The 114,056-nt window shown below is 61.0% G+C and carries 92 protein-coding genes and 1 tRNA gene; 55 read left to right on the forward strand and 38 right to left on the reverse strand.

Annotated features, from left to right (window positions below; all coding sequences use genetic code 11):
• The 6 genes from ptsP to msbA all read left to right on the forward strand — a co-directional run.
• A partial coding sequence (gene ptsP / locus JHD64_RS06105; RefSeq protein ID WP_199052605.1) for a phosphoenolpyruvate--protein phosphotransferase occupies nt 1-1,380 on the forward strand: 1,380 nt, incomplete at its 5' end.
• A gap of 22 nt (nt 1,381-1,402) precedes the next feature.
• Nucleotides 1,403-2,485, forward strand: a complete 1,083-nt coding sequence (rfaQ, locus tag JHD64_RS06110; RefSeq protein ID WP_199052606.1) for a putative lipopolysaccharide heptosyltransferase III — start codon at nt 1,403-1,405, stop codon at nt 2,483-2,485.
• Complete coding sequence (locus JHD64_RS06115; RefSeq protein WP_199052607.1) at nt 2,482-3,633, forward strand: glycosyltransferase family 4 protein; 1,152 nt, start codon at nt 2,482-2,484, stop codon at nt 3,631-3,633. The genes rfaQ and JHD64_RS06115 overlap by 4 nt, the downstream gene beginning before the upstream one ends.
• A gap of 18 nt (nt 3,634-3,651) precedes the next feature.
• Nucleotides 3,652-4,812, forward strand: coding sequence for a glycosyltransferase family 9 protein (locus JHD64_RS06120; RefSeq protein WP_199052608.1), 1,161 nt, complete (start codon nt 3,652-3,654; stop codon nt 4,810-4,812).
• Nucleotides 4,805-5,914, forward strand: coding sequence for a glycosyltransferase (locus tag JHD64_RS06125; RefSeq protein ID WP_199052609.1), 1,110 nt, complete (start codon nt 4,805-4,807; stop codon nt 5,912-5,914). Before JHD64_RS06120 ends, JHD64_RS06125 begins: the two co-directional genes overlap by 8 nt.
• Nucleotides 5,915-5,932: 18 nt before the next feature.
• Nucleotides 5,933-7,684 (forward strand): lipid A export permease/ATP-binding protein MsbA, encoded by a 1,752-nt coding sequence (gene msbA, locus JHD64_RS06130; RefSeq protein WP_233170361.1) that lies wholly within the window; start codon nt 5,933-5,935, stop codon nt 7,682-7,684.
• Nucleotides 7,685-7,758: 74 nt separating this feature from the next.
• On the opposite strand, the gene JHD64_RS06135 is transcribed toward msbA, so the two are convergent.
• The 8 genes from JHD64_RS06135 to JHD64_RS06170 all read right to left on the reverse strand — a co-directional run bounded on the left by JHD64_RS06135 (nt 7,759) and on the right by JHD64_RS06170 (nt 14,887).
• Nucleotides 7,759-8,142 carry a FimV family protein gene (locus JHD64_RS06135; RefSeq protein ID WP_239688495.1) on the reverse strand — a complete coding sequence of 128 codons (384 nt, stop codon included), beginning with the start codon at nt 8,140-8,142 and terminating at the stop codon, nt 7,759-7,761.
• Between the two features lie 129 nt (nt 8,143-8,271).
• The gene (gene aroB / locus JHD64_RS06140; RefSeq protein WP_199052610.1) at nt 8,272-9,375 is read right to left on the reverse strand and encodes a 3-dehydroquinate synthase; all 1,104 of its coding nucleotides are present in this window, start codon (nt 9,373-9,375) and stop codon (nt 8,272-8,274) included.
• A 3-nt stretch (nt 9,376-9,378) separates the two neighbouring features.
• Entirely contained in the window at nt 9,379-9,921 is a 543-nt protein-coding gene (aroK, locus tag JHD64_RS06145; protein WP_110313454.1) for a shikimate kinase AroK, read from the reverse strand.
• Between the two features lie 66 nt (nt 9,922-9,987).
• A complete protein-coding gene (gene pilQ / locus JHD64_RS06150; RefSeq protein WP_199052611.1) occupies nt 9,988-12,108 on the reverse strand; it encodes a type IV pilus secretin PilQ in 2,121 nt (706 codons plus the stop codon).
• Nucleotides 12,108-12,632 carry a pilus assembly protein PilP gene (locus JHD64_RS06155; RefSeq protein ID WP_059284434.1) on the reverse strand — a complete coding sequence of 175 codons (525 nt, stop codon included), beginning with the start codon at nt 12,630-12,632 and terminating at the stop codon, nt 12,108-12,110. The genes pilQ and JHD64_RS06155 overlap by 1 nt, the downstream gene beginning before the upstream one ends.
• Before the next feature lie 7 nt (nt 12,633-12,639).
• Nucleotides 12,640-13,260 (reverse strand): type 4a pilus biogenesis protein PilO, encoded by a 621-nt coding sequence (locus tag JHD64_RS06160; RefSeq protein ID WP_059284435.1) that lies wholly within the window; start codon nt 13,258-13,260, stop codon nt 12,640-12,642.
• Nucleotides 13,257-13,850, reverse strand: coding sequence for a PilN domain-containing protein (locus JHD64_RS06165; protein ID WP_059284436.1), 594 nt, complete (start codon nt 13,848-13,850; stop codon nt 13,257-13,259). The genes JHD64_RS06160 and JHD64_RS06165 overlap by 4 nt, the downstream gene beginning before the upstream one ends.
• Nucleotides 13,850-14,887, reverse strand: a complete 1,038-nt coding sequence (locus JHD64_RS06170; RefSeq protein ID WP_233170362.1) for a pilus assembly protein PilM — start codon at nt 14,885-14,887, stop codon at nt 13,850-13,852. Before JHD64_RS06170 ends, JHD64_RS06165 begins: the two co-directional genes overlap by 1 nt.
• A gap of 311 nt (nt 14,888-15,198) precedes the next feature.
• Between JHD64_RS06170 and JHD64_RS06175 the strand changes: the two genes are divergently transcribed.
• The 5 genes from JHD64_RS06175 to JHD64_RS06195 all read left to right on the forward strand — a co-directional run bounded on the left by JHD64_RS06175 (nt 15,199) and on the right by JHD64_RS06195 (nt 26,646).
• Complete coding sequence (locus JHD64_RS06175) at nt 15,199-17,454, forward strand: penicillin-binding protein 1A (RefSeq protein ID WP_370540937.1); 2,256 nt, start codon at nt 15,199-15,201, stop codon at nt 17,452-17,454.
• A 326-nt stretch (nt 17,455-17,780) separates the two neighbouring features.
• Nucleotides 17,781-19,043 (forward strand): MdtA/MuxA family multidrug efflux RND transporter periplasmic adaptor subunit, encoded by a 1,263-nt coding sequence (locus JHD64_RS06180; RefSeq protein WP_199052613.1) that lies wholly within the window; start codon nt 17,781-17,783, stop codon nt 19,041-19,043.
• Nucleotides 19,044-19,058: 15 nt separating this feature from the next.
• A complete protein-coding gene (locus JHD64_RS06185; protein ID WP_199052614.1) occupies nt 19,059-22,157 on the forward strand; it encodes an MdtB/MuxB family multidrug efflux RND transporter permease subunit in 3,099 nt (1,032 codons plus the stop codon).
• Nucleotides 22,154-25,255: a multidrug efflux RND transporter permease subunit gene (locus JHD64_RS06190; RefSeq protein ID WP_199052615.1), complete on the forward strand. Its 3,102-nt coding sequence runs from the start codon at nt 22,154-22,156 to the stop codon at nt 25,253-25,255. The genes JHD64_RS06185 and JHD64_RS06190 overlap by 4 nt, the downstream gene beginning before the upstream one ends.
• 5 nt (nt 25,256-25,260) lie before the next feature.
• Complete coding sequence (locus JHD64_RS06195; RefSeq protein WP_199052616.1) at nt 25,261-26,646, forward strand: efflux transporter outer membrane subunit; 1,386 nt, start codon at nt 25,261-25,263, stop codon at nt 26,644-26,646.
• Nucleotides 26,647-26,720: 74 nt separating this feature from the next.
• Here JHD64_RS06195 and JHD64_RS06200 read toward each other — a convergent pair whose 3' ends face one another.
• Nucleotides 26,721-27,578, reverse strand: coding sequence for a formyltransferase family protein (locus JHD64_RS06200; RefSeq protein ID WP_199052617.1), 858 nt, complete (start codon nt 27,576-27,578; stop codon nt 26,721-26,723).
• Nucleotides 27,579-27,844: 266 nt separating this feature from the next.
• Here JHD64_RS06200 and JHD64_RS06205 point away from each other — a divergent pair, with 266 nt between their 5' ends.
• Both JHD64_RS06205 and JHD64_RS06210 read left to right on the forward strand, forming a co-directional pair.
• On the forward strand, nt 27,845-29,938 hold the full coding sequence (locus JHD64_RS06205) for an acyltransferase family protein (protein WP_199052618.1): 2,094 nt from the start codon (nt 27,845-27,847) through the stop codon (nt 29,936-29,938).
• Between the two features lie 255 nt (nt 29,939-30,193).
• Nucleotides 30,194-30,886, forward strand: a complete 693-nt coding sequence (locus JHD64_RS06210; RefSeq protein WP_199052619.1) for a hypothetical protein — start codon at nt 30,194-30,196, stop codon at nt 30,884-30,886.
• Between the two features lie 109 nt (nt 30,887-30,995).
• On the opposite strand, the gene JHD64_RS06215 is transcribed toward JHD64_RS06210, so the two are convergent.
• Nucleotides 30,996-31,070 (reverse strand) — tRNA-Arg (locus JHD64_RS06215).
• 11 nt (nt 31,071-31,081) lie between these two features.
• On the reverse strand, nt 31,082-32,050 hold the full coding sequence (ispB, locus tag JHD64_RS06220) for an octaprenyl diphosphate synthase (protein ID WP_199052620.1): 969 nt from the start codon (nt 32,048-32,050) through the stop codon (nt 31,082-31,084).
• Between the two features lie 192 nt (nt 32,051-32,242).
• On the opposite strand from ispB, the gene rplU reads away from it, so the two are divergent.
• The 7 genes from rplU to JHD64_RS06255 all read left to right on the forward strand — a co-directional run bounded on the left by rplU (nt 32,243) and on the right by JHD64_RS06255 (nt 37,921).
• Nucleotides 32,243-32,554: a 50S ribosomal protein L21 gene (rplU, locus tag JHD64_RS06225; protein ID WP_059284477.1), complete on the forward strand. Its 312-nt coding sequence runs from the start codon at nt 32,243-32,245 to the stop codon at nt 32,552-32,554.
• Nucleotides 32,555-32,566: 12 nt separating this feature from the next.
• Nucleotides 32,567-32,842 carry a 50S ribosomal protein L27 gene (rpmA, locus tag JHD64_RS06230; RefSeq protein WP_045847787.1) on the forward strand — a complete coding sequence of 92 codons (276 nt, stop codon included), beginning with the start codon at nt 32,567-32,569 and terminating at the stop codon, nt 32,840-32,842.
• A gap of 147 nt (nt 32,843-32,989) precedes the next feature.
• Nucleotides 32,990-34,192 (forward strand): GTPase ObgE, encoded by a 1,203-nt coding sequence (gene obgE / locus JHD64_RS06235; RefSeq protein WP_059284478.1) that lies wholly within the window; start codon nt 32,990-32,992, stop codon nt 34,190-34,192.
• A gap of 520 nt (nt 34,193-34,712) precedes the next feature.
• The gene (locus JHD64_RS06240) at nt 34,713-35,492 is read left to right on the forward strand and encodes an ABC transporter substrate-binding protein (protein ID WP_059284479.1); all 780 of its coding nucleotides are present in this window, start codon (nt 34,713-34,715) and stop codon (nt 35,490-35,492) included.
• 238 nt (nt 35,493-35,730) lie between these two features.
• Entirely contained in the window at nt 35,731-36,420 is a 690-nt protein-coding gene (locus tag JHD64_RS06245) for an ABC transporter permease (protein ID WP_059284480.1), read from the forward strand.
• Nucleotides 36,417-37,130 (forward strand): ABC transporter permease, encoded by a 714-nt coding sequence (locus tag JHD64_RS06250; protein WP_059284481.1) that lies wholly within the window; start codon nt 36,417-36,419, stop codon nt 37,128-37,130. Before JHD64_RS06245 ends, JHD64_RS06250 begins: the two co-directional genes overlap by 4 nt.
• 23 nt (nt 37,131-37,153) lie before the next feature.
• Nucleotides 37,154-37,921 carry an ABC transporter ATP-binding protein gene (locus JHD64_RS06255; RefSeq protein WP_059284482.1) on the forward strand — a complete coding sequence of 256 codons (768 nt, stop codon included), beginning with the start codon at nt 37,154-37,156 and terminating at the stop codon, nt 37,919-37,921.
• Between the two features lie 82 nt (nt 37,922-38,003).
• Here JHD64_RS06255 and JHD64_RS06260 read toward each other — a convergent pair whose 3' ends face one another.
• Complete coding sequence (locus tag JHD64_RS06260) at nt 38,004-38,909, reverse strand: LysR family transcriptional regulator (RefSeq protein ID WP_059284485.1); 906 nt, start codon at nt 38,907-38,909, stop codon at nt 38,004-38,006.
• Nucleotides 38,910-39,040: 131 nt separating this feature from the next.
• Between JHD64_RS06260 and JHD64_RS06265 the strand changes: the two genes are divergently transcribed.
• The 12 genes from JHD64_RS06265 (at nt 39,041) to tpx (ending at nt 52,716) form a co-directional block, all read left to right on the forward strand.
• Nucleotides 39,041-40,480, forward strand: coding sequence for a M20 family metallopeptidase (locus JHD64_RS06265; protein ID WP_199052621.1), 1,440 nt, complete (start codon nt 39,041-39,043; stop codon nt 40,478-40,480).
• A complete protein-coding gene (locus tag JHD64_RS06270; RefSeq protein ID WP_199052622.1) occupies nt 40,473-40,610 on the forward strand; it encodes a hypothetical protein in 138 nt (45 codons plus the stop codon). The genes JHD64_RS06265 and JHD64_RS06270 overlap by 8 nt, the downstream gene beginning before the upstream one ends.
• Nucleotides 40,561-41,751 (forward strand): MFS transporter, encoded by a 1,191-nt coding sequence (locus JHD64_RS06275; RefSeq protein ID WP_199052623.1) that lies wholly within the window; start codon nt 40,561-40,563, stop codon nt 41,749-41,751. Before JHD64_RS06270 ends, JHD64_RS06275 begins: the two co-directional genes overlap by 50 nt.
• Before the next feature lie 103 nt (nt 41,752-41,854).
• Entirely contained in the window at nt 41,855-43,138 is a 1,284-nt protein-coding gene (locus JHD64_RS06280) for a hypothetical protein (RefSeq protein ID WP_199052624.1), read from the forward strand.
• A gap of 3 nt (nt 43,139-43,141) precedes the next feature.
• Nucleotides 43,142-43,921 carry a hypothetical protein gene (locus tag JHD64_RS06285; RefSeq protein ID WP_199052625.1) on the forward strand — a complete coding sequence of 260 codons (780 nt, stop codon included), beginning with the start codon at nt 43,142-43,144 and terminating at the stop codon, nt 43,919-43,921.
• Complete coding sequence (locus tag JHD64_RS06290; protein ID WP_199052626.1) at nt 43,921-46,740, forward strand: ATP-binding protein; 2,820 nt, start codon at nt 43,921-43,923, stop codon at nt 46,738-46,740. Before JHD64_RS06285 ends, JHD64_RS06290 begins: the two co-directional genes overlap by 1 nt.
• 74 nt (nt 46,741-46,814) lie before the next feature.
• Nucleotides 46,815-48,044, forward strand: coding sequence for a DUF2399 domain-containing protein (locus tag JHD64_RS06295; protein WP_110313155.1), 1,230 nt, complete (start codon nt 46,815-46,817; stop codon nt 48,042-48,044).
• A 78-nt stretch (nt 48,045-48,122) separates the two neighbouring features.
• The gene (locus JHD64_RS06300; RefSeq protein WP_199052627.1) at nt 48,123-48,986 is read left to right on the forward strand and encodes an MBL fold metallo-hydrolase; all 864 of its coding nucleotides are present in this window, start codon (nt 48,123-48,125) and stop codon (nt 48,984-48,986) included.
• A 596-nt stretch (nt 48,987-49,582) separates the two neighbouring features.
• Nucleotides 49,583-50,485 (forward strand): DMT family transporter, encoded by a 903-nt coding sequence (locus JHD64_RS06305; RefSeq protein ID WP_059285719.1) that lies wholly within the window; start codon nt 49,583-49,585, stop codon nt 50,483-50,485.
• 138 nt (nt 50,486-50,623) lie between these two features.
• Nucleotides 50,624-51,682, forward strand: coding sequence for a histidinol-phosphate transaminase (hisC, locus tag JHD64_RS06310; protein ID WP_199052628.1), 1,059 nt, complete (start codon nt 50,624-50,626; stop codon nt 51,680-51,682).
• Nucleotides 51,683-51,719: 37 nt separating this feature from the next.
• Complete coding sequence (locus JHD64_RS06315) at nt 51,720-52,109, forward strand: carboxymuconolactone decarboxylase family protein (RefSeq protein ID WP_045847912.1); 390 nt, start codon at nt 51,720-51,722, stop codon at nt 52,107-52,109.
• A gap of 109 nt (nt 52,110-52,218) precedes the next feature.
• Nucleotides 52,219-52,716 (forward strand): thiol peroxidase, encoded by a 498-nt coding sequence (gene tpx / locus JHD64_RS06320; RefSeq protein WP_059285720.1) that lies wholly within the window; start codon nt 52,219-52,221, stop codon nt 52,714-52,716.
• Nucleotides 52,717-52,790: 74 nt separating this feature from the next.
• Here tpx and JHD64_RS06325 read toward each other — a convergent pair whose 3' ends face one another.
• From JHD64_RS06325 to JHD64_RS06375, 11 genes are all read right to left on the reverse strand, one after another.
• The gene (locus JHD64_RS06325; RefSeq protein ID WP_059285702.1) at nt 52,791-54,074 is read right to left on the reverse strand and encodes a methyl-accepting chemotaxis protein; all 1,284 of its coding nucleotides are present in this window, start codon (nt 54,072-54,074) and stop codon (nt 52,791-52,793) included.
• Nucleotides 54,075-54,192: 118 nt separating this feature from the next.
• Complete coding sequence (locus JHD64_RS06330; protein WP_199052629.1) at nt 54,193-55,779, reverse strand: methyl-accepting chemotaxis protein; 1,587 nt, start codon at nt 55,777-55,779, stop codon at nt 54,193-54,195.
• Between the two features lie 271 nt (nt 55,780-56,050).
• Nucleotides 56,051-59,293 (reverse strand): ImcF-related family protein, encoded by a 3,243-nt coding sequence (locus JHD64_RS06335; protein ID WP_199052630.1) that lies wholly within the window; start codon nt 59,291-59,293, stop codon nt 56,051-56,053.
• A 30-nt stretch (nt 59,294-59,323) separates the two neighbouring features.
• Nucleotides 59,324-60,085, reverse strand: coding sequence for a hypothetical protein (locus JHD64_RS06340; RefSeq protein WP_199052631.1), 762 nt, complete (start codon nt 60,083-60,085; stop codon nt 59,324-59,326).
• 218 nt (nt 60,086-60,303) lie between these two features.
• Nucleotides 60,304-61,047: a hypothetical protein gene (locus JHD64_RS06345; protein WP_199052632.1), complete on the reverse strand. Its 744-nt coding sequence runs from the start codon at nt 61,045-61,047 to the stop codon at nt 60,304-60,306.
• Between the two features lie 2 nt (nt 61,048-61,049).
• A complete protein-coding gene (locus JHD64_RS06350; protein ID WP_199052633.1) occupies nt 61,050-63,392 on the reverse strand; it encodes a M23 family metallopeptidase in 2,343 nt (780 codons plus the stop codon).
• Nucleotides 63,393-63,406: 14 nt separating this feature from the next.
• A complete protein-coding gene (locus JHD64_RS06355; RefSeq protein WP_199052634.1) occupies nt 63,407-65,698 on the reverse strand; it encodes a type VI secretion system Vgr family protein in 2,292 nt (763 codons plus the stop codon).
• A gap of 18 nt (nt 65,699-65,716) precedes the next feature.
• Nucleotides 65,717-66,010, reverse strand: a complete 294-nt coding sequence (locus JHD64_RS06360; RefSeq protein WP_059286960.1) for a PAAR domain-containing protein — start codon at nt 66,008-66,010, stop codon at nt 65,717-65,719.
• Nucleotides 66,007-67,131, reverse strand: a complete 1,125-nt coding sequence (locus tag JHD64_RS06365) for a hypothetical protein (protein ID WP_199052635.1) — start codon at nt 67,129-67,131, stop codon at nt 66,007-66,009. The genes JHD64_RS06360 and JHD64_RS06365 overlap by 4 nt, the downstream gene beginning before the upstream one ends.
• A gap of 534 nt (nt 67,132-67,665) precedes the next feature.
• Nucleotides 67,666-68,166, reverse strand: a complete 501-nt coding sequence (locus JHD64_RS06370; RefSeq protein ID WP_199052636.1) for a GNAT family N-acetyltransferase — start codon at nt 68,164-68,166, stop codon at nt 67,666-67,668.
• Between the two features lie 20 nt (nt 68,167-68,186).
• Nucleotides 68,187-68,729 carry a gamma carbonic anhydrase family protein gene (locus JHD64_RS06375; protein ID WP_059286957.1) on the reverse strand — a complete coding sequence of 181 codons (543 nt, stop codon included), beginning with the start codon at nt 68,727-68,729 and terminating at the stop codon, nt 68,187-68,189.
• A gap of 138 nt (nt 68,730-68,867) precedes the next feature.
• Between JHD64_RS06375 and JHD64_RS06380 the strand changes: the two genes are divergently transcribed.
• The 6 genes from JHD64_RS06380 to JHD64_RS06405 all read left to right on the forward strand — a co-directional run bounded on the left by JHD64_RS06380 (nt 68,868) and on the right by JHD64_RS06405 (nt 76,168).
• A complete protein-coding gene (locus JHD64_RS06380) occupies nt 68,868-70,904 on the forward strand; it encodes a M3 family metallopeptidase (protein WP_059286956.1) in 2,037 nt (678 codons plus the stop codon).
• Nucleotides 70,905-71,271: 367 nt separating this feature from the next.
• On the forward strand, nt 71,272-71,469 hold the full coding sequence (locus JHD64_RS06385) for a hypothetical protein (protein ID WP_199052637.1): 198 nt from the start codon (nt 71,272-71,274) through the stop codon (nt 71,467-71,469).
• 261 nt (nt 71,470-71,730) lie between these two features.
• The gene (locus JHD64_RS06390; protein ID WP_199052638.1) at nt 71,731-73,359 is read left to right on the forward strand and encodes a phosphoethanolamine transferase; all 1,629 of its coding nucleotides are present in this window, start codon (nt 71,731-71,733) and stop codon (nt 73,357-73,359) included.
• 69 nt (nt 73,360-73,428) lie between these two features.
• Nucleotides 73,429-74,202: an exodeoxyribonuclease III gene (gene xth / locus JHD64_RS06395; protein ID WP_059286953.1), complete on the forward strand. Its 774-nt coding sequence runs from the start codon at nt 73,429-73,431 to the stop codon at nt 74,200-74,202.
• A gap of 153 nt (nt 74,203-74,355) precedes the next feature.
• Complete coding sequence (gene rquA, locus JHD64_RS06400; protein ID WP_199052639.1) at nt 74,356-75,057, forward strand: rhodoquinone biosynthesis methyltransferase RquA; 702 nt, start codon at nt 74,356-74,358, stop codon at nt 75,055-75,057.
• Between the two features lie 136 nt (nt 75,058-75,193).
• Nucleotides 75,194-76,168, forward strand: coding sequence for a hypothetical protein (locus tag JHD64_RS06405; RefSeq protein WP_199052640.1), 975 nt, complete (start codon nt 75,194-75,196; stop codon nt 76,166-76,168).
• Between the two features lie 158 nt (nt 76,169-76,326).
• Here JHD64_RS06405 and JHD64_RS06410 read toward each other — a convergent pair whose 3' ends face one another.
• Complete coding sequence (locus JHD64_RS06410; RefSeq protein WP_059286481.1) at nt 76,327-77,109, reverse strand: ferredoxin--NADP reductase; 783 nt, start codon at nt 77,107-77,109, stop codon at nt 76,327-76,329.
• A 462-nt stretch (nt 77,110-77,571) separates the two neighbouring features.
• Here JHD64_RS06410 and JHD64_RS06415 point away from each other — a divergent pair, with 462 nt between their 5' ends.
• Complete coding sequence (locus JHD64_RS06415) at nt 77,572-78,582, forward strand: isocitrate/isopropylmalate dehydrogenase family protein (protein WP_199052641.1); 1,011 nt, start codon at nt 77,572-77,574, stop codon at nt 78,580-78,582.
• Between the two features lie 657 nt (nt 78,583-79,239).
• Here the strand turns inward: JHD64_RS06415 and JHD64_RS06420 are convergent.
• Nucleotides 79,240-80,277, reverse strand: a complete 1,038-nt coding sequence (locus JHD64_RS06420; protein ID WP_199052642.1) for a glycosyltransferase family 1 protein — start codon at nt 80,275-80,277, stop codon at nt 79,240-79,242.
• Nucleotides 80,265-81,212, reverse strand: a complete 948-nt coding sequence (locus JHD64_RS06425) for a UDP-2,3-diacylglucosamine diphosphatase (RefSeq protein WP_233170363.1) — start codon at nt 81,210-81,212, stop codon at nt 80,265-80,267. The genes JHD64_RS06420 and JHD64_RS06425 overlap by 13 nt, the downstream gene beginning before the upstream one ends.
• Before the next feature lie 186 nt (nt 81,213-81,398).
• Here JHD64_RS06425 and JHD64_RS06430 point away from each other — a divergent pair, with 186 nt between their 5' ends.
• From JHD64_RS06430 to JHD64_RS22330, 4 genes are read left to right on the forward strand one after another with little or no spacing between them, the layout of a single operon-like run.
• Nucleotides 81,399-81,668: a PepSY domain-containing protein gene (locus JHD64_RS06430; protein WP_059286484.1), complete on the forward strand. Its 270-nt coding sequence runs from the start codon at nt 81,399-81,401 to the stop codon at nt 81,666-81,668.
• A gap of 55 nt (nt 81,669-81,723) precedes the next feature.
• Entirely contained in the window at nt 81,724-82,299 is a 576-nt protein-coding gene (locus JHD64_RS06435) for a cytochrome b/b6 domain-containing protein (RefSeq protein WP_199052643.1), read from the forward strand.
• A 2-nt stretch (nt 82,300-82,301) separates the two neighbouring features.
• A complete protein-coding gene (locus JHD64_RS06440; protein WP_059286486.1) occupies nt 82,302-82,964 on the forward strand; it encodes a response regulator in 663 nt (220 codons plus the stop codon).
• Nucleotides 82,961-84,322 (forward strand): ATP-binding protein, encoded by a 1,362-nt coding sequence (locus JHD64_RS22330; protein ID WP_199052644.1) that lies wholly within the window; start codon nt 82,961-82,963, stop codon nt 84,320-84,322. Before JHD64_RS06440 ends, JHD64_RS22330 begins: the two co-directional genes overlap by 4 nt.
• A 168-nt stretch (nt 84,323-84,490) precedes the next feature.
• Here JHD64_RS22330 and JHD64_RS06450 read toward each other — a convergent pair whose 3' ends face one another.
• Entirely contained in the window at nt 84,491-84,874 is a 384-nt protein-coding gene (locus JHD64_RS06450; RefSeq protein WP_146215926.1) for a hypothetical protein, read from the reverse strand.
• 193 nt (nt 84,875-85,067) lie between these two features.
• On the opposite strand from JHD64_RS06450, the gene JHD64_RS06455 reads away from it, so the two are divergent.
• The 5 genes from JHD64_RS06455 to JHD64_RS06475 all read left to right on the forward strand — a co-directional run bounded on the left by JHD64_RS06455 (nt 85,068) and on the right by JHD64_RS06475 (nt 93,083).
• On the forward strand, nt 85,068-86,327 hold the full coding sequence (locus tag JHD64_RS06455) for a HAMP domain-containing sensor histidine kinase (protein ID WP_170124154.1): 1,260 nt from the start codon (nt 85,068-85,070) through the stop codon (nt 86,325-86,327).
• A gap of 1 nt (nt 86,328) precedes the next feature.
• Nucleotides 86,329-86,856: a response regulator transcription factor gene (locus JHD64_RS06460; protein ID WP_059286121.1), complete on the forward strand. Its 528-nt coding sequence runs from the start codon at nt 86,329-86,331 to the stop codon at nt 86,854-86,856.
• 319 nt (nt 86,857-87,175) lie between these two features.
• Nucleotides 87,176-88,798, forward strand: a complete 1,623-nt coding sequence (locus JHD64_RS06465; protein WP_059287415.1) for a 3-(methylthio)propionyl-CoA ligase — start codon at nt 87,176-87,178, stop codon at nt 88,796-88,798.
• 688 nt (nt 88,799-89,486) lie between these two features.
• Entirely contained in the window at nt 89,487-91,361 is a 1,875-nt protein-coding gene (locus JHD64_RS06470) for a methyl-accepting chemotaxis protein (protein ID WP_199052645.1), read from the forward strand.
• Between the two features lie 78 nt (nt 91,362-91,439).
• Nucleotides 91,440-93,083: a tetratricopeptide repeat protein gene (locus JHD64_RS06475; RefSeq protein WP_199052646.1), complete on the forward strand. Its 1,644-nt coding sequence runs from the start codon at nt 91,440-91,442 to the stop codon at nt 93,081-93,083.
• A gap of 52 nt (nt 93,084-93,135) precedes the next feature.
• Here JHD64_RS06475 and JHD64_RS06480 read toward each other — a convergent pair whose 3' ends face one another.
• The 7 genes from JHD64_RS06480 to JHD64_RS06505 form a co-directional block, all read right to left on the reverse strand.
• Nucleotides 93,136-94,536, reverse strand: a complete 1,401-nt coding sequence (locus JHD64_RS06480) for an FAD-binding oxidoreductase (RefSeq protein WP_199052647.1) — start codon at nt 94,534-94,536, stop codon at nt 93,136-93,138.
• A gap of 1 nt (nt 94,537) precedes the next feature.
• Nucleotides 94,538-95,050, reverse strand: coding sequence for a cupin domain-containing protein (locus tag JHD64_RS06485; protein WP_059286063.1), 513 nt, complete (start codon nt 95,048-95,050; stop codon nt 94,538-94,540).
• A gap of 20 nt (nt 95,051-95,070) precedes the next feature.
• Nucleotides 95,071-95,694, reverse strand: coding sequence for a glutathione S-transferase family protein (locus JHD64_RS06490; protein WP_199052648.1), 624 nt, complete (start codon nt 95,692-95,694; stop codon nt 95,071-95,073).
• Complete coding sequence (locus JHD64_RS06495) at nt 95,691-97,280, reverse strand: cation acetate symporter (protein WP_233170364.1); 1,590 nt, start codon at nt 97,278-97,280, stop codon at nt 95,691-95,693. The genes JHD64_RS06490 and JHD64_RS06495 overlap by 4 nt, the downstream gene beginning before the upstream one ends.
• Nucleotides 97,277-97,492 (reverse strand): DUF485 domain-containing protein, encoded by a 216-nt coding sequence (locus JHD64_RS21955; RefSeq protein ID WP_233170365.1) that lies wholly within the window; start codon nt 97,490-97,492, stop codon nt 97,277-97,279. Before JHD64_RS21955 ends, JHD64_RS06495 begins: the two co-directional genes overlap by 4 nt.
• Nucleotides 97,493-97,567: 75 nt before the next feature.
• The gene (locus JHD64_RS06500; protein ID WP_199052650.1) at nt 97,568-98,923 is read right to left on the reverse strand and encodes an aldehyde dehydrogenase family protein; all 1,356 of its coding nucleotides are present in this window, start codon (nt 98,921-98,923) and stop codon (nt 97,568-97,570) included.
• 338 nt (nt 98,924-99,261) lie between these two features.
• Entirely contained in the window at nt 99,262-100,053 is a 792-nt protein-coding gene (locus JHD64_RS06505; RefSeq protein WP_059286767.1) for a LuxR family transcriptional regulator, read from the reverse strand.
• A 986-nt stretch (nt 100,054-101,039) separates the two neighbouring features.
• Between JHD64_RS06505 and JHD64_RS06510 the strand changes: the two genes are divergently transcribed.
• Entirely contained in the window at nt 101,040-102,005 is a 966-nt protein-coding gene (locus tag JHD64_RS06510; protein WP_059286768.1) for a LysR family transcriptional regulator, read from the forward strand.
• 68 nt (nt 102,006-102,073) lie between these two features.
• Here JHD64_RS06510 and JHD64_RS06515 read toward each other — a convergent pair whose 3' ends face one another.
• Genes JHD64_RS06515 through JHD64_RS06525 form a run of 3 tightly spaced genes read right to left on the reverse strand, consistent with a single transcriptional unit; the run spans nt 102,074 to nt 104,496 of the window.
• Nucleotides 102,074-102,508, reverse strand: coding sequence for an SCP2 domain-containing protein (locus tag JHD64_RS06515; RefSeq protein ID WP_199052651.1), 435 nt, complete (start codon nt 102,506-102,508; stop codon nt 102,074-102,076).
• The gene (locus JHD64_RS06520; protein ID WP_059286770.1) at nt 102,495-103,424 is read right to left on the reverse strand and encodes a U32 family peptidase; all 930 of its coding nucleotides are present in this window, start codon (nt 103,422-103,424) and stop codon (nt 102,495-102,497) included. The genes JHD64_RS06515 and JHD64_RS06520 overlap by 14 nt, the downstream gene beginning before the upstream one ends.
• Before the next feature lie 55 nt (nt 103,425-103,479).
• The gene (locus JHD64_RS06525) at nt 103,480-104,496 is read right to left on the reverse strand and encodes a peptidase U32 family protein (RefSeq protein ID WP_059286771.1); all 1,017 of its coding nucleotides are present in this window, start codon (nt 104,494-104,496) and stop codon (nt 103,480-103,482) included.
• A gap of 277 nt (nt 104,497-104,773) precedes the next feature.
• Between JHD64_RS06525 and JHD64_RS06530 the strand changes: the two genes are divergently transcribed.
• The 4 genes from JHD64_RS06530 to JHD64_RS06545 are packed head-to-tail and all read left to right on the forward strand — an operon-like array spanning nt 104,774 to nt 108,056.
• Nucleotides 104,774-106,192 carry a COG3014 family protein gene (locus tag JHD64_RS06530; protein WP_199052652.1) on the forward strand — a complete coding sequence of 473 codons (1,419 nt, stop codon included), beginning with the start codon at nt 104,774-104,776 and terminating at the stop codon, nt 106,190-106,192.
• A gap of 12 nt (nt 106,193-106,204) precedes the next feature.
• On the forward strand, nt 106,205-106,588 hold the full coding sequence (locus JHD64_RS06535) for a DUF1425 domain-containing protein (protein WP_059286773.1): 384 nt from the start codon (nt 106,205-106,207) through the stop codon (nt 106,586-106,588).
• A gap of 21 nt (nt 106,589-106,609) precedes the next feature.
• Nucleotides 106,610-107,212 carry a penicillin-binding protein activator LpoB gene (gene lpoB, locus JHD64_RS06540; RefSeq protein WP_193394295.1) on the forward strand — a complete coding sequence of 201 codons (603 nt, stop codon included), beginning with the start codon at nt 106,610-106,612 and terminating at the stop codon, nt 107,210-107,212.
• Nucleotides 107,178-108,056 (forward strand): penicillin-binding protein activator LpoB, encoded by an 879-nt coding sequence (locus tag JHD64_RS06545; protein ID WP_146215925.1) that lies wholly within the window; start codon nt 107,178-107,180, stop codon nt 108,054-108,056. Before lpoB ends, JHD64_RS06545 begins: the two co-directional genes overlap by 35 nt.
• A gap of 56 nt (nt 108,057-108,112) precedes the next feature.
• Here JHD64_RS06545 and JHD64_RS06550 read toward each other — a convergent pair whose 3' ends face one another.
• Nucleotides 108,113-108,496: a SirB2 family protein gene (locus JHD64_RS06550; RefSeq protein ID WP_199052653.1), complete on the reverse strand. Its 384-nt coding sequence runs from the start codon at nt 108,494-108,496 to the stop codon at nt 108,113-108,115.
• A 93-nt stretch (nt 108,497-108,589) separates the two neighbouring features.
• Here JHD64_RS06550 and recC point away from each other — a divergent pair, with 93 nt between their 5' ends.
• Together recC and JHD64_RS06560 are read left to right on the forward strand one after the other, a co-directional pair.
• Nucleotides 108,590-111,784 (forward strand): exodeoxyribonuclease V subunit gamma, encoded by a 3,195-nt coding sequence (gene recC, locus JHD64_RS06555; RefSeq protein ID WP_199052654.1) that lies wholly within the window; start codon nt 108,590-108,592, stop codon nt 111,782-111,784.
• A partial coding sequence (locus JHD64_RS06560; protein ID WP_199052655.1) for a UvrD-helicase domain-containing protein occupies nt 111,781-114,056 on the forward strand: 2,276 nt, incomplete at its 3' end. The genes recC and JHD64_RS06560, both read left to right, overlap by 4 nt.

Here is a 114,056-nt window from a genome sequence, read left to right on the forward strand (position 1 = left end):
ATCGAAGAAGACTACCTGCGCGAGCGCAAAAACGATGTGCTGCAGGTGGTGGAACGCATTTTCAAGAACCTGGACGGCCACGCCCCGCAATTGCCGGCTCCCGGCGATCTGCTGGACGATACCATTCTGGTGGCGCACGACCTGTCGCCGGCCGACATGGTGTATTTCAAGGATTCCAACTTCGCCGCCTTCGTCACCGACGTCGGCGGTGCCACCTCGCATACCGCCATTCTGGGGCGCAGCCTCGACCTGCCCTCGGTCATTGCGCTGCACCACGCACGCGAGCTGATCCGCGAAGAAGAACAGATCATCGTCGATGGTCAGCAGGGTGTGCTGATCGTCAACCCGGATGAGCTGGTACTCAGCGAATACCGTCGCCGCCAGCGTGCCTGGCGCGATGCCAAGCGCAAGCTGTCGTCCATCCGCAAATCCGATGCCAAAACCAAAGATGGCACGGTGATCGAACTGCTGGCCAATATCGAATTGCCGCAGGATGTGGAGGTGGTGAAGGGGTCCGGTGCGGTGGGCGTCGGCCTGTTCCGCAGCGAATTCCTGTTTCTGGGCCGTGACACCCTGCCTACCGAGGACGAACAGTTCGAGGCTTACCGCAAGGTGGCCGAAGACATGAAAGGCCTGCCGGTCACCATCCGCACCATGGACCTGGGGGCCGACAAGAATCCCAAGTGGCTGAACCACGATGTGGCCGATAACCCGGCGCTGGGCCTGACTGGCATCCGCCTGTGTCTGGCCGAACCCTTGATGTTCCGTGCCCAGTTGCGCGCGCTGTTGCGTGCCTCGCATTACGGCAAGGTCAAGATCCTGTTCCCCATGCTCAATTCGCTGGGCGAGCTCAAGCAGTCGATTGCCCAGCTGGATTACGCCAAGCAGGAGCTGCACGAAGAAGGCCTGCCATTCGATGAAAAGGTGGAAGTGGGGGCGATGATCGAAATCCCCTCCGCCGCGCTGGTGGTGGGCAGTTTCATCAAGCATGTGGATTTCCTGTCCATCGGCACCAACGACCTGATCCAGTACACCCTGGCCATCGACCGTAACGACGATTCGGTCAGCCACCTGTACGACCCGGTGCATCCGGCCGTGCTCAAGCTGATCCTGCATACCATCCGCACCGGCATCAAGGGTGGGGTGCCGGTGTCGGTATGCGGCGAAATGGCGGGCGACCCGCGCCTGACCCGCCTGCTGCTGGGCATGGGCCTGCGCAGGTTCTCCATGCATCCGGCCAGCCTGCTGGCGGTGAAACGCATGGTGCTCAACACCCATCTGGACGATATCGCGCCCATTGCGGGGCGCATGCTTCGATCCGAAGACCCTGATAAAATCGCCGATCTTTTGCAACTGCTGAATGTCGAGCCGGATGCCTGATCCGGCTTTTTTTACCTTATCTATGCTTAACGACTCCATCGATCTGAACCAGGTACGGCGCGTCTTGGTCATCAAACTGCGCCATCATGGGGATGTCCTGCTGACTTCTCCGGTATTTACCGTGCTGAAGCAGCAGGCTCCGCATCTGGAAATCGATGCACTGGTCTATCGCGACACGCAGGAAATGCTCAGCCTGCATCCGGCCATCAGCCAGTTGCACACTATCGACCGCAACTGGAAAAAGCTGGGCTTGTTCGGCCAGTGCAAGGCCGAACTGGGCTTGCTGACCCAATTGCGCCAGCGTCGTTACGACCTGGTCATCACCCTGACCGAACACAAGCGCGGGGCCTGGCTGGTGCGCCTGCTGTCACCGCGCTGGTCGGTGGGGCCGGATGGCCGCTATGGCAAGCTGTTTCGCAACAGCTTTACCCACCGCTACTTGCAGGTGCCGGGCAACCGCCGCCATACCATTGAAATCCATCTGGATGCGCTACGCCGCATTGGTGTGTATCCCTCAGTTGAGCAGCGTGTACTGACGCTGGTTCCCGGCCACAATGCCGAGGCCACGCTGGCGGCCAAGCTGGAACAACAAGGCTTGCAAGCCGGGCAGTACATTCTGGTCCACCCCACCTCACGCTGGCTGTTCAAAAGCTGGACGGTGGAAAACATGGCAGCGCTGATCAACACCCTGCAGCAACGCGGACTCAAGGTACTGCTGACTGCCGCCCCCAGTCCGGATGAAATGGCCATGCTGGGTGATATCCAGTCGCGTCTGACCAGCCCTGTCGCCAGCCTGGCGGGGCAGCTTACCCTGAAGGAACTGGCGGCAGCCATCGACCATGCCCGCCTGTATATCGGGGTGGATTCGGTGCCCATGCACATCGCCTCAGCGATGAAAACGCCTTGTGTGGCACTGTTCGGCCCATCGGGCGACATCGAGTGGGGGCCGTGGCAAGTGCCGCATCGGGTGGTGGCCGCCAAGGTCGCTTGCCGGCCCTGTGGCAATGCCGGTTGCGGTGGCGGCTGGAACAGCGAATGCCTGAACCTGATCAGTCTGCAACAAGTGCTGGATGCGGTGGATGTGGTACTGGGAGAAAGCGCATGACCCGGCTGGCCATCATCCGGCAGAAATACAATCCGGCCGGTGGTGCCGAGCGTATCGTCAGTGCGATTCTAGGCCAACTCAAACATCAGTCTGCGTTGGAGCCGGTACTGATCAATCGCAATTGGGAACAACTGGATGGCGTGGCGGTCTGCCGCGTCAACCCTTTCTATCTGGGTAGCATCTGGCGCGACTGGGGCTTCGCCCGCGCCGCCCAGCGGGCATGGAAGCGGGTCGGCGCGGATCTGGTGCAGTCGCACGAGCGCATTCCCGGCTGCCATGTGTTCCGTGCCGGCGACGGTGTACATGCTGCCTGGCTGGATGCTCGTGCCGTGGGTAAAGGCTGGTGGCACAAGCTGTCGGTCTGGTGCAATCCCTATCACCATTTCATGCTGCGCATGGAGCGTGCCATGTTCAGTCATCCGGACCTGCGTGCGGTGATCTGCATTTCCGAAATGGTGAAGCAGGATGTCTTGCAGCGCTTCCCGGTCAGGCCGGAGCAGTGCGTGGTGATCCATAATGGCGTGGATTGCGTGCGCTTCAATCCAACGGCAGCGCGTGAGCGTCGTGCAGCTCTGCGTGAACAATATGGTATTGCCGCTGATGCACCGGTATTGGTCTACGTCGGCTCAGGGTTCGAACGCAAGGGCGTGGCCCAAGCTATCCGTGCCATTGTGCCGCATGCGGAGGTGCACCTGGTGGTGGTGGGGGGCGACAAGAAGCTGGCGGCATACCGGCAACTCGCCCATGCCTTGGGCGTGGCCGGTCGTGTACATTTCACCGGCCCGCAAAAAGATGTGCTCAGTCATTACGGCATGGCTGATGGTTTCATCCTGCCCACGCTGTACGAACCGTTTGGCTCGGTGGTGGCCGAGGCCATGGCTTGCGGCTTGCCGGTGCTCACCAGTACTCGCTGTGGTGGGGGCGAATGTGTGACGCCGGGAGTGACCGGCTGGCTGGCCCAGCCACAGGATGCTGTGGCCTGGCAGCACAATGTTGGCGCCTGGCTGGCGGCAAGGGCGCAGTGGCCCCGGATGGCCGAACAAGCCCGTGCCCGTGTGCTGGTGCAGACCGAGCAGCATATGGTGGAACAAATGATGTCTTTGTATAGCCGCTTGCTACAAGCCAGCGGCAAGAAAAATATTGATTGACTCAGTGGGGCGGGAAAGATGAGGGAGAGCCGTTTTCCGGGCAGGGCGCTGATATTCCTGTCCTTGCTGCTGCGCCTGCCATTTCAATGGCGGCGATGCAAACCGCAGCCGGCGAAGGTCAGTCGCATCCTGATCCTGCATCAGTTTCTGCTGGGTGATGCCTTGATGGCGACCAGCTTGCTGGCGAAGGCGCGCGAACAATATCCGCTGGCCGATATTGTCATGGCCTGCCCACCCGGTCAGGCCGCATTGTATGCAGGTCAACCTTATGGTGTGCGGGCCTTTGGCTGGCATATCCGCAACTTTGCCTCGATATGCCAATTGTTTGCCATGCCGCGCTTTGACCTGGTGTTGCTGATGGGCGAAAACCGGCTGAGTTATCTGGCACGGGCCATCGGGGCGCGCTGGATTGTCGGTTTCGCCGGTGAACAACCCGCCCACAAGAACTGGCTGCTGGATGAGGCAGTACCCTATGCGCAAGAGCCTGAAGCGTGGACTGATACTGCTGCGTGTTTGATAGAGGGGCCGGAGCCTCGTCCCTACCGCGTGGAAGACTGGCCCATGCCGCCGCAGAGCCTGCCCGACTTGCCGGATAACTACATCGTGCTGCATGTGGGGGCCAGCTCGGCTACCCGCTTCTGGCCTGCGGCACACTGGCAGGTTCTGGCAGATGCCATTCGTGCGGCCCAGCTGTCGGTGGTATGGTCTTGCGGGCCGGGCGAGGATGCCCTGCTGCGTGAAATCGACCCGCCGGCCTGTGATGTACGCATGGCTGGTTGTCTGAGCCTGTTGCAGTTACGCCAGCTGCTGGCTGGCGCGCGTGCCTGTGTTTGCCCTGATACCGGGGTGGCGCATCTGGCCAAGGTAGCCGGCACGCCATTGCTGATGCTGTTTGGCCCGGGCAGCGAGGTGTTGTTTGGTGCCAGCCGTTTCTTTGCGCATTATCACTGTCTGGGGGTGGGGCCTGCCATCTTCCCCTGCCGTAACCAGCGCAGTGTGCACCATCGCGACGTGGACTGGGCTTTGCGCTGTTTCCGCCGTTTTGGCAATGGTGCCAATGCATGTCGTCGTGCCCTGTGCATGGAAGCCATCAGTGCGACTGCCGCATGGCAAACCCTGCAACAGTTGCTGCAGATCAGCCAGACAGCTGGCGCTGCGGAAGGAACAGATCATGACTGACTGGGTGTTGTTTACCGAGTCATCCGACAATGTGGGTGGCCAGGAGCTGCAACTGATGCAGCAAATGCGCCAGATGCAGACACACGGCCTGCGCACCATGCTGGCCTGCCGTCCTGGTAGCCGGGTAGAGCAGGTGGCCTTGCAACAAGGGCTGTCGGTGTTGCCGGTGCGTTTCCGTAACAGCCTGCACCTGCCGTCCATTGGCATTTTGCGACGCTGGATCAGCCGGCATCAGCCGCGCCTGGCCATTTGCCACAGCGGGCATGACAGCAATAATCTGGCCATCGCCGCGCGCCTGGTATGGCGCCGCCCGTTCTTGCTGCGTTCGCGTACCTATCAGCCGGGCAAGCCGTCTGCATGGTCGTATAACCGGCTGGTGGATGCCACCATGGTGCCCAGTCAGTACCTGCGTGATGCCTTGCTGCAGAATCCGGCCATCCGGCCCGAGCGCATCCACGTAGTGTATCCGGGGATAGACTTTGTCGGGCTGGATGCCGCCGTTGATCAGGTGGTGCCGCCTCATATCGCCAGCTGGCTGGCGGCAGATGACCGCCCGGTGCTGCTGCATGCTGCCATGCTGCGCGGCGAAAAGGGGCATCTGACCATCCTGCAAGCAATGCATATCTTGCGTGACAGCCATCCGTACTGGCGCTATCTGGTGGCCGGTGATGGGGTGGCCAGACCAGACATCGAAGCCGAAATCCAGCGCTTGGGCTTGCAGCAGCGTGTGCTGCTGGCCGGTGTGGTCTCTCCGGTGGCACCGCTGTATCGGCGGGCCGACCTGCTGCTGATGCCATCCACTTACGAGCCGCTGGGCATGTCGCAGATCGAAGCGCTGGCCTTGCATTGCCCGGTACTGGCCAGCCATACCGGCGGCATTCCAGAAACAGTAACACATGGCCAGACCGGCACCCTGGTGGAGGCTGGCAACGCTCAGGCCTGGGCCGACGCGATTGCCAGTGCGCTGGATACCATGCCGCAGCAGCGTGCCATGGCGGCAGCCGGTGCGCTTGATGTCCGGCAACGCTTTGCTCCGGACAGCAATCTGCAGCAGATCATGGCCTTGAGCGGGCTTTCCGGCCTGCTGGCCGTATCACATTGAACCGATTGGACTATCAACTTGAAACATAGCTGGCCCATCTACCGCCGCCTGCTGGGTTATCTGGCCCAGTACTGGAAGGTTTTCGCCCTGTCCTTGGTCTCCATGACCATTGCCGCCCTGACCGAGCCGGCGTTTGCCCGCCTGATGAAGCCGTTGATTGACGGCGGCTTTGTCAACAAGGACCCGAAGGCCATTGTCTGGGTGCCGATGGCCATCGTCGGGGTATTCCTGGTGCGCGGCATCACCAGTTTCATCAACGAATACACCTCCAGCTGGCTGGCCGGGCATCTGGTGCAAACCCTGCGCCAGCAAATGTTTGCCAAGATGCTGCGTCTGCCGGTGCCGTATTACGCCGACAATCAGTCCGGCCGTCTGGTGTCGCGTATTTCCTTTGACGTCAACCAGGTGACCGAGGCGGGTTTCAATGTCATCACCGTCACGGTAAAAGACGGGGTGACTGCGGTCAGCCTGCTGGCCTGGCTGCTGTATATCGACTGGCAGCTGACCATCATCTGCTTGGTGGTGATGCCGGTGGTGACGGTGTGCATGCGCATGGTGGCCAAACGCCTGCGTGGCCTGGCGCTGGAGAATCAGCAGCACATGGCAGACCTGACCCAGATTCTGGGCGAGGGGGTGGATTGTCAGAAAGTGATCAAGGTTTATGGTGGCGAAGAATACGAAGAAAGCCGCTTTAACGAGGCGGCGCAGGCCATCCGTCGTAACGGGGTGAAGCAGAGCGCCGCCAGTTCGGCCAATACCGGGGTGACCCAGCTGATGATTGCCTGTGCGCTGGCCGCCATTCTGTATTTTGCTGCCTTGCGCGCCCAGCATGGTTCGTTCACCGCGGGTGACTTCATGTCCTTCCTTACCGCCATGATGCTGCTGTTTGCACCGGTGAAACGGATTACCGGCATTTCCCAGGCCATGCAGCGTGGCCTGGCGGCGGCGCAAAGTGTGTTCACTTTCCTGGACGAACCGGGCGAGCCGGATCATGGCACCCGCCGTCTACCGCAAACTCAGGGGCGCCTGCGTTTTGACAAGGTGTCCTTCCGCTATCCGAATGCCGAACGCGATGTGTTGCAGCAGGTCAGCCTGGAGGTGAACTCGGGTGAAACCGTGGCGCTGGTGGGCTCTTCCGGCAGCGGAAAAACCACGCTGGTCAGCCTGATTCCGCGTTTTTACGAGCCCTTGTCCGGGCGGATCACTCTGGATGGCATTGCGCTGGACGACATCGTCCTGGCTGATCTGCGCCATCACATCGCCATGGTGAGCCAGGATGTGGTGCTGTTTAACGATACCGTGGCAGCAAACATTGCCTATGGTGCACGCGACAATATCAGTCGTGAGCAGATCATCGAAGCGGCGCGTGCGGCGAATGCGCTGGAGTTCATTGAGGCCATGCCGCAGGGCCTGGACACGCAGATTGGTGAAAACGGGGTGCGATTGTCTGGCGGTCAGCGTCAACGTCTGGCCATTGCCCGTGCCCTGCTGAAGAATGCCCCCTTGCTGATTCTGGATGAAGCGACTTCGGCGCTGGATACCCAGTCGGAGCGGCTGGTGCAGGCGGCGTTGGAGAACCTGATGAAGAATCGCACCACCATCGTCATCGCCCATCGCCTGTCCACCATCGAAAACGCCGATCGCATCATCGTGATGCATCAGGGGCGGGTGGCGGAACAGGGGAGTCATCAGCAATTGATGTTGCAGGATGGGCTGTATGCCCGCTTGCACAGTCTGCAGTTCCGGGAGCCCGAGGCCGGGGCCGTCTGATGATGTGAGTGGCCGGGTAAACAAAACAGGCTGCCGTGAGGCAGCCTGTTTTCATGATGCTGGCAGCGCGCGTATCAGGCCTTGGCCGCAAACAGGGGGTCCTGCGGAGCCAGCTGGCGGCCCGCCTCCTGGATGGTGCGCCATACCGGCTGATCCTTCACCTGGGCCTGGATGTCCCGCGCAAGGCGGCAGTAGGCCTTGCCATTGCCTTCGGAGGAATAGGCTCGCAGCAGCGTGACCTTGATCGACAGATTGTGCGGCTCGTCCTTCATGGCGTCCTTGAGGACCCGCACCGCATCAGCGCTACGGCCATAAGCCAGGAAAACCTCGGCTTCGCCCACTGGGTCGATGCCACGGGCGCGCGGCTTTTTATATGTCGCCTTGCGCCACAGCTGACGGGCAAGGTAGTAAGTGCTCATCAGGCCGAAACTGGCCGTCAATGCGGTAATGGCATCCACCTGGGCTTCCCTCCGAGATTCTCTCTCTGCTTGAATTATGCAGTCGATTATTCGGGTAGCCGCACCTCACCGCAATCCGTAGAACTCCTTAATGGCGTAAAGGTTTTATCTGTTCCGGGCGGGCGTGGCTTACTGCAGTGCCAGTGTCGGGTCGATATGCGGGCTGTGGAACAGCGACTCCAGCAGGGGGGCCGGCAGTCCGGGCTGGATGACGGCCTGCCCCAGTTTCTTGAGCAGCACAAAGCGGATGACGCCGCTTTCGACCTTTTTGTCGTGACCCATGTGGCGCAGCCACTCTGCTGCGCCAAAGTCCGGGCTGCGTACTGGCAGGCCGGCTGCCGCAATCAAGGCCTGCACGCGGGCCACGTCCTCCTCTGTCAGCCAGCCCAGGGCTTGCGAGGCGGCGGCGGCCAGCACCATGCCGGCGCCTACTGCTTCGCCATGCAGCCATTGGCCATAGCCCAGGCCGGCTTCAATGGCATGGCCGAAGGTGTGGCCCAGGTTGAGCAGGGCACGTACGCCCTGTTCCTTTTCATCCTGGCCGACAATCTCGGCTTTCATTTCGCAGGAACGGCGTACGGCGTATTGCAGCGCAGCCGGGTCGCGTGCACGCAGTTGGTCCATATTGGCTTCCAGCCAGCCAAGGAAGTCGATATCACCCAGCAAGCCGTATTTGATGATTTCGGCAATGCCGGCGGACAGTTCGCGTTCCGGCAGGGTGGCGAGCAGGTCCATGTCGGCCAGCACCAGTCTGGGCTGGTAGAAGGCGCCAATCATGTTTTTGCCCAGCGGGTGGTTGATGGCGGTCTTGCCTCCCACCGAGGAGTCCACCTGCGCCAGCAAGGTGGTGGGAATCTGGATGAAGGGGGCACCGCGCTGATAGCAGGCAGCGGCAAAGCCGGTCATGTCGCCGATCACGCCGCCACCCAGGGCAATCAGCGTGGTCTTGCGCTCGGCATTGGCAGCCAGCAGTGCGTCGAAGATCAGGTTCAGCGTTTGCCAGTTCTTGTGCTCTTCTCCATCCGGCAGCACCACCGGAATGGTGCGGACGCCATGCTGTTCCAGCTGCTGGGTGAGACGCTGCAGATAGAGCGGGGCGACGACCTCATTGGTGATGATGGCCACCTGCGGGATGGGCAGGTGGGGCAGGATCAGTTCGACCTGATCGAGCAGTCCGTGGCCAATGTGAATGGGGTAGCGGGTGTCCGGCAAGGTCAGGTCGAGCGTGATCATGGGTCAGGTCTTGGCTGGGATGTGATGCAGCTGATCGAGCAGGCGGCTGACCAGCAGGTTGACGTTTTGCTGCGAGGTATCGACCACGATGTCGGCCACTTCGCGATACAGCGGGTCGCGCTGTTCCAGCAGGCTTTGCAGCTTGGCGCGCGGATCGGCAATTTGCAGCAGGGGACGGTTCTTGTCGTGCATGGTGCGGGCCAGCAGGTCGTCGATGGATGCCCGCAAATAGATCACCACACCGTGACGGGCCAGTTCGGCGCGGTTTTCCGGCCGCAGTACTGCACCACCACCGGTGGCCAGCACGATATTGTTCATTCTGACCAGATCGGCAATGACCGAGCTTTCCCGGTCGCGAAAGCGCAGCTCGCCTTCGATATCGAATATGGTGGCAACGCGAACACCGGTGCGCGCCTCGATTTCATGATCCGAGTCGTAGAAGGTTTTGCCGGTCTTGCGCGCCAGGGCTCTGCCAACGGTGGTCTTGCCGGCGCCCATCAGCCCGACAAGAAAAAAATTGCCTGCCATGTTCTCCATGGCAGGCATTGTAGCTGATGCAGGCTGGGTCTGTCTGCGCGGGCCGACGACAAAATCGCTTGCCCGGGTTCGTTCTCAGCGGTTTTGCAGGTTCAGGTCTTCCACCACACGCGGGGTGATGAAAACCAGCAGCTCCGTGCGGTTGTTCTTCTCCACCTTGCTGCGGAACAGCGCACCAAGGAAGGGGATGTCACCCAGCAGCGGAACCTTGTTGGTGGTGTTGTCCAGCGTCTGCTGATAAATGCCGCCAATCACCACGGTGCCACCGTTTTCCACCATCACCTGCGTCTTGACTACCTTGGTGTCGATGGCCGGGGTACTGTTGACGATAAGGGTGCTGTTGACCGTGTCCTTGTTGATCTGGATTTCCATCAGCACGCGGTTGTCGGGGGTGATCTGCGGGGTCACCTTCAGGCTAAGGTTGGCCTTTTTGAACGAAACCGAGGTGGCGCCGCTGGAGCTGGCCTCCTGGTAGGGGATTTCCGTGCCTTGTTCGATGCTGGCTTCCACCCGGTCGGCAGTCATGATCCGTGGATTAGCCAGCACCTTGCCCTTGTCGCCGCTCTCCATTGCATCCAGTTCCAGTCCGATGGCGGCACGTGAGCCGGCCCCAAACACTGCGCCGATGGAGTTGTAGGTGCCGGACAAGCCCAGGTTGACCCCGGAATTGAGCGGAATGGTGCCGGTGGTGGCACCGGTGCCGATATTGTGGCTGGTGATGGCGTCGGCAACGCTACCGCCCAGGCTGAAGCCGGATCCTGCCCTGGCCACATTGAGCTTCACCCCCAGGCTCTTGCTCCAGTCATCGGTGGCTTCGACGATGCGTGCTTCGATCAGTACCTGCTTGACCGGGATATCAGTCTTGATGATCAGATCGCGGATCTTGTCGATCACGCTTTGCGTGTCGTTGATGATCAGCGTATTGGTTTTCGGATCGATCAGCGCACTGCCACGCGAAGAGAGCAGTCCGTTATTGGCCGTATTGTTGGTACCGCTGGTGGTACTGCTGCCGTCCAGAATCTTCTTGAAGTCCTCGGCCGAACGATAACGCAATACAAAGGTTTCCGAGCGTACCGGCTCCAGTGCCGTCAGCTGCTGCTTGCCTTCCAGTATCTGTTTGTCGCGCGCCAATAGTTCTTCACGCGGGGCGATATTGATGATGTTGCCGTTGCGGCGCTGGTCCAGTCCCTTGGTCTGCAAGATCAGGTCCAGTGCCTGGTCCCATGGCACGTCTTTCAGGCGCAGGGTGATATTGCCGGTGACCGAGTCGCTGGTGACAATGTTCAGGCCGGTAAATTCGGCAATCACCTGCAAGACCGTGCGCACTTCGATGTTCTGGAAATTGAGCGACAGCTTGTCGCCCTTGTATTGTGGCTTGCTGTTCAGTTCGTTCTTGCTGGCGCTTTCCACCACGGCCTTGCGTACTTCCACCACCAGCTTGCGTTCGGTCTGGTAGGAGGAGAACTCCCAGTCGCCTTGTGGCTGGATCAGAATGCGGCTGTTGCGCCCCTGATTGCTGGCGATCACCTTGTCCACCGGGGTGGCGAAGTCGCTGACATCCATGCGCTTCTCCAGGGTGCGCGGCAGATTGGCACTCATCACGTCGAGTACCAGGTCTTTGCCGTCGCGCCGTACATCCACCGGCGTATTGGCGGCAGGAAGGGTGATTTCCACCCGGCCTTCACCGCCCTTGCCCCGGCGGAAGTCCAGCCCCAGCGGAGTGGTGGCCACGGTGGCCTGGGCCGTGGCTTCACTGGCAGCCGTGCTGTTGACGGGAGCCTGTTCCTGCGAAGTGGCATTCTGCTGTACCGGCGTCATGCTGTTGCCGATGCGGACCAGCAGCTTGTTGCCGGACAGGGTGGTGCTGTAGCTCACATTGTGGGCCAGGTTCAGCACCAGCCGCGAGCGGCCATTGGCTTCCACCGCCACGGCAGACTTGATGATGGGGTTGCCCAGATCGACGAAATTCTTTGGCAGCTTGACCTGGGTGTCGGCAAAGTCGAAGGCAACCCGTGCCGGATTGGCGATGGCGAAGCTGTTGGGCTTGATGGCCGGGCCATCGAAGGTGACTTGCAGCAACTGGCTGTCGCCATCGCTCTGGGCTACGTCGATCGCCGTAATGGATGCGGCATGGGCAACGGAAAACGCGATGGACAGACCCAGCCCGGATAACAGTTTGATTGAATGGTTTTTCATTATTTCTGCCCTTGTTCATCCAGGTACATGCTGGTTTCGCGTTGTACCCATTCTCCGTTCAGATCTTCCACGGTCTCGGAAAGCACGAGTTCGGTATCGCTGATGCGCTTGACCTGGCCAAAGTTGGGGCCGATGAAGTTGCCCGGCTGCACGCGATAGATGCTGCCTTCCGGGGTGCGGATCAGTGCATAGCTGATGCCGTTGCGCTTGAGCAGGCCGACCATCTTCAGCTTGTCCAGATCATAGTTTTCCAGTAGTTCGCGTGGCCGCTTGAAGTCCGGCGCATTGGCCGCGTTCTGTTTCTTGGCCATTTGCAGCTTGATGGGGTTGAATGGATCGGGCAGGTCAAAGGCGCTGTAGGCAAAGGGCTGGTAGGCCTGTGCCTGGGGCAAGGGGTCGATCTGCCCGCGCAGGCCTTGACTGGCCTGCTGCATCCAGGCGCGCAAGTCGTCGGTGTTGCCAGCGCCGCAGGCACTGAGCAGCAGTGGGCACAGCAGGGCGGCGAGAGTCGGTTTCAGTGTCATTTCACTCTCACTTCTTCGGCGGCTGGGCCGCGGCCATGCGTTCTTCCGGTTCGAGCGCGCGATAGGTTTTGGCTGTGGCTTCCATCGTCATGCGCGCGGCGTCCTTGCCCTGACCTGGTGTCAGGCTGATGTCGCCAATGGTGACAATGCGCGACAGTTGCGCCACATCGCTGACAAAAGCCGCCAGGTCGGAGTAGCTGCCGGTCAGTCTGATGGCAATGGGGACCTCCGCCATTTCCGCCGTTTTGACCTCACCGTTGGGGCGGAACAACTCGAACTGCAGGCCGCGGCCGATGCCGGCCTGGTTGATTTCAGTCAGCAGGGCGTCCATGTCCGCCTTGGTAGGCAGTTGCTTGAGCAGTGCGCCAAACGACAGCTGGATTTCTTTCAGCTGCTGTTGCAGGGCTTCCAGATTGATGGCCTGGCGCTTTTTGTCGATGAAAGTCTGCTTGAGTTGTTCTTCCTGCTGATGGGCGTTGTTCAGCTTGTCCATCTGGTCGCTCAGCACAAAGAAATAGCCCAGAAACAGAAAAACCCCGGCCATGAAGGTGAGCACGACCAGCTGTGCCGGCAGTGGCCAGTTGGGCATGTCCTTGGGGTCGAGATTGCGGAACTCGTCTAGGGTCATGGCTTGGCTCCCTGCGCTGCCACCTGGCTGGCTGGCGCACTGGCGGCAGCCGGCAGTTTCAGCGTGCTGGTAAGGCTGAACTCGCTGACGCGCTGGTTATTGACCACGGCCGACTTCACCTCGATCAGTTGTGGTTCGTTGAAGATCTGCGATTGCGCCAGGGTGCGCATGTAGTTGGATACCCGCGCACCGGACAGGCCGTAGCCGGAGAAGGAGAAGGTGTTGCCGCTCTGCTTGAAGCTCTTGAGATAGATGCCATCCGGCGTCTGCCGCAGCAGCTGGTCGAACACATGCACGGCGTCATTGCGCCCTTGCTGCAGTCTTTCCACCAGTTGTTTGCGCGCCAGCAGGTCGTCGCGCTGCTTTTTCAGCATGCCGATATCCTTGATCTGCTGGTTGAGCTTGGTGATTTCCGCTTGCAGGAACTGATTGCGTTCATCCTGGCGCGACTGGCGGGCGTCCAGCACGAAATAGCTGATACCGATGATCAGCAGGGCGGCAGCCACCGCACAGCCCAGTAATAACTGGAAACGCAGGCGATGGGCGGCTTTTTTCTGCTCGCGGTGCGGCAGGAGGTTGATGCGTATCATCAGTCAAACCTCCGCATGGCCAGACCGCAGGCAATCAGCAGTGCCGGTGCATCGAGCAACAGTTCTTTCAGGCGGATCGAGCTGGATTGCACCATGGAGGTGAACGGATTGGCGATCATGGTGCTGATCTGGGTGCGGGAAGCCACCGCGTCATCCAGGCCCGGCAGCATGCTGCAGCCTCCACCCAGCAGGATGTAGTCCACGCGCAGGTATTGCGACACGCTGACCGTGGTGTAGAAAAATTGCAGCGCTCGCTGGATTTCCTGCGCCAGCGAGTCGACAAAGGGATGCATCAGTTCCGATTCGTAGCCATCCGGCATGGCCATGCTGCGCTTGCCGTTTTCGGCTTCGTCAAAGCTGATGCCGTAGCGGCGCTGGATGTCACGCGTCAGTTGCTGTCCACCAAAAACCTGTTCGCGATAGTAGATCTGCTGGCCATTCCGGATGACGTTGCAATGAATTTTGGTGGCGCCGATATCAAACAGCGCGAATGTCTGATTCATGCCGTGATCGGGCAATTGCTGCTGGATCTGCTCGAAAGCGGTCATCATGGCAAATGACTCAACATCCACCAGCTGGGCGCGCAGGCCGGCCATTTCCACCACGGCCACCCGTTCTTCCACTTTTTCCTTGCGGGCAGCACACAGCAGTACTTCCAGATCATCCAGGCTGCTGCTGGAGGGCCCCAGCACCTGGTAATCCAGATTCACCTCTTCCAGCGGGAAGGGAATGATCTGGTTGGCTTCCGATTCGATCATGCCTTCCATGTCTTCGGACTGGCTGACCGGTACCAACAGTTTTTTGTAAATCGCCATCGAGGTGGGAATGGCGATGGCGACGTTCTTGATCGGACTGCCCAGACGCTTCCAGGCCTTGCGCACCGCCTCGGAAATACCTTCGATATCGACCAGGTTGCCTTCGGAAACCGCTTCCTTGGGCAGGGCTTCTATGACGTAACGCTCAATCTGATAATTCTTGCCGGATCTGGAAAGCTCGACTAGCTTGATGGACGTGGTGCTGATATCAAGACCGAGCAAGGGAACACTCTTGGACTTCCCCAATCCAAGCTGATCCAGCCAATCTGTCCCGAACCGTAATTTGTCGGATAGCATCAGTTAAGGCCCCGAAAAGGTCTAGTGCGACAGTTTTTGCACCATCGCGGTCAATGTTTGTCTTGCTCATTCTCACAAGACGTTATAATCCGCTTTCTTCCGAAAGCCTATTTGTAATTATGTTCAAACGACTTCTTGCGATTTTGGCCGGTCTGGTTATTGGTGGGGCCGTTCTGGCAGCCGGTGCGGCAGCCATTGCGATCATCATAACCTACCCGCGTTTGCCAAGTCTTGATGTGCTCACGGATTACCGTCCAAAAATTCCACTGCGCGTCTACTCGGCGGATGGCCAGTTGCTGGGTGAGTTTGGCGAGGAGCGTCGCTCCTTTGCCCGCATCCATGAAGTCCCGCAGCTGATGAAGCAAGCCTTGCTGGCTGCCGAAGACGAGCGATTCTACCAGCATAGCGGCGTGGATTACGTCGGTGTCATGCGTGCCGCCGTCGGCAATCTGGTGTCCGGTCACGCCCGTTCCGGTGCCAGTACCATCACCATGCAGGTGGCCAAGAACTTCTTTCTGTCCAGTGAAAAGACTTTCACGCGTAAGTTTAATGAAGCCTTGCTCGCTTTCAAAATCGAACATACGCTTTCCAAGGATCAGATTCTCGAGCTGTACTTCAATCAGATCTATCTTGGGCAGCGTGCTTACGGTTTTTCTGCCGCGGCACAGGCTTATTTCGGCAAGCCCATCACCGACTTGAGCGTGGCCGAGATGGCGATGCTGGCGGGTCTGCCCAAGGCCCCGTCGGCATATAACCCCATCGTCAATCCCGACCGTGCCCGGCTGCGCCAGCAGTATGTGCTGCGCCGCATGCGCGAGCTCAACTTCATTACCCAGGACCAGTATGACGCTGCCGTAAAAGAGCCACTGCGGCTGGCCAGCGCCACGGTCGACAGCAACCAGCCGGCCCTGTATGTGGCGGAAATGGTGCGTCAGGCCATGTACGAGCGCTATAAGGATGCGGCCTACACCGAGGGCTACAAGGTGTACACCACGCTGGACAGCCATCACCAGCAATGGGCCTATGATGCGCTGCGTGCCGGCCTGCTCGACTTTGATCGCAAGCAGGGTTACCGCGCACCGGAAAGCTATATCGATCTGGCCTCGGCGGAAGGGGAAGACCAGACCGAAGCGCTGGATGATGCACTGTCTGAAATTCGCGACAGCGGCGACATGCAGGCGGCCATTGTCTTGTCGGCCAGTCCGTCCGAAGTACGAGCCTATATGCGCGGCGGCAAGGTGGCGGTCATCAAGGGGGCGGGGCTGGAGTTTGCCCGGCGCGCGCTCAATCCCAAGCTGGCAGCCGACAAGCAGATTCGCCGTGGTGCGGTGATTCGTGTGCGTGCCAATGACAAGGGCTACTGGGAAATCGTGCAGATGCCGGATGTCGAAGGGGCATTTGTCTCGATGGATCCGCGTAGCGGTGCCATCAAGTCGCTGGTGGGCGGCTTCGACTTCAACCGTCGCAGCTTCAATCACGTCACCCAGGCCTGGCGTCAGCCCGGCTCCACCTTCAAACCATTCATCTACTCCTCTGGCATCGAGCGTGGGGTGACGCCGTCCACCCTGTTCAACGATGCCCCGCTCACCGTGCCGGGTGCACCCGGTTCGCCCAGCTGGGAGCCGAAGAACGATGATGGCAAGTTTGCCGGCCTGATCAGCCTGCGCCGCGCGCTGACCCAGTCGAAGAACCTGGTGTCGGTGCGGCTGCTGATGGCGGTGGGGACGGATTATGCCCAGCAATACATCCAGCGCTTTGGTTTCTCGCCCAAGCAGCATCCGGCCTACCTGACCATGGCACTGGGCGCCGGTGCGGCCACGCCGCTGCAGATGGCCGAGGGCTATTCGGTGTTCTCCAATGGTGGCTACCGTATCAAGGCCTTCTTCATTGACCGCATCGAAGACCAGTCCGGCCATGTGCTGGCCAAGACCCAGCCGGCTATCGCCGGTCAGAACGCCACCCAGGCCATCGATCCGCGTAACGCCTTCATCATGACTTCCATGCTGAAGGACGTGGTGCGCTACGGTACGGCGGCCAAGGCCATGAGCCTGGGGCGCATGGATCTGGCCGGCAAGACCGGTACCACCAGCGACTGGAAGGATGCCTGGTTTGTCGGCTTCAATCCCAACCTGGTAGCGGCTACCTGGGTGGGCTACGATCAGCCGCGCTCGCTCGGCCGTTACGGCTATGGCGGTACGGCGGCCTTGCCGGTATGGATGAACTATATGGCCAATGCGCTCAAGGGCGTGCCCGAGGTGGAACTGCCGGTGCCGGCTGGCATCGTGGTGAAGCCGGGTGCCGGCCAGCGTGGTGGCGACGAGTACTACTATGAAGAGTTCCAGAAAACCAATCCGGAGCTGAAGATCGACAATCACGGCACGGTACCGGGCAGCAATGCCTCGGATGCCGCGGCAGATGATGTGACCGCCAAGGACCCGAATGCCCCTGCGGCCAAGGATGCGGTGGAAAACGTCAAGGAGTTGCTGTTCTAGCCGCCCCCGGCTGGCGCAGCTTGCCAGCTGCCTGATTCGGATCGCTCGCCCGCCCTGCCATGCAGGGCGGTTTTTTTTGTGGGCGACCACGGCCTTGCCATGCATTATCTGCATGTCAGCCAGCCCGCAGCAGCCGGCAGGCCGCGCCAGCTGGGCTGGGCTGGTGTGATGGCTTCATGCCGATTAACATCTATAAACATGTTGGCTATAGGCAGTGTCATGTCGATTGCCTATCATCGCCACTTGTTTCAGGGTGGGCCTGCCGCCCTTTTGCCACTGCTGACCGCTCCTTGCTCCTGGCCGGGGGCGTATCCCGGAAATCCATCATGTCCGATACCGCTGCCAAGTCCACCCATACCCTGCGCAATGTTTCCCTGCTTTTGCTGCTGTTGGCGGCTGGCGGGTGGTGGTGGAACAGTCATCGCACGGCAGCGGCCGATGCCGCCAGCACACCACGCAAGGGCGGTGGGCCGATTGCGGTGGCCGTGGCCACGGTGAGCCGGCAGGATGCCCCCTTGCAGCTGGGGGCGCTGGGCACGGTCAACTCGCCCAATACCGTTACCGTGCACAGCCGGGTGGATGGCCAACTGATGGCCCTGCATTTTGAAGAAGGGCAGCCCGTCCAGAAGGGCCAGCTGCTGGCCGAACTGGACCCGCGCCCCTATCAGGCCGCCCTGACCCAGGCCGAAGGCCAGTTGCTGCGCGATCAGGCCTTGCTGCAAAACGCCCAGCTCGATCTGGCACGCTACCAGCAGCTGTTGGCGCAGAATTCCATTGCCAAGCAGCAGGTCGATACCCAGCAAGCCCTGGTGCGCCAGTATCAGGGCACGGTGAAGCTGGATCAGGGCGCGGTGGCCAATGCCCGCCTGCAACTGGATTACAGCCGGGTGACCGCGCCGGTAGCCGGCCGGGCCGGTCTGCGCCAGGTCGATCCGGGCAATATCGTGCATGCCAGCGACAGCAATGGCGTGGTGGTGATTACCCAGACCCAGCCCATCAATGTGGTGTTTGCCATTCCCGAGGTCAGCCTCAGCCAGGTACTGGCGGCGGCCCGTGCCGCCAAGGGCAAATTGCAGGTGGAAGCCTGGGACCGCGATAACCGCCACAAGCTGGCCGATGGCGAGTTGCTGGCCATCGACAACCAGCTGAGCACCAGTACCGGCACGGTCAATCTCAAGGCCCGCTTTGCCAATGCCGATGAGGCGCTGTTTCCCAACCAGTTTGTCAACGTGCATCTGCAGCTGGGCGTACAAGCCGGTGCCACGCTGCTGCCCAGTGTGGCCTTGCAACTGGGCAAGGTGGGCAGCTATGTCTATACCGTCAATCCGGATCAGACCGTCAGCATCAGCAAGGTGAAGCCGGGCGCGGTGTCGGGGGACAATACCATTATCGAAGAAGGGGTGAAACCCGGTCAGAAAGTGGTGGTGGACGGGCTGGACAAGCTGCGTGACGGAGCCCAGGTCAAGGTGATCGACCGTGCGGCGCAACAGGCCGGCAGCAACGAGGGAGCAGGCAAGGGCAAGCACCACCAGCACGCAGCCAGTGGTGGCTGGAGCGGCCAGCGCCAGCATGCCTCGGCCGCCAATTAAGCGCAGGATGACGGCATGAACCCCTCACGTCCCTTCATTCTGCGGCCGGTGGCCACCACCTTGCTGATGCTGGCCATCCTGCTGACCGGCATCGTCGCCTGGAAGCTGCTGCCGGTATCGGCGTTACCCGAGGTGGACTATCCCACCATCCAGGTGGTGACCCAGTATCCGGGCGCCAGCCCGGAGGTCATCACCTCTTCCATCACGGCACCCCTGGAGCGGCAGTTCGGCCAGATGCCCGGTCTCGCCCAGATGACCTCCACTAGCTCCGGTGGCGCTTCGGTGATCACCCTGCAGTTCAGCCTGGAGCTGACGCTGGACGTGGCCGAGCAGGAAGTACAGGCCGCCATCAACGCGGCGGGTAATCTGTTGCCCAGCGACCTGCCCAATCCACCGATCTACAACAAGGTGAACCCGGCCGATACGCCCATCCTCACCATTGCCGTCAGCTCGGATACCCTGCCGCTGACCAAGCTGGAAGACCTGGTCGATACCCGGCTGGCACAAAAACTATCGCAAGTGCCGGGCGTGGGCTTGGTCAGCCTCAGCGGTGGCCAGCGGCCTGCGGTACGCATCCAGAGCAATCCCAAGGCGCTGGCCGCGCGCGGCCTGACGCTGGAAGACATCCGCACCGCCATCGGCAATGCCAACGTCAATCAGGCCAAGGGCAGTTTTGATGGCCCGCAGCAGGCTTCCACCGTGGATGGCAACGACCAGCTGAAATCGGCCGAGGAGTATAAGGACGTCATCGTGGCCTACCAGAACGGTGCCGCGGTGCGGCTGCGTGATGTGGCCAAGGTGGTGGATGCGGCGGAAAACCTGCGTCTGGCCGCCTGGGCTGGCAATACGCCGTCCATCATCCTCAATGTGCAGCGCCAGCCGGGTGCCAATGTGATCCAGGTGACCGACCGCATCAAGGCGCTGCTGCCGCAATTGCAAGGCAGCCTGCCGGGCGCGGTGGATGTGAAAGTGCTGAGTGACCGCACCGTCACCATCCGTGCCTCGGTAAAAGATGTCGAATTCGAGCTGCTGCTGGCCATTGCGCTGGTGGTGATGGTGATCTTTGTCTTCCTGCGCAATGTGCCGGCCACCATCATTCCCGCCGTGGCCGTGCCGCTGTCGCTGGTCGGCACCTTTGGCGTGATGTACCTCACCGGCTTTTCCATCAACAACCTCACCCTGATGGCGCTGACCATTGCCACCGGTTTTGTGGTGGACGATGCCATCGTGATGATCGAAAACATCGCCCGCTACATCGAGGAGGGCGAAAAACCGCTGGCCGCAGCGCTGAAGGGCTCGCAGCAGATCGGCTTCACCATCATCTCGCTCACCTTTTCGCTGATTGCCGTGCTGATTCCGCTGCTGTTCATGGGGGATGTGGTGGGGCGCTTGTTCCGCGAGTTTGCCATCACCCTGGCGGTGTCCATCCTGATTTCCGCCTTCATTTCGCTGACCTTGACACCGATGATGTGCGCCCGCCTGCTCAAGCATGTGCCGGAGGACAAACAGGGCCGTTTCTACCATGCCAGCGGCGCCTTCTTCGACCGCATCATTGCCCGTTACGGCCAGATGCTCAGCTGGGTGCTGCAGCGGCAAAAGCTCACCTTGCTGGTGGCCGCAGGCACACTGGTGATGACGGTCTTGCTGTATATGGCCGTGCCCAAGGGCTTTTTCCCGCTGCAGGACACCGGGGCCATCATGGGTAGCAGCGAGGCGGCGCAAACCATTTCCTTTGCGGCCATGGCACAGAAGCAGCAGCAACTGGCCGAAGTCTTGCTGAAAGACCCGGCGGTGGACAGCCTGTCATCGTTTATCGGGGTGGATGGCAATAATGCCTCGCTCAATAGTGGCCGCTTGCAGATCAACCTCAAGCCCAAGGACGAGCGCGATGACATCCGCGCCGTGCTGGCGCGCTTGCAGCAGCACGCGGCCGATGTGCCGGGCATGTCGCTGTATCTGCAGCCGGTGCAGGATCTGTCCATCGACACCCGCGTCAGCCGCACCCAGTACCAGTTCACCCTGCAGGCCACCAGCCCGGACGACCTGTCGCTGTGGGTGCCCAGGCTGGTGCACAAGCTGAACCAGTTGCCGGAGCTGGCCGATGTCGCCAGCGACTTGCAGGACAAGGGCTTGCAAGCCTATGTCAATATCAACCGTGATGCGGCCGCCCGGCTGGGTGTCACCACCGCCGCCATCGACAATGCGCTGTACGATGCCTTTGGCCAGCGGCTGATTTCCACCATCTTCACCCAGACCAACCAGTACCGCGTGGTGCTGGAGGTGGATGCGCAAAGCCAGCGCGGCCCGCTGTCGCTCAAGGGCATTTATGTGCCCACCGCCAGTGGCGGCCCGGTGCCGCTGGATACCGTGGCCAGCATCGAGGAGCGTCCCACCGCGCTCACCATCAACCATCTGGGGCAGTTCCCCACCACCACGGTGTCGTTCAACCTGGCCAAGGGGGCGGCACTGGGGCCGGCGGTGGAGGCCATCCGTCAGGCCGAGGCCGAGCTGGGCATGCCGGCCAGCCTCGATACCAAGTTCCAGGGCGCGGCGCTGGCCTTCCAGGCTTCGCTCAGCAACACGTTGTGGCTGATCCTGGCGGCCATCGTCACCATGTATATCGTGCTGGGCGTGCTGTACGAGAGCTATATTCATCCCATTACCATCTTGTCCACGCTACCCTCGGCCGGCATCGGCGCCTTGCTGGCCTTGCTGGTGTCCGGCAACGACCTGTCGGTGATCGCCATCATCGGCATCATCCTGCTGATCGGCATCGTCAAGAAAAACGCCATCATGATGATCGACTTTGCGCTGGAGGCCGAGCGCGAGCAGGGCATGAGCCCGCGTGATGCCATCTACCAGGCCTGCCTGCTGCGCTTCCGCCCCATCCTGATGACCACCATGGCGGCGCTGCTGGGTGCGCTGCCGCTGATGCTGGGTGGCGGCATGGGTTCCGAGCTGCGTTCGCCGCTGGGGGTGACCATGGTGGGCGGCCTGATGGTCAGCCAGGTGCTGACGCTGTTTACCACGCCGGTGATCTACCTGGCCTTCGACCGGCTGGCACGCCGTTTCCGTCGCCCGCCGGAAATCGCGGTGGATGAGGCCGGGTCATGATTCCGTCCGCCCCTTTCATCCGCCGGCCGATTGCCACCACGCTGCTGACACTGGCCATCCTGCTGGCGGGTTTCCTCGCCTTCAAGCTGCTGCCGGTATCGCCCTTGCCGCAGGTGGATTTTCCCACCATCTCGGTCAGCGCCAAGCTGCCCGGCGCCAGCCCGGAAACCATGGCTGCCACTGTGGCCACGCCGCTGGAACGGGCGCTGGGGCGCATTGCCGGGGTGACTGAAATCACCTCGTCCAGCTCGCTGGCTTCCTCGCGCATCACCCTGCAATTCGACCTCAACCGCGACATCAACGGCGCGGCCCGCGATGTGCAGGCGGCCATCAATGCCGCCCGTTCGCTATTGCCCACCGGCATGCCGTCCAACCCGACCTATCGCAAGGTGAACCCGGCCGATGCGCCCATCATGATCATCGGCCTCACCTCCGACTCGCTGACCCGTGGCCAGATGTATGATGCCGCCGACTCCATCCTCGGCCAGAAGCTGGCGCAGGTGGAGGGCATTGGCGATGTCAATATCGGTGGCGGGGCCCAGCCGGCGGTACGGGTGGAAATGAATCCGCTGCAGCTGAACCATTACGGTATCGGCATGGAAACGGTGCGCGCCGCCATCACCAGCACCAATGCCAACCGGCCCAAGGGTTTTCTGGAAGACGAGCAGCGCCACTGGCAGGTACAGGCCAATGACCAGGCGGGCAAGGCCAGCGACTATCTGCCGCTGGTGGTCAGTTATAAAAACGGCGCGGCGGTGCGGGTGGCGGATGTGGCCGAGGTAAAGGATTCGGTACTGGATGTGCGCAATGCCGGCCTCTTGGGCAGGCAGCCGGCGGTGATGATCATCCTGTTCCGCCAGCCTGGCGCCAACATCATCGAGACGGTAGACCGGGTGAATGCCTTGCTGCCGCAGCTGCAGGCGTCGATTCCCGCCGCCATCAAGATGCAGGTGGTGATGGACCGTACCTCCACCATTCGTGCCTCGCTGTCCGAGGTGGAGCGTTCGCTGCTCATTTCCATCGCGCTGGTCATCCTGGTGGTTTTCCTGTTCTTGCGTAATGGCCGCGCCACCGCCATTCCTGCCATCACCGTGCCAGTGTCGCTGGTGGGCACCTTCGCGGTGATGTATCTGTGCGGCTTCTCGCTCAACAACCTCAGCCTGATGGCGCTGACCATTGCCACCGGTTTCGTGGTGGACGACACCATCGTGGTGCTGGAAAACATTGCCCGCCATATCGAAAACGGCATGAAACCCTTGCAGGCGGCGCTGCAGGGCGCGCGCGAGGTGGGCTTTACCGTGCTGTCGATGAGCATTTCGCTGATTGCGGTGTTCATTCCCATCCTGATGATGGGCGGCATCATTGGCCGGCTGTTCCGCGAGTTCGCCGTTACCTTGTCGGTGGCCATCATGGTGTCGCTGCTGGTGTCGCTCACCACCACGCCCATGCTGTGCGCGCGCTGGCTCAAACCGCATGCCGAACGGCCGCCGGGCCGCTGGTTCCGCTGGAGTGAAAACCTGTTCGAGCGCATGCTGGCCGGCTATCGGCGCAGTCTGGGCTGGGCCTTGCGCCATGGCCCGCTGATGATGCTGATACTGGGCGCCACCATTGCGCTGAATGTCTATCTGTACGTGATCGTGCCCAAGGGCTTTTTTCCGCAGCAGGATACCGGCCGCCTCACTGGCATGATCAAGGCCGACCAGAGCATTTCCTTCCAGGCCATGCAGCAGAAACTGCAGCGCTTTATCGACGTGGTGGGGCAGGACCCGGCGGTGGACAAGGTGATCGGCTTTACCGGTGGCGGCCAGCGCAATACCGCCAATATGTTTGTCAGCCTCAAGCCGCTGGGACAACGCAGCGAGTCGGCGGACCAGGTCATTGCCCGCCTGCGCAAGCGGCTGGCGCGCGAGCCCGGCGCGCAGCTGTTCTTGCAGTCGGTGCAGGATATCCGCATCGGCGGCCGGGCGGCCAATGCCCAGTACCAGTACACATTGCAGGGTGATGACCTGAACGCCTTGCGCAGCTGGACGCCCAAGGTACAGCAGGCGCTGCAAAAGCTGCCGATGCTGGCGGACATCAGCAGCGACCAGGAAATCAAGGGCCTGCAAACCACGCTGACCTTTGACCGCGATGCCATGGCGCGGCTGGGGCTGACCCAGTCGCAGGTCGACGCGGTGCTGAACGATGCCTTTGGCCAGCGCCAGGTGTCCACCATCTACAACCCGCTCAACCAGTACCATGTGGTGCTGGAAGTGGCGCCGCAGTTCTGGCAGAACCCGGAAGGCCTGCGCAGCATCTATCTGCAGACGCCCTCCGGCAGCCCGACCCCGCTGTCGGCCTTTGCCCGCTGGGAACCGACCAATACCTCGCTATCGGTCAACCACCAGAGCCAGTTTGCCGCCACCACGCTGTCCTTCAACCTGCCACCGGGCAGCTCGCTGTCCGATGCCACCGCGGCCATCGACAAGGCCACCGCCGAAATCGGCCTGCCCTCGTCGATACACGGCAGCTTCCAGGGCACGGCCAAGTCTTTCCAGGATTCGCTGGATAGCCAGCCCATGCTGATTCTGGCGGCACTGGTGGCGGTGTATATCGTGCTGGGCATGCTGTATGAAAGCGTGGTGCATCCACTGACCATCCTGTCCACGCTGCCCTCGGCCGGGGTAGGGGCCTTGCTGGCGCTGCTGGCCACTGGCGGCGAGTTCAACATCATTGCGCTGATTGGCGTGCTGCTGCTGATCGGCATCGTCAAGAAAAATGCCATCATGATGATCGACTTTGCCCTCACCGCCGAGCGCGAACAGGGCCTCAGCTCGCACGAGGCCATTCTGCAAGCCTGCCTGCTGCGCTTCCGCCCCATCATGATGACCACGCTGGCCGCGCTGTTTGGCGCACTGCCGCTGGCACTGGGCCATGGCGACGGTGCCGAGATGCGCACGCCGCTGGGCATTTCCATCGTCGGCGGCTTGCTGCTCAGCCAGCTGCTGACCCTCTATACCACGCCGGTGGTTTACCTTTATCTGGACCGTTTCCGTCTGTGGTGCCAGCAATGGCGCGACAGCGTACGGGCGCACGCTGCTGCAGGACACAAGGAATGACGCGCATGACTGCTTTATCCACGCGACCGGCGCTGGCCGCCTGCCTGATGGCCATGATGCTGGCGGGCTGCGCCATCGGCCCCGACTACACCAGGCCCAGGATGGATATCCCCGCGGCTTTCAAGGAAGACGGCCGCTGGAAGAGTGCCAGCCCGCAAGACGCCAGCCCGCGTGGTAACTGGTGGGAGGTTTATCAGGACCCGCAGCTGAATGAGCTGATGGCCACGCTCAACCGGCAAAGCCCCACCATTGCCCAGGCCGAGGCCAATTACCGTAATGCCCGTGCCTTGCTGGATCAGGCCGAAGCCAGCCTGTGGCCAACACTGGGCCTCAGCGCCAGCAAGAGTCACGGCGTCAGCAGCGCCGGTGGCAATGTCAGCAATCAATACAATCTGGCGGCAACGGCCAGCTGGGAAGTCGACCTGTGGGGCACGGTACGTCGTGCCGTGGAGGCGGGCAGTGCCAAGGAAGCGGCCAGTGCCGCCCAGCTGGAAGCCATTCGCCTGAGCAGCCAGGCCCAGCTGGCCACCGCCTATCTGCAACTGGTGGTGGCCGATGTGCAGCTGAAGCAATTGCAGGACAGCGAGGCCAATCTGCTGCAAAACCTGCAGCTCACCCGCAATCAGTTTGCCGTGGGCATGGTGTCGGATGACAGCGTGGCCCAAGCGGAAAGCAGCTGGAAAAGCGCCCAGGCCGCCCGCGTGGACAAGCAGCTGAGCCGCGCCCAGCTCGAGCACGCCATTGCCGCCGCACTGGGCGTGGCCCCGGCCAGCTTCTCGCTGCCGGTCAGCCAGACCCTGCCCCATCTGCCCCAATTGCCACCGGGTCTGCCCTCCACCTTGCTGGAGCGTCGCCCGGATATTGCCGCCGCCGAACGGGCAGTGGCCGAGGCCAATGCTGAAATCGGCATCGCCAAAGCGGCCTATTTCCCCACGCTCACCCTGTCCGCCAGCGGCGGCTACAAGGGCAGCAGTTTTGCCGACTGGGTCAGCCTGCCCAATCGCATCTGGAGTGTGGGGCCGCAGCTGGCCATGACGCTGTTTGACGGTGGCTTGCGCCGGGCACAGACCGCCGCGGCCATTGCCAGCTACGACGCCAGCGTGGCCAGCTATCGCCAGACCGTGCTGGGTGCTTTCCAGGCGGTGGAGGACAATCTGTCCGCGCAGTCGCTGTTGCAGGAGGAGGCGCAATACCAGCAGTCTGCACTGCAGGCCGCGCAAAGGGCGGAAAGCATCACCCTGAACCAGTATCGTGCCGGAGTGGTGAGCTATCTGAATGTGCTGACGGCGCAAAACAGCCGCATCAGTGCCGAAAATACGCTATGGAGCGTGAAAAACCGCCAGTACACCGCCAGTGTTGCGCTGGTGGCTGCCCTGGGCGGCAAGTGGTGATGCCGGCCCTGACCCAACACAAAACAGCCCGCCAAGGGCTGTTTTGCATGAGATAAGCAGCTGGCTGAGCGGCCTCAGAACGGCCGCCGACCGCTCACCACCCCCGGCGCCTGCACACTCCATTCACTGATCACCAGAAAGCCGTCCGCCACGGCAAACAGCATGGACAGGTCCACGCTGCGCACCAGCGTGCCGGGCTTGAAGGAATGTGTCTCCAGCCAGCCCTGCGCACGATGCACCACAAAGCCCACACCATTGGCTTCGGCCAGACAGTTGATGTCGCCAAAGGCGCGCAACTGACGCTGGATGGTGGCCAGCGGGCCGCTCAGGTCCAGCATGCGCTCGGCCTCGCTCCAGCGTGGCCAGTAGCTGCCCGGCCCCTGTGGCTGCGCCTGCTGCCACAGGGTGGGGAAGTCCGCGATGACGCGACGGGCCAACTGCTCCAGCGCCAGCTGGCATTTCCACTCCAGCGTGTTCAGCGTTTCGTCCGCAGCCATGGCAAACAGCTGCCGGTCCAGCAGCGCACCGCTGTCAAAATCCTGCTCCACCACATGGCAGCTCACGCCCCAATCCGCCTTTTGCTCCAGAATCGCCCGCACCAGCGGAAACGGCCCGCGCGCCTCCGGCAGTGGCGAAGGATGGAAATTCACCGCATGGGCCAGATAAGGCCGCCAATTGGGTACCCGCCAGTCGTAGCTGCCCAGCAGCAAGGTTTCACAGCCTTGCGCCGCCAGCGCCGCCAGATCCGCCTCGGTCATGGGCGACAGCTGCACGGGAATGCCCAGCCGGGCCGCCTGCTCGATCACCTGGCGGTTGTCATGAATCTTGCCGTCCAGTGGTGAGGTGAAGATTTTCAACGGCTGCCAGCCTGCCTGCAAGGCTGTGTCCAGCAATACCTTGAAACGGTCGGTGAGGGTAATGGCAAAGCGCATGGCGGCATCCTGCTACGGGTAGACTTGCAGATATACCAGCTAAGCAGGCTGCGCTGGCATTCTGTCAAATAACTTAACAAATCTGCCAGGCGACGCTGGCCGGTGCGCTTCCATCTTGTGCGGCAAGACGCATGGCTGCTTTTACCGGTGGTGATGGCGCTATACAATGGGCGGCTCTTTTACTGTCTGCGCACGCTGTTCAACATCATGGCGGATCGATGGCGATCGATCCAGCTTGCTGCTTGTCCGGTGCGGCCACTTTGATCATGTCCCTTCACCTCAGTTCCAGCGTCAATGCTGGCAGTTACCGCCCTGATATTGATGGCCTGCGTGCCCTGGCCGTGCTGGCCGTGGTGCTGTTCCACATCGGCGTGCCAGGTTTTGGCGGTGGTTTTGTCGGGGTGGATATCTTTTTTGTCATTTCCGGCTTCCTGATCAGCGGCTTGCTGCGGCAGGAGCTCATCAGCCAGGGCCGCATCGACTTCAAGGCCTTCTATGCCCGGCGTTTTCGCCGTCTGGGGCCGGCGCTGTTGCTGATGGTGTGCGTGGTCTTGCTGCTGTCCTACTTTGTGCTGTTACCGGATGACCAGAACAAGCTGGGCCGGGAAATCCGCGGCGTGGCCCTGCTGTCGGCCAACCTGCACTTCCTCCAGCATGCCTTTGATTACTTCAATTCCGCCTCAGACCTCACCGTCATGCTGCACACCTGGTCGCTGGCGGTGGAAGAGCAATATTACCTGGCCTGGCCGCTTATCCTGTGGGGACTGTACCGCCTGAGTGGCCGTCAGCCAGACAAGGTGGCGCGCAGCCTGCCACCGCTGCTATGGCTGATTTTTGCCGCCTCGCTGGCCTACTGTCTGTGGTTGTCCTATCACGAAACCCCGCGCGCCTTTTACCTGATGCCCACCCGCGCCTGGGAATTCGCCGCCGGTGCGTTGCTGGCCATCACCCCGCTGCCTGCCTGCTGGAAACCGCATGCCGCGCTGGCTGGCGGCGTCGGCCTGCTGTTGCTGCTGGGGTCGGTGCTGGGCCTGAACGAAGCCATGGTGTTTCCCGGCGTCATCGTGCTGTTGCCGGTGCTAGGCAGTGTGTTGTTTCTGCTGGGCGGCCAGCTGAATGCGGACAATCCTGTCAGTCGTCTGGCTGCACGTCGGCCCTGGACCGACATCGGCATCCTCTCCTATGGCTTTTATCTGTGGCACTGGCCGCTGCTGGCGCTGGGCCGCTACTGGGGACTGGGCGAACGCAGCCTGCCGCGCGACCTGCTGCTGGGCGGGGTGCTGGCCTTGCTGCTGGCCTGGCTGAGCTATCGCTATGTCGAGCAGCCCATCCGCCAGAAAAAGCTGCGTGCCTTCAGTACCACCAAGGCCACGCTGTGGAGCGGCTTTGCCATGATCATGGGCATGTGGCTGCTGGGTAATGTGGCCATGTTCCTGCTGCCACGCGCGCCGTGGTCCGGCCATCAGGCACTGTTGCAAGCCAAGGGCGATGCCATGGCCATGCACGGCAACTGCGCCATGCCCAAGGACGGCCTGCCCTTGTCGCCGGTGGCGCAGTGCGTGGAAGGCCAGCGCAACGGCCCGGTACGACTACTGGCCTGGGGCGATTCGCATACCGACCACCTGATGCCACTGTATGCAACCCTGGCACAGCAACAGCACATTGCCATCCTGCGTCGGGTGTATCACGGCTGCCCGCCGCTGCCGGATGTCACCCCGGTGGGGGAGGGCAAGCTGCGCACCTGGTGTACCAATTTCTCCCGTGCGGTGCGCGACGAACTGCCGCAGCTCAAGCAACAGGGCGTCAGTGGCGTGCTGATGAATGTGCGCTGGAACGGCTATGCCGCACTCAACAAACCGGGTGAAAACAGCATTGCTGTGCTGGCTGCCGGCCAGAACGGCCTGCCGGACAGCGTGTGGGACAAACAGGTGGGCGTGGCACCGCTGGATCGCGCCACCTCGCTGGCGGTGTTGCAGCAGGCTTTGCAGCGCAATGCCGCCTATCTGCAGCAACTGGGGCTGAAGCTGGTGCTGGTCTTGCCGGAGCCGGAAATGCAGCGCTCGCCGCCGGAATGCGTGATCCGGCTGGGTGCTGCCGCCTGCAATGTCAGCCGTCAGCAAGCCGAGGCAGAGCGCGCCGACGTGGTGGCCATGCTGCGCAGTGTGGCCAGCCACTACTCCAATGTGCGCATCTGGGATGGTTTCGACCATTTCTGCGATGCCACCACCTGCTACGCCAGCCAGAACGGCCACATCCGCTATCAGGACAAAAACCACATCACCGCCAGCATGGCCCGCTCCATGGCCGCCGATTTCAAACCGGTATTCGACTGGGCCTTGCAGCCCCTGGCCAAACCCTGAGGCTATCTGCTCCGCTCTCGTAAAGCCGCCAGTGATGGCGGCTTTATGCTGTGGGGCATCCTGGGCGGCCAGCCGCTCGCCCGGTCTTGGCTCCTCAACATGCAGGCTGCTTTGCTCGCTGCCAAGGCCGGTAATCCACCGCACCAGTGCAAGGATGGACCACCTGCCAACAAGCCCGCCATACTGGCATCATCAAGCGCAGCGTTGCCAGCTTTGGCAAGCTAGGCCATGCCGGAAACAAGAGAGGGCCATACCATGCTCCGGGAACTGGAAATCGTCGAACAACTGATACTGGGCCAGGACCCGCTACGCCGCGGCCAGGCCCTGCACACCCCCAAAGACCCGGCGCTGGACCAGGCCCGCGCCCACTACTACCAGCAGCTAAAACGGGTAAGCAAGCAACACGCCGCCCAGCCTGCCCCGGCAAGCACTCCGGATCGCCCCGGTCACAACCGGGCCGGCGAGCGCTGGAGCATTGCCGAAGACAACCGCCTGAGTGCGCTATGGGAAACCTCCAGCACCGTTACCAGTGCCGAGTTGGCAGAAAAACTGGGCCGCAGCCGTGCCGCCATCCTCGCTCGGCTGGTGAAGCAAGGTTATTTCCCGGAGCAGGCCAGCGCCATGCAGGCCGATGACCAACGGTTGGAGCAAGCCGGCCAGCCCGCCTGGTGGGCCAGTAAACCACCACCACTGCCATTGCCGGACCTCGACCAGCAGCGTGATCACAAGCCCAACGCCGGCAAAGCCTGGAGCGCCAGTGACGACGCCCGGCTACGCGCCAGCTGGCACGACCCCGCCGCGCCAGACTGCGCCAGCATTGCCCACAGCATGGGCCGCAGCCGCGCCGCCATCATTGCCCGGCTGGTACGCATCGGCGAATATCCCGACCGCGATGCGGTACGGGCAGCGGACAGGGAGCGGGGCAGCAGCGTGGGGCGGGATGATTGAATGTTGTAATGACAGCGGGCTGCTTTGGAAGGGCGCATGAAAAAAGCCGCAACCTTGGTACAAGGTGCGGCTTTGTCAGACTTCTACGCATGCGTAGGTTAAGTGCAGGTGGTGCCCCCGACAGGAATCGAACCTGTAACTGCCCCTTAGGAGGGGGCCGTTATATCCATTTAACTACGGAGACCTAAATCCGGATCAGGCGTTGCGTTCCACCGACAGGCGGGCCAGTTCCACCAGTGCCTGTTTCACCGGGGTGTCCGGCAGGTCGGCAATGGCTGCCACGGCTTGTTCGGCGGCTTTGATGGCTTCGTTTTTGGCGTAGTCCAGCGCGCCGCAGGATTGTACCGCAGCCAGTACGGCGTGGAAACGGTCGCGGCTGGCGTTTTCCAGTGCCTGGCGTACCACGTCGGCAGCCGCCGCATCGCCCTGGCGCATGGTGTAGATCAAGGGCAGGGTGGCCTTGCCCTCGGCCAGGTCGTCGCCCAGGCTCTTGCCGATGGTGTCGGCGTCGCCGCTGTAGTCCAGCACGTCGTCGATGATCTGGAAGGCCGTGCCCAGGTACATGCCGTAGTCGGCCAGCGCCTTGACCTGGGCCTCGCTGCCGCCTGCAATCAGCGCGCCCACGCGGGCGGCGGCTTCAAACAGCTTGGCTGTCTTGTACTGGATGACTTGCAGGTAGTCCTGTTCGGACAGCGCGGTATTGCCGATATTCAACAGTTGCAGTACTTCGCCTTCGGCGATGATGTTGGTGGCTTCGGCCATCACCTGCAGGATCTGCATATTATTGGTGGTGACCATCATCTGGAAGGCGCGGGTGTACAGGAAGTCGCCCACCAGCACGCTGGCGGCATTGCCGAACAGGGCGTTGGCGGTTTCGCGGCCACGGCGCATGTCGGATTCGTCCACCACGTCATCGTGCAGCAGGGTGGCGGTGTGGATGAACTCGATCATGGCGGCCAGTTCGTACAGATGCGCGCCTTCGTAGCCCAGCGCCTTGCCGGACAATAGCGTGAGTACCGGGCGCAGGCGCTTGCCACCCGCGGAGATGATGTATTCCGCCACCTGGCGGATAAGCACTACATCGGAATGCAGGCGGGCGCGGATGACGCCATCTACGGTCTGCATGTCTTCAGCGATCAGGGTACGGAATAGCGGGGTGGACACGGTTTTAGCCAGTTGTTGGTTTTAGCGGAGCCAGAAGCGCGGAATGTTACCAGAAAAGCCTTGCAGACAGCCATGCCCAGTCTGGCTCTGCGGCTAAACTGATGAAATTATTGACAACTTTGAATCGACTGCGTATAGTTTCGCGTTCTTCTCGCGTGATGCGGTGAAGATCCCTCTTTAGGAGCTAAGCGAATGTATGCGGTCATAAAAACCGGCGGCAAGCAGTACAAGGTTGCCATCGGTGAAAAACTCAAAGTAGAACAGATACCTGCAGACGTCGACAGCCAAATCGTACTCGAAGAAGTGCTGATGGTCGCTGACGGTGAACAGGTTGTTGTAGGCGCCCCGCTGGTAGCTGGTGCCACCGTTACGGCTACTGTCGTTTCCCACGGTCGTGGCGACAAGATCCGCATCTTCAAGATGCGTCGTCGTAAGCACTACCAGAAACACCAGGGTCATCGTCAGAACTTCACCGAAATCCGCATCGACGCGATTTCGAAGTAAGGATAAACAGTCATGGCACACAAAAAAGCAGGCGGTAGCTCCCGCAACGGTCGTGACTCCGAAGCCAAACGCTTGGGCGTGAAGGCTTACGGTGGCGAACTGATTCCGGCAGGCTCCATTATCGTTCGTCAGCGTGGTACCCGTTTCCACGCTGGTGAAAATGTTGGTCAGGGCAAGGATCACACCCTGTTCGCCAAGGTTGACGGCTATGTTCAGTTCACCGTTAAGGGTGCACTGCAGCGCAAGATCGTTACCGTGGTACCGTACACCGGTGTAGACGGCGAATAATCGCTTTCTGCAGACAAGAAAGCCCTATCCTGTGAGATAGGGCTTTTTTTTATCCGGCTTGCCGCTCAGGGCGGGCCTGTGGAGGGGCAAGGCGTGAGGGCTGGATGAGGCTCGCAACCTTGACGCCTGACTCCTCAAGGAGGATTTATGAAATTTATCGACGAAGCCCGTATTGAAGTGATGGCGGGCAAGGGCGGCAACGGTGCTGCCAGCTTCCGTCGTGAAAAGTACGTGCCCTTTGGTGGCCCGGACGGTGGCGATGGCGGCAAGGGTGGCAGCGTGTATGCGGTGGCGGATGAAAACGTCAACACCCTGGTGGAATACCGTTTCGTCAAAAAATACCTGGCACAGGATGGCGAGCGTGGCCGTGGTGCCGATTGCTATGGCAAGGGCGGTGACGATATCGAACTGCACATGCCGGTGGGCACGGTGATTACCGATCACGACACCGGCGAGCTGGTGGCCGACCTGACCCACCACGGCCAGCGGGTGATGATTGCCCGTGGCGGCAAGGGTGGCCTGGGCAATATCCATTTCAAGTCGTCCACCAACCGCGCGCCGCGTCAGAGCACGCCGGGTGAAGAAGGCGAACAGCGTACGCTGAAGCTGGAACTGAAGGTGCTGGCCGATGTGGGCCTGTTGGGCATGCCGAATGCCGGCAAGTCCACCTTTATCCGTTCGGTATCGGCGGCGCGTCCCAAGGTGGCGGACTATCCGTTTACCACGCTGCACCCCAATCTGGGCGTGGTGCGCATGGACGATACCAGCAGCTTCGTGATTGCCGATATTCCCGGCCTGATCGAAGGTGCGGCCGAAGGTGCCGGGCTGGGCCATCGCTTCCTCAAGCATCTGCAGCGTACCGGCTTGCTGCTGCATATCGTCGACGTGGCACCGTTCGATCCGGATGTCGATCCGGTACGTGAAGCGCGCGCCATCGTGGCCGAGCTGGAAAAATACGATGCCGAGCTGCACGGCAAGCCGCGCTGGCTGGTGTTGAACAAGCTGGACATGCTGCCGGCAGAAGAGCGCGACCTGACGGTAAGCGCCTTCCTGGAAGCCTATGGCTGGCCCAAGACCCAGCCAGATGACAGCCTGGGTTTCGATGTCGATACCCCGCGCGTATTCGCCATTTCCGCGCTGACCCACGAAGGTACACGCGAACTGGTGCGTGCCATCGACAACTATCTGCGCATCATGCGCGCCCGCGCCCGTGCGGCCGCCGAAGAAGCCGAGCGTCTGGCCGAGGAGGCCCGTCTGGCGCGCAAGGCCGCTGCCCGTGCCCGTCAGGAAGAGATCGAGGCGGCCAAGGCTGCTGCTGCCGCGGCCAAGGCCGCCGGCGAAGACAACTAAGCCGCACGCACGGTTTGCACAGCCGGTTTCCCTGTCGGGAACCGGTTTTTTTGCGCCTGTCGGATGGCCTGTGTCGCGGGCCGGGATGGCGTGGGGCCTGGTTGCCGCAGTGCGGCAACAGCGGCCAGCCACGCTCCGGTGCGGGTGTTGCACCTGCTGGCAGCACCCTGCCCGGCAGGGCTGGTCACAGGGGCGCGGCGTGATTTTCTTGGTTGCGCTACGTGTTTTTACTTGCGCTTGTTGTATTTTGTACTCAAAAATACAATCGAATGCGACTTGATTTTCCATTTCTGGGCGTTTACTTTGCCTGCTGTCCTCCCCGGTCAGGATGGATGCGTTATTTATCCTGTATCCGGAATCGAGGTTCTGGACAATTTGCGCTATTCATATAACCATGCAGGCAATCAGCTGACCTGCCCAAAAGGCAGGGCGTGTTGATGCGGCGTATCGGTATGTCGCGGTGGCAGGGGCTGCCCGGCATGTTGTGAACAAATAAAACAAAGCAGTAAGGAGAAGTCTGATGAGAAAAGTGATTACCGCCGTTTCTCTGGCACTGATGGCCACTTCTTTTGGCGCGTTCGCCAAGGACTGGAAGGAAGTTCGTTTTGGCGTTGACGCCAGCTACGCTCCGTTCGAGTCCAAGGCTCCGGATGGCAAGCTGGTCGGTTTCGACATCGATCTGGGCAACGAAATCTGCGCACGCCTGAAGGCCAAATGTGTCTGGGTGGAAAATGACTTCGACGGCATGATCCCCGCCTTGAAGGCCAAAAAGTTTGATGGCGTGCTGTCCTCCATGTCCATCAACGAAGCCCGCCTGAAAGAAATCAACTTCTCGGCCAAGCTGTTCAATACGCCGACCCGCATGGTGGCCAAGGCCGGCTCCGGCCTGATGCCGACTGCGGCTTCGCTGAAGGGCAAGCGCGTGGGTGTTGAGCAAGGCACCATCCAGGAAGCTTACGCCAAGGCCCACTGGGCACCGGGCGGTGTAGAAGTGGTTCCTTACCAGAACCAGAGCCTGGTGCTGGCTGACCTGGCCTCCGGTCGTCTGGACGCCTCGCTGCAAGACGCCATCCAGGCTGACGAAGGCTTCCTGAAAAAGCCGGAAGGCAAGGGCTTTGCCTTCGCCGGTGGTGACCTGAACGACCCGAAAACCCTGGGTACCGGTGCCGGTATCGGCCTGCGCAAGGAAGATACCGATCTGAAGGCTGCCATCGACAAGGCGATTGCCGGCATGCTGAAAGATGGCACCTACAAGAAAATCGAAAAGAAATACTTCAAGTTTGACGTATACGGCAAATAAGTCGTAAGCCAGACTGAAGCACAGCGCCCCGGCGGAGTCTGACCGGGGCGCGTTTTCATAACGGGTACGGAGGAGATGCGTAACACCCACTGTTACGTCCGTATCCATATCGCCTTGCACACCAGACTGACCTGCAGCCACCGCTGCTGCCAGGGCTTGCCCGTGGCTGCCTGTGGCATGGCTTCGGGCCGCGCGCGATCTGCGTGGGCAAGCGCATAAACATACAGGGGGAACGGCCATGTTTCTGGATGGATTCGGGCCTATCATCCTGGACGGTGCATGGGTCACACTGGAGCTGGCGGTCATGTCGCTCCTGGTGTCTTTCGTCATCGGTCTGGGAGGCGCTGGCGCCAAGTTGTCGAGCAATCCGCTGCTCAAGGGCATTGCCACGCTTTACACCACATTGATTCGCGGCGTACCGGATCTGGTACTGATGCTGCTGATTTTCTACAGCCTGCAGATCGGCATGAACCATCTGACCGAATGGCAGGGCATGGAGCAGATCAACCTCAATCCCTTCGTGTCCGGCGTGTTCACCCTGGGCTTCATCTACGGGGCCTATTTCACCGAGACCTTCCGCGGTGCCTTCCTGTCCGTGCCCAAAGGCCAGATCGAAGCTGGCATTGCCTATGGCATGAGCAGCTGGCAAACCTTTTCCCGCATCCAGTTTCCGCAGGTGATGCGCTTTGCCCTGCCGGGCATCTCCAACAACTGGCAGGTGATGCTGAAGGCCACCGCGCTGGTGTCCATCATCGGCCTGTCCGATGTGGTGAAGGCCTCCATCGATGCCGGCAAGAGCTCCTACAAGGTATTCTTCTTCACCGTGGTGGCCGGTGCCATTTACCTGATTCTGACGTCGGTTTCCAGCCTGGTCCTGATGTGGCTGGAACGTCGCTATTCCACCGGCGTGCGGGAGGCTGAACTGTGATCGACATCATCCAACAATACTGGAAAGCCTTCCTGTGGACCGATGGCTACCATCTGTCCGGCCTGGCGGTCACCATGTGGCTGCTGGTGGTTTCCATTGCCTTCGGTTTTTGCGCTTCCATTCCGCTGGCCATCGCCCGCGTGTCCCGGTCCAAGTGGCTGTCGCGCCCGGTATGGCTGTTCTCCTACGTGTTTCGCGGCACCCCGCTGTACATCCAGCTGCTGTTCTTCTACACCGGCATGTACAGCCTGGATATCGTGCGCGATGTGGACATCCTCAATCACTTTTTCCGCGAAGGGTATAACTGCACCATTCTGGCCTTTGGCCTGAATACCTGTGCCTATACCACCGAAATCTTCGCCGGTGCCATCAAGGCCACCCCTTATGGCGAGATCGAGGCTGGCCGCGCCTATGGCATGAACAAGTTCACCCTGTACCGCCGCGTGATCATTCCTTCCGCGCTGCGCCGTGCCCTGCCGGCCTACAGCAACGAAGTGATCCTGATGCTGCATGCCACCACCGTGGCCTTCACCGCCACCGTGCCGGACATCCTGAAAGTGGCGCGCGACGTGAACGCCGCCACCTATGATTCGTTCGACGCCTTTGGCCTGGCGGCGCTGATTTACCTGTGCATCACCTTCATTCTGGTGGCCCTGTTCCGCAAGGCGGAAAGCAAGTGGCTGGCGCACCTGCGCCCGATGAAGACCTGAGCAACACGCAAGGATAAGCAAAGATGGAAAAGCTAGTCGTCAAAGACCTGCACAAAAGCTATGGCAGCCATGAAGTGCTCAAGGGCATCTCGCTCAAGGCCAAGGCCGGCGATGTAATCAGCATCATCGGCTCCTCCGGATCCGGCAAAAGTACCTTTTTGCGCTGCATCAACTTTCTGGAAAAGCCCAATGCCGGCAGCATCAGCCTGGGTGGCGAGGAAATCAGCCTGCAGAAAAACAAGCAGGGCGAACTGATTCCGTCCGACCAGAAACAGCTGCAAACCATGCGCTCCAAGCTGGCCATGGTGTTCCAGCACTTCAATCTGTGGGGCCACATGACAGTGCTGGAAAACGTCATCGAAGCCCCCATCCACGTGCTGGGCCTGTCCCGCGACGAAGCCATTGCCCGCGCCGAAAAATACCTGCGCAAGGTAGGGCTGGATGCCCAGGCCCAGGCCAAGTACCCGGCGCACATGTCCGGTGGCCAGCAGCAGCGTGTGGCCATTGCCCGTGCGCTGGCGATGGAGCCGGAGGTGATGCTGTTTGACGAACCCACCTCGGCACTGGACCCGGAACTGGTGGGCGAAGTGCTCAAGGTGATGCAGACCCTGGCCGAAGAAGGCCGCACCATGATTGTGGTGACGCACGAAATGGGCTTTGCCCGCAATGTGTCCAACCATGTCATGTTCCTGCACAAGGGACTGGTGGAAGAAGAAGGCCACCCGGACGAAGTGTTCGGCAATACCAAGAGCGAGCGCCTGAAAGCCTTTCTGTCCGGCAGTCTGAAGTAAGGCACTTTCCGGCCAGATCACAAGCGGCTTCCCGTTCCGGGGGCCGCTTTTTTCATGCCCGGTCAGCTCCGGCAGTCGTGCTTCACGCTTGCAGCGCTTGCTGCAGCTGGCATTCCAGCAGCCGCAAGAAGGTGCTGACCGCGGCGGGCAGGCGGCGGGCTTTCATGGTCATCAGTTGCAGCTGCCGTTGTTGCAGCAGCGGTTCATCAATGTTCTTGGCCAGCAAGCTGGCACCATCCGGCAGGCCGTGAATCGCCAGACGGCTGCCCAGCGCAATGGTGTCGGTGTGGGTGGCAAAGCGATGCAGGGTGCTGGTGTGATCGCTGCTGAGCAGGGGTTCAAATACTTTGCCCTGGGCCGCAAAGCTCCATTCCAGCAGCTGGCGCACGGTATTGCCCCTTTCCAGAATGGCCAGCGGAAAGCGTGTCAGATCCGCCAGGGTCAGCAGCGCTTGTCCGGCCAGGGGATGGCCGGGGCGCAGCAGGGCACACACCGGCGCGCAGCTTTGCAGTATCAGCTCAATTCCATGCGTGTTTTCCATGGCAAAACCCAGCCCGATATCGGCCGCTCCGGTTTCCACCCAGTGGCGCACCTGTTCCGGAATACCGCTCTGCAAAACAAAGCGAATCTGGGGGTAGAGCCGGTGATAAGTCATCATGACATCGGGTAGAAAAACGTGAGCGAAACCATCGGTACACGCCAGCCGTACCAGGCCGTTGCTGGTGGCATGGCGTGAGGAGATTTCTCCCAGCACGCTCTGGGCATCCAGCAAGGTGCGGCGTGCATGCTCGGCCAGCAGCTGCCCGGCCTCGGTCAGCACCATGCCGCGTGGCAGGCGCTCAAACAGCGGGGTGCCGGTTTCCTGCTCCAGTTTGCTGATTTGCCGGCTGATGGCGGACACCGCCACTTGCAGGTTTTCCGAAGCGGCGGCCAATGAACCGCAGCGTGCGACTTCAACAAAATACTTCAGTGCAATGCCATGCAACATACCGCCCTCTCCTTTGCGTTTTAGGCAATGCCACTTGCTGAAATGGCAATAATGTCAATAGTCATCAAGGTATTACCTTCCATAGACTGTGCCAGTTATTCAACCTTAAACAAGGTGCGAGGTAACTGCTAATGACTCAGATGTATGCGCAACGTAGCCATGCCATTGCCAGAGCACAGGCGTATTTCGATCAGGGAGGCTTGCTGGGGGATTTGCAACGCCGTGTCGCCTTTCATACCGAAAGCCAGAATCCGGTACAGGCTGATACCCAAATCGCCTATTTCCAGCAGGAAATCATCCCGGCACTGCAGGAGATGGGATTTTCCTGCCGGCTGCTGGACAATCCGGTGGCACCGCTGGCGCCTTTTTTGCTGGCCAGGCGGCATGAGGCGGACCATCTGCCCACCGTGCTCAGCTACGGTCATGCCGATGTGGTGCGTGGCGACGAGTCGCACTGGCGCGCCGGGCTTAGCCCATGGCGGGTGGCTAGCGAGGGCGAACGCTGGTATGGCCGTGGCACGGCGGATAACAAGGGCCAGCACAGTATCAATCTGGCCGCGCTGGCGGCGGTATACGCGCAGCGCGGTGGCCGTTTGGGCTTTAACTGCAGCTTCCTGTTCGAGAGCGGCGAGGAAATCAGCTCGCCTGGTTTGCGCGAGATTTGCCAGATCGAACAGGCGGCCTTGCGGGCGGATGTCTTTATCGCCTCGGACGGACCGCGTGTCAGTGCCGAGCGGCCGACGCTGTTTCTGGGTTCACGCGGCAGCGTGGTGTTTGAATTACAGCTGATATTGCGCGAAAGCGGCCACCATTCCGGCAATTGGGGCGGAGCGCTGCGTAACCCGGCGCTGGTGCTGGCCCATGCGCTGGCCAGCCTGGTGGATGCACATGGGGTGATTCAAGTGCCGGGCTTGCGCCCGCCGCCACTGGAAGAGGAGGTGAGGCGGGCATTGGCTGGCCTGATCCTGGCCGGGGAGCCGGACAGCCCGACGGTAGACAGCGACTGGGGCGAGCCCGGTCTGAGCCCGCTGGAGCGGGTGATAGGCTGGAACGCGCTGGAAGTGCTGGCCTTGGAATCCGGCAATACCCGCAAGCCGGTGAATGCCATCCCGCCCAGCGCCAAGGCTGTTTGCCAACTGCGCTTTGTAGTGGGGACGGATTGGCGCAATACCCGCCAGCATATCGAGTCGCATTTGCAGCGGCACGGGCTGGGGCAGGTGCAGGTTCGCGTGTTGTCCGCCACGCCGGCCACCCGGCTGAGGCTGGACGACCCCTGGGTGACATGGGCGCTGGCGTCCATCCGTCACAGTACCGACAAGCAGGCGGCCTTGCTGCCCAACCTGGGGGGCACGGTGCCCAACGATGCCTTTGCCGACATCCTGGGGCTGCCCACCTTGTGGTTGCCACACTCCTATCCTGGCTGCGGCCAGCATGCACCCAACGAACACTTGCTGGCACCGGTGGCACGCGAGGCGCTGGCACTGATGGCGGGCATCTGGTGGGACCTGGGCGAGCAGGGCAGTCAGATCATTGCGCAACGCGCATCTTTCACTGGAGCAGCGCATGTCTGAACGCAAACCGCTCAGCCTGACCCGCATTGTGCTGGCCACTTCCCTCGGCAATGCGCTGGAATGGTTTGATATCGCCATTTATGCCTTTTTTCGCCGTCCATATTGCCCATCACTTTTTCCCGGCGGGTAATGAAACCGCCTCCATGCTGCTGACCTTCGGTTCGTTTGGGGCGTCCTACCTGATCCGGCCGCTGGGCGGGGTGGTGCTGGGCAGCTATGCCGACCGCCATGGCCGCAAGGCCGCGCTGCTGCTGACAGTCAGCCTGATGATGGTGGGCACCGCCATCATCGCCCTGCTGCCCACCTATGCGCAGATTGGCGTGGCCGCGCCCATCGGCATTTTTCTGGCGCGGCTGATTCAGGGCTTTTCCGCCGGCGGCGAGTTTGGCGCGTCCACCGCCATGCTGATCGAACATGCGCCGCACCGCCGCGGGTTTCTCGCCAGCTGGCAGTTTGCCACCCAGGGCCTGGCCACCTTGTTTGCTTCGCTGTTTGGCTATGCCCTGGTCAAGCTGCTGACGCAGGAAGAACTGCTGGCCTGGGGCTGGCGCATTCCCTTCTTCTTCGGTTTGCTGATTGGCCCGGCCGGTTTGCTGATGCGGCGTTATCTGGACGATGCGCCCAGCTTCAAGCAGGCCGCGCATACCGCCACACCGGTGCGGGATGTCCTGCTAAGCCAGAAAAGCATGGTGCTGGCGGCCATCGGGGTGATTACCGTGTCCACCGCGGTCAACTACATGCTGCAATACGTGCCGACCTTTGCCATTCGTCAGCTGAAAATGGATGCCGCCACCGGTTTTGCCGCCAGCATGCTGGCCGGGGTGATTCTCACCGTGGTGACGCCGTTTTCCGGCTGGCTGTCCGACCGCATCGGGCGGCTCAGGCAAATGACCGTGGCCGGGCTGCTGTTTGCCCTCACCATTTACCCGGTGTTTTTGTATGTGTCAGTGAGCGGCAGTGCCTGGGCGCTGTATGTGCTGGTGGGCTGGCTGGCCTTGCTCAAGTCCATTTACTTTGGCGCCTTGCCCGCGCTGATGTCGGAAATCTTCCCGCCTGCCACCCGTGCCACCGGCATGGCCATTGGCTATAACGTGGGCGTGACGGTGTTTGGCGGCTTTGCCCCGGCCATCATCGTGTGGCTGATCAGCGCCACCGGCAGCAATCAGGCGCCCAGCTTTTACCTGATGTTCACCACCCTGATCAGCCTGGCCGCACTGGCGTATATCGCGCAAAGCCGGCGCGCGCCGCGAGTGCAGCCGTCCGCTGCCTGAGTGAGGGGGCGTGCTGCACCCAGGTTCGCCCCCTGCCATGCAAGATGCGTTGACTTACCCCCGTCCGGCCTTGGACAATCCGCTTTTGCTTTCTCATGCCGGAATGTCATTGGAATCGCTCGCCGACTTTTTCCAGCCGGGCATCGCGCCGGATTCGCTGTCCGGCGTCAATCGCCTGCAACAGGCCTGGCCGTATCTGTCTGTCTTCGTCACCCTGTTTCGTGGTGGTGACGAGGAGGTGCTGATGCGCCTCTTGGTGCTGCGCGAGCTGGGTAGCCGCGCCGATGCGCCGCGCTGGACGCCACAGGAAATCGCCCAGCGTTTTGCCTACCTCAACGACACCAAGCTGGCCACCATTCTGGGCCGCCTGCGCGAGGGCGAATTGCTGGTATACGACAGCGATGCCGGCCAGTACCAGCTGTCCGAAGGCGCCCGCGTGGCGCTGGCGGCGCTGGCCACGCTGATTGACTTTGCCGGTGATGATGTCGAACTGGGCTACCTCACCAGCCAGGTGGCGGCCGGGCAGGCGGTGGGGCAGTTGTCGGATGACGCGCTCAAGCACTTGCTGGCGCGCCTGAACGAGCTGTATGGCGAGTTTGCCGAAGCGCTGGAATCGCAATCGGAATTCCGCATCCGCGCTGCGCAGCACCGGCTGGAAGCCGTCTGGCGCTGGGTGGCCAAATCGACAGAAGTGATCCGCAGCCTCACCGCTGACGACACCCTCAGCCTGTCCGCGCTGAACCAGGCGCAGGCGGTCGCGCTGGCGCAAAGCCGCATGCTGGCGCTGGCCGGTACTTTCGAACGCCGTCTGGCGCAACTGGCGGCGCAGCGGGTGCATCTGGGCAGCTCCGGCCTGACTTCCACCGATATTGCCGACTGGCTGCGCCGTCAGGCAGTGGGCCAACTGGCCGATCAGTTGAGCGGCTGCCTGTCCATCAACCCGGAACCGGCCTTCATCGCTACGCCGGAACTGGCCGATATGGCGGAATTCGAGCTGCTGGCGCGCGAACGGGCCAAGGCCGGCAATACCACCTTGCCCGGCAGCGTGGCCGCGCCCCTGTCCGGCGAGCTGGAAGTAGAGCGCCTGTTTGCCGCCGAGGCCATGTACGACGAGCTGCTGACCCTGGGCCTGCAACTGGGCGAGAGCGGGGCCGACCACATCCCCATCCGGCAGGCGGTGCTGGCCGACAGCTACAACGAAACCGCCTACCGGCTGTCGCTGCTGTCGCTGATTGGCGACCCGGAAAGCCATGGCGATGCCAGCATCGTGGCTGCGCTGGCCAAATTGCCGTTCACCCTGCACGGCGGCGAAGCCGTGATTGAACCCGAACACCCGGAAGTCGCCACGCTGTCTGACGCGCGGCTGCTTCCTCATCCCCCGAATTGAGCCATGGAACAGCAACTGAAAACCCTCACCGCCCGCCTGCTGGCGCAGCGCGTGGTGCCGCGCGGCGATGCGCTGGCGCGCAAGGCGCTGCTGGATGACCTTTTCCGCCAGGAACTGGACAAGCGGCTGGCCGATGTCGGCCTGCGCCTGGTGGAGAACCCCTACGCCGAATACATTGCGGTGGCGCTGCTGCCGGAGATGACCGAGCCGGTATTCGGCAGCGGCGAAGCCTGGCTCAACAATAATCTGGGCCTGCCGCGCGATGGCGTGGCGCTGCTGGTGATTCTGTGGGCGCTGATCATCCTGCCCAAGCGCGAACGGCAGATTGCCCGCGTGGAAGCCGGGCGCGAAAACCAGAGCGATATGTTCGGCGCGCAAAAGCCGCTGGAAACCGGCGAGGGCGTGTCCACCGGCGTGTCGGAAGACGCGCTGTATGCCGACTTTGGCAAGGCGCTGGGTGGCCGTACCCGCTTCAATGCCAATCTGGGGCGGCTGGTGAACCTGGGCTTTGTGGTGCGCCGTAACAAGTGGCTGGATGAAGGCCCGATGCTGGATCTGATGATCGATTACAGCCAGCTGGCTCCACGTATCATCGAAGGTGCGCTGTCCGAGGTACTGGGCCAGCGCCGCAGCCAGGCCGCCGACGCCCTGGCCGACAAGACCGCCAGCGCCATTGCCCAGGCAGTACAGCCCACGGTGGTGGATGATGGCGCCAGCCTGTTTGCTGCTGTTGAAGGCCCCGAAGACGACACACAAGCCCCCGCGCAAGAGGAAGACCGCTGATGTTCCAGATGAAATCGGTAGAAATGGTGCACTGGGACTTCTGGCAACGGCTGGCGGTGCCGCTGGACGCGCAGATTGTCACCATCATCGGCCCCAATGGTTCGGGCAAAACCACCTTGCTGGATGCCATGCGCACCCTGCTGGCCATCAAATGCTCCGGCAAGCGTGACTACAAGCGCTATGTGCGTAACAACCGCGAGCCCTTTGCCTATCTGCGTGGCGTGGTGGACAACCCGCGTCGTCCGTCCGGCGGGCTGTATCCCACGCCCTTCTTTCCCATCGTCAGCGATGCGGTGACGCTGCTGTGCCGCATCAAGAAGCAGGGCGGCGACTGGGTGCGCCATTACGCCATTCTGGACGGTGATGTGCCGCTGGAACTGGCCGAGGCGCAAGCGCAATGGCTGGGCGTACAGGAATACCGTCGCCGCCTGGAAGTGGCTGGCCTCACCCCGGCAGTGGGCGAGGTGCTGGCGCTGGAGCAGGGCGATACCGACAAGCTGACCGAATACAGCCCCAAACAATTGCTGGACCTGGTCTTCCAGGTATTCGGCGACAAGGACGTACTGGACAACTACCAACGCGCCCGTGACGAGCAACGCGCCACCGAGCTGGAACTGGAAGCGCTCACCCGGCAGGAAGAAGCGCTGGAAGCGCGGGTGGAAACCATGAAAACCCGCGCCGGGCGTTTCCTGGAATGGCGTCAGCTCAGCCAGACCATCCGCCGCCTGCAGGACGAAGCCCTGCCGGTGCTGGCCTATCTGGATGGCAAGAATACGCTGGGCCAGACCTGGCAAAATTACCGCGCCGCTTATGGTCAGCTCAGCCGCACCCGACGCGAGCATCACGACACCTTGCAACTGGTAGCCAAGCTCAAGGCGGCCGAAGTGGCCGCTGGCGCAGCACGCCAGGCCGCCGAGCAGGCCCGTTTGCAGGCGCAAGAGCAGTTCATGGCCGCCAAGGCCGAACATGCTAGCGTCAGCGGTCAGCTGAAAGAGCGCGACCGCCTGCAAGCGCTGGCCAGCCGTGAATACGGTGCCGATGCCGCCGCGCTGTCCGACAAGCTGTCCGGCTTGCGCGGCGAGGCCGAGCAGCTGAAAGACGGCCTGCGTGAGCTGAACCGCCAGCGGGTTGATCTGAAAAACCATGTCGAGGCGCTGGAAATCGGCCGTGGCCGTTCGCCGGAAGAAGTACGTCAGTTCAAGGCTGCGCTGGATGAGGCCAATATCGGCCACGCCATGCTGTCCGACATCATCGAGGTGATGGACGCTGGCTGGCAGGGCGCGGTGGAAGCCATGCTGCGCCCCTACCGCCACGTGGTGCTGCTGGAAAATCCGCAGCAAAAGGGTGAAGCCTGGCGCTTGGGCGAAAAACTGCGCTTCCGCCATTTTGTAGTGCCAGAGCGCAGCAGCCCGCCACCAGCGCGCAAGGGCAGCCTGCTGGAAGTGATCCGCTTTTCCGCCAATGCGCCGGACTGGCTGTATCAGCAGCTGAACAAGGTCAACCGGGTGGAAAACGCCCAGGCCGGCGCAGGCGTTGATGGCGACTGGATTACCCGCGATGGTTACTTCCGCGAGCGCCGTGGTGCGCGCCATATTGGCGTGGCCGCGCATGAGTTCGCCTTTGGCGAAGGCGCGCGTCAGTCACGCCTGCTGGCGCTGCGCGATGAGCTGAAGCAGCTGAATGTGCGCATTCTGGCCGACGAAGAAAAACTGGTGGCCATCACCCGCGAGGCGGCTGGGCTGGCCGAGTATCTGGGCGGCATGGATGCCATCCGCCAGCTGGACAGCCGTGCTGAAGAATTTGCCGCACTGGCCGCCCGGCTGGACAGCCTGCAGGCACAGCAGCAAGAGCTGGGCGCACAACTGGCCGAAGCCAGTGCCACCAAGGATGCGGCAGACCAGCGATATAGCGATGCGCGGCTGGAGCACGACCGCATTTGCCAGCGCGAACAGGAAAGCCTGTCGCGTTACGACGGCAAGCGTCAGGAAGTGGAAAACAGCCGCCGTCAGCTGCGCCGCTTGCTGGCCGAACTGCGCGAGTGGGCTGGCCGTCTGCCGGCCGATGCCTTGGCCGCCGAGCATGTGGCCGCGCTGGAAGAGGAATACGAAAGCGCCGCCGATGCGCGCCATCAGCTGAGTTATCTGCAAGAACGGCTGCAAGGCGGCGAATGGGAAACCGACGAAGCCGTGCTGGCGCTGCGTGACAAACTGGCCGACGACCTGGCGCAGATCGACCGCGAACGTCAGCGCCGCCAGAGCGAAGTGGACCGCTCGCGCGAACTCACCGACGACGCCCGCGCCGCCTATATGGGCAAGCTGCGCGCCACGGTGCGCGCTTATGGTGCCAATATCAAGCGCCTGGGCGAGCTGGCCGGCATTGGCGTGGATGTGGAACTGCCCTCGCTGGAAAACGACGACGCCGCGCTGGCGCAAGCCGGGCTGACGCTGCGTTTCAACTTCGACCAGAAGGGCCTGATGGGCATGAACGACGGCGAGGCGTCCGGCGGCCAGCAGGTGATGAAGTCATTGATCCTGCTGATTGGCCTGATGATGGACGAGGCCAATCCGTCCGGCTTTGTGTTTATCGACGAGCCGTTTGCTCACCTGGATATTTTCAACATCGACCGGGTGGCCGGCTTCCTCAAGGCCACCGAGGCGCAATATCTGATCACCACGCCCAACACCCATAACATCAATATCTTTGCCCCGTCGGAACTGACGCTGGCTACCCGCAAGAAGCGGCCGGGCGAGCAGTGGGCCCCGCCCATCCTGCAAACACGCCGCCGGGTGGATGCACCACCCGCAGATACGCAGGCCTGATGCCATCACGCCGGCAGGAAACTTGTTTGCTGCCGGCGGTCTACTCTTCTCACCCCCAACTCTGGCAGAACCCCATGTCCAGCTGGTTAGCCCGTATTTCCCCGGAACTGGTCGAACGCCTGCCCATTGGCGCACGCGGCCATCATCTGCTGCTGCAACCCACCCTGGCGGCCACGCCGCTACTGTTGCCGCAGGCCGACCAGGCCCTGCTGCAGCGCTGGCTGGCCTTGCGCGTGATGCGCCAGCGCTGGACCACCCTGCTGGCGCAAAGTGGTGATGCGGCCCAGGCTGAAGACTTGCTGCGCCGCCTGCTGGAGTGCGGCTGGTGCGAGGTGGAGCTGCATGCCGAACCTGGCCGGCCAGGCCAGTGGGAGCCGTTCTGGGTCAGCTGGCGCGAGGTCTACCAGCTGCGCAGCCTGATCGGCCTGCCGGATGCCGACGCACGCGACGAGGTGGTGCAACTGTGGCGCGGCTGGCAGCCGCAGAATCCACAACTGCAAGCGCTGGCCGCCAGCCTGGCCCAGCGCCTGCAATCGTCCACACTGGAGCGGCGGCTGAAAATCGCCCAGGCGCTGGATGGCTGGCTGACAGCCGGGCTGTGGGGTACGGAACGGCAGTTTTCCCAATATGCGCTGGGGCGCAGCAAGGCTTTTGGCGAGGCCGACCGGCGCTGGCTGGCCGAATTCGGCATTGCGCTGGAAGCCTGTGGCATCTCGCGCCATACCCCGCACGTTTTCCTGTCCGGCGCGTTGACACTCTATGCTGCGGGTCAGCCCTTGTTGTCGGCTGCCTTGTTGCAAAGCGGGCTGGCGCTGGCGCCGGAAGCACTGCAACAAGTGGACGCCGTCCGCGGCACGGTACAGATGGTGCGTATTGTGGAAAACCTCAGCGTGTTCGAGGTGCTGACCCGCCAGGCCGAACCGGTGCTCACCATCTGGGTGCCGGGTTACCCGCACCGGCGCTGGCTGGCCGCGGTGGGCCATCTGCTGGCGGTATTACGCTTGCCGGTGCAAGTGGCCTGCGACCTGGATCCGGCCGGGGTGGCCATCGCCCTGCAGGTGGGCGAGCTGGCCGGGCAGGCCGGCTGCGCCTGGCAGCCCTGGCGCATGCAGGCGGACGAGCTGACGCTGGCGCATGGTGGCCAGCCGCTGAAAGAGGAAGACCAGCAGGCACTGGCCAGGCTGGCCCGCCTGCCGCTGCCGCCCATGCTGGCCGATCTGTGCGCCGCCATGCTGGAGCGCCAGCTGAAGGTGGAACAGGAGGCCTTGTTTATCGGCCATGGCGACGAGGGGCTGAGCGGCTGACCGTGGCCATGCAAAGCGGGTGACAGAACCGAGCGCTTGCTTGATAATCATCGGCACTGCATCTTGAGCGGAGCACCCATGCGTACCCTGACTTCCCTGCTTGGCAATTCCCAGAAACTGGACGGCGGCGCCATGTTCGGCAATGCGCCGCGCGCCATGTGGAGCCAGTGGCTGGCCCCGGACGAGCAACATCGCGTACCGCTGGCCTGTCGCTGCCTGCTGGTGCGCGAGGACGATGGCCGTCGCATTCTGCTGGAAGCCGGCATTGGCGCCTTTTTTGCCCCGGAGCTGAAAACCCGCTACGGCGTGGTGGAAGACGGCCATGTGCTGCTGGACAATCTGGCCGCTGCCGGCTGCAGCCACGAAGATATCGACGTGGTGGTGCTGTCCCATCTGCATTTCGATCATGTCGGCGGCCTGCTGGCGGCCTGGGATGGCGGCCCGGCGCGGCTGCTGTTTCCCAAGGCGCAGTTCGTGGTCAGCCGCAGTGCCTGGCAGCGGGCCTGTGCCCCGCATGCGCGCGACCGTGCGTCCTTCATTCCCGAACTGATTACCCTGCTGGAAAACAGTGGCCGGCTGGTGCTGACCGACGGCGAAACACCAGACTGCCTGCCAGCGGATTACCGTTTTCATCTGAGCGATGGCCATACCCCCGGCATGCTGCTGACCGAGATTCCGCTGGAAGGCGGGCCGGTGGTGTATGCCGCCGACCTCATCCCCGGCGCGTCCTGGGTGCATGTGCCCATCACCATGGGTTACGACCGTTTCCCGGAACAGCTGATCGATGAAAAGCGTGGCTTGCTGGATGATTTGCTCACCCGGCAAGGCCGGCTGTTTTTCACCCACGACCCGCAGCATGCACTGGCGCGGGTGGCGCGTGATGGCAAGGGGCGCTTCCATGCGGCAGAGCAGCTGCCGCGGCTGACGGCGCTGGCCAGCTGACTGTGGCATTTGTTTAACATTTTGCACGCGGGCCAGGGCCTTGCCGCGTGCTCATCGGCGGCGGCCTTTGCCGGTGACGGCTGGGCTGCTGTTGCGCAAGTGATTGTATTATTTGATCAAACAATAGCGATAAATCTTGATATTGCACAGTAAGTGCTTGTTTGTATGATTGTATACAATAATGTTTGATCAATTGTGTTGGAAATATTTCACAAATCCATCGACAGACCCTCAGCGCCCGCTTATGCTGACTGCTTCTGACTGGATGCTGTCCGGCTCGCCATGGCGGTGGCCGCGGCAGCGCCTTGCAGTTTGTTGATGGGGAATACATCTCGTGGGGGATGTCGTTGACCGGGGCTACGGCTCCGGTTTTTTTTGCCTGCCTGCGATGCAGACAACAGACGTCGGGTCGATGCCAACCGTGATGTGATGCGCCTGCACGGCGGACAGCCCCGCCATGAAAACAGTTCCGCCTAGCCGGCAGAGAAGGTGGGAAGACGCAATCTTCATCCCGGTCTGCTCGCCAGCGTGAGTGCATGCATGTTGCGCCGCAAAACAGTTGCCAGCCTTCCGCCCGGCATGGCATGGTTGAAACCATGAATTCACCACGTTCTTCCCACACTGCCGCTTACTGTCTGCTTAGCCTGGCCGCCCTGTTCTGGGCTGGCAACTTCGTCTTGGGCCGTGCCGTCCATGCCAGCATTCCACCGTTGACTCTGGCTTTTGGCCGCTGGTTGATTGCCCTGCTGGTGTTGCTGCCTGTCGGCCTCAAGCCCATGCTGGCGCAGCGCCCCTTGTGGCAGCCACACTGGCGCCGCATCATCCTGCTGGCCTTGCTGGGCATTGCCAGTTTCAATTCGCTGGTTTACCTGGGTTTGCAGTCCACCAGTGCCACCAATGGCGTATTGCTCAATTCCTTCATCCCCATCCTGATCGTGCTGTTGGGCGCAGTGTTTTTCCAGCTGCCGCTTAACCGGGGCCAGCTGGCTGCCGTGCTGTTGTCCTTTGCCGGGGTGTTGCTGCTGGTGGCGCATGGCGAACCGGCACGCTTGCTGACGCTGGATATCAATCACGGCGATGCGCTGGTGTTCTGCGCCATGCTGGCCTGGGCCGTCTACACCCTTTTGCTGCGTGGCCTGCCCGCCGGGCTGGATCGGCTGGGCTTGCTGACCCTGCTGGTGGCCATCGGCCTGCTGGCCATCCTGCCGCTGTTCTTGCTGGAATATGCCCAGGGGCGGCGGCCGCTGCTGAGTGTCACCACGCTGGCGAGTTTTGCTTACGTTGGCACCCTGCCTTCGGTGCTGGCTTATCATTTTTACAATCAGGGCGTGGCGCGGGTGGGGGCGGCGCGGGCTGGCAGTTTCATCCACCTGATGCCGGCCTTTGGTGCCGTGTTGTCCATGCTGCTATTGGGTGAGGCCATTCATGCTTATCACCTGCTGGGGATTGCTGCCATTCTGGGTGGTGTGTTGTTGTCGGCGCGTAGCGCAGGACGTTAACAGCCGCTGAAAAAACTGCGTCGTCGCACCCTGCACTGTCTGCGTCGGCGCGCCTTGCATCAGGGACGCGATGCTATTTTGTTAGCCGCTCTCAATGAACTACAGGCTGCGCGGGGCGTGGCCGGGAAAGGTTGAATCATGAGTCGTTTCTGGAGTCCGGTGGTCCATCAGCTCACGCCCTATGTGCCGGGCGAGCAACCCAAGCTGGATACGCTGATCAAGCTCAATACCAATGAAAACCCCTACGGGCCATCGCCCAGGGTGCTGGAGGCCATCCGTGCCGCCACCGACGACAGCTTGCGCCTGTACCCGGACCCCAGCGGCGACAAGCTGAAGGACGCCATTGCCGGTTACCACGGTGTCAGTCGCCCGCAGGTGTTCGTGGGTAACAGCTCGGATGAGGTGCTGGGCATCGTGTTCCAGGCCCTGCTCAAGCATGAACAGCCCTTGCTGATGCCGGACATCAGCTATGGTTTTTACCCGGTGTATTGCGGCCTGTTCGGTATTCAGGCGCAACAGGTGCCGCTGGACGACAGCCTGTCCATCCGCGTGGAGGACTACCGCCAGCCCTGCGGCGGGGTGATTCTGGCCAATCCGAATGCGCCCACCGGCCGCCTGTTGCCGCTCTCGGCCATCCGCCAGCTGCTGGATGATCATCCCGACCAGGTGGTGGTGATCGACGAAGCCTATGTTGATTTTGGCGGCGAGAGTGCCATCGCGCTGGTGCATGACTATCCCAACCTGCTGGTGGTGCACACCTTGTCCAAATCGCGCTCGCTGGCCGGGCTGCGCGTGGGCTATGCGGTGGGCGATGCCACGCTGATCGAGGCGCTGGAGCGGGTGAAAAACAGCTTTAACGCCTACCCGCTGGACCGCTTGGCGCTGGCCGGGGCGGTGGCCTCCTTCGAAGATGACGACTACTTCCGCCACACCTGCCAGGCGGTGATGCGCACGCGTGCACAGTTGACCACGCAATTGCAGGCGCTGGGCTTCGAGGTATTACCGTCGGCGGCCAATTTCGTGTTTGCCCGCCACCCGCAGCACGATGCCGCCATGCTGGCCAACGGCTTGCGGCAGCAGGCGGTGATCGTGCGTCACTTTACTGCGCCGCGCATCAACCAGTACCTGCGCATCAGCATTGGCACCGATGCCGAATGCGCACGGCTGGTGCAAGTGCTGGGCAGCCTGCTGTCCTGAGACGGCTGGCCGATTTCAACTTAGGAAAGGAAGCGACATGAGCGAACAAGACCGCGCCGCCGGCAAGGCCCGCCGCACCCAGGTCATGGGTGAGGCCTTTGTCGAGCGCGCCATGAGCAATCTGGATGGCTTTTCCGCCCCCTTGCAGGACTGGCTGAACGAGCATGCCTGGGGCAGCACCTGGCAGCGCGAGGGGCTGGACCTGAAAACCCGCAGCCTGATCACCTGCGCCATGCTGGCGGCACTGGGGCGCAGCACCGAGCTGAAAGGCCATGTGCGTGGTGCCATCAATAATGGTGCCAGCCTGGTGGAAATCCGCGAGGTACTGTTGCACAGCGCCGTCTATGGCGGTGCCCCGGCGGCGGTGGAGGCTTTCCGCAGTGCGCGTGAAGTGCTGAACGAGCTGGGACTCAAACTGGAAGAATAGGCTGACTGACGGCAGGGTTGATTTTCTGCCGCCAGGCCCCACACTGAGTGCATCTCCACCCCCGGCGACCGGTCGCAGCATTGGTCGCTCTTGCTTGAAGGACATGAAGATGGCATCTGTAACCCTGCGCGGTAACCCGGTTGAAGTGGCAGGCACCCTGCCGGTCAAGGGCGACAAGGCTCCGGCCCTGACGCTGACCAATGGCGATCTGGCCGACGTGAGCCTGGCTGATTTTGCCGGCAAGAAGAAAATCGTCAACATCTTCCCCAGTGTCGACACCCCGACGTGCGCCACTTCGGTACGCAAGTTCAACGAAAAGGCTGCCGGCAAGGCCGACACCGTGGTGCTGTGCGTTTCTGCTGACCTGCCGTTTGCGCAAAAGCGTTTCTGCGGTGCTGAAGGCATCGAGAACGTGGTGAACCTGTCCACCTTCCGCAATGCCGACTTCCTGCAAGCCTGGGGCGTGAAGCTGGCTTCCGGCCCGCTGGCCGGCCTGACTGCCCGTGCCGTGGTGGTGCTGGATGCCGACAACACCGTGCTGCACAGCGAGCTGGTAGCCGAAATCGGCAGCGAACCCGACTACGATGCCGCGCTGGCTGTGCTGTAAGCAGCCGGTCGCTACGCAGTAAACACCAACGGCAGCCCGTGATGGCTGCCGTTTTTCATGGTGCAGGGGCCGGATCAGCCGGCGTCGTGGGCCTGGGCGGTATGCGGTCCGCTGTGGCTGGCGCGGATGGTGGTCTCACCCTGGGGGCTGCCGAGCACTTCCGGGCGACTGCCCAGTTGCGACAGCTTGTCGCGGTGGCGCTCTGCCAGGCGCTGGTAGTGTTCGTCGGAGCGGCGGAAGAAAATCAGCTCCTTGTCGGTCATGCGCCTGACCTTGGTGGCCTCCACCGCCGCCTCGTGCGCCAGCAGGCTGCTCTGTTCGGCCATGTCGCGAATGCGCAGTCCCAGCTGGCTGATATCCTCGACGGCGCGGCCCAGCTTTTGCAGCTCGGCCACCGTGCTTTCCAGCTTGGCCTGCAGGCGCGCGCTGGACAGGCCGCCTGCTTCGCGGCTTTGCTGCAGGATGTCGGCACTCAGCCCGGCCAGCAGCTGGGCCACTTGCTGGCTTTGCTCGCCATACTGGATTTGCTGGCGCGTCTGCTCCACCACGCGGGTGGTCAGTTCCAGGACTTGCTGGCTCTGGCCTTCGCTATGAATGGCCGAGACATGCACGTCCTGCATCACCTCCAGCAGCTTGTCCAGTGCCAGATTGACATGGCGGGCCGCCTGGCCAAGCTCGTCCTGGCTGGTGTCGGGCAGGCGGGCGGCGGTATTGCCGGCGGCAATCTTGTCGGCAGCCTGACACATCATCAGGATGCGGTTTTTCAGGGCGCGGGCGGTCGCCAGCTGCAACAGCACCACCACGATGCCCATCAGCACCAGCGGGCCGAGAATGGCGAACAACAGCCGGCCCACCGTGGCCTGCATGTCGGCTTCGACCATGGCCAGGCCATCGTGCTCGGCCTGCAGTTGCTGATCGATGGCGGCGATCAGCGGCAACATGTGCATCTTGTAGGCGGCATCCGGAATGTTCAGCGCATCTTCCGGCGAGGTTTCGGCAATCTTCAGCGCGCTGGCAATCTGGCGGGTAAAGGCTTCCCAGCGTTGGGTCAGCGTCTGGTCGAAGCTGTCGCGCCGTTCGGCCGGCAAGGCAGGCAGGATGTCACCGCGCAGTTGCTGCACTTGCCGGCTGGTATCGGCCAGCTGGCGGGTGGTGCTGTCCAGCATGGGGTCGGCGCGCGCCAGGCTGAGCATGGCGGCTTTCAGTTGATTCAGGTGGGCCGACAGCGCCTGGCGCTGGCGGTATTGTTCGAATTGATGGGTCAGCGAATACAGTTGCACACCGGTCAGCGACAGTGCCAGCACCAGGCTGAGCAGGGTGAAGGCAATGGTAAGCCAGAGGCGTTTGACGAGCGACATGGCAGGCTGTCCACAATGGAAAGCCAACACGCTACGGCAAGATCATGACGCGGTTGTGACGGTTTTATGTCAGGTCATGCCCGCTGTCGCTGCTGCAAAACGCCTGCTGGCGCAGGCCCTAGCTTGCTTGCAGGCGGAACCAGCTGAGCGCCTGGTTCAGCACGCTGGCCGATTCTGCCAGCTGGCGCATCACCGGGCTGGCATCGCGCATCTGTTCGTCGATGGTACTGGCCAGGTGCGCCAGCTCGAAACCGTGCTGGCGGATGCTGTTGCCGGCCTCGCTCTGTTGCTGGCGCGAATGGCTGATATTGCCCATCAGCTCGTCCAGCTGCGCCAGGGTTTCATCCACACTGCTCAGCGCTGCATCCAGCGATTGCTGGGCATGCTGGTTGTCGTGGCTGGCCTTGCCGGCGGTATCGATGGCATCGCCCAGCGACTGCTTGACGGTTTCCACCTTGGCCAGGCTGTCGAAAATGCGCGAGGTGGCGCTGGCCGTACGCTCGGACAGCTTGCGTACTTCGTCGGCCACCACGGCAAAGCCGCGGCCCTGCTCGCCGGCACGGGCGGCCTCGATGGCGGCATTCAGCGCCAGCAGATTGGTCTGGTCGGCCACATCGCGAATCAGCGTGCTGATCTGGGCGATGTCGCCAATGGACTGGTTCAGCTGCTGCATTTCCTGCATGGCAATGCCGATGCGGGCGGCCAGATGCTGCATGGCGGCGGCATTGGCATTGCCCAGCTGGCGTGCCTGTTCGGTGCGTTGCAGCGCCTGGCGCGAGCCGGCCTCGGCCTGTTCGATGAATTGCGCCACGCTGTCGGCCTGGCTGGCAATCTGCTCGGCGGCCTGATTGCTCAGATTGGCCTTGCCGGTTTGCAGGCGGCTGGCATCCGCCGCCTGGCTGGTCAGCAATTGCAGCTGCTGGCTGTCGCGCTGGTTGCGGCTGGCGTGCTGGTGCACATTGGTCAGCAGCTCGCTCAGGCGCTCGAGAAAACGGTTGATGCGCGCCGACATCTGCGCCAGCTCGTCCTTGCCGTTTTCCGGCAGGCGCGAGGCCAGATTTCCTTCGCTCAGGGCATCGACAGCCCGTCCCATGGCCGCCATCTGCAATTTCAGGCGGCGCGCCAGTGCCAGCTGGATCAGCACCACGGCCAGGCTGGCCAGCGCCAGCGGCCCCAGGATGAATACGGCCAGCCGGCTCAGCATGCCGTGCATGGCGGCTTCCTCGCTGCTCTGGTTGCGGCTGGCCTGTTCCAGTTGTTTGTCGAGCAGGGCCACCAGCGGCACCAGGCTTTGCTGATAGGCCTGCTCCGGAATCGACAGCGCATCCTGTGGCGCACTCTGGGCAATGGTGAGTGCGCTTTCCAGGTTACGGGTGTATTCCTGCCATAGCTGGCCGGTCTGCTCCTTGAAGCTCTTGGCTTGTGCTTCGGGCAGGCTGGCGGCGATATTCACGCTCAGCCGTGCAACTTGCTGCTTGATCTGCTGCAGATGCTTGGCCGTGTCCGGCTGCAGGGGGTCGGCCCGCGCCAGGCTCAGCACCCCGGCCTTGAACTGGTAGAGGTTGGCCGACAGCTGCTGATGCTGGCTGTAGTCGTCCACATGCTGGGTAAGCGAGAACAACTGCTGGCTGGTGACGGCCAGCACGATAAGCAGGCTGGCCACGGTAAACAGAATGGTCAGCCATAAACGCTTGATCAGGGACATGTCATGCTGCTTCAGGACGGATGATGCTGCGCAGTGTAGACCCTGAAAATGTCAGTTCCATGACATGACTTAATGCCAAATGCTTATAATTATCTGGGGAATGGCTACATCATTTACAAGCAGGTCTTGCTAATCCGGCTGAATGCCGCGCAATACGGCCGCCGTGGCAGCCATGCCAAGGCGCTTGCCATCCCTGGCTGGCAGGGCGGCCAGCACACCGCGGAGGGGGCTGCCACGCCGCTTGTTCAACGCTCAGGTCGCGGAAGCGGAATCAGCCCGTGGCGCTCATGTTCGGCTTGGTTGCAGTCGGGCCCGTGATGGCAAATACCCGCGTCGGCAGCTTGAATTGCAACAGCTTGAGCAAGGCCAGCGGTCCTTCACCGGCGCTGGTACGCAGGATGTAGCGTGCGGTCAAACCGTCCGGCAGGGCAAAGTCCAGTTGAAAGCGTGCTTTGTCCAGTTGGACTACCCTGGCTTTTTCCAAGAGGCGGATAAAGGCCCAGCGGCCACTGAACTGCAGCGTTTGCCGCATGCCGGTCGCCAGCGACAGCCACTGCAAGTGGGTGCCGGTGTGCTGCCCGGTTTGCGGCCACTGCATGGGGACCCAGGCTTCTTGCTGGTTGAAGTACTGCAACGCCTGGCCATCAATCATCAGCGTGGTTTCGGCCAGCCCCGGCATGGCAACCGGGCGCAGCTCAAACTGATAGCCGGCATCGCCTTCGGCATACAGCAGGCTGGAGAGGCGGCTCAGTGCATTCACCGCATTGAGGAAGTCGGCATCGAAAGGTGCGGCATTCTGCAAGGTGGGGCTGGGCAGCCACTGGTCGCCCTCCTGCACCAGCGCCCCGGCCAGCGTACTACCCAGAAAGCGGGCAATCGCCCCTTGTTCCGGGGCCAGAAAGCCGGTCAGCACCGGGATGGAGCTGTCGTTATTCGTCGCATTGAAAGGATAGCGCCCGGCCAGTTGACTCCCCCAGGGCAGGTAGATGCTACGGCGCCACACATCATTGATGTCGAAGGCCGCAGGCAGCATCACCACCTGGTTGGCACTATCCAGCGGGCTGACAAACAGCTGCTGCGCAAAGCCGGCCCATTCTGCCCCCATGCTGGCAGCCTGCATGGCCGCGTACTCCTGGCCATGGGCCAGCGCATTCTGCTCGCCTTTGAACAGCGCCTGTGCCAACTGCCGTGCCGCCGCATCGGGATTGGGCGAGGCCGCCAGTTGTTGCAGTTTCAGCCGCACCGAGGTGACGGATTCCAGATAACGCGCCAGGCTGACGGTGTTGCCGGTTTGTACATCATCCGGAGCGGCCAGTCGCAACAAGGGGCCAAAGGCGCGGGCCAGCGGGTCGGTAGGCTTGCTCTGTGCCATGGCCGCCTTGTCGCGGGACTTGCCCACTAGTGCGCGGGTTTTGTCCAGCAAGTCACTGGCCAGGGATTTTTCCGCCGCGCCAGCCTGCCCCTGGTACTGGATCATGCTGATCAAGGCCAGCAGCGGCGAGCGTTGCGGGTCGGCATAGGTGTTCAACTGCTCTACCGTGCTGGACAGGCTGTTGGCAGATTGCCAGCGCATGCCGTTCAGCCAGCGTTGCCAGGCAGCGGCGTAGTCATTGAAATACCGTTGCAGCAAACGGGTCTTGAGCAGGCTGCCTTCACTGCGCGCCGCTTCAGCCCCCATCACCCACAGCGCCTCGCCGCCTTGTTTGGGGTCGGCACTGTCGATGGCTGCACGGACATAGCCTTCCCATGCTTCGCGGGTATAGGCACCGGGCAGGGTGCCAGGCAGCAGGAACAAGCCACGGCTGTCCACGCCCGGCAACAGGCTGCTGGCGGTACGGGGCGGATATTTGTCGGCAGCCTGCTGCAGGATGGACTGGTAAATCGTCTCGTCACCATGTTCCACTCCATTCAGGCCAAGCAAGGTCTGCCGGGCTGCCGAGACCACGGCAGGGAGGGCCGCCAGCTTCCATTCCGGGTGTGCTGCCAGATGCTGTGCATAAAAGCGCATGATGTCCACGCGCGGCTGATCGCTGAGTCCACTGCGCTGGCCTAGCTGATCGGACAGGAATGCCGCCTGGGTACGGGAGGGCGTATCCAGCATCAAATAGGCTTTCAGGCTGTCAAATCCCACCTTGCTGGCCAGCGAAATCGCCTCACCACCACCGGACAGCGGCAGCTTGTTCAGCTCAAGCAAAACGCGCTGCATATTCTGCTGGGCAGGCGCAATCACCCACTGCCTGGCCGCCTTGCCATAAGCGGCAAACAGCGGTTCTTGCACCTTGGCATTCAGGTTCAAGCCAAAGCGCGACAGCAGCGGAATCCCCGCCCTTGCCTGCTGCGACAGCTGCTGCAATAACCGTTGGGTGTTGAGCAGCGCCGGCAAGGCTTGCTGGATATTGCGGGCGGCATTCAGCTGTGCAATACGGGCCTGGGCATCCATCAGCAGCGTGTGATTGCGCACGGCCGACACCCCCACCCCCAGGATCAGCAGCAGGGATAGCGCCAAGACCAGCCAGCCGATGCGGTCGGTCAGGGTAAGGCGATGGCGGCGCGGTGGACACTGCACACAGTCCTCCACCATATGGCCCGCGATATCCGGTAAATCACTACCCGCAATCCAGGCCAGGCGAATGATGTGCTGCCCGTCTGGCAGGTGGCGGCTGATCTGCGCCAGCGACTCCGCCAAGTCGTCAATCACACCGGGCTGTTCCAGCGCCGCGGAAAAGGCCAGCGTGGCCGGACCTTTATCCGCCAGCAAGGCTGCCTGGCCGGCAACGGCGCTGTGCCAGACCAGCTGATGCAAATCAGCCCGCGTTTGTGCGGCATCGCCGGGCTGGGTCAGTACACAGGAAATCCCTTGCGGCGGCACTGTCCAGCCAGTCAGAGCAAAACAAACCGGCAGCCGCCACTGGCAACGCGCATTCAAATCCAGCAGCTGCCGTAGCTGCACGCTCCCGGCGGTGGGCAATGCTTGCCCCACCAGTATGACGGCATCCAGCGGCACCCGCCAACGGCCACGCAAACGGGACAGCAGCTTTGTCGGCTGTTCCGGGGTGATGCGCAGCAGCAAGGCATCAGGACTATCCAGCCAGAGCGGTGCCGGGGCCTGGTCAACATCCGCCAGGCTGGATACCGCTTTCTCCGGCAACAGCATTGCCACCCATGGCTTGATGCTGCGCCATTTGCCCGGATATTGGTGGCGCATGTATTGCAGAACGGCATCCAGACCGGCCGTCGTGCCATCCATACCGGTGTTGGCACGGCTCAGGCGCGGTGCCATCAACGCAGCAGGCCCGCGGATCAGCAGCAGCAACCAGACAAACACCGCCAGGGTTGGCAGTAACACCGCCCAGAAGAAAAGACTGGTTTGCAACAGGAAGCCATCCGTCGGTCTCTGAACCAGCGTTTTCCCATACAACCAGACCAGCAACAGTGCCAGCACTCCAATTGCAAACAGGATCAGGGGTATCCAGTAAACGCGGCGGGTGGGGGAGGCGGTTGGCAGGCTGGTCATGGGGCTATGTCCTTTGTTTATAAAAATATTTCATTTCAATTGCGGAAATAACGCTCGGCATTTTTTATTGCTATCTGGGCCATTAAAAATAACTTGTTTCCAATGCGTGGTTTCAAATACGCCAGGGTAGGCACCTTTCTTGCAGGAAATGGCGCTGGATTTTAATGCAAGATATTTGCCATTTGGTGAGAAAAATGCCTTGTCATTATGCCCTGCAAAAAGAGAGCGATCCAAATCTACATTGGAATTTCTATCGGGTGAGAAAAATTGTTTGTGATTTATTTTTAATGGATCTGGAAGGGTGTCATATCCATTTATTGCTTTATTAATAATTACTCCTGCGATGTAGCTATATTTACTTTTCTTTTCATACGTCATTCCAAAAATTGGGTTGATATATAGCAAAATTAAATTGCGCGCACTGTTGGCGTCCATTAGTCGTGCTGATTGAAATGAGTTGGTGATTTCTTGAAAATCAACGTCATTTTTGTCGCAGTTTTCAAGGTCGGAAATTTTTATAAATCCATTTCTATCTAAAATTATAAACTTCGAGTCGGATGAGATGGATGCTGATGTATGTCCAATCCAATATGGAAATTTTATTCGACATGTGTTTTCTTTGTAAATAATTTCCATTTCTTGGATGTTCTCATTTTGTACGGTAATGTTTTGTACTTTAATGTTAGGTTCTGTATTTAAAATTATTGTGGTCTTGGCAGGTGATGGGGATGACAAGTTGAAAAGTATTGTAAATGGCATTGCCAAGCTGCTAATTTTTTGAGTACGTATCACTTAACACTCTCCTTGGTGGTAAAGTGAAATCGGCTGGCGTGTTATCTTGATTTGTATTGTTCTAAATCGCTATTGTGGTGCCATAAATAAGTTCAATTTTGAAGATGCGATTTTACAAACGGATAGGCCATGTTGCAGTCAATCAGCATGATATTGCTATTGAATTTCTTGTAAAAAGTGATTTTTCACGCTGCATTGCTTGGTTTTTGAATTTGCTTTTACTTCAATTGTGGAAATAATGCCCGGCATTTTTTATTGCTATTTGGGCCATTAAAAATAACTTGTTTCCAGTGGGTTGTTTCAAATACGCCAGGGTAGGCACCTTTTTTGCAGGAAATGGCGCTGGATTTTAATGCGAGATATTTGCCATTCGGTGAGAAAAATGCTTTATCATAAGGGCCTGCAAAAAGAGAGCGATCCAAATCTACATTGGAATTTCTATCGGGTGAGAAAAATTGTTTGTGATTTATTTTTAATGGGTCTGGAAGCATGCCGTATCCATATATTTCTTCATTAACAATTATTCCTGCAATATAGATAAATTTACTTTTCTTATCATGAATTCCTATGGTTGGGTCTATATAAAACACTAATAGGTTTGTGCTTTTATTGATATCTTGAGTGATGGAGTTGTTTTCATGAATGTCTTTTAGATAAATTCCGCTTTTGTCGCAGACCTTCAGGTCGGCTATGCTTGTAAATGCTCCGTTGTTAAGAATAATAAATTCATTATCTGAAGACAGTTTTGCAGATATTGCATCTGTTCTGTAAGGATAGTTAATTTTGCACGTTATTTTGTCTAAATTAATATATAACTCATGATTTATTGATGGTATTGTGCTTGTTATTTTTAAAATTGGCTTGCTTTCAATATTGATGGTGGTTGCATGTGATTTGAATGTTAATATTATTGTTGTAAATAGTAAAATGGAGTAATAATTAAATTTACTTAATTTTTTCATGTTCATATCTTTATTTTGAAAGCAAAGCCGAAGCGATTTGCATATTTTACGGGGAGGAAGGACTCTGGCATTTCAATTTCATCTCCAATTACATAGTTGATGCGATATGTATGGCTCTCTCTGTCAAGTAGGCCTATATCACCACCATTAATTTTTTTTGTTATTATTTTGATCGTGGACTTGTCAATGTGAGTCATTGTCAGTTTCGCTTCCTGTCTTATACAGGATAAATAGAATCCTCCGCTATCGATGCAATTGTATGTGTTTATTGATAATAATTCTGGGTTTTCAATATTTGGTGGTTTCATTTTCATTTTGGACTTATTTCTTGTGAGGTATGCTGGGTCGTTGGTCCAGTTTTCGTCGAACAGAGTTTTATCAAGCCACGCTCTGAAAATCCAATACTTGGAATAATTTTCAAGACCTGTCAGCTGTTTGAAGCCACGACCTCTAAATTTTTGCGCATCATCACCATCAAGATTGCCATTGCGCCAATTGTAGCCGCTTGCTATTAATTTCCCTTTGCTGTTGTATCTTTCTCTAGCGTAGTATTCTGTTTTTTCATTGGCCTCGCGCCCCCACCAGTGTTCGATTTTTATTTCATGGCTTTGCAAGGATTCTTCCACCGGGGCTAGTCCCTTCTTGTTGATGTAATCTTGATACTGTGCAATTTCGGTCATATTGCTCAGTTGTGCACATTCGACACAGCCTTGGCCGAAGAAATGGATGGTTTGCCAGCCAATGTCAAAACCGTATTTGCTCACCGTTTGATTGATGGCATTTTTATATCTGGCAATAAGGTATTGTGGTGTAATTTCCGGCCTGCTTTTATCTATTGCAGGGATGAAGATATTTTCCATCTCGAAGCTGCCAAACCATTTGCACTTGCGAAATGTCTGGATGAATTCACGTGGGTGGAAGTGCCAGATGTTGTCATCCAGTGATCGGTCGTAATGCGATTCTTCATTCGGGTAGTACATTTTTTGGGTCATTACTCCGGTTCTGTTCTTTATTTTCTCCCAAAAACACAGTATCTTTATTTTTTCTTTTAACAGATCAAAGGCTTTGTCCGACATGACTTCTGATTTTGGGTTGAGGTAGCTCTCCTTTTTCATCCAGCCATAGCGTTCGTCAATTTTTGTGCCATCCCACTCGCTTTTGAATTGGCAAATTAATCTGGATAGTGTGTTTGTCTTGGCAGAAAACGCGGCGATCAGTTTTTGCCTGGTTTTTTCTTGTTCCTTGGGGAGTAGCAGCTGCTGGATATAGGCGGAATGGCATAGTCCGTCACGGGTTTTGTCATCATCAACGAAATGCCAGCCCAGCCAGTGTGGAAAGTCTGCATCACTGTATTTCTTGATTTTTTCGTCACGAATATTGATCCAGAATAGGCCCTGTGGCGTGGTGATTTGCTGGTAAATGTTGGCGTGCGCCGGAAGTTCGCGGTTGTGGCTCTTTGAAATCAAGCGGCCGTAGCGTAGATATTCATAAATCGTACTTTGACTAGCTTCGGGAACTTGTTTGCCGATATCTTTAGTCATTCGGTATAAATTGATGTCGTAATTCTTCCAGTAAGGAGGAGTTATTTTATTGGGCACAGTAATAAATGTCCCATTTTGTAAAATACGGGTAGTCAGTGTTGCGGTGCGGTGGCCAATTTCCATGGTGACGTACAGATCTTGCGTGGTAGTGCCCGCTGGTTTGCTCTGGCCTTTGGGGGCTTTGTCTCCGCTGTAGTAGGGTGTTCCTTGCGGGATGTAAAAATGGCTATCGCCAAAGATGATGTTTTCTCTGCCGTTTTTACTTAAGTCCAGTTTGCCGGATGTGCGCCCTGTCAGCCTTCTCAGGTTTTCGGTATTGCAGAATATTTCAAAATGAAAACCGCTCATCCCACCGGTATAGCCCGCTTTGCCGATGATTTGCTTGCGGGCCAGTATTTTTCCCTGCTGGAATGCAATCATCACTTCCGGGCTTAATTTGCCGAGGTTTTGATAAACCGAATAAAAAACAACGTATCCATCCCGGCCACTACCTATTTCTGTTTCATGGCGCATCACCACGCAGCCGGGGGTGTCGAGTCCATTTCGTCGTAAGGGCGAGTCTTCATCCGGATTCAGTTCGCCAGGGCCACAGTCTCGGTAATGAATGACATAGCCATTGGCGATGGCGCGGACATTGTTTTGTTCACCGCTGCCGGAAAGTTGCACATGCATGCCGCCGTGCCACTCGAATTGACTGGTTACCGGATAGCCACCCAGGGTGGTGGAGGGTAATAAGGCGTTTAGCCATTCGCTGTCCGGCATCTCATGCTGGGCCTGCTTCAGGGTGGGTGGGCTGATATTCATCGGTCACTCCGTCATTAAAGTGAAAGGCCTTTGTTTGGCAGCAAATCGGTTTGCGGAAAGCTGTCGTCTTCGTGCTCCAGTCCCGCCTTCCCTTCATTACTCAAGGTGCCGTGCAGCTTGATATCGCCAAACACCTCGATGCCCTTGGCGCTGATGCGGATGCCATGGCCGCCTGCCGCCAGTTCGATGCTGTCGTGCCCGGCGATGGTGATGTGCTGGTTGCTGTTCAGCCGCAGTGCCTTGGCGGCGGACACCGCCAGCGGGCCGCCTTGTGCCTGGATGTCCACGCTGCCCTGGTTGGCATAGAGACGCGCGCCGCCGCTGCGGGCAAACAGGCTGATGGCGCCGTTGGCGTTGTGGCGGATGTCGCCCAGGGCGGCGTGGCTGATGTGCTGGCCGGCGGTGACGGCATAAGTGGCACCGGCAGCGTGCTGGATGGTGTGCGGAGTGGTGAGGCCGATGCCGGCCGGGGCGCTGATCAGGATGCCGGCCTGTGCCAGTTGTTTGAGCGACTGCTGTAACAGGTCGACCTGGGCCTGCACATCCGGCGGCAGCGCCCTGGCGGTGGTGGCCGCATCGGCCAGGGCTTTGGCCAGCCGGTTGGCTTGTTCCAGCTGGTGCAGCGCTGCGGCCATGTCCAGTTGTGGCGTGGCGGCCACGGCTTTGGCTTCGGCGCTGATCAGCAGGCCCTTGCCGGCGCGGAGGGCACCCCAGTGATCGGTGCGCAGCTCAAAGCCTTCGCCGCGTGGCGCGCGGGCGGCATCCACCAGGTGGCCGATATTCAGCTGGCTTTTGCCGTATTCGCTGGCCAGCTTGATGTGTTCCTTGCCCTGCAAATCCTCCATGCGCAGCTTGTTGTTGGCCTTGGTGCGGATGACGTTGCGGCTGTGCCACTGGCTGGTGATGGGGTCGGGCCGCTCGCTGTCATGGGTGATGGCGGCGATATAGGGCTGGTCCGGATCGCCATCGCTGAAGGCGAGGTGGACGATGGTGCCGGCGTGGATGGGCATATGAAAGCCGAATTGCCGTCCGGCAAACGGTTTGGCCAGTCGTACCGCGCGCGAGTCACCGCCGGGGCTCCAGCTGTCCAGGTCGAACAGATAGCGCACGCGGTAGCGGCCATGCTCGTCGAGGAAGGGGTAGTGATAGCTGTTATTGCCGGGGCTCACCACCCTGGCGGGCAGGGTGCCGTGTATGCGCGGTTTGGGGGGAAGGGCGGGTCGCCAGACGCGATCCGCCGGTATGGCGTGGAAGCTGTTGTGGTAGGCGCTATCGCGGCTGCCGGCGTGGGTCACGGCGGTAATCAGCCAGCCGTGCGGGGCGTCGGCAAAGGGGTGGGTCAGCTTCAGCACTTCGCCGGGGCGTAGCAGGCTGACATTGCTGTCGCCTCTGGCGCAGCATTGCCGGCTGACGGAAAGTTCGTGGCGGATCTGTGCCAGCCGGACGGATTCCTCGTCATCACGATTGCCATCGCCCCAGTCATAGTCCTCGCCATGGGCGGCAGGCACTTCGCCAGTAAAACCGGCGCTGCCATCGGGTAGCTGGCTGGCGGCCATGTCGTTGAAGTTGCGCCGCCGTGTCGTGTGCAGCATCGGGCTGTGCCGGATGCGAAAGGCGGTCACTGCCTCGGTGCCGACACTTTCCAGTCCGGCCTGCTCGCGCAGCGGGATATTGAGCAGCTGGCCGCGGCGGTAATGCTCCAGATTGTTGCCAAACTGGATGACATCCTTGCCGTCACTGGACTGGGTGAACTGGTAGAAGATGCCGGCCTGCGCGGCCAGGCGGCTGAGAAAGGCCAGATCGCTTTCGCGGAACTGGGTGAGGTGTTCGTAGCTGGCTTGTGCGCCGGTCAGGGTGAAGTGGAAATCGCTGCCAGCCAGCCCATGTTTGCGCAACAGCGCTTCGATGACCTGCGCCACCGTCATGTTCTGGAACAGTCGGGTAGTGCAACTGTCCTGCAGCAGGGCCAGGCGCGGGCCGATGGTGAAGGTGTACAGCGTTTCCTCCGCCGTGCTGCGGCCACGTTCTCCATGGCGCACCACGCCGTGCCAGCTGCGTTGGCCTGCCACCTCGCTGAGCAGTGGCGGGAGGCCGGGAATGGCCAGCGGCGGTGCGGTGGATTGCGGGGTGATGCTGAAGGTGACCGGCAGGCCGATCAGCGGGGCGAGGGCCAGGTCGCGGTCGGGTAATGTCACCGCCACGCTGAGTTGGTAAGGCGTATCCAGCGCTTCTTCAATCTGAAAGGAATGCACGGACGGGGCGAGGCGGAAGCGGGCGGGGAAGTTCAGCTGGTAAACGTTGCGCATGGGGTGGCCTCTGGTGGGTCAGGTGGCGACCTGCCATTCCTGGCAGTCGTGGATGAGGCGGGGATGAACAGGGCAGCGGCACAGTACCAGGTCACCGCTCAGTGCCAGGGTTTTGCCCTTGATATTGTTTTGCCCCAGCGTGCCACGTGGCCCGGCCATGGCGATGACGCCGATACGGTTGCAGACGTCACAGCGCACTTTGGCTCCGATGAAGGACACCGGAATGCCAAGCAATGTCGGTCCATCGACCATGCCTTCCACTACTTCGCCGCGTCCGGTGATGCGGCAGCCTTGGCGGATGACAAATCTCATGCGGTGGCTCCTGTTGTGGTTGATGCGGGTGGCAGAGCAATACCGGCCCAGTGCTGAATGCCCTGCCGGCTGTGCCAGCCCATGGGTTGTTGTCGCAGCGTCGCGGCTTCCAGTGCCATCGCCGTCATGATCCAGCAGCCCAAGGCACCGGGATTGCCCCAGTAAGGTTCATGTTCCACGGCGTCGATTTGCCAGCCTGCCGCAGACAGCTCTGCCAGGCCGTCATGGTTCAGGCTGAAAAAGGATGCGGGCGGATCGGCCAGTGCGGCATTGCCTTGCGCTAATGCCAGATGTTCTGGCGCGCTGAACAGCACCGGCCGGGACAGGCTGGCACCTTCGCCGGTATTGCTTGCCAGCATGGCAAAGGCAGCTTCGGCGGCGGGTGGGCCATGGCTTGCACCGAAGCTGGCTGCCGGCGTGACGATGCCTGCCAGCAGGTGGTAACTGGCATCCGGCTGGGTGTGCAGCGCATCCATCACGGCATCGATATCCTCGGGGCTGTGCAAGCGATGCGGGCGGGGAGTCAGAAAGATGCCCAGCTCGCTGGCATGCTGGCGAAAGCGTAACCACGTGTCTTCGCTACCACTCCAGGAGACGGCGAGTGAGGCGTTCAAGGCGGGTTGAGGCCACTCGGCCAGCAGCGTGGCCAGCTTGGCAGGGAGGTAATGGGTGGCAGGAAGGCTTTGTTGGCTGTCGTCCGGCATGGGGGGCATTTCAGCAAGTGGTGTGACAGCGTGCGCTGTCGCAGCGTCGTTTGCGTCGCTGGTTTCCTCATCCCCCATCTCCTCATCTGTATCCGGATAAGGAAGCCACGTGGCCTCGTCGTCATCCTGCGTGTCGTCTGTGGCGGCGGTGGATTCAGGTTCAGCCAGATAGGGCGGTGCCGCGGATTCAAACTGCGGCACTGGTAACACCTTGCTGAACGGGACAGGTGTTGCGCGTAGTCCCTGGAGCAGAATCTGGCGATCTGCCGCGTGCATGCAGGCCGGGCCAAGCAAGGCGATCTGCCGGATATACAGCCGCGCTTTGCGGCGCTGTTCTTCCTGGTGATAGGCGGCGAGATGCAAGGCATTGCGGTGATCAATCACCCAGCCTGCCAGCAGCCAGCCGCTGTAGCGCAACAGTGTCCAGAAGCTGGAAAGAATGAAACCGGGCGCGGCAGCCTTGAGCCAGAAGCCGGTCAGGGGAGCCGCGGTGGCGGTGCTGACTGCCGTGGTGTAGGTGCTGATCAGCGTAGAAAGCAGGGTGCAGGCAAGTATCAACATCACATAGCGTGGCCAGTTGGGCTTGGCTGGTAACGCTTCTTGCTGCAGTCGATTTTCGGATGCTTGCATGCCATGCAGACCAATCGCAGGGAAGATTGATCAGGCATTACACTGCGCTAGATTTTGATCAGCAATGCCCACTCAGCCAGTTTTGCCGACTGCTCGTGTCTAAAGAATGGCGGGTGTCGAGTGGCCTGCCATTGCTAATGGCGCGCAATGATTGTGAGCCCATGCCAGGCAGGACGGGCGTGATGACTGACATGCCAAGCCATCACTGCCAGCTGGCAAAAATCCATTCCCCCGCAGTCCGGATCAGGTTGCCAGGTCAGATAGGCGGATGGGCAGTAGATGAGGAAGGGAAAGGCCCGCCCAGCTGGCAGGCCATGGTACTTAGCGGCTGCTCAGTAACACGCAGGGCTGGCCATTGAGTTCGAACTGCGCCTCCACCACCATGCCCAGCTTGGCATGCGCCTTGAGCGAGGCCTGGTTGTCGGCATGGATGAACAATACGGCCTGCTGGCCGGGCAGTTGCCGTTGCAGCTGCTGCCACATGGCGGCCAGCAAGCCCTGGCCGCGTGCGCGTGCTGCCAGGCAAACCGGGCCATAGAAATAGAATGGCCCGGTGCCGTGATGCAGCTGTGCCATCTGTATTGCCACCGGACTATCCTGATGCCGGCTGCTGCTGGTAAACAGCACGCCCAGCAGGCCGGCCTCGTCTTCCGCCAGCAGTATCGGCATCTGGTCTGCCGTGGCTTGTGCCAGCCAGTGACTGATCTTTTCCACCGGAAAATCGCCGTGCAGCGTACCGCCCTGGCTGCTGCTTTCCGGCAACATCAGCGCGGCAATGGCCGCGACATCGCTCTCGTTGGCATTGCGTAGTTGCAGCGGCATGGCAAGTCTCCGGTGAGGGTTTATTGCAGATTGGGTTTGTGCTTGTTGGCGACGCGGATGTAGTGCTCGGCCGAGTACTTGAAGTAGGCCAGTTCCTGCTCGGTCAGCTTGCGCGCCTGTTTCACCGGGTTGCCCAGGTAGAGATAACCGGACTCCAGCCGCTTGCCCGGCGGCACCAGGCTGCCAGCGCCAATCAGCACGCGGTCTTCGATTACGGCGCGGTCCAGAATGATACTGCCGATGCCCACCAGCACTTCATCGCCAATGGTACAGCCGTGCAGGGTGACGTGATGGCCGATGGTGACGTGCTTGCCAATATGCAGTGGCGCGCCCACCGGGTCGCTGTCGCGCTTGTGGGTGACGTGCAGCATGGCAAAGTCCTGGATATTGCTGCCCTCGCCAATATGAATGGCGTTGACGTCGCCACGGATGACGGCAAACGGCCACACCGAGGCATCATCTGCCAGCGTCACGTCGCCAATCACCACGGCGGCAGGGTCGATATAGCAGGAGTCGGCAATCTGCGGGGTCGTGCCATCATAGGGGCGGATATTGCGATTCATCAGAACGTCCTCATCTAACAGGTTCAGGATTCCCTATCATATAGCAATGGTCGCCGCCGGTTCGCCGGCTGGCCGCCTGATTTCGATACCGGCGCAGTGCTGTGCCAGCCACTGCCAATTGCCCACAGGAAGTGAACAATGAGCCAGAACCCGCTCCTCGACTTTACCGGTCTGCCACGCTTTGCCGAGATCCGTCCCGAACACATCAGCCCGGCCATCGCGCAATTGCTGAGCGAGGCCCGTCACACCGTGGCGCAACTGACCGCGCATGTGGATAGCCCAAGCTGGGAGAACTTTGTTGATCCGCTGACTGATGCCACCGAGCGGCTGTCGCGCGCCTGGGGCGTGGTGGGGCATCTGAATGCGGTGGTGAATACCCCGGAACTGCGCGATGCCTACAACGCCAACATCGCGCCCATTTCCGAATTCTGGACCGAGTTGGGCCAGAACCTGGCCTTGCTCGGCCAGTTCAAGGCCATCGAGGCCAGCCCGGCCTATGCCGGCTACAATGCCGCCCGCCAGAAAATCATCCAGAACGATCTGCGCGATTTCCGCCTGTCCGGTGCCGAGTTGCCCGAGGCGCAGCGCCAGCGCTATGCCGCCATCCAGAGCCGTCTGGCCGAGTTGTCCGCCCGCTTCGAACAGAACGTGATGGATGCCACCGACGCCTTCAGCCTGTATCTGGAAGACGCCAGCGAGCTGGACGGCGTACCGGAAGACGCACTGGCCCTGTTTGCCGCAGCTGCCCAGGCCGATGAAAAAACCGGTTACAAGATCACCCTGCAGTTCCCGTTTTACTTCCCGGTGATGCAGTACGCCCATAACCGCGCACTGCGGCAGAAGCTGTACGACGCCTATGTGAAACGTGCGTCGGAGTTCGGCCTGCCCGAGCACGACAACACCGAAATCATCCGCGAAAAGCTGCAACTGACGCGCGAAGAGGCCCAGCTGCTGGGCTTTGCCAATTATGCCGAGCTGTCCTTGTTTACCAAGATGGCGGAAAGCCCGGCGCAAGTCATTGCCTTCCTGCGCGACCTGGCCGCCCGTGCCAAACCGTTTGCGGCAAAAGACCGTGCCGAGCTGGAAGCCTTTGCCAGCAAGGAGCTGGGCCTTTCCGACCTGCAAGCCTGGGACATTGCCTATGCCGCAGAAAAACTGCGCGTGGCGCGCTATGCCTTCTCCGAACAGGAAGTGAAGCAGTACTTCCCGGAGAGCAAGGTGCTGCCCGGTCTGTTCGGCGTGGTCAACACCCTGTATGGGGTGCAGGTGCGCGAGAGCAGCGCGCCGGTATGGCATGACGATGTCCGTTTCTACGACATCCTCAAGGATGACCAGCTGGTGGGTAGCTTCTACTTTGATCTGTACTCGCGCGAGGGCAAGCGCCCCGGTGCCTGGATGGACGACGCCCGTGGCCGTCGCAAGAAGGGCGACACCATGCAAACCCCGGTGGCCTACCTCACCTGCAATTTCACCCGCCCGGTGGGCGACAAGCCGGCGCTGTTCACCCACGACGAAGTCATCACCCTGTTCCACGAATTCGGCCACGGCCTGCACCACATGCTGACCCAGGTGGATGAGCTGGGCGTGTCCGGCATCAATGGCGTGGAATGGGATGCGGTAGAGCTGCCCAGCCAGTTCATGGAAAACTTCTGCTGGGAGTGGGATGTGCTGCAAGGCATGACCGCCCATGCCGAAACCGGCGCAACCCTGCCGCGTGACTTGTTTGACAAGATGCTGGCCGCCAAGAACTTCCAGAGCGGCATGATGACGGTGCGCCAGCTGGAGTTTTCGCTATTCGACATGCTGCTGTATACCGATTTTGATGCCAGCACCGGCGATTGGCTGGCCTTGCTGGACGAGGTGCGCCAGGAAGTGGCGGTTAACTTCCCGCCGTCCTACAACCGCTTCCCCAACAGCTTCAGCCACATTTTTGCTGGTGGTTATGCGGCGGGCTATTACAGCTACAAATGGGCGGAAGTGCTGTCGGCCGATGCCTATGCCGCTTTCGAAGAGGCTGGCGGTGCCAATGCCGCCACCGGCAAACGCTTCTGGGATGAAGTGCTGGCCGTTGGTGGCAGCCGTTCGGCGCTGGAATCCTTCCGTGCCTTCCGCGGCCGCGACCCGCAGATCGACGCACTGTTGCGTCACTCCGGCATGGTGGAACAGGCGGCCTGAGTCACAACAAATATTTACAGGAGGGGAGGGAACTCCCCTGATTTGCTCTGGCTCTAATCTTTGCTCAACGGGTTATCTCCAAGAGCAGCAAGCGAGCCAGACGCTTATCTCTGCCCCTCAACGGACATCGATATTGTGTCTTTTCCCCTACCCCCAATCCCCCTTGGGGGTATTTTTTTGCCTGCTGTTCCACGGCAGACATGAAAACACCGCCATGCGGCGGTGTCGGATCGTGCTTTCAGTGAGATGACGCCTCGGTGAAACAACCTGGCGCTAAGCGGTACATGACCGGGCGCAGGGCGGAATCGCCATTTCACTAAAATCAGCTGGAAGGTTCGTTGTCTGCCTTGTCGGGACGATGCGGACGATGATGCTGGGCAAAGCCGGGCGTGCGCAGGGTAAAGGCATCGCTAAAGGGGCGCAGCGTGGAACGATTGGGGTTTTTGGTCGGGCAGAGGGGATGTTGCTGGGACTGCAGGGGTTTGCTTTGTCTGGACAATTTGCTTCTACCGGTGATGAACATGGGTCCATTCTAGCCAGCAATCGCCTGCTTCGGCAAATTTGATCAAATTTACTGTTGTTTATTTGTTCAAGCCAGCGGCTGTTCGGCGCTGCATATCCGTTAAAACAATTGCTACAGAAATGCCATATTGCCCCGCGACTAATCGGGTAAGATGGCGTCGATTTTCCGCCATGCCAGCCCGCTTAGCCGGTTGGTCTTGGCCACCTGATAATCAAGGCAGACCGCCGCTATGGCCGGTCTGTTCCATTGCCGGGCCGCTTGTACCGCACAGCAGTGCGGCGGCCCCTTGTTGACGAGGGCAAGATGGTTTCCAACAGCTCCATTCGACCCGAGCGACTCACCCTGCTGGTGTCGCTCGCGCTGGTATTGTTTTACAACCTGCCATTCTGGCGCGAAATGTTGCGCATCGTCGGCCCGCTGGATGGCCACGGCATCAAGCTGTTGCTGGAATCCTTCCTGCTGGTGACAGCGTTTTACAATCTGGTGCTGTCGCTGTTCAACTGGCCGTATATCGGCAAGCCCTTGATGGCGCTGTTGCTGCTGATTACCTCTTTCATCACCTATTTCATGAACCAGTACGGGGTGATGATTGATGTACACATGGTGCAAAACGCAGTCCAGACCGATAACAAGGAAGTGCGCGATCTGCTGACCGGCAAGATGGCACTGTTTGTCGTGGTGCTGGGCATCCTGCCCGCCTGGTGGCTGTGCCGGCGCCAGATCCAATGGCGCTCGCCGCTGCGCGAGAGTGGTGCACGTCTGCTGACCCTCCTGATTTCCGCCGCGGTGTTGCTGGGCATCGCCTTTGCCGCTTACCAGGACTTTGCCTCGCTGTTCCGCAACAACCGCCAGCTACGGCATTACCTGACGCCTTTCAACTATATCCAGGCCACCAATGGCTATATCCAGGACCACTACAATAGCGGTCCCATCGTGGTCAGCCCGCTGGGAGAGGATGCCAAACGCGATGCCAGCTGGCAGCAGCACAAGCGCAAGACCGTGTTTGTACTGGTGGTGGGCGAAACCGCGCGTGCCGATCATTTTTCCCTCAATGGCTACCCGCGCAATACCAATCCCAAGCTGGCGGCACAGAGCGGCTTGATCAACCTGCCCAATGTGCATTCCTGCGGCACGGAAACCGCCGTCTCGGTGCCCTGCATGTTCTCCGATATCGGCCGCGCCAATTACGATGGAGACAAGGCCGCACGCCAGCAAAACGTGCTGGATGTACTGCAGCGCGCCGGCTACAAGGTGATCTGGCGTGACAACCAGTCCGGCTGCAAGGATGTGTGCAACCGTGTGACGCTGGAAGACGTCAGCAACAGCAAGGATGACAAGCTGTGTACCACGGGCGAATGCTGGGACGAAATCCTGCTGAAAAATGCCCAGCAGCTGATCGACCAGTCCGACCGCGACGTGGTGCTGGTGCTGCACCAGATGGGCAGCCACGGCCCGGCCTATTACAAGCGTTATCCGCCAGCGCAGGAGCAGTTCAAGCCGGTATGCCAGACCAGCGAGCTGTCACGCTGCCCGCGCGAGCAGATCGTCAACGGTTTCGACAACACCATCCTGTATACCGATACCGTACTGTCCGGCATCATCGACTTCCTGCGAGCCAACCAGCAGCGCTATAACACCGGCATGCTGTATATGTCCGACCATGGCGAATCGCTGGGCGAAAACGGCATGTACCTGCATGGCACGCCCTATCTGTTTGCGCCGGAAGCGCAAAAGCATATCGGGGCGATGATGTGGTTCTCCGACAGCTTCCAGCAGGAAGTCGGGCTGAACCAGCGCTGCCTGGAAGGGCGCAAGGCTGAGCCTTATTCGCATGACAATCTGTTCCACTCGCTGCTGGGCTTGCTGGGGGTGCATACCAGCGTCTACAACAAGCAGCTGGACATGTTTGCCCCGTGCCGCCAGCCGGGCTGATACCTTGTCTGTAATGTGTAGTGGCTGCCTGCAGGCAGCTGCTTTCATCCGTAAACGAGAACTGAAGATATGCAATTAGCCACCTGGAACGTCAACTCACTCAAGGTCCGTCTGCCACAGGTATTGCAGTGGCTGGCAGATAGCCCGGTGGACGTGCTCTGTCTGCAGGAACTGAAGATGGATCAGGACGTGTTCCCGCTGGCCGAGATCGAGGCCGCCGGATATCGCGCTGCCTGGTTTGGCCAGAAAACCTATAACGGCGTGGCCATCCTGGTACGGCAGCCCCTGCAGCTGGACGATGTGGTGCAAGGTATTCCCGGCTATGACGACCCGCAACGCCGGGTGATTGCCGCCACGGTAAACGGCGTGCGCGTGATCTGTGGCTACTTCGTCAACGGCGAAGCCGTTGATTCGCCGAAGTATCCATACAAGCTGGAATGGCTGGGCAAGCTGCATGCCTATGTGGCCGACGAGCTCACCCGCCACCCGCAGCTGGCCTTGCTGGGCGACTACAATATCGCGCCGGAAGACCGCGATGTGTACGACCCGGAAAGCTGGCACGAACAGGTGCTGTGCAGCACGCCGGAGCGTGCGGCATTTCAAGCCTTGATTGGCCTGGGGCTGGCCGACAGCTTCCGCCTGTTCAATCAGGAGGACAAGCAATACAGCTGGTGGGATTACCGCGCCATGATGTTCCGCCGCAACAAGGGCGTGCGCATCGACCACATCCTGATTACGCCGGCGCTGCAGGCGCGCGCCAGCGCATGTGTCATCGACAAGACCCCGCGCAAGTGGGAACGCCCGTCCGATCACACCCCGGTGGTGCTGACCCTGGCAGACTAGGCCGCATTCCATGCGTACAACGGCCCGGCAGGGCCGTTTTGCATTGGTAAACAGCAGCTTGCCGGATCGGGATAAAGCTTGGCCTAGCTCAATAATTTGCATATTAGCATTTGCTAAACTTTATTGATGAATAGCTAATGCCAAGGTGCCACCATGAGCCGCAACCACCCACCGCTGCCGTGCAATCCCTATTACGAAGGAGTGCCGGACTATATGACCGAAGTCTACGACTGGGCCTACGTCAACCCGCGCCGCGCCGCGCTGCTGGACCGCAATCTGGTGGTCAGCACGCTGTTGTTTCTGAATGACCAGCGGCTGATGCGCCGCTATCTGCAGCAGATCCAGCCCGGCATGCGGGTGTGGCAGGTAGCCCATGTCTATGGCGATCTGGTGCAAAAGGCCGCCGCCAGGGTGGGCAGTCAGGGCGAGTTCGTGCTGACCGACATCACCCCGGTCCAGGTCGAACATGCTGTGCGCAAGCTGCGTGACTATCCGCAGGCCCGCGTGGTGCGCGCCGATGCGGCCACATTCCGCCTGGAACAACAGCCAGACCTGGTGTGCAGCTTCTTCCTGTTGCATGAAGTACCGGATGATTTGAAGCAGCGCATTGTCGACAATATGCTGGCACAAGTCCCGCAAGGGGGCAGGGCGGTGTTTGTCGACTATCATCGGCCGGCAGCATGGCAACCGATAGGATGGTTGCTCAAGTGGGTCAACCGCAAGCTGGAACCCTTTGCCGAAGCACTGTGGCGTAATGAAATTTCAGCGTATGCCAGCCATGCCGAACGGTTCAGCTGGCACAAGGAAACCTTGTTTGGCGCGGTTTATCAGGTTGTGACCGTCACCCACCGCTAGTTTTGTACTTAGCGTTACACGGGCTTACATAGCACTCACAGACGGGCTTGACGGGCAGGGCTAGGATACGACTCATGGAAACACCGCTGCGGTGTCTCGGAAAGAACACTCCCCACTTGATATTGGAGAACGCAACATGAAAAAACTGACCCTGCTCGTTTTGTCTGCCGCCTTCGGTCTGAGCTCCGCTGCTGGTTTCGCCGCCACCAACGCTTCTGCTCCGGCTGCTTCCGCACCGAAAGCCAAAGCTGCCAAGATTCACCACGCCAAGAAGGGCGAAAAGAAAGTAGAAGCTTCTGCTCAGAAAGCCCAAGCTGCTGACGCTTCCGCCCCGGCTAAAAAGGCTGTGAAAAAGCACCACGCCAAAAAGCATGCTGCCAAGAAGGTAGACGCTTCGGCTCAGAAAGCCCAGGCTGCTGACGCTTCCGCTCCGGCTAAAAAGGCTGTGAAAAAGCACCATGCCAAAAAGCATGCTGCCAAGAAGGTAGATGCTTCCGCTCAGAAAGCCCAGGCTGCTGACGCTTCCGCACCGGCTAAAAAGGCTGCCAAAAAGCACCACGCCAAAAAGCATGCTGCCAAGAAAGTAGACGCTTCCGCTCAGAAAGCCCAGGCTGCTGACGCTTCCGCTCCGGCTAAAAAGGCTGCCAAAAAGCATCACGCCAAAAAGCACGCTGCCAAGAAAGTAGACGCTTCCGCTCAGAAAGCCCAGGCTGCTGATGCTTCCGCTCCGGCTAAAAAGGCTGCCAAAAAGCACCACGCTAAAAAGCACGCTGCCAAGAAAGTAGAAGCTTCCGCTCAGAAAGCCCAGGCTGCTGACGCTTCCGCTCCGGCTAAAAAGGCTGCCAAAAAGCACCACGCTAAAAAGCACGCTGCCAAGAAAGTAGAAGCTTCCGCTCAGAAAGCCCAGGCTGCTGACGCTTCCGCTCCGGCCAAAAAGCACGCTGCCAAAAAGCACCACGCTAAAAAGCACGCTGCCAAGAAAGTAGAAGCTTCCGCTCAGAAAGCCCAGGCTGCTGATGCTTCCGCTCCGGCCAAGAAGCACGCTGCCAAAAAACACCACGCTAAAAAGCACGCTGCCAAGAAAGCCGCTCCGGCTTCCGCAGCAAACTAATCAGACGTCAGCGTCTGGCTCGCAATAAGTAAAGGGAGGCTTCGGCCTCCCTTTTTGCATCTGTTGTTTCCGTCTGTAGCCGACATCGTTGGAGTACCGGCAAAGAAAAACGCCATCCTGCTGGATGGCGTTTTGTCTGTGGCCAGTGAAAAGTCAGATCACTTTTCCACGAAGGCGCGTTCGATGGCGTAGTCGCCCGGCTCGCCCATGCGCGGGGATTCCTTGAAGCCGAGGCCATTCAGGATTTCGCACAGGTCGTGCAGCATGGACGGGCTACCGCAGATCAGCACGCGGTCGTTTTCCGGATTCAGCTGCGGCAGGCCGATATCGGCGCACATCTTGCCACTGGTGATCAGATCGGTCAGGCGGCCCTGGTTGCGGAAGGGTTCGCGGGTCACGGTCGGATAGTAGATCAGCTTTTCTTTGACGATATCGCCAAAGAACTCGTTTTCCGGCAGTTCATTGGTGATGTAGTCGTGATAGCCCAGTTCGCTGACCCAGCGTACGCCGTGGGTCAGAATGACCTTGTCGTAGCGCTCGTAAACTTCCGGGTCCTTGATGATGGACATGAACGGTGCCAGGCCAGTACCGGTAGACAGCAGATACAGGTTTTTGCCCGGCAGCAGGTTGTCTTGCACCAGAGTGCCGGTGGGCTTCTTGCTGATCATCACGGTATCACCAACCTGCAGGTGTTGCAGGCGCGAGGTCAGCGGGCCGTCTTGTACCTTGATGCTGTAAAACTCCAGATGCTCTTCGTAATTGGAGCTGACAATGGAGTAGGCGCGCATCAGCGGCTTGCCGTTCACTTCCAGGCCGATCATGACAAATTGGCCGTTGATGAAGCGCAGACCGGCATCGCGGGTGCAGGTGAAGGTGAACAGGGTGTCGTTCCAGTGGTGAACCGACAAGACCTTTTCAGCGGTCAGATTGGGGGAGGACATATAAATTGCTGCTCGCTATCCAAAAGAAATCAAGGAATGAGTGGTTGCCGCGATTTTACCCTTTTCGGGTCCGCTTGACTAAACATTGCTAGCCGTTCTCACTATGTCATTGTACATAATGATCAAATCGCCGCGCTGCCAGGCCTGGTCACTGTCTGTGGCGTACAAGGCATGCGGCCTGGCGGGAAAGTCAACTGGAACAGGATGTTACCTTAAAGCATGGGCTAGCCCTAACGATTTCTTTCCGCTGTGTTTATTCCTGATTGTTCTTAATCACTGATTGATTTAGATCAGCAAATTGTATTGCACGCTGCGCTAGTGCATAAAGGTATTGGCCTGGTTGCTGTTGTCCGACAGTGTACCAAGCCAAATCCCATCGCCATTCTTTTGTCATTATTTTTGGGCGCTTGCAGTTCTGGCGAGTACAATCTGCTGTTCTGCAGACAGAAAGCGGAGCGTGCAATGAAGCTGTGTGTGATTCCCGGAGACGGGATCGGTCATGAAGTGGTGCCGGTGGCGGTCGGGGTGCTGCAAGCCGTGCTGCCTGGCTTGCAGCTGGTATTTGCCGATGCGGGCTGGGAAGAGTTCTGCCGCAATGGCAAGGCGCTGCCTGAGCGCACCCTGGCGGCTGCCCGTGAATGCGGGGCAGTGTTTTTTGGTGCCGTCAGCTCGCCCATGCAACTGGTGGAGGGCTATCGCTCGCCCATTGTGCAATTGCGCCGCGAACTGGGCTGCCATGCCAATATCCGCCCCACGCTCAGTTTGCCGCTGGCTAGCAGCCGTAGCGGCATTGATCTGATCATCGTGCGTGAAAATACCGAAGACCTGTATGTGGGGGATGAGCAGTCTGATGGTGAAGTGGCGGTGGCCATCAAGCGCATTACCCGCAAGGCATCCCTGCGGGTGGCGCGCAGCGCATTCGAATTGGCGCGCAATGCTGGCCGCCAGCGCATCACCATCATTCACAAGGCCAATATCCTGCCACGCACCGATGGCCTGTTCCGCGACTGTGCACGCGAAGTGGCACGGGACTTTCCGGAAATCGCGGTGGACGAAATGCTGGTGGATACCGCTGCCTTGCGTCTGGCACAGGCGCCGGAAAGCTTCGACATGCTGCTGGCACCCAATCTGTATGGCGATATTCTGTCGGATCTGGCTGCGGCATTTGGTGGCGGACTGGGTCTGGCGCCTTCATTGAATCTGGGCGTCGCAGCAGCGATTGCCGAGCCCGTGCATGGTTCTGCCCCGGACATCGCCGGCCAGGGCATTGCCAATCCGCTGGCGGCCATTCTCAGTGCGGCCATGTTGCTGCGGGTCTGGTGGCAGCGGCCGGAACTGGCGCTGCGTATCGAGCAGGCAGTACGGGCCACATTGCTGGATGGCATTGCCACGCCTGACGTGATGTCGCCCGGGGTGACGACCCAGCATCTGGCACGGGTGGTGATTGAGCGCATCAGGCAGCAGCAGGACTAGAATGTGAAAGAGGGCGGCTTGACTGGCCGCCCTCCGAGGTGTGTCACTGCATGTTTCAGAAGGTTTTGCGGGATAACGCAAACATTACATACAAGACTGCAACCCGAGCCGCGGCGAACATGTTTGCCAACGATGTTCTGCAAAACCGCGAACAGGTCATTACCAAAGAACAGGCTGTATGCACAGCACCAGATAAGTCGTAAAGCACTGATATTACGTGAACCATGCCCTTGGTTGTGCGGGCGGTAACATCATGATCGCTGCCTGTTAGGGTGGCGGATAAGGGCTTTCCAGCCCCGGCTAACTCATCAAGCTCAAGCAAAGTCTGTTGTTTCGTGTCTGGCTTACCGACGACCTGTCGTTGATGCATCCGTGATGGACGCTGGGAGTGCTCCCGGCTACGCTGAAGCAGCCGCCATCAAACCTGAGAAGGCGATGGGTTCTGAACACAAGGTTGAACAAGGTTGTCGGAATCCGGCCAATGACTCATCCCAAACCCTCCCTGTTACTGAATGATTTCAGTATAGGCCGGTGCTGGCCGGACTCAAGTTTTTTTTGTAGCGCGCTGCAGGCCGCGGCCATGGCAATGTGCTGAAGTCTTGTCCCTGCTGCCATGGGCGCTGCGACCATTTTGCAACGCCAGCGCTGCTGGCGGCCTCAACCTGCCTGTGGTTTGAGGATGGCGATGCGCTCTGGCGGATTGGGGTGCAAGTGTTGTTCGAACTGGCGTGCGGCAGCTGCCCAGGAAAATCCTTCGGCCACCCGGCGCACATGGCTGCGGTCGATGTTCATTGCATCCAGGCAGGCCTGGCGCAGATCGTCGGCGAGCACGCCCGCTCCGCTGTTACCCACCACATCCAGTGGTCCGGCCACCGGATAGGCCGCGACCGGCGTGCCGCAGGCCATGGCCTCCAGCAGCACCAGGCCAAAGGTGTCGGTCAGGCTGGGGAAGACAAACACGTCTGCGGCGCGGTAGAAGCGCGCCAGTTCGTTTTGCGGAAATACGCCGGCAAAGTGGACTTCAGGATATTCACGTTGCAGGCGGGCCATCAGCGGGCCATCGCCCACCACCCATTTGCTGCCCGGCAGGTCGAGCTTGAGGAAGGCTTCGATGTTCTTTTCCACCGCGACCCGCCCGATATAGACAAAGCGCGGGGCCGTGCTTTCATCCAGCCGGTCGCGTTCGCCGGGAGTGAACAGGTTGGTATCCACGCCGCGACTCCATAACACCACCTTGGTAAAACCGCGGGCGCGCAGGTCATCGGCAATGGACTGGGTGGGCACCATGGTGGCGGCACCGGCATTGTGGAAGTGCCGCATCCAGGCATAGCTGATGGACAGCGGCAGGCGGGTACGGGCGGCAATGTATTCCGGAAAGCGTGTGTGATAAGCAGTGGTGAAGGCCAGTTTGTGGCGCAGGCAGTAGCGGCGTGCCGCCAGTCCCAGCGGGCCTTCGGTGGCGATATGGATGGCGTGTGGCGCCAGTTCGGCAATCCGTCGTGCTACCTGGCGGTAGGGCAGGATGGACAGGCGGATGTCGGGATAGGTGGGGCAGGGCAGGGTCTTGAATTCCAGCGGCGTGATCATGTCCACCTGATGGCCGAACTGGGTCAGCTCGCGGCTGGTTTCGGTAAGGGTACGGACTACGCCGTTGACTTGCGGTTTCCAGGCGTCAGTGACGATCAGGATGCGCATGGTGTCTCCTGGGTGGGGTCGGACAGTTGGGCAGTGGTGTCTGCCTGCGTCAGCATGGCCGGTGTGGCCGGTTGCGGCAGCCAGGCGGGTTGGGTGGCGGCTGCCTGGCCGGCGGGGGGCGGTGTCACGCCGGGGCTTTGCTTGTTTTTGCGGCGGGTGGGTTCGGGGGCGGATTGCAATTCGGTCCAGTACACCACTTCCAGCCGGCCATCGGCGTGTTCGACCAGGGCCGACAGGCTTTCCACCCAGTCGCCGCTGTTGCCGTACAGGATGCCGTCGATCTCGCGCACTTCGGCCTTGTGGATGTGGCCGCAAATCACGCCGTCGTAGTCGCGGCGGCGGGCTTCGCCGGCAAGGATCTTCTCGAAGTCGCTGATGAAGTTGACCGCGTTTTTTACCTTGTGCTTGAGATATTGCGACAGCGACCAGTACGGCATGCCCAGCTGCTTGCGCAGCCAGTTGAAGCCACGGTTCAGTTCCAGAATGACGGTGTAGAGCGAGTCGCCGACATAGGCCAGCCACTTGATGTGCTGGATGACGCCGTCGAATTCGTCGCCGTGGATGATCAGCAGGCGCTTGCCATCGGCGGTGGTGTGCTCGGCCTCGCGGCGGATGGCGATGCCTCCGAAGTCCAGCCCCACATAGTGGCGGGCGGCTTCGTCGTGATTGCCCGGCACATAGACGACCTGACAGCCCTTGCGCGCCTTGCGCAGCACTTTTTGCACCACATCGTTGTGGCTTTGCTTCCAGTACCAGGACTTTTTCAGTTGCCAGCCGTCGACGATATCGCCCACCAGATAGAGGTAGTCGGATTCGTTGTGCTTGAGGAAGTCGAGCAGATGGTCGGCGCGGCAGCCGGAGGTGCCCAGATGTACATCGGAAATCCAGATGGCGCGATAGTGGCGGCTGCTGGTGGAGGCGGTATCGGGCTGCATGTCGGGTCCGTTCTGCCGTGTTGTACCGCGTCATGCTGCATGGTGCAGATGACAGCGCGATGTGGCTTTGGTGACGGACGCATGACGCAATGCCAGAGATCGGCTGTTTAAGCGGCATTTAAGCGATACCCGTTTTAATGGGCCCTGTCGCCGGAATGAACCGGTTTAATCCAGGAGAGTCGAGAAATGAACAAACTGCTGCTGCCCGCCCTGTGTGCTGCCTTTGCCGCCCCTGCCGTATGGGCTTCTGCCAAGTGTGAAACCCACCCCAGGAGTGAGTGGATCAAGCAGGAAGATTTCAAGAAACAGCTGGAAGCTCAGGGCTACAAGATCGACAAGTTCAAGGTGAGCGGCCAGTGCTATGAAATCTATGGCAAGAACAAGAATGACAAGAAGGTGGAAATCTACTTCGACACCAAGACCGGCAAGCCGGTAAAGAGCGAAGTACAGCAATAAGGTGTTGCAGGCCGGGGACTCCCGGCCGGCTTGTTGGCTGAAAGGAAATGGATTGATGGCTGACAATACCCAGGGAATCAAGGTGTGGGACCGTTTTGTCCGGGTGTTCCACTGGACGCTGGCGGCCTGTGTGCTGGGCAATTATTTTGTACTGGAAGATGGCGAAGGCCCCCATCGCTGGGCTGGCTATCTGGCTGCGGTGCTGGTGCTGTCGCGGGTGGTGTGGGGCTTTGTCGGCAGCAGGCCTGCCCGCTTTGCTGATTTCTTTCCTACGCCGCGCCGCTTGCGGGCACACTGGCAAGACCTGCGCCAGGGCCGGCTGGATGCCCATGCCGGGCATAATCCGCTGGGCGCCTTGATGATGTTGTGGCTGATGGCGCTGGTGCTGGGATTGGCTGTCACCGGCTACCTGCTGGGCAGCGATGCTTTCTGGGGGGACGATGGCATGCAGGCACTGCATGGCGCGCTGGCCAATATCCTGATCGGCAGTGTCGGCCTGCATGTGCTGGCGGCACTGGTGATGAGCCGGCTGGGTGGCATCAATCTGATCAAGGCCATGGTGACTGGCATCAAACCCGTGCCACAGCGCGGCGTGGAGCAGGCCAGGGCCGGAGTCGAGGCAAGGAAATAAACATGCGCATATTGGTGGTGGAGGATGATCCGCTGATTGGTGATGGCCTGAAAATGGGGCTGGGACAGCTGGGCTTTGTCGTCGACTGGTTTCGCCAGGGGCGGGAAGGGCTGGCCGCGCTGTCGGCGGCTCCATTTGATGCCGTGGTGCTGGACCTGGGCCTGCCGGGCATGGACGGCATGGACATCCTCGCCGCCTGGCGTCAGGCCGGGCAGGATGTGCCGGTACTGGTGCTGACCGCCCGCGATACATTGGACGAGCGCCTGCAAGGACTGGATGCCGGCGCGGATGACTATCTGGTCAAGCCGTTTGCCTTGAGCGAAGTGGCGGCGCGCTTGCGGGCGCTGATTCGGCGGCGCCATGGCCAGAGTGTGAGCCGGCTGGTGCATGGTGCGGTGAGTTTTGATCCGGTGGCCCGTACCGCCTGGCTGGAGGACAAGGCTCTGGAACTGACGGCGCGTGAGCTGGCCTTGCTGGAACTGTTGCTGTCCAGCAAGGGACGGGTGCTGTCGCGCGAGCTGATCGAAGAAAAGCTTTACGGCTGGGGGCAGGAGCTGGAAAGCAATGCCGTGGAGGTGTATGTCCATCACCTGCGCAAAAAACTGGGGGCTGGCTTTATCCGCACCCAGCGCGGTATTGGCTACGCACTGGGCGAGCCGCAATGAGGCAGCGGCCAACCCTGCAGCGGCGGCTGGCAGTGCTGTTGCTGATTACCGTGCCGCTGATCTGGCTGGTGTCCACGGTGGTGGCCGCCTATGCAGCCCATCACAAAGTGGACGAGTTGTACGACACCCAGCTCACCCTGTTTGCCCGGCAATTGCTCAGCGTCAATATGGGGGAGCATGGCGAGGGCGAGCTGCCGGTCTTGCCCAAAACCAAAAAGCTGATCCGTGGCGGTGACCGCGGCGATATCGAAGATGACGACATCGGCGTGGCGGTATGGAATGAGCAGGGTGATTTGTTGCTGAGCGACGGCAAGGGGCGTCATTTCCGCTTCGATGCCGCGCGGCGCGGTTTTTATACGGTCAGCGGGCAGGATGACAAGGATGAGTGGCGTCTGTTTTATCTGCCGGCACCGGATGGCTCGCGGCTGGTGGCGGTAGGCCAGCGGCAGAAGCTGCGGCACGAGGTGGTGCGCAAGGTGATACAGGGCCAGCTGCTGCCGTGGCTGCTGGGTTTGCCGGTCTTGCTGCTGCTGATTCTGTGGGCGGTGCGCCAGGGGCTGCGCCCACTGCAGCTGCTGGCGGACAATCTGGCCCGGCGCAGCCCGCTGGAGCACAGCCCGCTGCCGGAGAATGTACCGGGCGAGGTCCTGCCCATGGTGCGTGCGCTGAATGCACTGCTGGCGCGCATTGCCGCGGCCATGGAGCACGAACGCCGCTTTACTGCTGATGCCGCGCATGAGTTGCGCACGCCGCTGGCGGCCTTGCAGGTGCAGGCCGAGGTGATGGCGCTGATGCCGGACGAAGCCGGCCGCCAGCATGCGCTAGGGCAGTTGCAGCAGGGCATTGGTCGCGCCACGCGCCTGGTGGAGCAATTGCTGGCGCTATCGCGGCTGGACCCGCTGCAGGGCTTGCCGGCGGCGCAGCCGGTGGACTGGGCCGTGGTATGCCGCGACGCCATGGCCGATGTGTCTGCCGCCGCCGCGGCCAAGAACATGCAGCTGCAACTGCATTGGCAGGACGGCGCGGCACAGGTCTTGCCCTTGGCCGGCGATGCCACCTTGCTCACCCTGATGCTGCGCAATCTCTTGGACAATGCGGTGCGCTATTGCCCGCCCGGTGCCTGCATCGAATTGCAGGCGGCTGCGACTGGCCTGGTGGTGCGGGATGATGGGCCGGGTATTGCGCCGGAGTGGCTGGCGCGGGTGCATGAACGCTTTTTCCGTCCGCCCGGGCAGGATATGCCGGGCAGCGGGCTGGGTTTGTCCATTGTCGAGCGCATTGCCAGCCTGCACGGCCTGTGCCTGCAACTGGCCAATCGCCCGGAGGGCGGCTTGCAGGTGAGCCTGCATGTGGCCTGAGTGGCTGCCTGCGACAATCTGTCGCATTGGCGGCCACGGCAGCATGGCGTAGGCTGAGTCAATGTTAGCCGGGTTGCCCAAGGTTTTGCCCGGCACATCCAAGAGTTGCAGCCCGCCCCGACCCGGCGGGCTTTCTTTTGGTCACCGCCCCTTGCCGGGTGCGGTGGATCAGCCCTCAGGCCCGGCCTGGCTGCGCAATTGCCAGAACAAGGCATTGCACACTCCGCCAGCCACGGCCCCGACATAATAGTTGAACAGCGGGTCGTACAAAGCCGGCTGCAGCCAGCGGCTGTAATACACGGTGACGACGCCGCCGATGAGGGCGCCGGGCAGGGCCGCCAGCGCCAGCAGGCGCCAGCGCGGCCAGCTTTGCTGCCAGCGGCTGATGCCGGCATCCAGCGACAGGCGCAGCAGAACCAGCAGCATGCCGGCCAGCGCGGCCGGCAAGGCACCGATGATGTAGGCCAGCATGGGGATGACCCCGCTGGCCAGCAAGCCCACCAGTGGCCCCAGCGCGATAAACAGGATCAGGCCGCAGCCTGCGAGTTTCAAATGTTTCATCCGGCTCAGTTCGACAAAAAGTGTTGCAAGACTAGCAGACTGGCCGGGCGGCGACGAGCAGGGCAGTGCTGTTGCGGCTTGCCGCCGCGGTGAGGGGGAGGTCGGTCCGCCAGCGCAGCCGGTCATGGTGTGCGGCATTATGTCGCAGTCACCATCGGCGCTGCGGGATGCTAAAGTGTCGGCCATGCTGGCCCAACTGTTTTCCTCCTCTTCCCGTCTGGTCGCCGATCTGCCGGATGCGGTGCGCCTGATCGCCCGTCTGCGCTGGCTGATGCTGGCCGCCGGTGGCCTGTTGCTGCTGCTGTGCGCACTGTCCGGCCTGGCGCTGCCCTGGCTGCTGCTGTTGCAGGCGCTGGCCACACTGGCCTTGTTCAACGCGGTACTCAGCCAGCGCTTGCGCCAGGGTAGCCCGGCCCTGCCCCTGTTGCGGCTGGGTTTGCTGGCCGACCTGCTGGCCCTGACCGAGTGCATGGCGTTCAGCGGCGGTGCGGCCAATCCGCTGGCCTCGCTGTATCTGCCGCCGGTGCTGTTTGCCGCCCTGCTGTCGCCCGGTCTGTTTGCCTGGGGCCTGTCCTTGCTCAGCATGCTGGCCTATGCCGCGCTGTTTGGCTGGCATCTGCCCTGGCCCTTGCAGGGCAGCGATGCCGCCTATGCCTTTTCCCTGCACCTGGTCGGCATGTGGCTGACCTTTGCCCTGTCGGCGTTGCTGATCACCAGCTTTGTGTCCTGGCTGGCCCGTCAGCTGGCGGCGCGCGAGGCGGCGCTGGCCGCGGCGCGGGAAACCCAGTTGCGCGATGAACAACTGCTGGCGGTGGGCATGCAGGCAGCCGGTGCGGCGCATTCGCTGTCCACCCCGATCAATACCCTGACCCTGCTGGTGGATGACATGCTGCAACAGCATGCGGCGGATGCGAATCTGCAAGAGGACCTGCAATTGATGCAGGCCCAGCTGGGCAGCTGTGCCCAGGCGCTGGCGCGGCTCAAGCAGGGCATTCAGCAACAGGATGCCGCCATTCCGCTATTCGCCACCCTGGCGCAGCAGCTATCCGGCTGGCGCAGCCTGCGGCCGGATGTGCAGCTGGACTGGCAGGCCCCGGCCGGTGCGGACCCGCGGGTGCGGCTGGATGCCGCCTTCTGGCCGGCCTTTTTCAATCTGATCAATAATGCGGCCGAGGCCGGTGGCGGCGCGCTGACGGTTACCGCATCCTTGCTGGACGGTCAGTTGCAGCTGGACATCATCAATCGCGAAGGCTGTCTCAGCGCCCAGCAATTGCAACGCGCCGGCCTGGCGCCGCTGGATTCGGACAAGCCGGCCGGCATGGGGCTGGGGGTGATGCTCAGCCATGCCACGCTGGCACGGCTGGGCGGAACCCTGACCCTGGATAACCGTGCCGAGGGGGGCGTACACGCCTGCGTGCGGCTGCCCTTGTCACAGGAGGAGTGAAATGGCGCTGGATTTCCTGCTGGTCGATGATGACCAGGCTTTTGCCACGGTGCTGGCGCGTTCGCTGACGCGGCGTGGCTTTCGCGTCGAGTGCGCCGCCGATGGCGCTGCTGCGCTGCAAACACGGGATGAACCACCGCTGCGCATCCTGCTGGACCTGAATCTGGAAGGCGAAAGCGGCCTGCGGCTATTGCCCGAATTGCGGCAGTGCTATCCGCATGCTGCGGTGGTGGTGCTGACCGGCTATGCCAGCATCGCCACCGCGGTGGAGGCGACCAAGCTGGGCGCGGTGCAATACCTGGCCAAGCCGGCCGGGGTGGATGACATCCTGGCGGCCTTCCAGCAGGTGATGGCCAATCCGGAGCTGCCGCTGTCACCACAGCCGATGTCCCTGCGGCGGGTCACCTGGGAGCATCTGCAACGGGTGCTGAACGAGCATGATGGCAATATCTCGGCTACCGCCCGCTCCATGGGCATGCACCGCCGCACCTTGCAACGCATGCTGGCCAAGCGCCCGGTCAAAAGCTAAAACGCATCAGCTGTTGTATTGCCAGCACAGTGCCGCCGCGGGCCAACTGGCAAGCTGCTTGTCGTCCGCCTTTGCAGTGGACTGGCCGCCAGAACGCCGCCCTTTGCTGCCTTGCCCGCCTTAGCCCTGCTGCAGCAGGGCTTTATTGTGCTTTCTGCCAAGCAAGCGCTAGGAAACTTCCCGTCTATTCCCCTGCAAACCTCTGTTTTCATCAGCAGGTCTTTCCGGTTTTCATCAGAAAATGTGATTGGAGCAAATGCCCCAAAATGCCTATGGTCTTTTGATGCATTCCAAACCACGACAATAGAGGGGAAACAAGATGCGTGGACAAATGATGGAGCAGCCGCTGCTGATCTCCGCCCTGCTGCAACATGCCGAAACCTACCATGGCGACAGCGAGATCGTGTCGCGTACCGTGGAAGGCCCGATTCACCGCTATACCTACCGTGAAGCTGCCCGCCGCAGCCGGCAGCTGGCCAATGCGCTGGCCGGGCTTGGTGTGCAGCACGGCGACACCGTGGGCACCCTTGCCTGGAACGGCTACCGCCACTACGAAATCTACTTCGCCACCTCCGGCTCCGGTGCCATCTGTCATACCGTCAACCCGCGCCTGTTTGCCGAGCAGATCAGCTACATCATCAATCACGGCGAAGACAAGGTGCTGATGTTTGATCTCAGCTTCCTGTCCGTGGTGGAGCAGATCGCTGCCGAACTGACCACCGTGCAGCATTTTGTCCTGCTGACCGACCGCGCCCACATGCCGCGCGAGTCCACGCTGGACAACCTCTTGTGCTATGAAGACCTGGTCAACAGCCATAGCGACCAATACCAGTGGCCGGATTTCGACGAAAACACCGCCTCCAGCCTGTGCTACACCTCGGGTACCACCGGCAACCCCAAGGGCGTGCTGTATTCGCACCGTTCCACCGTGCTGCATGCCTTTGCCAGTTCGCTGCCGGACAGCCTGGATATCTCTGCCCAGGGCGCCATCATGCCGGTGGTGCCGATGTTCCACGTCAATGGCTGGGGCCTGCCCTACAGCTGCACCATGAACGGGGCCAAGCTGGTGTTGCCCGGCCCCAAGATGGACGGCGTCAACCTGTACGAGCTGATCGAAAGCGAAGGCGTCACCATGGCGGCCGGTGTGCCCACCATCTGGATGATGCTGTTGCAGCATTGCCAGAAGAATCACCTGAAGATTCACAGCCTGAAGCGGGTGATTGTCGGTGGTTCGGCCGCGCCGGAAAGCATGGTGGACCAGCTGGCCGAACACGGTGCCGAGCTGCGCCAGCTGTGGGGCATGACCGAATTGTCGCCCTGTGGCACCACCAGTACGCCCAAGTTCAAGCACAACGGTTGCGACACACCGACACTACGTGCACTGCAAACCAAGCAGGGCCGTCCCATTTACGGCGTGGCCATCCGCATTGTCGACGACGAAGGCAAGCCGCTGCCCAATGACGGTGTGGCCTTTGGCAATCTGCAGGTCAAGGGTTCCTGGGTGCTGTCGCGCTACTTCAAGCGCGAGCTGGACGATTCCCATACTGAAGACGGCTGGTTCAATACCGGCGATGTGGTCACCATCGACCGCGATGGCTACATGAAGATCACCGACCGCACCAAGGACGTGATCAAGTCCGGCGGCGAGTGGATCAGCTCCATCGAGCTGGAAAACATCCTGGTGGGTCATCCGGCGGTGGCCGAAGCCGCGGCCATCGGTGTGCTGCATCCCAAGTGGGACGAACGCCCCTTGATGGTGGTGGTGCTCAAGCCCGGTGCCAGCGCCACCCGCGAAGAGCTGATCGGCTTTTACGAAGGCAAGATTGCCAAGTGGTGGACGCCGGACGACGTGGTGTTTCTGGACGAGCTGCCGCATACCGCCACCGGCAAGCTGCAGAAGATGAAACTGCGTGAAATGTTCAAGGATTACCAGTGGGCATGAGCGCTAAGAGCGGCTGACAAAACCCCGTAGAGAACCCGGCCACGGCGCGCCGACGCGACAGTACAAAGAGTACGGCAAGGAGGCGCAAGGCTGGAGCGGGGGTTTTGTCAGCGGGTCTAAGCTGCTGAATTGAATGGACAGAATAGAGCTTTTGCGCTAAATTGTGCATCGCACTGAAGGCCGCAAGGCCTTTTGTGGTGTTAGCCCCTCGAAGCATCAAGCTGGTAACCCCAGCCAGATGTTTCTTCCTCGTGTTGGCCCCTGAGAACCCTCAGGGGATTTTTTTTGCCTGCCTCCCGCCTTTCCTGTGCGCCGCCACCTGGCCGGCCCCTGCTGCCTTGTTGCCGACCTGCCCTGCCAGGGCAGGGGTCCGTGCCGCACTGTTTCCTCGCTGTGCCGTAGCGGTGCTGGTCGCTGGCCAGCCACTTTGCTGTGCTGGATCAAATTGTAAATTAGATTTTCATAATTTAATGATGGCCATGCGTGCTCGCCGCCCGGAAAAAGGCGCATGGTTGAACGAGATTTTAACGGTGAGCTGCAACAATTCGACCCTGATAGCCGCTGACAAACCCCCGCTCCAGCGTTGCGCCGCCTTGCCGTACGCCATGTACCGTCTGCGGCGGCGCGCCTTGGCCGGGGTTCTCTACAAGCTTGTGTGAGCGGCTCTTTAAGCATACGAGGGGAAAACATGAAATCCTTGCGCAGCAAACTGATAGCCTTCAATGCCTTGCTGATGGCCTTGTTTGGCCTGGTGCTGGTACTGCTTGTATTCATCCAGATGCGCGGAGAAATTCTCAGCGGGCTGAATCACGAATTCGATTCTGCGCTCAAGGGGCAGAGCAGCGTGGTGAAAACCTGGCTGGATGACAAGAAACAGGAAATCGCCGCCCAGGCCAGCGTGGCCGGCGAGGCCGATGCCCTGCGTTTTCTCAAGGTGGGCGCCAAGGCCGGTTTCAATGTGAATTACGCCGGTTTTGCCGATGGCCATTCGCTGTTTTCCGACGACTGGAGCGCCCCGGCCGACTACAAGGTGACCGAGCGCGACTGGTATAAGCAGGCCATGGCCGCCGGCAAGCCGATCGTGACCGAGCCCTATGTCGATGAAGCCAGCAAGAAGCTCACCATCACCGTGGCCGCCCCCATTACGCATGCGGGCAGCACGGTGGGGGTGGTGGGGGGCGATGTTTTCGTCGACAGCCTGGTCAAGTCGGTGCTGTCCCTGCAGATTCGCGGCGGTGGCTATGCCTTTATCGCCGACAGCAAGGGCAAGCTGCTGGCGCATCCACAGGCGGCACTGACCCTCAAGCCCCTCAGCCAGCTGGCCCCCGAGCTGACCGCCGACAAGCTGGCCGAGCTGGCCGGGTCGGCCAGCCTGCAACAGGTACGCATGGGCGATCAGGACATGCTGTTGTCGGTGCAGCGCATTCCGGACAGCGACTGGCTGATCGGGCTGGCCACGCACAAGGATGCCATCCTGGCACCGCTTGATACCCTGTTGCTGACCGTGGCCGGCTTGAGCGTGCTGGTGTTTGCCTTGCTGATTCCGCTGGCCGGGCTGCTGCTGGGGCGCATGCTGGGCGGACTGGTGGCCTTGAAAAACGCCATGGAAGACATTGCCCACGGTGAGGGCGATCTCACCCTGCGGCTGCAGGAGGGCGGGCAGGATGAAATCGCCGCCACCGCCCGCGCTTTCAACCAGTTTGTGACGCAACTGGCCACGCTGTTCCGTGGCCTGCGCGACAATGCCGGCGGTGTGATGGCGGGTGTCGGCCAGGTGTCGTCCCAGGTGCAGGGCGTGGCAGACAGCGCGCGCAGCATTTCCGACATGTCTTCGTCCAATGCCGCCACGCTGGAGCAGATTACCGTCAGCATCGCCCATATCGCCGACAATGCGCGGGCGGCCGACCAGCTGGCCAGCGCCACCGGCAGCGGGCTGGAGTCCGGCGCGCAGGGCATGCTGCAGCTGGCCGATGGCATGGAAAGCACGGTGCAGTCGGTGCGCTCGCTGGAAAGCATGCTGGCGGCACTGGAGCAGCGCTCGCAGCAGATTTCCGGCATTACCGAAGTGATCCGCGATATCGCCGACCAGACCAATCTGCTGGCGCTCAACGCCGCCATCGAGGCCGCCCGTGCCGGCGAGCAGGGCCGCGGCTTTGCCGTGGTGGCCGACGAAGTACGCAAGCTGGCCGAGCGCACGGCGCAGGCCACGGTGGAAATTGCCGGCATGGTGACGGCCATCCGCACGGAAACCGGCAAGGCGGTGGGCGATGTGCAGCAGACGGTGACCGTGGTGAACGATGGCGTGCAGCTCACCCAGCAGGCGGTGGCCACCATCCAGTCCATCCGCCACTCCATGCTGGAAGTGGTGAGCAAGATGTCAGAGATTTCCCATTCCACCCAGGAACAGCACAATGCCAGCACGCTGATTGCGCAAAGCTCGGAGCAGATCAACAGCCGGGTGCTGGAAAACGACAGCCTGCTGCAGCAGGCCAGCGAAACCTTGCAGGGCCTCGCCGGCCAGGCCGGGCAGATGAATGGCGAGTTTGCCAAGTTCCGGCTGTAAGCCGCTAAAATGCACGAGCGCCGCCGCCTTCGGGCGGCTTTTTACCGTCAGCTGCCGTGCAAGGAGGGCTGTTTGAAAATGCTGTCGCCACTGGCCCTGCGTGCCGCCACGCTGCTGGCCGAGCACAATCTGCCCGCTGCCTTGCTGGCGGCACAGGATTGTCTGCAGGCCGAGCCGGACAATGCGCCGATGTGGAATCTGCTGGGTGTCTGTGCCGCCAGGCTGGGGCAGGGCGAGCTGGCCCGCCACTGCTGGCTGCAGGCACTGCAACTGGATGCGGCGGTGGCCGATGCCCATTACAACCTGGGCTGCCTGCATGAGGACGGCGGCGACACGGCCCAGGCCGTGCTGCACTACCAGGCGGAATTGGCGCACAACCCGCGACACCAGGACAGCCTGTTCCGCCTGGCGCGGCGTTATCAGCAAGAGGGCCGCGTGATGCAGGAGGCGGCCTGCTGGCGCCGCTTGTTGCGCTTGCAGCCCGATCATGTGGTGGCGCTGCACGACCTGCTGCTGCTGTGCCAGCGGCAGCGGCGCTGGCGGCTGGCGGCGCGCTTGTTGCAGCGGGCATTGCGCTTGCCGCAGTTGAGTCATGCCGAGGCGGCGGCACTGGCGGCGGCCTGTCTGCACCAGGGCATGGCCAGGGAGGCCATGCGCTTGCTGCAGCAATCCGTGCCGCTTGCCCAGGCGGATGCCGGCCAGGCGGCGATCTGGGCACTGGCCTGCAGCGAATTGCGCCAGGCAGCGGCGGCAGAAGCGGCCTGGCGTCAGGCGGTGGCCAGCCAGCCACAACAGCCACGGCATCTGCAGAACCTGGGCTATCTGCTGCTGGCACAGGGGCGCTGGCAGGAGGGCTGGCAGGCACACGAAGCGCGCCTGCTACGCCCACCTGTCGAGCTGGGCCTGCCATGTCTTGCTGCGCCGCGCTGGCAGGGCGAGTCGCTGGCCGGGCGACATCTGCTGGTGTGGTTCGAGCAGGGGCTGGGCGATGCCCTGCAGTGCTGCCGCTATCTGCCCTTGCTGCAGGCTGCGCGTCTGACCGTGGTGTGCCGGCCGGAGCTGATGCGCCTGTTGCACAGCATGGCGCTGAGCTGTCCGGTGCAATTCCTGCCGCTCACCAGCCTGGACATGGCCTTACCGGCCCACGATTGCCATGTTTTTTCCATGAGCCTGCCCTGGTTGCTGCAGCCCGATCCGGCGCGCACGCCGCCAGCACGGTTTGTCCTGCCACCTGTTCCCGCACTGCCGGCCCGACAGCGCAAGCTGCGGCTGGGACTGGTATGGCGTGGCCATGCGCGGCATCCCTTTGATCATCACCGTTCGCTGCCCGACATCCGCCTGCTGACGCCGCTGTTGCAACTGCCGCACATCGAGTGGCTGAGCCTGCAATTGCCAACTGACGCCACCGAGCAGACATGGCTGGGGCAGTGGCCGCAGCTGCTGGCCGGGGAGGGCGGACTGGCTGATCTGGCGGATACGGCGGGCGTATTGGCACAACTGGACGGGCTGGTGACGGTGGACACCGCGCTGGTGCATCTGGCCGGCAGCCTGGGACTGCGCTGCTGGCTGTTACTGTCGGCCAGCCATACCGACTGGCGCTGGGGCTGGGAGGGCGCGCACACGCCATGGTATCCGGCGCTGCGCTTGTACCGTCAGCAGCAGGCCGGCGACTGGCCGGGCCTGCTGGCCCGGCTGGCTGCCGATCTGGCGGCGCTGGCTTAGCGTGGCCAGCAAGGGCGTAACGTTACCGGGAGCGTGACAGAGCTGTCAGCCGCTATTCATCGCCGAGAGCGGACAACCACTTGCCGGGATTCATCAGCCCCTGCGGGTCCAGCAGCTGCTTGATGCTGCGCATCAGCTGCAGGGCAAGCGGGTCCTGGTAGCGCTGCAGCCAGTGGCCCTTGAGCTGGCCCACACCATGCTCTGCCGCCAGTGTGCCCTGATGGCGGTAGACCAGCTCGTAGACGATGGCATTGACGCTGTCCTCGTCCTCGAACAGATCGGCATTGTCCGGCCGGGTAAAGCTGATGTTGTAATGCAGATTGCCATCGCCGGCATGACCGAAGGCGATGATGCGCACGCCGGGAAAGGCTGCGGTCAGCGCAGTCTCGCATTCTGCCAGGAAGGCCGGAATGGCCGAGCTGGGAACGCCGATATCGTGCTTGATGCTGGGGCCATCGCGCTTCTGGGTTTCCGACATGGCCTCACGCAGCTGCCACAGGCGCTGGCGTTCGGCTTCGCTGTGTGCCAGCACGCCGTCACCCAGTGTCTGGGTGGCCAGCCAGTCCACCAGCTGCTGTTGCAGTGCCTGGCTGTCGCCGCTGTCGGATAACTCCACCAGTACCGCCCACGGCTGGATGAAGGGCAGCTGGCCGGGGTGGTATTTGTCCAGCAGCCGCTGGCAGGCTTGCGACATGATTTCAAAAGTGGTCAGCCGGTCGCCAAAAGCCTGGCGCAAGGCCGACAGCAGCGCGATGGCGGCCTGGCTGCCCGCTACCCCCAGCCAGGCCGTGGCATGGGCGGTGGGCAGCGGAAACAGCTTGAGCGTGGCGGCGGTAATCAGCCCCAGCTGGCCTTCTGCCCCGATAAACAGCTGCTTTACATCCAGCCCGCTGGTGTCCTTGCGCAGGGCGGAGAGCTGATGCAGCACCCGCCCATCCGGCAGCACCACTTCCAGCCCCAGTGTCAGTTCGCGCATGGTGCCGTAACGCAGCACCGCCAGCCCGCCGGCATTGGTGGAAAGATTGCCACCGATCTGGCAGCTGCCTTCGCTGGCCAGGGACAGCGGAAACAGCCGGCCGGCGTCTGCGGCCAGCTGTTGTAGCTGGGCCAGCGTCATGCCGGCTTCCACCGTGATGCTGTCATTGGCGGTGTCGATGGCGCGCAGACGGTTGAGCCGGCGCAGGCCGATCACCAGCTGGCGGCCGGAGGCATCCGGCGTGGCGGCGCCACAGGTGGAGGTGTTGCCGCCTTGCGGCACCACGGCGACCTGATGTGCCTGGCACAGCTGCAGCAGTGCCGCCACTTCGGCCGTGCTGCCGGGCAGGGCTACCGCCAGCGGCAGGCCCTGATAGCGGCGGCGGTAGTCCAGGGCGTAGGCGGCGGTATCCTGCGGCTGGGTCAGCAGATGTTGCGGCCCGATGATGGCGGCAGCGGCAGCGAGAAACGGGGGCATGTCAGTCATGTTCCTGTTGTGCGCGCAAGGCATCCGGCAGACCGTCGTGTGCGCCCTGCAACTGGCCGGGGCAATCACGCCAGTGACGGGGGCCAAGCGCATCATTGCGCGCCGGGTGCAGCGGGTAGTGCAGCTGGTTGTCGTCGCGGTCGCGGTCGCCCACACACAGCAGCCGCACATCGTGCGCGGTATTGTTAAGGAAGCTGTGGGCAATGCCGCTGCCGGCGGGAAAGCCCACCGAGTCACCGGCTTGCAGGCGATGCAGCACGCCATCCAGCCAGACATCCGGTTCGCCTTCCAGCACGTAGACGAATTCGTCCTCGGTCTTTTCGGCATGCGGCCAGGAAGTACGACGGCCCGGTGGCAGCAGTTCATGATGAATGCCGATGCGCTGCAGGCCAAAAAAGCGGCCCAGCGGCGAACCGATGGACAGCAGCTCGCTGCTGCCCGGGTAACTGGCCGTGTCCGCTTCTTGCAGCTCGCGCCAGTGTCTGATGCAGGATGGCCGTTCCATCACGTTTCCCCCTGTGTGTTTCAGTCCGGAATCTCAGCCGCCATCAGCTCATCCGGATGCTGCCAGCCAGGCAGCTGGCTGATGCGCTGCAGCCAGGCCGCCACATGCGGCCAGCCGGCAATGTCCAGTCCGGCATCGCCCAGCCACCACAGATAGGCACTGGCCGACAGGTCGGCGATGGTCGGGGTCGTGCCGATCAGGTAGGCATGCTGGCTCAGGGTGTTGTCCAGCACGGCCAGGTCGGCGCGCACCCGTTGCTCCAGCCAGGCAGTGACCTCGGCCGGTTGCGGGAAGAACTTGCGTGCCAGGCGCAGATTGGGCAGGGAGAAGCCGATACGGTTGCTCTCCCAGCACAGCCATTCGCGCACCAGCTGGCGTTCGCCCGGCGCACCATCCAGCCGACCGTAATTGTCGGCCAGCCATTGCAGGATGGCATTGGACTGGCACATGGCGGTACCGTCCGCTACCAGCACCGGCACCTCGCCAAAGCGGCTGACGGCGCGGAAGTCCTCGGCGCGTTCGGCGCGCGGCAGCGCCAGGTCGACATGAACGTAGTCATGGGATACATCGGCCAGCATCAGTGCCAGGCGCACCTTGTAGCTATGGCCGGAAAAGCAGTTGCCGTACAGAGTCAGTGTGGTCATGTGGTTTTTCTATTGCGGTGTTGTGCTGGCGGCCAGCCTGTTTGCTGCAAGGCTGGCCCGGATGAGGTGGAATGATTGGCAGTGTCGGCGCCTGCTTGTGCCGCGTCAATGCTGCTGCCATGCCCCTTGTCGCAGACCGAGGCCAGCCAGGCGGCGGCAAAGGCCAGCGGCACGGAGAACAATGCCGGGTTGGCATAGGGGAACAGCGGCCGGGCATGGCCGAGCATGCCCACCCACACGGTCGGGCCGGTGATGATCAGCCCCAGTGCAGCCAGCATGCCGCAGCCGCCGCCGGCCAGCGCCCCGCGCGCTGTCAGGCCGCGCCAGTGCAGGGTCAGCAGCAGGACCGGGAAATTGCTGGAGGCAGCGATGGCGAAAGCCAGGCCCACCAGAAAGGCGATATTCAGATTCTGGAACAGGGTGGACAAGAGCACGGCAGCCACTCCCAGCAGCAGCACGGCCAGCCGCGACAGCTGCCATTCCCGCTGCGGATCAGCCTGGCCGCGGCATAGCCACAAGGCATACAGATCGTGGCTGATGGCACTGGCACCGGCCATGGCCAGCCCGGCCAGCACCGCCAGGATGGTGGCAAAGGCCACGCCGGCAATCAGTGCCTGCAGCCATGGCCCGCCCAGTAGCGCGGCCAGATGCAGCGCCGCCATATTGCCGCCACCCAGCAGCTTGCCGGCGGCATCATGAAATGGGGCGGCAGGTCCGACCAGCACCAGTGCGCCATAGCCGATCAAGATATTCAGCAGGAAAAACAGGCCGACGATGCCGGTGGCCCAGCCCACCGAGTGGCGGGCAGCACGGCCATCGGCCACGGTGAAAAAACGCAGCAGGATATGTGGCAGACCCAGCAAGCCCAGGCTGAGTCCCAGGCCCAGCGACAGGGCATCCAGCGGGTCGGACAGCGATGGGCCGGGCAAGAGCGCCTGGCCATGGCTGAGCCGGTCTACCTCGGCAAACAGGGCGGGCGCGCTGTAGCCGAAGCGTTGCAGCACCCCGCCGGCCAGCAATAGCGCACACAGCAGCATCAGCGCGGCCTTGCTCATCTGTACCCAGCTGGTGGCCAGCATGCCGCCCAGCCCCACTTGCAGCACCATCAGCAGCACCACCAGTCCGACTGCGGCCAGATAGGGCAGACCGAACAGCAACTGCAACAGCTTGCCGGCCCCGACCAGTTGCACGATCAGATAAAACAGCGTGATGGTGAGCGAGCTGATGATGCTCATCAGCCGTACCGGGCGCTCGTCAAAACGGCTGGCCAATACCTCGGCCACACTGTAGCGCCCCAGAGCCCGCAGCTTGTCGGCCAGCAGCAGCATCAACAGCGGCCAGCCGGCCAGCGTGCCTACCGCATACACCAGTGAGTCGTAGCCCTGTCCCAGATACATGCCGATGGAGCCGAGAAAGGCCGCCGCCGACAGAAAGTCGCCTGCCAGCGCCAGGCCATTTTGCCAGGCCGGCAATTGTCCGCCAGCGGTATAGAAGTCATCGGCAGAACGGGTGAGCCGTGCCGCCCGGCGGGTCAGCAGCAGGCTGGTGGCGATGAACAGCAGGAAAAGAAGCGTGGCCGGACTCATGCGCCTGGCTTTCGGTCGCTTGCCCGGATATGCCACAGGGTGACTGCGAAAAACAGCAGAAACAACAGCAAGGCCAGCAGGATGGCGCGCGGCCAGCCGCCGATATCGCCCTGCAACAGGGCCGGTGCGGCGGCAATCAGGCCGAAATAGCCCAGGCAGGCCAGCAAGACCAGCCAGGCGAGGACAGTAGTGGATGCAGGACGAAACTTCATGACAAACCGTGCAGGGCGGCCAGCAGCGAAACAGCAGGCCAGTGTAGCGCATTGCCGCACTGACCGCTGTGCGGCTTATTTCTGCCAGTAGGTTTTGACATTGACGAATTCATACAGGCCGAACTCCGACAGCTCGCGCCCATAGCCGGAAGCCTTGACGCCGCCAAAAGGCAGGCGCAGATCCGAGCTGGTGTGGCGGTTGAGAAAGACGCTGCCCACTTCCAGCTGCCGTGCCAGTTCCCAGCCATGGGTGGTGTCCGCGGTATAGATGGAGGCGCCCAAGCCAAACGGCGTGTCATTGGCCAGCCGGATGGCATCGGCCTCGTCACGGGCGCGCAGGATGCTGGCCACCGGGCCGAACACTTCCTCGTGATAAACCCGGCAGCCGGCATGTACATGGTCCAGCACCGTGGCCGGATAGAAGAAACCGGGGGCCGCTGGCAACTGGCCGCCCAGCAACAGGCGGGCACCCTGGTGACAGGCATCCAGTACCTGCGCATGCAGGGCCTCGCGCAGATCGGCGCGGGTCAGCGGTGACAGGGTGGTGGCCGGGTCGCGCGGGTCGCCGGGGCGCAATGCGCTGGCGGCGGCGACAAAGGCGGCAACAAATTGCTCGGCAATTTCCGGCACCACGATCATGCGTTTGGCCGCATTGCAGCTTTGGCCGGCGTCGCGATAACGCGAATTGACCGCATCCTGCGCGGCAGCCTCGACATCGGCATCGGCCAGCACGATAAAGGGATTGCTGCCGCCCAGTTCCAGCACGGTTTTTTTCAGATGCTTGCCAGCCAGACTGGCGATCAGGCGTCCGGTATGGGTGGAGCCGGTAAAGGCCACGGCATCACTGCGGCGGATGGCTTCTTCCACCAGCTCGTGATCGATCCAGGCGATGTCCAGGCAATCCAGCCCGGCGGCGTGCACCAGTTCCAGCAGCAACTGCGTGCATTGCGGCACCGAGGGGGCGGGTTTCACCAGGCAGGTATTGCCCGCCATCAGCGCCGGCACGGCAAAGCGCAGCAACTGCCAGATCGGGAAGTTCCACGGCATCACCGCCAGCACGCAGCCCAGCGGCTCGAAGGCCACACCGCTCTGGCTGGCCTGGGTGGCAATGGATTGCGGAGCCAGCAGGGCAGGGGCCAACTCGGCGTAATAGCGTATCAGCTGCGCCGACTTGTCGATTTCGGCCAGGCACTCGGCGGTGCGCTTGCCGACTTCCAGCGTCACCAGCGCCGCCAGTTGTTCACGGTGGGTTTCCAGTTGCACGGCCAATTGCAGCATGCGCTCGGCACGTTGTGACACGCTCAGGGCCGCCCAGCGGGTCTGGGCAGATTTCAGCCGCAGGATGGAGTCGTCAAGCTGGGCCTGGCTCCAGCCAGGACGGGTAAACACCACCTCGGCGGTGGCTGGGTTGCAACTGGTAAAGGCATTCATGGCCGGTAAGCAGAGGAATCAGCAGGAGCAGCGACTGTAACAAATCGCCCTGCCTTGTAACAGGGTCTTGACCGGAAGATGCTGGTGATGGCTTGTGCAGGCTCATGCTGTGGCCGGGGCAGAGCATGGCGCACAGCCAAAAAAAGGCCCCGTGAAGCCGGGGCCGAATGTTTCAGGTGAGTGCATGGGTCAATCAAGAAGAGACTTGCAGATTGAAACTCCTCTGACAGTGCTGTACCGCACGGATACGGTGCAGTTGCCATTGGAGTATCGATTCTAGCGGCAAGCCGTTTCTGCCGTTACTGGCTGTAGTGCCTGCTCTGTCATCTTGCCGCAGGCTACATCGTGCCGGCGACCGTGGTCAGCCCCAGTTGCAGGCCGATGACGATGGCGTGGGTGCGGTTGTTGGCATTCAGTTTGCGGATGATGTTGGCGACATGGAATTTCACCGTCCTTTCACTAATGCCCAGGATGGTGGCAATTTCCCAATTGGTCTTGCCATGGCTCATCCAGTGGAAAATGTCGAATTCGCGCTGCGACAGCGGCATGGCCGCGGGAGCGGCCGGCGCCAGATTGGCCACCCGGCCGGCGGCCTGGCGCAGATGCAGCAGCAGGCTGTTCAGCATTTCGGTGAGCTGGCTGTCCTTGCCGATTTCACTGCCGGAAACCGATAGCACACAGACCAGGTTCTGCCGTTCGGACAGTGCGCTGAAGCTGATGCCGTTGCCCATGCCGATGGAGGTCAGTTCCTGGATGAACTGTTTTTCCTGCTGGCCCTTGGCACGGGAAAACTTGTCGGCCCAGTGGATGGGGCCCTGCCCCATGACCGAACGCAGCACCGGGTCACAGCTGATGTAGTTGTGGCTCATGTAGTGCTCTACCCAGTCTTCCGGAAAGCTGACATTCACTACTTTTTCCACGCGGTGCAATTGCTGGTGCTGGTTGATGCGCCCCAGGGTGATCACCATGTGCTTGGTGGGCAGTTGCGATTGCAGGTGGTCCAGATAGAGCTTGAGTTCGTTTTCGGTCTCGATCTGGCCGACGGTATGAATCCAGTCCAGCAGGGTCTTCTGGCTGGCCGGGGACAGGTTGCCCGGTATGGGTTGAGCAAAGGGAAGCTTGCTGTGCATGATGACGTGACCTTCATTGTCGGGTGGCCAAGACGGTGGTCCGCTTGCAATGTTCCAGCGTTCATCATGAAGGCGTGGCAATTTGAGCGCCGGACTCCACTAGCGATGCTTGCTGGCTGGTCTGGAGTTTATTAAGCAGCCACCAGGCGAAACCAGTAGGTAAAGGCCCAAGTAGAGCGATCGCTATGCTGAATAAGTAATTTCTCTATGTTCAGTAAGACTGTGCGGAATTTTCCGGGGTGGCGGGATGCTTTTTCCTGAGTGTTCTGCCCATGTCATGGCCAAAACAGCTGCCGGCTTGTGGCCGGTTTGTGTTTGATGCTCAGGCGTTTTGTCTGCGGCGGGGCAAGGGCAGGCAGGGTGGGCATATGGCACAAATGCCGGGTATGCCGTGCGCCATGATGGCCGTGGTGGTAGCGGGATCAAGGTTCTGCCGTTGGCTGGCGGCCTGCCTTGGACAGGCTCTTGTGGTGATGTCGTTTGATGTTGCACAGAGTTGGCTTGCCGGCGGTGCTGCAGAATGATGGCGATCCCTTTCCGGGGGGATCTGATGCAGTCTTGGACGATAGCGGCTTTGTTTAAGCTCGAACTATCTTTTGTTGCGGTCTTGAACAATATTGATTGTTAAGCGTATGCCGACCGTCAGCAGCGGGCTTGTGCCCTGGCTGCTGACAGCATGCAGCCGGATGGCGGTGTGTCGTGATTGATATTAAATGCCAATGTCAAGGTGTTGGCAGTGTTTTAAAATCAGAGCGAATTTGGCTTGTTTCTGCCAAAGGACTCCAGAAAATTGTGAAATTTGAAACAGATTACTGGCATTTCAGGCCGGAAACGTAAGTCAAACTTCATTATTCACTGGATATGGTGTACGCTTTTTAAAGAAGAACTACTTAATAATGAAGTTGGCAAATCATGCAGCCGGGGCGGGGAATGCCGTGCATCAGTCGGTCGCATGAGTTCAATGCCGCTCAGGGAACGTTTCAGCTATGGATACTTTAAAAGCTTTGATGGTCTTCATGACCACCGCCGAGAATGGCAGTTTCTCGGATGCTGCAAGAAAACTGGGGGTATCGCCGGCGGCTATCAGCCAAAGCATTGCGCGACTGGAGCAGGAGCTGGAGGTTCGCCTGTTTAACCGGACTACCCGCCAGCTGACCCTGACGGAGGATGGACGCCGCTTCTATGCGCAATGCCGCGGGCCGGTGAACAATCTTGATTCGGCCATCAACCAGCTGAAAGCCAGCCGTGATGAACCGGCCGGTCATTTGCGCGTCAGCATGCCCAATTCTTTTGGTCGCCGTTTCATTTTGCCCATCATGGGCGAATTCTGCGAACGCTACCCCAAGATCCGCGTGTTCTTTGGCCTGGACGACCATTTCAGCGACCTGATCGAAGACGGCTACGATGTGGGGGTGCGTATCGGCATGATGCCGGACAGCCGCATGGTGGCGCGTAATCTGGCGCAGATTCCGCAGTACGTGGTGGCTTCTCCCGCTTACTGGGACAAGCATGGCCGCCCGGCGACCACTGAAGAACTGAGCAATCACGATTGCATCAACTTCCAGTTCCCTACCTCGGGCCGCCTGTACAAGTGGGAGTTTGATCGCAAGGGCGAGCGTATTCCGCTGGAAGTGACTGGTACCTATACCCTGAACGAGATGGAAGCGGTATGCGAGCTGGCACGTCTGGGCATGGGCGTGGCGCAGTTGCCGGGGCACGAGGTGGTGCACCTGATCCGCAATGGCGAGCTGGAAGCGGTGTTGACCGATGTGGTGTCGCTGGAGCGCTCCATCTACATCTGCTTCCCGCATCGCGACCATATCGCTCCGCGTACCCGCGTGTTTGTCGATTTCGTGGTGGAAAAACTGGCCGATCACCCGGATGTGATGGCTGATTTGCCTGGCCTGGATTTGTCGGCCAAGCGCAAGGCGGCAGCCCAGCTGGTTGCCTGATTCCGCAGTGCACTACCGTAAAAAGCCCGGCTTGCCGGGCTTTTTGCATGCTGGCTTGGCGCCGTGTTTCACACTGCCATGAAACGCTGCAGCGGGGTGCTGCTCCAGTCCACGCTATCCAGCAGGTTCTTTACGATCAGGCCCAGTTCGGTGTCGCCTTCGATGATCAGCTTGCGATTGAAGAACAGGGTGTCCGGATCTTCCTCGCGCAGCATCATGCGGGCAAAGTCCGCCAGATTGGCCGATAGCCGCAGGTCTGGCGCAGCGCCGACGCTGGCGACCTTGAAGTGTTGCTCGTCAGCGCAAAAGCCCAGCCGCAAGCCGGCATCCTGCACATGCACTTCAAAGCTGTGCCCGGCCAGCAAGCTCATGTCGGCCGGCAGGATGTCGCGCTTCTTCAATTGATTCAGCGTGGTCACCAGCGCCCAGCAGGGCGGGGTGGCTGGCAGCCGGCCCAGCAGGCTGGCCATGGCGGCGGGCAGGGTGAGTTCAGGAATGCGCATGATGGGTTTCTCCAAGGGCGGCAATGCCGGCTTCGCCACGCCAGTAGCCATCCACCAGACGGCTGTCGGCATAGGGTGCCAGGTCGATGTCGGTGTGCAGCGGGCTGTGCAGCGCCTGGATGGCCTGCTGGTAACCGGCAATCACCTGCGCGGTGTGCTGCCACTGTGGGCTGATGCGCAGCGCCTGCACGCCCATGGCCGCAATTGCGGCCAGGTGCGGCAGCAGGGAATGGCAGCCGTCCGACATGGTCTGGATGCCGTTGATGGTGAGGAAGGCCTGCTGCTCGCGGGTATTCAGCCGCAGCCCGTCCGGATGCTCCAGGCAGCGGAACTGGCAATCGTCCTTGGACAGATTGTAGTGGCGTGCGGTAAAGCAGCGGGCGGATAGTGCCAGTGGCAGGCGGCCCCAGGCGAACAGCTCGGTTTCGATAGGCTGCCCGGTGCGGCTGAACTGTTGCAGCACGGCAGCCAGGGTGTCGCGGTCCATTTCCACCGGCGGAATCCAGCGCCGTGCTCCCAGCGATTGCAGCAAGGCCAGGGTGTCGGCGTTGTAGATATTCAGGTGATGGCCGGCGACAAAGGGTCGCCCTTGCTGCTGTGCCAGCCGGGCCGCGCCCAGATCATTGGCCTCCAGCTGCAATTCACCGTTTTCCACCAGCTTGCGCAGGCGGCGCAGGTCGGACTCGCTCTCGATCAGCGCCAGGCTGGACAGCACCACCCGGCGGCCGCTTTCGGCCAGTTCCTTGCCCAGGGCGATCCAGTCCTGGCCGCGCAGCTGCTGGCGGCGCGAGCAGACGGCTTCGCCCAGATAGATGGTTTCCAGCGGCCAGTCGGCGGCTTCACTGTAAAACCGCAGGATATCGTCGCGGGACCAGTAAAACAGTACCGGCCCCAGCGTCAGTTGCAATGTATTCATATCAGCCCTGCTTGTTGGGCCGGCATGGCGTGCGAGCCTGCCGGCACGCTGTCATTCATTTCCATGGCCGGTTATAGGCGCCCAGGGTCTGCTGCTGGCCTTCCGCCAGCTTGGACAGTGCCTGGGTCCAGCCCGGTTTCACCGAAAAGCGCTGCGGCTCGCGTCCGGCCGCATCCAGTGCTTCGCGCAGGGTACGGGTGACTTGCGCCACATAGGCCGGGCTGCGCTGGCGGCCTTCCACCTTGATGGCGGCCACGCCGATATCGATGATTTGCGGCAGCATGGCCATCACGTTCAGGCTGGTGGGTTCTTCCAGCGCGTAATAGGTGTCGCCCTCCACCTCGAAGCGCCCCTTGCACAGGGTGGGGTAGCCGGCTGCTTCGCCCTGCTGGTATTCGTCGATCAGGATGCCATTGAGCCGGGCGCCCAGTGCCTGGCTGCCGTGCTCCCAGCGCACGAACTTGGCCGGCGAGCACACGCCGTGGCTATTGGGCGATTCGCCGGTGGCATAGCTGGACAGCAGGCAGCGGCCCTCCACCATCACGCACAGGCTGCCGAAACCGAACACTTCGATTTCCACCCGGGTGTGATCGATGACCTGCTTCACCTGATCCAGCGTCAGCACCCGTGGCAGCACGGCGCGGCGGATGTCGAACAGCTCTTGCGCCAGATTGATGGCTTCGTAATTGGTGGCCGAGCTTTGCACCGACATGTGCAGGCGCAGCGCGGGGTAGCGGCGGCGGGCATATTCCATCAGGCCGATGTCGGCCAGGATGATGGCGTCCACGCCCAGCTCCGCCCCTTCGTCGATGGCGCGATGCCAGCGGCTGATGTCGCCGCCCTGGGCATAGGTGTTGATGGCCAGCAAGACCTTGCGCTCATGCTGATGGGCATAGCGTATGCCCTCGCGCGCGGTACGGTCGTCAAAGTTCAGCCCGGCAAAGTTGCGGGCATTGGTGTCGTTTTTCAGGCCGAGGTAGACGGTGTCGGCACCGTTGTCCACGGCGGCCTTGAGGGCGGGCAGGCTGCCCGCCGGGCAAACCAGCTCCGGCAGAGGTCGTGTGGCAGGCATGATGGCTTGGTGTCAGCGATTGAAACCGCCAGACAGTAGCAGAGCGATGTGGCGCGGGACTTGTTCTGGGTCAAGCGGCGGGATTGCTGTGCGTGGAAGCTGATTGCCCGTCACCCGGGGGAGCCGAAAGGGATGGCACCACCCCATCTGCCATGCATCCGACATGTTTTTTGACATGACAATTCATAATGCATACAATCTCGCTGAATTTTCAATCTGTTTACATAAATAATTTTATTTTTAAAATTCAATTATTTAATTGATAAAAATATATTTTATGAAAAAAATTATGAAAAATTCATCGAAGGTAAGCTGGGTAAAAATCCTGCCGCTGGCCGGTGTGGTGATGTCGCTGACCGCCTGTGGATCGATGCGTCACTACCAGGCGGAAATGCAGGGCTCCTTGCAAGCAACCAAGCAGGGCAATCTGGATGAGGCGGTGGCAAACCTGGAGAAAAACAATACAGGTAGCGACAAGGATCTGCTCTATTTCCTGGAAAAGGGTCAGCTGCTGCGTCTCAAGGGCGACCTCGCTGAAAGTGTCAATACATGGCTGAAAGCCGATGAAAAAGTCCGCCAATGGGAGGATGAATCCAAGCTGACGGTTGGCAAGGCGCTGGAGGCGGCAGGCAGCGTGGTCGTCAATGACAAGGTACGCCGCTATGATGGCCAGGATTATGAAAAAGTAATGCTCAGCACCTTGTTGACGATGAATCATATGCTGAGTGGAAATGTCTCCGGTGCGCGTACCGAAATCAAGAAAACCTATGAACGTGAGTCCTTGATCGCCAGCCTGCACGAGAAGGAGTACGACAAGGTCGAGGAAGAAGCCAAGAGCCACAATGTGGAGACGACCTTCAAGAACCTGCGCGGCTATCCCGTTGAGACCCTGGATGACCCTGAAGTCTTGTCCTTGAAAAATGGCTATCAAAGCGCTTTCAGCCATTATCTGGCCGGCTTTGTCTTCGAATCCTTACATGAGCCTTCCCTGGCATCTGCCGGCTACCGCAAGGCAATTGAATTGCGCCCGAACCAGCCTTTGCTGGAGCAAGGCTTGAAAGGATTGCAAGGGCGCCTGGCACGTAAAGTCAAGGACACCGATGTACTGTTGGTGGTGGAAAGCGGCTTCATGCCTGCGCGCAGTTCCAAGACGATACCGCTGCCCTTTATCTGGAAAAACAAACCGGTCATCACCCAGATTGCCTTTCCGGTGATTCAGCCAAGCCATGACTTCCGGCCAAGCAATATCCAGATTGGCAACAAATCGGTAGAGCTGTCGCCCATCAGCAATCTGGATGCCATGGCCCGCAGGGCGCTGCGTGATGAAATGCCGGGCATTATTGTGCGCAGCAGTATCCGTGCGGCTGCCAAGGGTGCGATGCAACAGGAAATGGGCGAAAAAATGGGGGCGCTGGGTAGTTTGGCAGGCATTATTGCGACTGCCGCGACCGAGCAGGCCGATGAACGTATCTGGACCACCTTGCCATCCAGTATTTCCATTGCACGTATCAATCTGAAGCCGGGAGTTCACCAGGCAACGATTTCGACACCACAAGGCCCGCGTACCGTTCAATTGAGCGTGTCTGGGCAGTACGCGATTATTCCCCTGCGCCTGCTCGATCAAAGTGTGATTGTGCCCACGGCAAGAACAACTGAGCAGTTGGCTGCCGCCGATGCTGTTAAATCTGCTAATTAAACTGGAAATTTGATGAAAATGAGAAAAATACTCAGCGGGCTTGCCCTTGTCGCCTTGAGTTGTGCGGCTCAAGCCGATGGCCTGGAAAGCAAGCTTGAAGAGTTGGGCAAAATGGACCACGTCAAGGTGGAAGCGGCGCGCGTGGTGAAGCGTAATGAGCTGATCAATATCCAGGTGGAGCTGGCCAACGATTCGACCCGGCCGCAAGTGGTGTTTTATCGCTTCAAGTGGCTTGATGCCAGCGGCTTCATGGTGGGAGGCGAGGAAACCTGGAAGCAGGTACTGATTTACGGCAAGGCCCGTCAGACAATCCAGACCGTTGCCCCCGTGCCGCAAGCCGTTGATTTCCGCCTGCAATTGCAGAGTCCTGAAAATACCGTCAATCCAAGCAATTAATTTCAATTTTAAGGGTAAAACATGATTTCCATTGGCAAAACCTCCCGCATGGCATTGTGCGTGGCGACGTTTTCGATGCTGGCTGGCTGTGCCCAGACCGGCTCTCCGCTGATTGGTAACGGCAACGTCAGCTATGGCGACAGCAAAGGGGTCGAGCTGGTCAGCAATGAATTCGGCTCCACCGATCTGCAGCGTCTGGCTGAAAACATGACCCGTTCCCTGGTGCAAGTCCCCTCCATTCGTGGCAAGCGTCTGACCTTGGCCGATGTGCAGAACAAGACCAGCGAATACATTGATACCGCTGAAATTACCAAATCCATTCGTGTGCAATTGATGAAGGCCGGTACCGTGCGTTTCGTTGCCGATGTCAGCCATATGGAAGGTCAGACGCAGGAGTTGATGCGCCAGAATCAATCCGGTCTGTACGACAAGAGCAAATCCAAGAAAATTGGCAAGATGGTGGGGGCCGACTTCCGTCTGACCGGCGGAATTTCTTCCATCGTCAAGAAGAATAGCGACATCAAGGATGTGTATTACAAGCTGAGCCTGGAGCTGGTTGACAACGAAACCGGCGAGTTGGTCTGGGCTGATGAGCAGGAAATTCGCAAGACATCTCGCCGTTAAATCATGCCGGGTTACACCCGGCTTTTGTATTTGGACATTTCCAATGTTGAAGCACTTGCTTAAATCGTTTGGCGGCCTGTGTCTGGCCATGCCATTGCTCGTTTATGCCGCCCCACCCAAAATCGCCGTATCCAACCTGGCGTACGAGGAAAAGGTAGAAGAATATTTTCGGGTGGTTGCGGCATCCAGCCAGGACAATTTCAGTGCCAGCAATACCCATGTGCGTGCCAATAGCAGCAATCAGTATCTGGAAGTGGAAGGCACCTCCGTTCGTATCGACCGTGGCGAATTGCGTCGCTTTACTTCCGACATCAAAGGCGAGCTGCTGAAATTGCACAGCGTGCAATTGGTGGAGGCCCAGGGCTATAAGCCGACAAAAAACAATGAAAAACTGTTTGATGTCATTGCCCGTATCAAGCGCGGCGAATTCAAGGGGGCCGACTATGTGCTGTTCGGTACGGTTTCTGCCATCGATGTGCAAGACAATGCGGGCATGATTGCAGGCAGCAGCGCGGCATCGGCGGTGCGCAATATGGAGCTGGTCGCTGATTTCAGCCTGGTCAATACCAGAAACTATGGGGTAAAAGCCGCTTTCAGTGCCAAGGGCGAGGGTTCCGACGTCAAGTTGATCAATGCCGGCAGCATTGCGGTCAAGCACCAGAATGGCAAAATCGTTGCGGAAGTATCCAAGTCGCTGGGGAAGGATGTGGTCAGTCAGCTGACCGAGCAGTTCCGGGGCCTGGGCACGATGGCCGTGGAGAATACCGCGGACATGCGTGAGCAGGCACCGCCTCCAGCCAAGGCGGAGGAAGTCATGATCCTGACTCCTCAGCAGACCAAGTAAACCGTCTCCCTTGACGGTTCCGTTTCAGGCCGGGTGGTGAACCCGGCCTGAAGCATTTAGAAGGGCAGCGCCAGCTTGGTCTTGGCCACCAGCACGATATAGCCCACCACCAGCAGGGCGGCCAGCAGCGCCATACTGCGTATCTGCTTGGTGCGGCCACGCTTGAGGGCGATGGTGCCCAGCAGCACATAGAGCAACAAGCCGCCGATCTTGGCCAGCAGCCATGGGCTTTGCAGCACTGGCCAGCCACCCATCACCACCAGAGTCACCCCCAGCGCCAGCAACAGGGTGTCGATCACATGCGGCAGGATGCGCAGGGGTTTGAGCGCCAGCATGCGCTGCTGATCCGCCAGCATCAGTCCGCCGCGCACGGCAAACAGCAAAATGGTGAGGTAGGCCAGGCCCATGTGGGCATGTTTGATGATCAGATAGGGATACATGCGGATTCCTGATTGTTATGCCTTCGGCATTGCGTGATGGCAGCCAAAGGCTGATGGTACACTGACATCCTTGTTTTTCGCCGTGTTCCCGCCATGCTTTTTCTCTATCAGTCCAATCGTCTGGAGCAATTGGGTCAGCTGTATGCCGCCATGTTGCAGGCACAGCCGCTGTCCGACCCCTTTGCCGCGGAAACCGTCATCGTGCAAAGCCGTGGCATGGGGCGCTGGATGACGCTGGATCTGGCGCAGCAGTGTGGCATTGCCGCCAATATCGACTTTGTGCTGCCGGCGGCCTTTGCCTGGCGGCTGATGCAGCAAGTGATGCCGGAGCTGCCGCGCAAATCCTCGTTTACCCCCGAGGTACTCAGCTGGCGCTTGCTGCAACTGCTGCCCACGCTGGAAGGCGAGGTGTTTGCGCCCTTGCAGCGCTATGCCGCCGGAGGCGAGAGCGCCGCCTTCGAGCTGGCCGGCAAGGTGGCCGACATTTTCGACCAATACCTGGTATTCCGCCCGGACTGGATTCGCGCCTGGGAACGCGGCGAGCGGCTGGATCTCGGCGAGGATGAAGCCTGGCAGGCCGCCTTGTGGCAGCAACTGGCCGCACAGGACCCCAGCCGCCACCGCGTGCGCATGCTGGATGAATTCTTTGCCGAGCTGCGACCGGAGCATCTGCCGGAGCGCATTACCCTGTTTGGCATTGCCAGCCTGGCGCCGATGTATCTGGCGCTGATCAAGCGTCTGGCCGAGCTGACTGATGTCTGCCTGTTCACCCTTAACCCCTGCGAAGCCTACTGGGGCGATATCGTCGATACCCGCCGCAAGCTCAAGCTGCGGGAAAAGGGCGATCTATTCGCCACCGAAGGCCACCCGCTGCTGGCCTCGCTGGGCAAGCAGGGGCGCGATTTTTTCGAACTGATCGCCGCCGATGCCGAGCTGGATGCCCGCCCGCTGTTTGCCGCGGCCAGCGGCGACAGCCTGCTGGCCCGGTTGCAGCGCGATATCCTGCAACTGGACATGCCCGGCCATGATGGCCAGTGGCTGAGCCCGGAGGATAGCTCGATCGAGCTGCATGCCACCCACGGCGCCATGCGCGAACTGGAAGTGCTGAAAGACCGGCTGCTGGCCATGCTGGCGGACGACCCCACGCTCAGTGCGGCCGACATTGCGGTACTGACGCCGGACATCAACAGTTACGCCCCCTATATCGATGCGGTATTCGGCCAGCGCGACGATGCGCCCAATCTGCCCTATGCCATTGCCGACCGCCGCGTGGAGCGCGAAGAACCGCTGCTGGCGGCCATCGGCAATCTGCTGCACTTGCTCGATTCGCGCTTTGCCGCCGACCAGGTCCTGGCCTTGCTCGACAGCCCGGCGCTGTTGCAGCGCTTTGGCCTGAGCGCGGAAGACCTGCCCTTCATCCACGACTGGGTGCGTCAGACCGGCATCCGCTGGGGGCGCGATGCCGCCCACAAGGCGGCACTGGGTTTGCCGGCCGATCCGCTGTTTACCTGGCGCTGGGGGCTGGACCGCTTGCTGCTGGGCAGCATCCTGCCGCCGGCCATGGCCGGCGATGACAGCGGCCTGTTTGCCGGCCTGTTGCCGCAGGCGGGTGCCAGCGGCCAGCTGAGCGAGGCCCTGGCGCGATTTGCCAGCTGTTATGCGCTGCTGGACGAGCTGGCCCGCGACTGGGCCACGCCAGCAACGGCGGCCGGCTGGGCCGAACGGCTGCTGCTGGCCTGCGACCGCCTGTTTGCGGTGGACGAAGAGGGCGAACTGGCGCTGGAAGTGCTGCGCGATGCCCTGCAAGAGCTGGTGGACGATGCCGCCATGGCCGACTTTGCCCAGCCCTTCAGCTTGGCCGTGCTGCGCGACTGGCTGCAGCGCAAGCTCACCGTGGCCTCGCCGCTGGGCTTTCTGTCCGGTGGCATCACCTTCTGCGCCATGGTGCCGATGCGCTCCATTCCCTTTCGCGTGTTGTGCCTGATCGGCATGAACGACGGCGCTTATCCGCGCGACGAACGCCCGGTCAGCTTCGATCTGGTGGCGCGGCATCCGCGCCGGGGGGACCGTTCGCGCCGCTTTGACGACCGCTATCTGTTTCTGGAAGCCATCCTGTCGGCCCGCCTGCGGCTGTATCTGTCTTATGTCGGCTTGTCGGCGCGTAATAACGAGCCGCTGCCGCCATCGCCGCTGATTGCCGAATTGCAGGACTGCTTCAAGGCCATGTGTGGCGATGCGGCCACGGCGCAGCTGCTGCTACGCCATCCGCTGCAGCCGTTTTCGCCGCGCTGCTACGACGGAACCGAACCGCGGCTGGCCAGCTTTGAACCCAGCTTTGCCCAGGCACTGGCGGCCCCGCCCAGCCAGCCCCAGCCTTTTGCTACTGAGCTGCCGCCACGGCCGGGTAGCAGCGTGGTGCATGTCAATGACTTCATCCGCTTCTGGAAGAACCCGCCGCGTGCCTGGCTGGCCGAGCGTCTGACCATTCGCCTGCAAGGCCAGCAGGACGCGCTGCCGGTGCGCGAGCCCTTCAGCGTGGATCGCGATGCCAGCCGCACCCTGCGCAGCCAGCTGGTGGAACGCATGCTGGCCGGCAAGCCGGTGGCTCCGGTCAAGCAGCGGCTGGCAGGCGCTGGCCTGCTGCCACCGGCGGCGCTTGGCCAGGCCTGGCTGGGCAGTGAAAGTGCCAGTGCCGCCCGCCTGGCATACCGGCTGCCCGCCGTGCTGAGCGAAGCCACCCTGCCGCCGCAGCCGGTGAATATCCAGCTGCATGGCCTGACCCTGGCTGGTGAGCTGGGCGGGCTACGGGCCGAAGGGCAGATCCGGCTGGTGATCGGCAAGATGAACGCCGCCGAGCGGCTGGAATGGTGGCTGACTCATCTCTTGTTATGCGCCATGCGTCCGGCCGGCATTGCCTGCCAGTCAGTGCTGTATGACGACAGCGGTCACCTGCGGCTGGACGACGAGCCGGATGCCCTGGAACTGCTATCACCCTGGGTAGTGCGCTGGCAGCAGGGCCAGCAACAGCCGCTGCCGTTTTTTGGCCGCACCAGCTGGGCCTATGCCGAGCAGCTGTTCAAGCAGAAAGAGGCCCCGCAGCTGGCGCTGGCCAAGGCGCTGGACAAATGGGACCCCGGCTTTGTCGGCGATTTTGCCACGGCGCAATGCGAGGAGCCGGTCAACCGGCTGGTGTTCCGCCATCTCGACCCGCTGGCCGACCCGCTGTTTGCCCAATTGGCCGAAACACTGTTATTGCCGCTGCTGGCGCGGCTGGAGGGCCAGGCATGAGCCTGCAGGTACTGAATGCACTGGAATGCCCGTTGGCCGGGGTCAATCTGATCGAGGCCTCGGCCGGCACCGGCAAGACCTGGACCATCGCCGCGCTGTATTTGCGGCTATTGCTGGAGGAGGTCAACGGCGAAGCCCCGCCCGGCATCGACAGCCTGCTGGTGGTGACTTACACCAAGGCCGCCACCGCTGAATTGCGCGAGCGTCTGCGCCAGCAGCTCAGCGATTTTCTCGAGGTGTTGCAGGGCAAGCAGGTGGGCAATGATTTCCTGCAGGCCCTGGCGCAGCGGTTTGCCCCCGGTGCCGCCCGTGATCTGGCCGAACAGCGCCTGCTGGCGGCCATTACCGGTTTTGATGGCGCGGCCATTTATACCATTCATGGTTTCTGCCAGCGCGTGCTGACCGATGCCGCTTTCGAAAGCGGCCAGACCTTTGCCGCCGAGCTGGTCAGCGACGACGACCGCCTGCTGGTGGAAGTGGTGGACGACTTCTGGCGGCGGCGGGTGGTGACCAGCCCCTTGCTGTCGCAGGTACTGGCCGAAGCCGGCGAAACCCCGGATGGCTGGCTTGCCGAAATCCGCCCCTGGCTGGCCAAGCCCTATCTGCAGATGGTGATGCCGGCCCAGCGCGATCTGCAGCAGGCCTTGCAATTGGTCGAACAGTGCTGGCAGCAGCTGGCGGCGGATGCGCTGGTGATCCAGAGCGGTTTTGACCTGCTGCTGGCCACCGAGGGTTTCAAGGCCACCAGCCACAGCCGGGCACAGCTGGAAAGCAGCATGACCGAGTTGCAGCAATGGCTGGCCGAGCCGGACAGCCTGCCCATCCTGGGGCGTGATGCGCTGAAACGACTGGACAAGCTCAGGCCGGAGGCGCTGCTCAAGGCCATGAAAAAGGGCTTTGTCGCGCCGGAGCACCTGCTATTCCAGCGTATCGGCGACTGGCTGGCCGCCTGGGATGGCTATCTGGCCCAGCTGCAGCTGTCGCTGGCCGGGCTCAAGCTGGAACTGATTGCCTGGGTGAACGAGGAACTGGCCCGCCGCCGCAGTCAGGAACGGGTGCGCAGCTTTGACGATTTGCTGACCGAACTGGGCGCGGCGCTGGCAGCTGCCGAGGGCGGCGCACAACTGGCCGCCGCCGTGGCGCGCAGTTTCCGCGTGGCGCTGATCGACGAATTCCAGGATACCGACCCCATCCAGTACGACATCTTCCGCAGCTGTTTTGCCTTGCAGGGCCGGCCCTTGTTTCTGGTAGGCGACCCCAAGCAGGCGATTTACAGCTTTCGCGGTGCCGATATCTTTGCCTATCTGGATGCGCGGCAGGATGCGCCCGCCACCCAGCAATATTCGCTGGATACCAACCGCCGCTCGGATGCGCCGCTGGTCGAGGTGGTCAACCAGCTGTTTGGCCGCGCCCGGCCATTCTTGCTGGATGCCATCAGCTATCAGCCGGTGCATGCAGCGCCCAGCTCGGGAGCCGTGCTGGAAGTGGCGGACGAGGACGCCGCCTTTACCGTGCTGTGGCAGCCGCCGGAGGGCGACAAGCCGCAGAACAAGGACAGCGCCGCCCGTGCCAGCGCGCAGGGCTGTGCCCATGAAATTGCCCGCCTGCTGACGCTGGCCGGGCAAGACCGGGCTGCCATCATCAAGGGTGGCCAGCGCCGGCCCTTGCGTGGTGGTGATATTGCCGTGCTGGTGTCCACCCATCGCCAGGGCGAACAGATGCGCCAGGCCCTGGCCGAGCGTGGCGTGGCCAGCGTGGCGCTGACCCAGGAAAGCGTGTTTGCCAGCCAGGAGGCGGCCGAGCTGCTGGCCTTGCTGCGCGCCTGGGCCGAGCCGGCCAGCGAAAGCCGGCTGCGTGCCGCGCTGGTTACCGAGCTGTACGGGCTGGATGCCGCCCGCCTGCTGGCCGAAGTGGAAGACGAGAGCCAGTGGGAGGCACGGCTGCTGGCCAATGCCGCCGATCACCAGCGCTGGCTGGAGCAAGGCTTCATGAGCGCCTGGCGGCATTTCCTGGCACGCGAGCAACTGCCCTTGCGGCTGTTGCCGCTGCCGGATGGTGAGCGGCGGCTGACCAATCTGTCGCATCTGGCCGAGCTCTTGCAAAGCGAAAGCGACAGTCGCCACGGCATGGCCCCCTTGCTGGCCTGGCTGGAGGGCAGGGTGGCCAGCCCGGCTGGCGGCGAGGAAGCCATGCTGCGGCTGGAAAGCGATGCCGCGCTGGTGAAGATCGTCACCATCCATACCTCCAAGGGGCTGCAATACCCCATCGTGTT

Source organism: Aquitalea sp. ASV15 (assembly GCF_016429115.1).
GTDB lineage: Bacteria > Pseudomonadota > Gammaproteobacteria > Burkholderiales > Chromobacteriaceae > Aquitalea > Aquitalea magnusonii.

Bases quoted from the DNA above. Each gene is read 5' to 3' on its own strand.
- rfaQ (WP_199052606.1), top strand. From the start codon at position 1,403: ATGCTTAACGACTCCATCGATCTGAACCAGGTACGGCGCGTCTTGGTC.
- JHD64_RS06115 (WP_199052607.1), top strand. From the start codon at position 2,482: ATGACCCGGCTGGCCATCATCCGGCAGAAATACAATCCGGCCGGTGGT.
- JHD64_RS06120 (WP_199052608.1), top strand. From the start codon at position 3,652: ATGAGGGAGAGCCGTTTTCCGGGCAGGGCGCTGATATTCCTGTCCTTG.
- JHD64_RS06125 (WP_199052609.1), top strand. From the start codon at position 4,805: ATGACTGACTGGGTGTTGTTTACCGAGTCATCCGACAATGTGGGTGGC.
- aroB (WP_199052610.1), bottom strand. From the start codon at position 9,375: ATGATCACGCTCGACCTGACCTTGCCGGACACCCGCTACCCCATTCAC.
- aroK (WP_110313454.1), bottom strand. From the start codon at position 9,921: ATGCCTGCCATGGAGAACATGGCAGGCAATTTTTTTCTTGTCGGGCTG.
- pilQ (WP_199052611.1), bottom strand. From the start codon at position 12,108: ATGAAAAACCATTCAATCAAACTGTTATCCGGGCTGGGTCTGTCCATC.
- JHD64_RS06155 (WP_059284434.1), bottom strand. From the start codon at position 12,632: ATGACACTGAAACCGACTCTCGCCGCCCTGCTGTGCCCACTGCTGCTC.
- JHD64_RS06160 (WP_059284435.1), bottom strand. From the start codon at position 13,260: ATGACCCTAGACGAGTTCCGCAATCTCGACCCCAAGGACATGCCCAAC.
- JHD64_RS06165 (WP_059284436.1), bottom strand. From the start codon at position 13,850: ATGATACGCATCAACCTCCTGCCGCACCGCGAGCAGAAAAAAGCCGCC.
- JHD64_RS06180 (WP_199052613.1), top strand. From the start codon at position 17,781: ATGTCCGATACCGCTGCCAAGTCCACCCATACCCTGCGCAATGTTTCC.
- JHD64_RS06185 (WP_199052614.1), top strand. From the start codon at position 19,059: ATGAACCCCTCACGTCCCTTCATTCTGCGGCCGGTGGCCACCACCTTG.
- JHD64_RS06190 (WP_199052615.1), top strand. From the start codon at position 22,154: ATGATTCCGTCCGCCCCTTTCATCCGCCGGCCGATTGCCACCACGCTG.
- JHD64_RS06195 (WP_199052616.1), top strand. From the start codon at position 25,261: ATGACTGCTTTATCCACGCGACCGGCGCTGGCCGCCTGCCTGATGGCC.
- JHD64_RS06200 (WP_199052617.1), bottom strand. From the start codon at position 27,578: ATGCGCTTTGCCATTACCCTCACCGACCGTTTCAAGGTATTGCTGGAC.
- JHD64_RS06205 (WP_199052618.1), top strand. From the start codon at position 27,845: ATGTCCCTTCACCTCAGTTCCAGCGTCAATGCTGGCAGTTACCGCCCT.
- JHD64_RS06210 (WP_199052619.1), top strand. From the start codon at position 30,194: ATGCTCCGGGAACTGGAAATCGTCGAACAACTGATACTGGGCCAGGAC.
- rplU (WP_059284477.1), top strand. From the start codon at position 32,243: ATGTATGCGGTCATAAAAACCGGCGGCAAGCAGTACAAGGTTGCCATC.
- rpmA (WP_045847787.1), top strand. From the start codon at position 32,567: ATGGCACACAAAAAAGCAGGCGGTAGCTCCCGCAACGGTCGTGACTCC.
- obgE (WP_059284478.1), top strand. From the start codon at position 32,990: ATGAAATTTATCGACGAAGCCCGTATTGAAGTGATGGCGGGCAAGGGC.
- JHD64_RS06240 (WP_059284479.1), top strand. From the start codon at position 34,713: ATGAGAAAAGTGATTACCGCCGTTTCTCTGGCACTGATGGCCACTTCT.
- JHD64_RS06245 (WP_059284480.1), top strand. From the start codon at position 35,731: ATGTTTCTGGATGGATTCGGGCCTATCATCCTGGACGGTGCATGGGTC.
- JHD64_RS06255 (WP_059284482.1), top strand. From the start codon at position 37,154: ATGGAAAAGCTAGTCGTCAAAGACCTGCACAAAAGCTATGGCAGCCAT.
- JHD64_RS06260 (WP_059284485.1), bottom strand. From the start codon at position 38,909: ATGTTGCATGGCATTGCACTGAAGTATTTTGTTGAAGTCGCACGCTGC.
- JHD64_RS06265 (WP_199052621.1), top strand. From the start codon at position 39,041: ATGACTCAGATGTATGCGCAACGTAGCCATGCCATTGCCAGAGCACAG.
- JHD64_RS06270 (WP_199052622.1), top strand. From the start codon at position 40,473: ATGTCTGAACGCAAACCGCTCAGCCTGACCCGCATTGTGCTGGCCACT.
- JHD64_RS06275 (WP_199052623.1), top strand. From the start codon at position 40,561: ATGCCTTTTTTCGCCGTCCATATTGCCCATCACTTTTTCCCGGCGGGT.
- JHD64_RS06280 (WP_199052624.1), top strand. From the start codon at position 41,855: ATGTCATTGGAATCGCTCGCCGACTTTTTCCAGCCGGGCATCGCGCCG.
- JHD64_RS06285 (WP_199052625.1), top strand. From the start codon at position 43,142: ATGGAACAGCAACTGAAAACCCTCACCGCCCGCCTGCTGGCGCAGCGC.
- JHD64_RS06290 (WP_199052626.1), top strand. From the start codon at position 43,921: ATGTTCCAGATGAAATCGGTAGAAATGGTGCACTGGGACTTCTGGCAA.
- JHD64_RS06295 (WP_110313155.1), top strand. From the start codon at position 46,815: ATGTCCAGCTGGTTAGCCCGTATTTCCCCGGAACTGGTCGAACGCCTG.
- JHD64_RS06300 (WP_199052627.1), top strand. From the start codon at position 48,123: ATGCGTACCCTGACTTCCCTGCTTGGCAATTCCCAGAAACTGGACGGC.
- JHD64_RS06305 (WP_059285719.1), top strand. From the start codon at position 49,583: ATGAATTCACCACGTTCTTCCCACACTGCCGCTTACTGTCTGCTTAGC.
- hisC (WP_199052628.1), top strand. From the start codon at position 50,624: ATGAGTCGTTTCTGGAGTCCGGTGGTCCATCAGCTCACGCCCTATGTG.
- JHD64_RS06315 (WP_045847912.1), top strand. From the start codon at position 51,720: ATGAGCGAACAAGACCGCGCCGCCGGCAAGGCCCGCCGCACCCAGGTC.
- tpx (WP_059285720.1), top strand. From the start codon at position 52,219: ATGGCATCTGTAACCCTGCGCGGTAACCCGGTTGAAGTGGCAGGCACC.
- JHD64_RS06325 (WP_059285702.1), bottom strand. From the start codon at position 54,074: ATGTCGCTCGTCAAACGCCTCTGGCTTACCATTGCCTTCACCCTGCTC.
- JHD64_RS06330 (WP_199052629.1), bottom strand. From the start codon at position 55,779: ATGTCCCTGATCAAGCGTTTATGGCTGACCATTCTGTTTACCGTGGCC.
- JHD64_RS06335 (WP_199052630.1), bottom strand. From the start codon at position 59,293: ATGACCAGCCTGCCAACCGCCTCCCCCACCCGCCGCGTTTACTGGATA.
- JHD64_RS06345 (WP_199052632.1), bottom strand. From the start codon at position 61,047: ATGAAAAAATTAAGTAAATTTAATTATTACTCCATTTTACTATTTACA.
- JHD64_RS06350 (WP_199052633.1), bottom strand. From the start codon at position 63,392: ATGAATATCAGCCCACCCACCCTGAAGCAGGCCCAGCATGAGATGCCG.
- JHD64_RS06355 (WP_199052634.1), bottom strand. From the start codon at position 65,698: ATGCGCAACGTTTACCAGCTGAACTTCCCCGCCCGCTTCCGCCTCGCC.
- JHD64_RS06360 (WP_059286960.1), bottom strand. From the start codon at position 66,010: ATGAGATTTGTCATCCGCCAAGGCTGCCGCATCACCGGACGCGGCGAA.
- JHD64_RS06370 (WP_199052636.1), bottom strand. From the start codon at position 68,166: ATGCCGCTGCAACTACGCAATGCCAACGAGAGCGATGTCGCGGCCATT.
- JHD64_RS06375 (WP_059286957.1), bottom strand. From the start codon at position 68,729: ATGAATCGCAATATCCGCCCCTATGATGGCACGACCCCGCAGATTGCC.
- JHD64_RS06380 (WP_059286956.1), top strand. From the start codon at position 68,868: ATGAGCCAGAACCCGCTCCTCGACTTTACCGGTCTGCCACGCTTTGCC.
- JHD64_RS06385 (WP_199052637.1), top strand. From the start codon at position 71,272: ATGATGCTGGGCAAAGCCGGGCGTGCGCAGGGTAAAGGCATCGCTAAA.
- JHD64_RS06390 (WP_199052638.1), top strand. From the start codon at position 71,731: ATGGTTTCCAACAGCTCCATTCGACCCGAGCGACTCACCCTGCTGGTG.
- xth (WP_059286953.1), top strand. From the start codon at position 73,429: ATGCAATTAGCCACCTGGAACGTCAACTCACTCAAGGTCCGTCTGCCA.
- rquA (WP_199052639.1), top strand. From the start codon at position 74,356: ATGAGCCGCAACCACCCACCGCTGCCGTGCAATCCCTATTACGAAGGA.
- JHD64_RS06405 (WP_199052640.1), top strand. From the start codon at position 75,194: ATGAAAAAACTGACCCTGCTCGTTTTGTCTGCCGCCTTCGGTCTGAGC.
- JHD64_RS06410 (WP_059286481.1), bottom strand. From the start codon at position 77,109: ATGTCCTCCCCCAATCTGACCGCTGAAAAGGTCTTGTCGGTTCACCAC.
- JHD64_RS06415 (WP_199052641.1), top strand. From the start codon at position 77,572: ATGAAGCTGTGTGTGATTCCCGGAGACGGGATCGGTCATGAAGTGGTG.
- JHD64_RS06420 (WP_199052642.1), bottom strand. From the start codon at position 80,277: ATGCGCATCCTGATCGTCACTGACGCCTGGAAACCGCAAGTCAACGGC.
- JHD64_RS06425 (WP_233170363.1), bottom strand. From the start codon at position 81,212: ATGCAGCCCGATACCGCCTCCACCAGCAGCCGCCACTATCGCGCCATC.
- JHD64_RS06430 (WP_059286484.1), top strand. From the start codon at position 81,399: ATGAACAAACTGCTGCTGCCCGCCCTGTGTGCTGCCTTTGCCGCCCCT.
- JHD64_RS06435 (WP_199052643.1), top strand. From the start codon at position 81,724: ATGGCTGACAATACCCAGGGAATCAAGGTGTGGGACCGTTTTGTCCGG.
- JHD64_RS06440 (WP_059286486.1), top strand. From the start codon at position 82,302: ATGCGCATATTGGTGGTGGAGGATGATCCGCTGATTGGTGATGGCCTG.
- JHD64_RS22330 (WP_199052644.1), top strand. From the start codon at position 82,961: ATGAGGCAGCGGCCAACCCTGCAGCGGCGGCTGGCAGTGCTGTTGCTG.
- JHD64_RS06455 (WP_170124154.1), top strand. From the start codon at position 85,068: ATGCTGGCCCAACTGTTTTCCTCCTCTTCCCGTCTGGTCGCCGATCTG.
- JHD64_RS06460 (WP_059286121.1), top strand. From the start codon at position 86,329: ATGGCGCTGGATTTCCTGCTGGTCGATGATGACCAGGCTTTTGCCACG.
- JHD64_RS06465 (WP_059287415.1), top strand. From the start codon at position 87,176: ATGCGTGGACAAATGATGGAGCAGCCGCTGCTGATCTCCGCCCTGCTG.
- JHD64_RS06470 (WP_199052645.1), top strand. From the start codon at position 89,487: ATGAAATCCTTGCGCAGCAAACTGATAGCCTTCAATGCCTTGCTGATG.
- JHD64_RS06475 (WP_199052646.1), top strand. From the start codon at position 91,440: ATGCTGTCGCCACTGGCCCTGCGTGCCGCCACGCTGCTGGCCGAGCAC.
- JHD64_RS06480 (WP_199052647.1), bottom strand. From the start codon at position 94,536: ATGCCCCCGTTTCTCGCTGCCGCTGCCGCCATCATCGGGCCGCAACAT.
- JHD64_RS06485 (WP_059286063.1), bottom strand. From the start codon at position 95,050: ATGGAACGGCCATCCTGCATCAGACACTGGCGCGAGCTGCAAGAAGCG.
- JHD64_RS06490 (WP_199052648.1), bottom strand. From the start codon at position 95,694: ATGACCACACTGACTCTGTACGGCAACTGCTTTTCCGGCCATAGCTAC.
- JHD64_RS06495 (WP_233170364.1), bottom strand. From the start codon at position 97,280: ATGAGTCCGGCCACGCTTCTTTTCCTGCTGTTCATCGCCACCAGCCTG.
- JHD64_RS21955 (WP_233170365.1), bottom strand. From the start codon at position 97,492: ATGAAGTTTCGTCCTGCATCCACTACTGTCCTCGCCTGGCTGGTCTTG.
- JHD64_RS06500 (WP_199052650.1), bottom strand. From the start codon at position 98,923: ATGAATGCCTTTACCAGTTGCAACCCAGCCACCGCCGAGGTGGTGTTT.
- JHD64_RS06505 (WP_059286767.1), bottom strand. From the start codon at position 100,053: ATGCACAGCAAGCTTCCCTTTGCTCAACCCATACCGGGCAACCTGTCC.
- JHD64_RS06510 (WP_059286768.1), top strand. From the start codon at position 101,040: ATGGATACTTTAAAAGCTTTGATGGTCTTCATGACCACCGCCGAGAAT.
- JHD64_RS06515 (WP_199052651.1), bottom strand. From the start codon at position 102,508: ATGCGCATTCCTGAACTCACCCTGCCCGCCGCCATGGCCAGCCTGCTG.
- JHD64_RS06520 (WP_059286770.1), bottom strand. From the start codon at position 103,424: ATGAATACATTGCAACTGACGCTGGGGCCGGTACTGTTTTACTGGTCC.
- JHD64_RS06525 (WP_059286771.1), bottom strand. From the start codon at position 104,496: ATGCCTGCCACACGACCTCTGCCGGAGCTGGTTTGCCCGGCGGGCAGC.
- JHD64_RS06530 (WP_199052652.1), top strand. From the start codon at position 104,774: ATGAAAAAAATTATGAAAAATTCATCGAAGGTAAGCTGGGTAAAAATC.
- JHD64_RS06535 (WP_059286773.1), top strand. From the start codon at position 106,205: ATGAAAATGAGAAAAATACTCAGCGGGCTTGCCCTTGTCGCCTTGAGT.
- lpoB (WP_193394295.1), top strand. From the start codon at position 106,610: ATGATTTCCATTGGCAAAACCTCCCGCATGGCATTGTGCGTGGCGACG.
- JHD64_RS06545 (WP_146215925.1), top strand. From the start codon at position 107,178: ATGAGCAGGAAATTCGCAAGACATCTCGCCGTTAAATCATGCCGGGTT.
- JHD64_RS06550 (WP_199052653.1), bottom strand. From the start codon at position 108,496: ATGTATCCCTATCTGATCATCAAACATGCCCACATGGGCCTGGCCTAC.
- recC (WP_199052654.1), top strand. From the start codon at position 108,590: ATGCTTTTTCTCTATCAGTCCAATCGTCTGGAGCAATTGGGTCAGCTG.